Origin of the sequence: Streptomyces sp. NK08204 (assembly GCF_020400585.1) — a bacterium.
Taxonomy (GTDB): domain Bacteria; phylum Actinomycetota; class Actinomycetes; order Streptomycetales; family Streptomycetaceae; genus Streptomyces.
Map to the genome: position 1 here is coordinate 284,925 of NZ_JAINVF010000004.1, position 115,343 is coordinate 400,267.

General features: G+C 72.3%; 84 protein-coding genes, 1 tRNA gene and 5 pseudogenes (2 of these 90 cut by a window edge). 49 read left to right on the top strand and 41 right to left on the bottom strand.

What is annotated here, in order from left to right; genetic code table 11:
* From K7G59_RS09070 to K7G59_RS09085, 4 genes are all read right to left on the bottom strand, one after another.
* Positions 1-1,397, bottom strand: the 5' portion of a protein-coding gene (locus K7G59_RS09070) for a cation-translocating P-type ATPase (protein WP_225832001.1). Its footprint begins 850 nt before the window's first position; the window shows 1,397 of its 2,247 coding nt (coding positions 1-1,397); the start codon lies at positions 1,395-1,397; its stop codon lies beyond the left edge, outside the window.
* Positions 1,398-1,509: 112 nt separating this feature from the next.
* The gene (locus K7G59_RS09075) at positions 1,510-1,749 is read right to left on the bottom strand and encodes a heavy-metal-associated domain-containing protein (protein WP_225832003.1); all 240 of its coding nucleotides are present in this window, start codon (positions 1,747-1,749) and stop codon (positions 1,510-1,512) included.
* An 87-nt stretch (positions 1,750-1,836) separates the two neighbouring features.
* Positions 1,837-2,793 (bottom strand): PrsW family glutamic-type intramembrane protease, encoded by a 957-nt coding sequence (locus K7G59_RS09080; protein ID WP_225832006.1) that lies wholly within the window; start codon positions 2,791-2,793, stop codon positions 1,837-1,839.
* Between the two features lie 160 nt (positions 2,794-2,953).
* Complete coding sequence (locus K7G59_RS09085; protein ID WP_225832008.1) at positions 2,954-3,154, bottom strand: AlpA family transcriptional regulator; 201 nt, start codon at positions 3,152-3,154, stop codon at positions 2,954-2,956.
* A 336-nt stretch (positions 3,155-3,490) separates the two neighbouring features.
* Between K7G59_RS09085 and iolC the strand changes: the two genes are divergently transcribed.
* The 5 genes from iolC to mmsA are packed head-to-tail and all read left to right on the top strand — an operon-like array spanning position 3,491 to position 9,624.
* On the top strand, positions 3,491-4,456 hold the full coding sequence (iolC, locus tag K7G59_RS09090; protein WP_225832010.1) for a 5-dehydro-2-deoxygluconokinase: 966 nt from the start codon (positions 3,491-3,493) through the stop codon (positions 4,454-4,456).
* A gap of 59 nt (positions 4,457-4,515) precedes the next feature.
* Positions 4,516-5,400: a deoxyribose-phosphate aldolase gene (locus K7G59_RS09095; protein ID WP_225832270.1), complete on the top strand. Its 885-nt coding sequence runs from the start codon at positions 4,516-4,518 to the stop codon at positions 5,398-5,400.
* A 7-nt stretch (positions 5,401-5,407) separates the two neighbouring features.
* On the top strand, positions 5,408-6,232 hold the full coding sequence (iolB, locus tag K7G59_RS09100; protein ID WP_225832012.1) for a 5-deoxy-glucuronate isomerase: 825 nt from the start codon (positions 5,408-5,410) through the stop codon (positions 6,230-6,232).
* Positions 6,229-8,106 (top strand): 3D-(3,5/4)-trihydroxycyclohexane-1,2-dione acylhydrolase (decyclizing), encoded by a 1,878-nt coding sequence (gene iolD / locus K7G59_RS09105; RefSeq protein ID WP_225832014.1) that lies wholly within the window; start codon positions 6,229-6,231, stop codon positions 8,104-8,106. Before iolB ends, iolD begins: the two co-directional genes overlap by 4 nt.
* Before the next feature lie 15 nt (positions 8,107-8,121).
* On the top strand, positions 8,122-9,624 hold the full coding sequence (gene mmsA / locus K7G59_RS09110) for a CoA-acylating methylmalonate-semialdehyde dehydrogenase (protein ID WP_225832017.1): 1,503 nt from the start codon (positions 8,122-8,124) through the stop codon (positions 9,622-9,624).
* A 52-nt stretch (positions 9,625-9,676) separates the two neighbouring features.
* On the opposite strand, the gene K7G59_RS09115 is transcribed toward mmsA, so the two are convergent.
* Positions 9,677-10,498: a hypothetical protein gene (locus K7G59_RS09115; protein WP_225832019.1), complete on the bottom strand. Its 822-nt coding sequence runs from the start codon at positions 10,496-10,498 to the stop codon at positions 9,677-9,679.
* Between the two features lie 434 nt (positions 10,499-10,932).
* Here K7G59_RS09115 and K7G59_RS09120 point away from each other — a divergent pair, with 434 nt between their 5' ends.
* The 3 genes from K7G59_RS09120 (at position 10,933) to K7G59_RS09130 (ending at position 16,006) form a co-directional block, all read left to right on the top strand.
* Positions 10,933-12,330: an APC family permease gene (locus tag K7G59_RS09120; RefSeq protein ID WP_225832021.1), complete on the top strand. Its 1,398-nt coding sequence runs from the start codon at positions 10,933-10,935 to the stop codon at positions 12,328-12,330.
* 155 nt (positions 12,331-12,485) lie between these two features.
* A complete protein-coding gene (locus tag K7G59_RS09125) occupies positions 12,486-15,137 on the top strand; it encodes a CocE/NonD family hydrolase (protein WP_225832023.1) in 2,652 nt (883 codons plus the stop codon).
* Positions 15,134-16,006, top strand: coding sequence for an ABC transporter permease (locus K7G59_RS09130; protein WP_225832025.1), 873 nt, complete (start codon positions 15,134-15,136; stop codon positions 16,004-16,006). Before K7G59_RS09125 ends, K7G59_RS09130 begins: the two co-directional genes overlap by 4 nt.
* A gap of 181 nt (positions 16,007-16,187) precedes the next feature.
* Here the strand turns inward: K7G59_RS09130 and K7G59_RS09135 are convergent, their stop codons facing one another.
* Both K7G59_RS09135 and K7G59_RS09140 read right to left on the bottom strand, forming a co-directional pair.
* On the bottom strand, positions 16,188-16,595 hold the full coding sequence (locus K7G59_RS09135) for a rodlin (RefSeq protein WP_225832028.1): 408 nt from the start codon (positions 16,593-16,595) through the stop codon (positions 16,188-16,190).
* A gap of 193 nt (positions 16,596-16,788) precedes the next feature.
* Positions 16,789-17,194: pseudogene (locus K7G59_RS09140) on the bottom strand (rodlin).
* A 359-nt stretch (positions 17,195-17,553) separates the two neighbouring features.
* Here K7G59_RS09140 and K7G59_RS09145 point away from each other — a divergent pair.
* The 11 genes and pseudogenes from K7G59_RS09145 to K7G59_RS09195 all read left to right on the top strand — a co-directional run bounded on the left by K7G59_RS09145 (position 17,554) and on the right by K7G59_RS09195 (position 32,081).
* On the top strand, positions 17,554-17,781 hold the full coding sequence (locus K7G59_RS09145; protein WP_225832030.1) for a chaplin: 228 nt from the start codon (positions 17,554-17,556) through the stop codon (positions 17,779-17,781).
* Between the two features lie 268 nt (positions 17,782-18,049).
* Positions 18,050-18,616, top strand: a pseudogene (locus tag K7G59_RS34965) (chaplin); the annotation flags it as partial.
* Positions 18,617-18,760: 144 nt separating this feature from the next.
* Positions 18,761-19,000 carry a chaplin gene (locus K7G59_RS09155; protein WP_225832032.1) on the top strand — a complete coding sequence of 80 codons (240 nt, stop codon included), beginning with the start codon at positions 18,761-18,763 and terminating at the stop codon, positions 18,998-19,000.
* 201 nt (positions 19,001-19,201) lie between these two features.
* Positions 19,202-19,492, top strand: a complete 291-nt coding sequence (locus tag K7G59_RS09160) for a hypothetical protein (protein WP_225832035.1) — start codon at positions 19,202-19,204, stop codon at positions 19,490-19,492.
* A gap of 184 nt (positions 19,493-19,676) precedes the next feature.
* Positions 19,677-20,177 (top strand): DUF5949 family protein, encoded by a 501-nt coding sequence (locus tag K7G59_RS09165; protein ID WP_225832036.1) that lies wholly within the window; start codon positions 19,677-19,679, stop codon positions 20,175-20,177.
* A gap of 660 nt (positions 20,178-20,837) precedes the next feature.
* Positions 20,838-21,797 (top strand): aromatic prenyltransferase, encoded by a 960-nt coding sequence (locus tag K7G59_RS09170; RefSeq protein ID WP_225832038.1) that lies wholly within the window; start codon positions 20,838-20,840, stop codon positions 21,795-21,797.
* A 67-nt stretch (positions 21,798-21,864) separates the two neighbouring features.
* Positions 21,865-23,631, top strand: coding sequence for an FAD-dependent monooxygenase (locus tag K7G59_RS09175; protein ID WP_225832039.1), 1,767 nt, complete (start codon positions 21,865-21,867; stop codon positions 23,629-23,631).
* Positions 23,632-23,723: 92 nt separating this feature from the next.
* Positions 23,724-25,232 carry an FAD-binding oxidoreductase gene (locus K7G59_RS09180; RefSeq protein ID WP_225832042.1) on the top strand — a complete coding sequence of 503 codons (1,509 nt, stop codon included), beginning with the start codon at positions 23,724-23,726 and terminating at the stop codon, positions 25,230-25,232.
* A gap of 177 nt (positions 25,233-25,409) precedes the next feature.
* On the top strand, positions 25,410-27,047 hold the full coding sequence (locus K7G59_RS09185; RefSeq protein WP_225832044.1) for a prenyltransferase/squalene oxidase repeat-containing protein: 1,638 nt from the start codon (positions 25,410-25,412) through the stop codon (positions 27,045-27,047).
* 308 nt (positions 27,048-27,355) lie between these two features.
* Complete coding sequence (locus K7G59_RS09190; RefSeq protein WP_374114203.1) at positions 27,356-29,467, top strand: MMPL family transporter; 2,112 nt, start codon at positions 27,356-27,358, stop codon at positions 29,465-29,467.
* A gap of 1,228 nt (positions 29,468-30,695) precedes the next feature.
* Entirely contained in the window at positions 30,696-32,081 is a 1,386-nt protein-coding gene (locus K7G59_RS09195) for a polyprenyl synthetase family protein (protein ID WP_225832048.1), read from the top strand.
* Between the two features lie 1,133 nt (positions 32,082-33,214).
* On the opposite strand, the gene K7G59_RS09200 is transcribed toward K7G59_RS09195, so the two are convergent.
* Positions 33,215-33,287, bottom strand: a tRNA-Arg gene (locus tag K7G59_RS09200).
* A gap of 272 nt (positions 33,288-33,559) precedes the next feature.
* On the opposite strand from K7G59_RS09200, the gene K7G59_RS09205 reads away from it, so the two are divergent.
* From K7G59_RS09205 to K7G59_RS09245, 8 genes are all read left to right on the top strand, one after another.
* Positions 33,560-35,167 carry a dynamin family protein gene (locus K7G59_RS09205; protein WP_225832050.1) on the top strand — a complete coding sequence of 536 codons (1,608 nt, stop codon included), beginning with the start codon at positions 33,560-33,562 and terminating at the stop codon, positions 35,165-35,167.
* 207 nt (positions 35,168-35,374) lie between these two features.
* The gene (locus K7G59_RS09210; protein WP_374114204.1) at positions 35,375-37,477 is read left to right on the top strand and encodes a GTPase; all 2,103 of its coding nucleotides are present in this window, start codon (positions 35,375-35,377) and stop codon (positions 37,475-37,477) included.
* A 292-nt stretch (positions 37,478-37,769) separates the two neighbouring features.
* Positions 37,770-38,267, top strand: a complete 498-nt coding sequence (locus tag K7G59_RS09220; RefSeq protein WP_225832055.1) for a single-stranded DNA-binding protein — start codon at positions 37,770-37,772, stop codon at positions 38,265-38,267.
* Positions 38,268-38,582: 315 nt separating this feature from the next.
* A complete protein-coding gene (locus K7G59_RS09225; protein ID WP_225832057.1) occupies positions 38,583-39,950 on the top strand; it encodes a Cys-Gln thioester bond-forming surface protein in 1,368 nt (455 codons plus the stop codon).
* A gap of 31 nt (positions 39,951-39,981) precedes the next feature.
* Entirely contained in the window at positions 39,982-40,158 is a 177-nt protein-coding gene (locus K7G59_RS09230; protein ID WP_225832059.1) for a hypothetical protein, read from the top strand.
* Between the two features lie 367 nt (positions 40,159-40,525).
* Positions 40,526-42,190 (top strand): energy-dependent translational throttle protein EttA, encoded by a 1,665-nt coding sequence (gene ettA, locus K7G59_RS09235; protein ID WP_225832061.1) that lies wholly within the window; start codon positions 40,526-40,528, stop codon positions 42,188-42,190.
* A 6-nt stretch (positions 42,191-42,196) separates the two neighbouring features.
* Entirely contained in the window at positions 42,197-42,610 is a 414-nt protein-coding gene (locus tag K7G59_RS09240; protein ID WP_225832063.1) for a thioesterase family protein, read from the top strand.
* Entirely contained in the window at positions 42,607-43,299 is a 693-nt protein-coding gene (locus K7G59_RS09245) for a hypothetical protein (protein WP_225832065.1), read from the top strand. The genes K7G59_RS09240 and K7G59_RS09245 overlap by 4 nt, the downstream gene beginning before the upstream one ends.
* A 35-nt stretch (positions 43,300-43,334) precedes the next feature.
* On the opposite strand, the gene K7G59_RS09250 is transcribed toward K7G59_RS09245, so the two are convergent.
* The 4 genes from K7G59_RS09250 to K7G59_RS09265 all read right to left on the bottom strand — a co-directional run bounded on the left by K7G59_RS09250 (position 43,335) and on the right by K7G59_RS09265 (position 51,287).
* Positions 43,335-44,342 carry an ABC transporter ATP-binding protein gene (locus K7G59_RS09250; protein WP_225832066.1) on the bottom strand — a complete coding sequence of 336 codons (1,008 nt, stop codon included), beginning with the start codon at positions 44,340-44,342 and terminating at the stop codon, positions 43,335-43,337.
* A 19-nt stretch (positions 44,343-44,361) separates the two neighbouring features.
* Positions 44,362-47,082, bottom strand: a complete 2,721-nt coding sequence (locus K7G59_RS09255) for an ABC transporter permease (RefSeq protein ID WP_225832272.1) — start codon at positions 47,080-47,082, stop codon at positions 44,362-44,364.
* A 142-nt stretch (positions 47,083-47,224) separates the two neighbouring features.
* Complete coding sequence (locus K7G59_RS09260; protein WP_225832068.1) at positions 47,225-50,629, bottom strand: ABC transporter permease; 3,405 nt, start codon at positions 50,627-50,629, stop codon at positions 47,225-47,227.
* 253 nt (positions 50,630-50,882) lie between these two features.
* The gene (locus K7G59_RS09265) at positions 50,883-51,287 is read right to left on the bottom strand and encodes a globin (protein ID WP_225832070.1); all 405 of its coding nucleotides are present in this window, start codon (positions 51,285-51,287) and stop codon (positions 50,883-50,885) included.
* Positions 51,288-51,366: 79 nt separating this feature from the next.
* Between K7G59_RS09265 and K7G59_RS09270 the strand changes: the two genes are divergently transcribed.
* Positions 51,367-52,356 (top strand): methyltransferase domain-containing protein, encoded by a 990-nt coding sequence (locus K7G59_RS09270; RefSeq protein WP_225832072.1) that lies wholly within the window; start codon positions 51,367-51,369, stop codon positions 52,354-52,356.
* Between the two features lie 26 nt (positions 52,357-52,382).
* Here K7G59_RS09270 and K7G59_RS09275 read toward each other — a convergent pair whose 3' ends face one another.
* The 10 genes from K7G59_RS09275 to K7G59_RS09320 all read right to left on the bottom strand — a co-directional run bounded on the left by K7G59_RS09275 (position 52,383) and on the right by K7G59_RS09320 (position 66,640).
* Positions 52,383-53,849, bottom strand: coding sequence for an FHA domain-containing protein (locus K7G59_RS09275; protein ID WP_225832074.1), 1,467 nt, complete (start codon positions 53,847-53,849; stop codon positions 52,383-52,385).
* A gap of 59 nt (positions 53,850-53,908) precedes the next feature.
* Positions 53,909-55,252 (bottom strand): VWA domain-containing protein, encoded by a 1,344-nt coding sequence (locus K7G59_RS09280; protein ID WP_225832076.1) that lies wholly within the window; start codon positions 55,250-55,252, stop codon positions 53,909-53,911.
* 102 nt (positions 55,253-55,354) lie between these two features.
* A complete protein-coding gene (locus K7G59_RS09285) occupies positions 55,355-56,581 on the bottom strand; it encodes a PP2C family serine/threonine-protein phosphatase (protein WP_225832078.1) in 1,227 nt (408 codons plus the stop codon).
* A gap of 3 nt (positions 56,582-56,584) precedes the next feature.
* On the bottom strand, positions 56,585-59,068 hold the full coding sequence (locus tag K7G59_RS09290) for a serine/threonine-protein kinase (protein WP_225832080.1): 2,484 nt from the start codon (positions 59,066-59,068) through the stop codon (positions 56,585-56,587).
* Entirely contained in the window at positions 59,065-60,360 is a 1,296-nt protein-coding gene (locus K7G59_RS09295; protein WP_225832082.1) for a hypothetical protein, read from the bottom strand. The genes K7G59_RS09290 and K7G59_RS09295 overlap by 4 nt, the downstream gene beginning before the upstream one ends.
* Positions 60,361-60,401: 41 nt before the next feature.
* Entirely contained in the window at positions 60,402-61,433 is a 1,032-nt protein-coding gene (locus K7G59_RS09300; protein WP_225832084.1) for a glutamate ABC transporter substrate-binding protein, read from the bottom strand.
* A 14-nt stretch (positions 61,434-61,447) separates the two neighbouring features.
* Complete coding sequence (locus tag K7G59_RS09305; RefSeq protein WP_225832086.1) at positions 61,448-62,836, bottom strand: hypothetical protein; 1,389 nt, start codon at positions 62,834-62,836, stop codon at positions 61,448-61,450.
* Between the two features lie 229 nt (positions 62,837-63,065).
* A complete protein-coding gene (locus K7G59_RS09310) occupies positions 63,066-64,049 on the bottom strand; it encodes an N-acetylglucosamine kinase (protein WP_225832088.1) in 984 nt (327 codons plus the stop codon).
* A complete protein-coding gene (locus K7G59_RS09315; RefSeq protein ID WP_225832090.1) occupies positions 64,040-65,305 on the bottom strand; it encodes a 6-phospho-beta-glucosidase in 1,266 nt (421 codons plus the stop codon). The genes K7G59_RS09310 and K7G59_RS09315 overlap by 10 nt, the downstream gene beginning before the upstream one ends.
* A gap of 123 nt (positions 65,306-65,428) precedes the next feature.
* A complete protein-coding gene (locus K7G59_RS09320; protein ID WP_225832092.1) occupies positions 65,429-66,640 on the bottom strand; it encodes an ROK family transcriptional regulator in 1,212 nt (403 codons plus the stop codon).
* Positions 66,641-66,858: 218 nt separating this feature from the next.
* On the opposite strand from K7G59_RS09320, the gene K7G59_RS09325 reads away from it, so the two are divergent.
* Positions 66,859-67,395: a hypothetical protein gene (locus K7G59_RS09325; protein WP_225832094.1), complete on the top strand. Its 537-nt coding sequence runs from the start codon at positions 66,859-66,861 to the stop codon at positions 67,393-67,395.
* Here the strand turns inward: K7G59_RS09325 and K7G59_RS09330 are convergent.
* A pseudogene (locus K7G59_RS09330) lies at positions 67,385-67,726 on the bottom strand (Uma2 family endonuclease); the annotation flags it as partial. The gene K7G59_RS09325 and the pseudogene K7G59_RS09330 overlap by 11 nt on opposite strands.
* Positions 67,727-67,878: 152 nt before the next feature.
* Positions 67,879-68,979 (bottom strand): mechanosensitive ion channel family protein, encoded by a 1,101-nt coding sequence (locus K7G59_RS09335; protein WP_225832096.1) that lies wholly within the window; start codon positions 68,977-68,979, stop codon positions 67,879-67,881.
* 365 nt (positions 68,980-69,344) lie between these two features.
* Here K7G59_RS09335 and K7G59_RS09340 point away from each other — a divergent pair, with 365 nt between their 5' ends.
* The 4 genes from K7G59_RS09340 to K7G59_RS09355 all read left to right on the top strand — a co-directional run bounded on the left by K7G59_RS09340 (position 69,345) and on the right by K7G59_RS09355 (position 72,762).
* A complete protein-coding gene (locus tag K7G59_RS09340) occupies positions 69,345-69,881 on the top strand; it encodes an HNH endonuclease (protein ID WP_225832098.1) in 537 nt (178 codons plus the stop codon).
* Positions 69,882-70,105: 224 nt separating this feature from the next.
* A complete protein-coding gene (locus K7G59_RS09345) occupies positions 70,106-70,330 on the top strand; it encodes a hypothetical protein (protein ID WP_225832100.1) in 225 nt (74 codons plus the stop codon).
* Positions 70,331-72,439 carry a 4-alpha-glucanotransferase gene (gene malQ / locus K7G59_RS09350; protein WP_225832103.1) on the top strand — a complete coding sequence of 703 codons (2,109 nt, stop codon included), beginning with the start codon at positions 70,331-70,333 and terminating at the stop codon, positions 72,437-72,439.
* Between the two features lie 50 nt (positions 72,440-72,489).
* Positions 72,490-72,762: a hypothetical protein gene (locus K7G59_RS09355; RefSeq protein ID WP_225832105.1), complete on the top strand. Its 273-nt coding sequence runs from the start codon at positions 72,490-72,492 to the stop codon at positions 72,760-72,762.
* A gap of 123 nt (positions 72,763-72,885) precedes the next feature.
* Here the strand turns inward: K7G59_RS09355 and K7G59_RS09360 are convergent, their stop codons facing one another.
* On the bottom strand, positions 72,886-73,464 hold the full coding sequence (locus K7G59_RS09360) for a TetR family transcriptional regulator (protein ID WP_225832107.1): 579 nt from the start codon (positions 73,462-73,464) through the stop codon (positions 72,886-72,888).
* Positions 73,465-73,593: 129 nt separating this feature from the next.
* On the opposite strand from K7G59_RS09360, the gene K7G59_RS09365 reads away from it, so the two are divergent.
* On the top strand, positions 73,594-75,057 hold the full coding sequence (locus K7G59_RS09365; RefSeq protein WP_225832109.1) for an FAD-dependent monooxygenase: 1,464 nt from the start codon (positions 73,594-73,596) through the stop codon (positions 75,055-75,057).
* An 11-nt stretch (positions 75,058-75,068) separates the two neighbouring features.
* Here the strand turns inward: K7G59_RS09365 and K7G59_RS09370 are convergent, their stop codons facing one another.
* A complete protein-coding gene (locus K7G59_RS09370; RefSeq protein ID WP_225832111.1) occupies positions 75,069-75,566 on the bottom strand; it encodes a MarR family winged helix-turn-helix transcriptional regulator in 498 nt (165 codons plus the stop codon).
* A gap of 116 nt (positions 75,567-75,682) precedes the next feature.
* On the opposite strand from K7G59_RS09370, the gene K7G59_RS09375 reads away from it, so the two are divergent.
* A complete protein-coding gene (locus K7G59_RS09375) occupies positions 75,683-76,642 on the top strand; it encodes an EamA family transporter (RefSeq protein ID WP_225832114.1) in 960 nt (319 codons plus the stop codon).
* A gap of 128 nt (positions 76,643-76,770) precedes the next feature.
* The gene (gene murJ, locus K7G59_RS09380) at positions 76,771-78,450 is read left to right on the top strand and encodes a murein biosynthesis integral membrane protein MurJ (protein ID WP_225832116.1); all 1,680 of its coding nucleotides are present in this window, start codon (positions 76,771-76,773) and stop codon (positions 78,448-78,450) included.
* 315 nt (positions 78,451-78,765) lie between these two features.
* On the opposite strand, the gene K7G59_RS09385 is transcribed toward murJ, so the two are convergent.
* From K7G59_RS09385 to K7G59_RS09405, 5 genes are all read right to left on the bottom strand, one after another.
* Complete coding sequence (locus tag K7G59_RS09385) at positions 78,766-79,242, bottom strand: DUF1203 domain-containing protein (RefSeq protein ID WP_225832118.1); 477 nt, start codon at positions 79,240-79,242, stop codon at positions 78,766-78,768.
* Positions 79,243-79,477: 235 nt separating this feature from the next.
* Positions 79,478-82,051 carry an aminopeptidase N gene (gene pepN, locus K7G59_RS09390; protein ID WP_225832120.1) on the bottom strand — a complete coding sequence of 858 codons (2,574 nt, stop codon included), beginning with the start codon at positions 82,049-82,051 and terminating at the stop codon, positions 79,478-79,480.
* Between the two features lie 127 nt (positions 82,052-82,178).
* Positions 82,179-83,369, bottom strand: coding sequence for a TerD family protein (locus K7G59_RS09395; protein ID WP_225832122.1), 1,191 nt, complete (start codon positions 83,367-83,369; stop codon positions 82,179-82,181).
* Between the two features lie 120 nt (positions 83,370-83,489).
* Positions 83,490-84,506, bottom strand: a complete 1,017-nt coding sequence (locus K7G59_RS09400) for an aspartate-semialdehyde dehydrogenase (protein WP_225832124.1) — start codon at positions 84,504-84,506, stop codon at positions 83,490-83,492.
* Between the two features lie 118 nt (positions 84,507-84,624).
* Complete coding sequence (locus K7G59_RS09405; protein WP_225832126.1) at positions 84,625-86,808, bottom strand: TerD family protein; 2,184 nt, start codon at positions 86,806-86,808, stop codon at positions 84,625-84,627.
* Positions 86,809-86,928: 120 nt separating this feature from the next.
* Here K7G59_RS09405 and K7G59_RS09410 point away from each other — a divergent pair, with 120 nt between their 5' ends.
* Together K7G59_RS09410 and K7G59_RS09415 are read left to right on the top strand one after the other, a co-directional pair.
* The gene (locus tag K7G59_RS09410) at positions 86,929-87,480 is read left to right on the top strand and encodes an RNA polymerase sigma factor (protein WP_374114205.1); all 552 of its coding nucleotides are present in this window, start codon (positions 86,929-86,931) and stop codon (positions 87,478-87,480) included.
* A 1-nt stretch (position 87,481) separates the two neighbouring features.
* Complete coding sequence (locus K7G59_RS09415) at positions 87,482-88,339, top strand: hypothetical protein (protein WP_225832128.1); 858 nt, start codon at positions 87,482-87,484, stop codon at positions 88,337-88,339.
* Between the two features lie 64 nt (positions 88,340-88,403).
* Here the strand turns inward: K7G59_RS09415 and K7G59_RS09420 are convergent, their stop codons facing one another.
* Together K7G59_RS09420 and K7G59_RS09425 are read right to left on the bottom strand one after the other, a co-directional pair.
* A complete protein-coding gene (locus K7G59_RS09420; RefSeq protein WP_225832130.1) occupies positions 88,404-91,715 on the bottom strand; it encodes a S8 family serine peptidase in 3,312 nt (1,103 codons plus the stop codon).
* A 154-nt stretch (positions 91,716-91,869) separates the two neighbouring features.
* On the bottom strand, positions 91,870-92,412 hold the full coding sequence (locus tag K7G59_RS09425) for a CGNR zinc finger domain-containing protein (protein WP_225832132.1): 543 nt from the start codon (positions 92,410-92,412) through the stop codon (positions 91,870-91,872).
* 121 nt (positions 92,413-92,533) lie between these two features.
* Between K7G59_RS09425 and K7G59_RS09430 the strand changes: the two genes are divergently transcribed.
* From K7G59_RS09430 to K7G59_RS09445, 4 genes and pseudogenes are all read left to right on the top strand, one after another.
* On the top strand, positions 92,534-92,983 hold the full coding sequence (locus tag K7G59_RS09430; protein ID WP_225832134.1) for a VOC family protein: 450 nt from the start codon (positions 92,534-92,536) through the stop codon (positions 92,981-92,983).
* Between the two features lie 2 nt (positions 92,984-92,985).
* Positions 92,986-93,891 (top strand): pyridoxamine 5'-phosphate oxidase family protein, encoded by a 906-nt coding sequence (locus K7G59_RS09435; RefSeq protein WP_225832136.1) that lies wholly within the window; start codon positions 92,986-92,988, stop codon positions 93,889-93,891.
* A 573-nt stretch (positions 93,892-94,464) separates the two neighbouring features.
* Positions 94,465-96,221, top strand: a pseudogene (locus tag K7G59_RS09440) (TIGR03767 family metallophosphoesterase).
* Between the two features lie 138 nt (positions 96,222-96,359).
* Positions 96,360-97,727, top strand: coding sequence for a glycosyltransferase (locus K7G59_RS09445; RefSeq protein ID WP_225832276.1), 1,368 nt, complete (start codon positions 96,360-96,362; stop codon positions 97,725-97,727).
* On the opposite strand, the pseudogene K7G59_RS09450 reads toward K7G59_RS09445, so the two are convergent.
* Positions 97,677-98,135: pseudogene (locus K7G59_RS09450) on the bottom strand (GNAT family N-acetyltransferase); the annotation flags it as partial. The gene K7G59_RS09445 and the pseudogene K7G59_RS09450 sit on opposite strands and share 51 nt — an antisense overlap.
* A gap of 12 nt (positions 98,136-98,147) precedes the next feature.
* On the opposite strand from K7G59_RS09450, the gene K7G59_RS09455 reads away from it, so the two are divergent.
* Positions 98,148-98,960, top strand: coding sequence for a hypothetical protein (locus tag K7G59_RS09455; RefSeq protein WP_225832138.1), 813 nt, complete (start codon positions 98,148-98,150; stop codon positions 98,958-98,960).
* A 70-nt stretch (positions 98,961-99,030) separates the two neighbouring features.
* Here K7G59_RS09455 and K7G59_RS09460 read toward each other — a convergent pair whose 3' ends face one another.
* Complete coding sequence (locus K7G59_RS09460) at positions 99,031-100,068, bottom strand: hypothetical protein (RefSeq protein ID WP_225832140.1); 1,038 nt, start codon at positions 100,066-100,068, stop codon at positions 99,031-99,033.
* Between the two features lie 207 nt (positions 100,069-100,275).
* Positions 100,276-102,876, bottom strand: coding sequence for an aminopeptidase N (pepN, locus tag K7G59_RS09465; protein ID WP_225832142.1), 2,601 nt, complete (start codon positions 102,874-102,876; stop codon positions 100,276-100,278).
* 177 nt (positions 102,877-103,053) lie between these two features.
* On the opposite strand from pepN (K7G59_RS09465), the gene K7G59_RS09470 reads away from it, so the two are divergent.
* Positions 103,054-103,716, top strand: a complete 663-nt coding sequence (locus tag K7G59_RS09470) for a DsbA family protein (RefSeq protein WP_225832143.1) — start codon at positions 103,054-103,056, stop codon at positions 103,714-103,716.
* Positions 103,717-103,821: 105 nt separating this feature from the next.
* Here the strand turns inward: K7G59_RS09470 and K7G59_RS09475 are convergent, their stop codons facing one another.
* Entirely contained in the window at positions 103,822-105,204 is a 1,383-nt protein-coding gene (locus K7G59_RS09475) for an amino acid permease (RefSeq protein WP_225832145.1), read from the bottom strand.
* Between the two features lie 393 nt (positions 105,205-105,597).
* Here K7G59_RS09475 and K7G59_RS09480 point away from each other — a divergent pair, with 393 nt between their 5' ends.
* Positions 105,598-106,179 (top strand): biotin transporter BioY, encoded by a 582-nt coding sequence (locus tag K7G59_RS09480; protein ID WP_225832147.1) that lies wholly within the window; start codon positions 105,598-105,600, stop codon positions 106,177-106,179.
* A gap of 11 nt (positions 106,180-106,190) precedes the next feature.
* Here K7G59_RS09480 and K7G59_RS09485 read toward each other — a convergent pair whose 3' ends face one another.
* Complete coding sequence (locus tag K7G59_RS09485) at positions 106,191-107,525, bottom strand: FAD-binding oxidoreductase (protein ID WP_225832149.1); 1,335 nt, start codon at positions 107,523-107,525, stop codon at positions 106,191-106,193.
* Between the two features lie 116 nt (positions 107,526-107,641).
* A complete protein-coding gene (locus tag K7G59_RS09490; RefSeq protein WP_225832151.1) occupies positions 107,642-109,072 on the bottom strand; it encodes an amino acid permease in 1,431 nt (476 codons plus the stop codon).
* 247 nt (positions 109,073-109,319) lie between these two features.
* Between K7G59_RS09490 and K7G59_RS09495 the strand changes: the two genes are divergently transcribed.
* Together K7G59_RS09495 and K7G59_RS09500 are read left to right on the top strand one after the other, a co-directional pair.
* Positions 109,320-109,805: a ribose-5-phosphate isomerase gene (locus K7G59_RS09495; RefSeq protein WP_225832152.1), complete on the top strand. Its 486-nt coding sequence runs from the start codon at positions 109,320-109,322 to the stop codon at positions 109,803-109,805.
* Positions 109,806-110,327: 522 nt separating this feature from the next.
* Positions 110,328-111,137, top strand: a complete 810-nt coding sequence (locus K7G59_RS09500; protein ID WP_225832154.1) for an Fpg/Nei family DNA glycosylase — start codon at positions 110,328-110,330, stop codon at positions 111,135-111,137.
* Between the two features lie 16 nt (positions 111,138-111,153).
* Here K7G59_RS09500 and K7G59_RS09505 read toward each other — a convergent pair whose 3' ends face one another.
* Positions 111,154-112,395, bottom strand: coding sequence for a GNAT family N-acetyltransferase (locus K7G59_RS09505; RefSeq protein ID WP_225832156.1), 1,242 nt, complete (start codon positions 112,393-112,395; stop codon positions 111,154-111,156).
* A gap of 175 nt (positions 112,396-112,570) precedes the next feature.
* On the opposite strand from K7G59_RS09505, the gene K7G59_RS09510 reads away from it, so the two are divergent.
* Complete coding sequence (locus K7G59_RS09510; protein ID WP_225832157.1) at positions 112,571-113,737, top strand: PP2C family protein-serine/threonine phosphatase; 1,167 nt, start codon at positions 112,571-112,573, stop codon at positions 113,735-113,737.
* On the top strand, positions 113,734-114,183 hold the full coding sequence (locus K7G59_RS09515) for an HD domain-containing protein (RefSeq protein WP_225832159.1): 450 nt from the start codon (positions 113,734-113,736) through the stop codon (positions 114,181-114,183). Before K7G59_RS09510 ends, K7G59_RS09515 begins: the two co-directional genes overlap by 4 nt.
* A gap of 21 nt (positions 114,184-114,204) precedes the next feature.
* Here K7G59_RS09515 and K7G59_RS09520 read toward each other — a convergent pair whose 3' ends face one another.
* Positions 114,205-115,343, bottom strand: the 3' portion of a protein-coding gene (locus tag K7G59_RS09520) for an acyltransferase family protein (RefSeq protein WP_225832161.1). The gene runs 70 nt beyond the window's last position; only the last 1,139 of its 1,209 coding nucleotides appear in the window; its start codon lies beyond the right edge, outside the window; it ends in the stop codon at positions 114,205-114,207.

The following is a 115,343-nucleotide window of genomic DNA, read 5'->3' on the forward strand; positions in this document are numbered from 1 at the left end:
TAGACGTCCTGGAGCGTCATGTGCCCGGTGGTGACCGTGCCGGTCTTGTCGAGGACGACGGTGTCGACGCGGCGCGTGGACTCCAGGACCTCGGGGCCCTTGATGAGGATGCCGAGCTGTGCGCCCCGGCCGGTGCCGACCATCAGCGCGGTCGGCGTGGCCAGGCCCAGTGCGCAGGGGCAGGCGATGATCAGCACGGCGACGGCGGCCGTGAACGCCGCGACGACGTCCCCGGTGACGCCCAGCCAGACGCCGAACGTGCCGAGCGCGATGAGCATGACCACGGGCACGAACACCGCGGAGATCCGGTCGGCGAGCCGCTGCACCTCGGCCTTGCCGCTCTGCGCGTCCTCGACCAGTTTGGCCATCCGGGCGAGCTGGGTGTCGGAACCGACCCGGGTGGCCTCGACGACCAGCCGCCCGCCCGCGTTGACCGTCGCGCCGGTGACGGTGTCGCCCGGGGCGACGTCCACCGGCACCGATTCGCCGGTCAGCATGGACGCGTCCACCGCGGAGACGCCCTCGACCACGGTGCCGTCGGTGGCGATCTTCTCGCCGGGGCGTACGACGAACCGGTCGCCCACGGACAGGGACGCCACCGGGATGCGGACCTCACGGCCGTCCCGCAGCACGGCGACGTCCTTGGCGCCCAGCTCCATCAGCGCCCGCAGCGCGGCTCCCGCCCGCCGCTTGGAGCGGGCCTCGAGGAAGCGGCCGAGCAGGATCAGCGCGACGACTCCGGCGGCCACCTCCAGATAGATCGTGGAGGCGCCGTCCGCCCGGGAGACGGTGAGGCGGAACTCGTCGTGCATGCCGGTCATGCCCGCGTCGCCGAAGAACAGCGCCCACAGCGACCAGCCGAAGGCGGCCAGCGTGCCGACCGAGACCAGGGTGTCCATGGTGGCGGCGCCGTGCCGGGCGTTGGTCCAGGCGGCCCGGTGGAAGGGCAGGCCGCCCCACACGACCACCGGCGCGGCGAGCGTGAGCGAGAGCCACTGCCAGTTGTCGAACTGCAGCGCGGGGACCATGGCGAGCAGGACGACGGGCGCGGCGAGCAGCGCCGAGACCAGCAGGCGGTGCCGCAGGGCACCCAGTTCGGGGTCCTGCTGCGCCGTGTCGGGGATCCCGGCGGGTTCCGGCTCCGGCGGTGCGGGTTCCTCGGCGGTGTAGCCGGTCTTCACCACGGTCGCGATCAGGTCGGCGACCTGCACGCCGTCCGCGACGGTGATCCTCGCCTTCTCCGTGGCGTAGTTCACCGTGGCGCTCACGCCGTCCATCCGGTTGAGCTTCTTCTCCACCCGGGCGGCGCAGGAGGCGCACGTCATCCCGCCGATGAGCAGCTCCACCTCGGAGCCGCCGCCGGCTGTCGGGGTCGTCTGTGTGCTGGCGCTGGTCATGTCCGGACTCCAGACAGAGGGAGCGGGCCGTGCGGTCCCGTGTCCGCCGATAGGCGGACGCCGGGCCGCACGGCCCCCTCGGCTTGTGGTCAGCCTTGCGGGCCGGCTGTGGTCAGGCCTTGCCGGCCAGCTCGTAACCGGCCTCGTCGACCGCGGCGCGGACGGCGTCGTCGTCCAGCGGGGCGGCGGAGACGACGGTCACCTCACCGGTCGCCGCGACGGCCTTGACCGAGCTGACGCCGGGGATCTGGGAGATCTCGCCGGAGACGGAGCCCTCACAGTGGCCGCAGCTCATGCCGGTCACCTTGTAGACGGTGGTGACGGGGCCCTGGGTGTCGGTCTGGGCGCTCATGTCGTTTCTCCTCGTGGAGGCATGTGTGGAGGCGTGTGGTGCCTATGGGGTTCACGACGGAACCCCATTGAGCCTTACCGTATACCCCTACGGGGTATTTCTCCAAGAGGTGTCGGGGCGCCGTGGCCCCAGAGACCGCAGCCATGCGAGGCCGGCCAGCGCGACCAGGCCCGACAGTCCGACCCAGAACAGCGTGAACAGATGCTCCTGGGCGGCGCTCGGCCGGGGGATGTACTCCTGCACGAACAACTGCGGGGCCGCCCCGGCACCGGTCAGCCGGATCACCAGCCAGATCGCGATGGTGTGCGTGGAGTCCCACAGGGCGTGCAGCGCGCAGACGCCCAGGCAGGCGCCGACGACCGGTCCGGTGAGCCGGAAGCGCCCGTTCGGGCGGCGGAAGGAGAGCAGGACGCCGCCCGCGATCGCCGTCCACAGGCCGTGTCCGAGAGGGGCGATCAGTCCGTGCAGGACCTCCGTCTCCAGCAGCGCCCGCAGGTCGACGCCGCCCGTGGGCACGGCCGCGCCGAAGGCGCGCCCGGCGCTCTGCAGGGCCGCGAAGCCGAAGCCGACGGCGGCGCCGAGCACCAGCCCGGCCCGAGTCCCGCGGATCCCCGGCTGCCGGCGCAGCGCGAACACCAGCGCGCCGAGCCCGGCCGTCACCTCGGCCAGGCCGGCCCCGGCGAACATCCCCAGGGAGGGGTGCGGCAGATACCACTCCGTCGCCGAGGCGCCGAGCGCCCCGAGGGCGCCGCCGGCCAGGAAGCAGCCGAGGACCGCGCTGACGCCCAGGTCGCGACTGTGCCGCTCGTACGCCCACAGCACGAAGACGACGGGCACCAGGAAGCTGCCCAGCACGATCATGGTCGGCAGCAGGGTGGCGTTCCGGGTCGCGTACGTCACCAGCGCGGTCAGCGCCCACAGGGCGAGCCCGCCGACCAGGCAGCGCCGCCACAGGCCCGTGCCGATGCGGGGGTACGGCGGCGGGGGCTGCTGCGGGCCGGGAATGCGGGCCCGGGGCGCGCCGGGCGGCGGAGAGTGGGTCACGACAGTCCCCTCGTGCTCCTTCGGAATGCTGCTGATGCACCCTTTGTCCGCACCCTATGCAGAGCCGGCCCGTGCCGCAGTCGCCCGCACCCGTTCCGGTGGTGCGCCCGGCGCGCCCGGCCCTCGTCGTCCGGCAGCCGCCAGCCGGCCCGCTCGGTCGTCACGCCTCCCTGCGCGCACGGTTGCCGGGCCGGGAGGCGGCCCAGGCGCGGACGGTGTCGGCGTACCAGTAGGGCCTGCCGCCCTCCACGTGGTCGGGCGCCGGCAGCAAACCGTGCTTGCGATAGGACCGTACGGTGTCCGGCTGCACCCTGATGTGCGCCGCGATCTCCTTGTAGGACCAGAGACTGCGGTCGGTCATGAGTTGCACCTCCCTGTGCGGCGCCGCGGCGGCGGCCGGGGGCGGCCGTCGGGGGAGCCGTGCGCTGCGCTGGCGATCACCAAGCCTGTGCCCGATGGGCGGTGCCCGGTGACCCAGGGCAAGTAGCTGTTGACGGCGTGTGACGGATAACCCGCGTAGAGGTGACATGTGTGACACGACCGGGGTGTTTGTGACACGACCGCCACAAAGGTGTAGGCCGGTACAGCCTGCCCCCGCGCGGCGCTGTCCGAGACTGGTCCGAATGTCTGGACAAAACATTGACAGGCTCGGTGTACGGGACTACAAAGCCGGGAGAGCCATGACGAAGGGAAGCCGATGGCCTACGACCTCATCACCATGGGGCGGATCGGAGTGGACCTCTACCCCCTGCAGACCGGCGTCCCGCTCGCCCAGGTGTCGTCCTTCGGCAAGTTCCTCGGCGGTTCGGCGGCCAACGTCGCGATCGCCGCGGCCCGGCTGGGCCGGCACACCGCCGTGATCACCCGCACCGGGGACGACCCCTTCGGCGCCTACCTCCACGAGGCCCTGCGCGGCTTCGGCGTCGACGACCGCTGGGTCACCCCCGTACCCGGACTGCCCACCCCGGTGACCTTCTGCGAGGTGTTCCCGCCGGACGACTTCCCGCTGTACTTCTACCGGCAGCCCAAGGCGCCCGACCTGGAGATCGACGCCCACGAACTGGACCTGGACGCCATCCGCGAGGCCCGCGCCTTCTGGGTCACCGGCACCGGGCTGAGCGAGGAGCCCAGCCGTACGGCCACGCTCGCCGCCCTCGCGCACCGGGCGAAGTCCGGCATCACCGTCTTCGACCTCGACTGGCGCCCCACCCTCTGGAACGACCCGGCCCGCACGGACCCGGACGCCGCCCGCCCCTTCTACGCCGAGGCCCTGCGCCACGCCACCGTCGCCGTCGGCAACCTGGACGAGGTGGAGGTCGCCACCGGGCTGCGCGAGCCGCACGCCGCCGCCCGCGCGCTCCTGGCCGCCGGTGTCGAGACCGCCGTCGTCAAGCAGGGGCCGAAGGGCGTGCTCGCCGTGAACAGCGGGGGCGAGGCCGCCGAGGTCCCCCCGCTGCCCGTCACCGTCCTCAACGGCCTGGGCGCCGGCGACGCCTTCGGCGGCTCCCTGTGCCACGGCCTGCTCGAGGGCTGGAGCCTGGAGACCACCGTGCGGCACGCCAACGCGGCCGGCGCCATCGTCGCCTCCCGTCTGGAGTGCTCCTCCGCGATGCCCACCCGGGACGAGGTGGCCGCCGCGCTCGACGCCGGAGCGGTGCTGTGAGGGCCGGCCGCGTCGCGGGCACCCGCACCGGGGGCGGCGACGGCGCCCGGCAGACGCGCGTGGACGTCTCCGCGCTGGTCCGCACCCGCACCCACCACCCCGAGGCGATCGCCGAGGCCGCCGCCCGCCGCGCCCGCCGCCCGCTGCTGAACGGCAACGGCCGGCTGATGATCGTCGCCGCCGACCACCCGGCCCGCGGCGCCCTCGGCGTCGGCGACCGCAGGCTCGCCATGGCCAACCGCGCCGACCTCCTCGAACGCCTTTGCCTCGCACTGTCGCGGCCCGGCGTCGACGGCGTCCTCGCCACCGCCGACATCCTGGACGACCTGCTGCTGCTCGGCGTCCTCGACCACAAGGTCGTCATGGGCTCGATGAACCGCGGCGGCCTTCAGGGCGCCCGCTTCGAGCTGGACGACCGGTTCACCGGCCACCGCCCCGAGGACATCGAGCGCCTCGGATTCGACGCGGGCAAGCTGCTGCTGCGCATCGACTACGACGACCCGGGCTCGCTGACCACCCTGGAGTCCGCCGCCCGTGCCGTCGACGACATGGCCGCACGCCGGCTGCCGGTCTTCGTGGAGCCCTTCCTCAGCCGCCGCACGCCCGAAGGGGTGCTGCGCAACGACCTGTCCGCGGAGGCGGTCACCAAGTCCCTCGCCATCGCCTCCGGCCTCGGCGGCACCTCCGCCTACACCTGGCTGAAGGTCCCGGTCAGCGAGAACCCGGACGACATGGCCAGGGTCATGGAGACCTCCACCCTGCCCGCCGTCCTGCTCGGCGGGGATATCGGCGACTCGCCCGAGGACCAGGTCGCCGCCTACGAGAAATGGCGCGGCGCGCTCCGGCTCCCCACCGTGCGCGGCCTGGTGGCCGGCCGCTCGCTGCTGTACCCGGCGGACGGCGATGTGGCCGCCGCCGTGGACACCGCCGTAGGACTGCTGTGAGGGCCGCATGACCAGCACCGACCTGCATCTGCCCGGGGGCGCGACCGCGAACGCCCCGTACGCCGTCGACATCGGCCCCGAGCGCGCCGGCTGGACGCATTGCAGCCTGCGTGTCGTGGAGCTGACACCGGGCGGAACGCATACGTTCACGACCGGGGACAGTGAATGGATCGTGCTTCCGCTGCACGGCGGATGTACCGTGCGAATCGAGGAAACGGAGTTCCAACTCCTGGGCCGGGACAGTGTCTTCGCGTCGGTCTCCGACTTCGCGTACGCACCCCGGAACGCCCGGGTCATGATCGCCTCCGGCGCGGGAGGCCGCTTCGCCCTGGCAGGAGCGAAGTGCGAGCGACGACTCCCCGCCCGCTACGGCCCCGCGCCGGAGGTCCCCCTCGAGCAGCGTGGCAGTGGCACCTGTGCCCGCCAGGTGAGGGGCTTCGCCGCAGCGGACGCGTTCGACTGCGACCGGCTCATCGCCGTCGAGGTGATCACACCGGGCGGGCACTGGTCGTCGTACCCGCCGCACAAGCACGACGAGCACCGGCCGGGGGAGGAGAGCGAGCTGGAGGAGATCTACTACTTCGAGATCGAGGGCCGCGCCGGAATCGGCTACCAGCGCGTGTTCCCCTCGCGTGAGGGGGGCGCCGACGTCCTCGCCGAGGTCCGCTCCGGCGACGTCGTGCTCGTCCCCGACGGCTGGCACGGCCCGTCCATCGCCCAGCCCGGGCACGACATGTACTACCTGAACGTCATGGCGGGCCCGGGGGAGACCCGGGAGTGGCGGATCAGTTTCCACCCCGACCACGTGGACACCACAGGGGGTTACCGATGACGACCCGGCTGACCGTCGCGCAGGCACTCGTCCGCTTCCTCGCCGCCCAGTACACCGAACGCGACGGCGAGCGGCGGCGGCTGATCGGCGCCACCTGGGGCATCTTCGGGCACGGCAACGTCGCCGGGATCGGGCAGGCGCTCGTCGAGTACGCCGACGTCATGCCCTACCACCAGGGCCGCAACGAGCAGTCCATGGTGCACGCGGCCGTGGGCTACGCCCGCCAGTCGGGCCGGCTGTCCGCGCACGCGGTGACGACGTCCATCGGCCCGGGCGCCACCAACCTGGTCACCGGCGCCGCCCTGGCCACCGTCAACCGCCTTCCGGTGCTCCTGCTGCCCGGCGACGTCTTCGCCACCCGCCCCGCGGACCCGGTCCTCCAGCAGCTGGAGGTGCCGTACGCGGGCGACGTGTCGGTCAACGACACCCTGCGCCCGGTGTCGAGGTACTTCGACCGGATCACCCGCCCGCAGGCCCTGGTCCCGAGCGCGCTGCAGGCCATGCGGGTTCTGACCGACCCGGTGGAGACCGGCGCGGTCACCCTGGCCCTGCCGCAGGACGTGCAGGCGGAAGCCTTCGACTGGCCGGAGGAGTTCTTCGCCGAACGCGTGTGGACCGTACGCCGGCCGGGGGCCGACCCCGCCGAGCTGACCGAGGCCGTGCAGGCGGTACGGGCGGCGCACCGGCCGCTCGTGGTCGCGGGCGGCGGCGTCCACCACAGCCGCGCCGAGGCGGCCCTCGCCGGGTTCGCGCAGGCCACCGGGATCCCGGTCGCCTCCACCCAGGCGGGGAAGGGCTCCCTGCGCTGGGACCACCCGCAGGACGTCGGCGGCATCGGCCACACCGGCACCGCGACCGCCGACGACCTCGCCCGCACCGCCGACCTGGTGATCGGCGTGGGCACCCGGTACACCGACTTCACCACTGCCTCCGGCACCCTCTTCCAGAACCCGGACGTCCGCTTCCTCAACCTCAACATCGCCTCCTTCGACGGACACAAGCTGGGCGGCGTCCCCCTGGTCGCCGACGCCCGCAGCGGCCTGCACGCGCTGACCGAGGCACTGGCGCTGCACGGGCACCGGGTCGCCGACTCCTATGTCGCCGAGTACACCGCGGGCAAGGAGCGCTGGGAGCAGGTCGTGGACGCCTGTCTCCAGGCCGTCGAACCGGACGTACGGCCGACCCAGCCGCAGGTCGTCGGCGCCCTGGACGCCCTGGTGGACGAGTCGGACATCGTCGTCAACGCGGCCGGCTCGCTCCCCGGCGACCTGCACCGGCTGTGGCGGGCGCGGTCGTACGACCAGTACCACCTGGAGTACGGCTACTCCTGCATGGGCTACGAGATCCCGGCCGCGATCGGCGTGAAGCTGGCCGCGCCGGAGCGGAACGTGTGGGCGCTGGTCGGCGACGGCACCTATCTGATGATGCCGACGGAGATCGTGACGGCTGTCCAGGAGGGCGTCGCGATCAAGATGGTGCTCCTGCAGAACCACGGGTACGCGTCCATCGGCGGCCTGTCGGAGTCGGTGGGCGGCGAGCGGTTCGGCACCGCCTACCGCTTCCGGGCCGGGGACGGGACCTACACGGGCGCCCCGCTCCCCGTCGACCTCGCCGCCAACGCGGCCAGCCTGGGCATGCGGGTGCTGCGCGCGAAGACCGTAGGGGACCTGCGCACGGCACTCGCCGAGGCGCGGGCCGCCGACACTCCCACATGTGTCTACGTGGAGACCGAAACCTCCGACACTGTGTCGGGCGCGCCTGCCGCGCAGGCCTGGTGGGATGTTCCTGTGGCCGAGACCGCGACCCGCTCGTCCGCGGTCAGGGCACGCGAGCTGTACGAACGGCACGTCTCGACCCGACGCCGCCATCTGTAAAAGGAGTTTCTGGGCATGACGAAGATCGTCAACCACTGGATCGGCGGCAAGACCGTCGAAGGCGCGTCGGGCACGTACGGGCCGGTCACCGACCCGGCGACCGGCGCGGTCACCACCAAGGTGGCGTTCGCGTCGGTCGAGGAGGTGGACGCGGCCGTCGCCGCCGCGAAGGACGCCTTCACGACCTGGGGGCAGTCCTCGCTCGCCCAGCGCACCGCGATCCTGTTCAAGTTCCGTGCGCTGCTGGACGCCCACCGCGACGAGATCGCCGAGCTGATCACCGCCGAGCACGGCAAGGTGCACTCCGACGCGCTCGGCGAGGTCGCGCGCGGCCTGGAGATCGTGGATCTGGCCTGCGGCATCAACGTCCAGCTGAAGGGCGAGCTGTCGATGCAGGTCGCCAGCCGCGTCGACGTGGCCGCCATCCGCCAGCCGCTCGGTGTCGTCGCCGGCATCACGCCGTTCAACTTCCCGGCGATGGTTCCGATGTGGATGTTCCCGATCGCCATCGCCTGCGGCAACACCTTCGTGCTGAAGCCGAGCGAGAAGGACCCGTCGGCGTCGGTCAGGCTCGCCGAGCTGCTCGCCGAGGCCGGTCTGCCGGACGGCGTCTTCAACGTCGTCCACGGCGACAAGGTGGCCGTCGACCGGCTGCTGGAGCACCCGGACGTCAAGGCCGTCTCCTTCGTCGGCTCGACCCCGATCGCGCGCTACATCCACACCACCGCCTCCGCGAACGGCAAGCGGGTCCAGGCCCTCGGCGGCGCCAAGAACCACATGCTGGTCCTGCCGGACGCCGATCTGGACGCGGCGGCGGACGCGGCGGTCTCCGCGGCGTACGGCTCGGCGGGCGAGCGCTGCATGGCCATCTCGGCCGTCGTGGCCGTCGGCTCGATCGGCGACACCCTGGTGGAGAAGATCCGCGAGCGCGCCGAGAAGATCAAGATCGGTCCGGGCAACGACCCGGCGTCGGAGATGGGCCCGCTGATCACCAGGGCGCACCGCGACAAGGTCGCCTCGTACGTCTCCGGCGCCGCCGCCGAGGGCGCGGAGGTGGTCCTGGACGGCACCGGCTACACCGTGGAGGGCTTCGAGGACGGCCACTGGATGGGCATCTCGCTGCTCGACAAGGTGCCGACCGGCGCGAAGGCCTACCAGGACGAGATCTTCGGCCCGGTGCTGTGCGTGCTGCGCGTGGACACCTACGAGGAGGGCGTGGCGCTCATCAACGCCTCGCCGTTCGGCAACGGCACCGCGATCTTCACCCGGGACGGCGGCGCGGCCCGCCGCTTCCAGCTGGAGATCGAGGCCGGCATGGTCGGCGTGAACGTGCCGATCCCGGTGCCGGTCGGCTACCACTCCTTCGGCGGCTGGAAGGACTCGCTCTTCGGCGACCACCACATCTACGGCAACGACGGCACGCACTTCTACACCCGCGGCAAGGTCGTGACCACCCGCTGGCCCGACCCGGCCGACGCCCCCGCGGGCGTGGACCTGGGCTTCCCGCGCAACCACTGACGCCGTACGGTGCCCCGTCCCGCGCGTGCGCGAGGGCGGGGCACCGGTGTGTTCAGCCCTGCTGCTTCTTGAGCACGTCGGTGAGGTCGGCGGTGCGCGCGGCGGGCGGGGCCTTGACGGCGACCGGCTTGCCGAACTTCTCGAAGTCCATGGTCACCGTCATGGTGCCCATCTTCTGCTTCAACCGCACCGGAAGGTCGTCGGGGCCGACCCACACGTCCATGACGACCGAGGTCGCTCCGGTCACCGCGCTCATGGGGCTGCCGTCGCCGTAGACGTCCTTGAGCCTGCCCATGTGGTCCTGGTCGACCACGGCGCGGTAGTGCGTGGTGCGCCGTCCGTTCACGGTCTGCGTGCCGAGGTCCGTGACGTCGTCGGCGTACTTCAGGCCCTTCATGGAGGCCGAGGGGCTGCCGTTGTCGCCGGCGAGGGCCTGGGCGCCCTTCTTCCCGAACACGGCCGAACCGTCGACCTTGATCCAGTCCTTGCCCTTGTACGGGCCGGAGGCGAAGGTGTCGACGTCGTAGTAGTAGACGCCGTCGACGAACAGGACGTGCGTCCTGGGGGAGCGGTTGACGGCCTGCATGTGCACGGCCCTGGTGTCCGTCTCCACGTCGAAGGCGTACCCGTCGCCCCAGGAGTACGTGCCCTCCATGGCGACCGGGCCGCTGGTGCCGGGGTAGACCGTCATCCGCACCTCGGCCGAGCCGAGAGCCTCCGTCCGGTCCGTCGCCCGGGCCAGCGCCGCCATCACCTTGTCGGCGTTGTCGACCGCCTTGACCGCCGCCTTCGCGCCCTCCGTGCCGCACCCGGAGGCCGCGACCAGCGCCGCCACCGTGAGAACCGCCCAGGCAGCGGTGTGTCGCGTCTTCATGTCCCCACCCAAAGCTGTGTGCCGGTTGTGAGCGGCGACTCTATCGGCGCTGACTGACATGGACGCGACCGTTTTATCCGTCCGGATACCGGACGCCCTGACATTTTTTTGACACCTTGGCTGCGGTTCCCGTTCGGGCGGGATGAAACGGGTGACGAAGGGGTTGCGTGCAGATGACCATGGAAAGCAAGGTCACACTTGCTCAGGGCTTGATGGATGCACCAACAGCGGTCTGCGGCCTGGGAAAGTGATGTGACGTGCGACGTATCGGAACTACGGATTCCGAAGGTAAATGGCCATTGACGTGGCGGTTTTCGTCGGGGTTCCCTATGGCAGCGCCGGGAGCGGACCAGATGAACGTATGGCGATCCGCCGGAGGCGATAGCGCTCCCGACCCCACCCTCAGTCGCACGAGTCGATCGGAACCGCCGCATATGACCGACACGCTCAGCCCTGTCGAGACAGCCGTCATGGAGGGCACGGACAGCCCCCAGAAACTCAAGCGTTCCATCGGCGTCGTCGGCGGCACCCTGCTGACGCTGTCGTGCGTCACCCCCGCCTCCACACTCTTCGTGATCGTGCCCGACCTGTTCTCCAGCCTCGGCACGGCGACGGCCCTGTGCATCGCCATCGGCGCGCTGCTCTGTATCCCCGTGGCCTTCTGCTACTCGGAGCTGGGCACCCTCATCCCCAGCGCGGGCGGCGAGTACGCGATCGTCTCCACGCTCGCCGGACGGCTCGCCGGCTGGCTGGCCTTCGTGATGTCCCTCCTCGTCGTGATGATCGTCCCTCCGGTCATCGCGATGGGCACCGCCGACTATCTCGCCCCCGTCATCCACCTCGACCCGTCCTGGACCGGCGCCGGGGTGATGATCGCCGCCACCCTCGCCGGCCTGCTGGACCTGCGCGCCAACGCCTGGATCACCGGCATCTTCCTGGTCCTGGAGGTCGTCGCGGCCGGTGTCGTCGCCGTCCTCGGCTTCACCCACACCCATCGCGGCGTGAGCAGCCTCGGCTCCCTGCAGGTGGCCGGCGCCCACACGCACGTCGACGCCGTCACCGCCATGATGGTCGTCTCCGGGCTCGCCATCGCCCTCTTCGTCACCCAGGGCTTCTCCACCGCCGTCTACCTCTCGGAGGAGCTGGAGAACCCGCGCCGCAACGTCGCCCGCACCGTCCTCGCCACGCTGGCCATCTCCACCCTGGTCATCATCGTGCCGGTCGCCGCGATCACCCTGGGCGCCGGTGACCTGAAGTCCCTGACCGGCGGCGACATCAGCAGCATGGTCATCGCCTGGAGCAACTCGGCCGTCGGCACCTTCGTCAGCCTCTGCGTCGCCCTCGCGATCATCAACGCGGGCATCGTCATGGTCATCCAGAACTCCCGCGTCCTGTTCGCCTCCGCCCGCGACAAGGCCTGGCCCGCGCCGGTCAACAACGCCCTGGCCAAGCTCGGCCGGTTCGGCTCCCCCTGGGTGGCCACCCTCGTCGTCGGCGTCCCCGGCGCGTTCCTCTGCTTCGTCAACCTCGACACCCTCTACGGCGTGACCGGCGTCGCCGTCACCGGCCTCTACCTGCTGGTCGCGATCGCCGCGCTGCTCGCCCGGCGCGGACCGCACGGCGAGAAGAAGGTGTGGCGCATGCCGCTGTGGCCCGCGATGCCGGTCCTGCTGATCGCGGTCCTCGTCTACATCCTCGTGGAGCAGGACCCCACCTACCTGATCTGGACCGGCGGCATCACCGCCGTCGCCACCCTCTACTGGGCCTTCTACCTCCGCCCCCGCCGCGAGACCCGCTGGCTCGTCTCCCTCCCGGAGGACGTGCAGGCCTGACGGTCCCCCCCGTCCCCCAACCCCTGTCCCCCCAACCCCTGTCCCCGCGTACCGCGACCGGAGTACGCGGGGACAGGGCTGTACTCCGCAAGGAGGGGCCGGGGTTCAGCCCGGCGGGCGCATCCGTCGCCGGTCGTGGCCCGTACGGTTGAGGCATGGATCTTCGCGTGCCCGCGCTGCGAGGGCTGTTGAAGGGACCGCGGCGGCTACTGGCCGCCGTGGCCGCCGTCGTGGTGCTCGCCGGCACCGGTACGTGGACGGCCGCCGCCGTCGGCGGTGAGCACCCGGTGCACCGGACCGACCGGGTCATGACCATGGCCGACGGCACGCGCCTGGACACCTCGTACTTCACCACCGCCTCCGCCGGCCGCCGCCCCGCCGTCCTGCTGGGCCACGGCTTCGGCGGCAGCAAGGACGACGTGCGCGCGCAGGCCGAGGACCTGGCACGCGACGGGTACGCGGTCCTGACCTGGTCCGCGCGCGGCTTCGGGAAGTCGACCGGCAGGATCGGACTCAACGACCCGGAGCACGAGGTCGCCGACGTCTCCCGGCTCATCGACTGGCTGGCCGGGCAGCCGCAGGTCCGCCTCGACAAGCCCGGCGACCCGCGCGTGGGCATGGCCGGCGCCTCCTACGGCGGCGCGGTCTCCCTGCTCGCCGCCGCCTACGACCACCGGGTCGACGCCATCGCCCCGGCCGTCACCTACTGGAACCTGGCCGACGCCCTGTTCCCGAACGGCGTGTTCAAGAAGCTGTGGGCCGGCATCTTCTTCAACACCGGCGGCGGCTGCGCCCGGTTCGAGCCCGTGCTGTGCCGGATGTACGACCGGGTCGCCCAGTCCGGCACGCCGGACGAGGCCGCCCGCGAACTACTGGAGGAGCGCTCCCCGTCCGCCGTCGGCGACCGCATCAAGGTGCCCACGCTGCTGGTGCAGGGCCAGACCGACTCCCTGTTCACGCTCGCCCAGTCCGATGCCGCCCAGCGGGCGATCCGCGCGGGCGGCGCGCCCGTGGACGTCGACTGGATCGCGGGTGGCCACGACGGCGGCGACACGGAGAACGGCCGCGTGCAGGCACGCGTGACCGCCTGGTTCGACCGCTACCTGAAGGGCGACAAGGGCACCGCCACCGGCCCGGCCTTCCGCATCACCCGCACCGGAGGCATCGACTCCACCAACGGCACGGCCCTGCTGCGCGGCGCCACCGCCGACACCTACCCGGGCCTGCACGACCACCGCCGGGCCGTCGCCCTGACCGGCGGCGAGCAGCGGTTCGCCAACCCCGCCGGTGCCAGTCCGCCCGCCGTCTCCGCCCTGCCCGGCCTCGGCGGCTCCGGCGGCCTCACCCAGCTCTCCGCGCTCGGCCTCGGCGTGTCCCTCGACTTCCCCGGCCAGTACGCGCGCTTCGACTCCGCGCCGCTCACCGCCGGCCTGCGGATCACCGGCACGCCGACGGCGACCGTCCACGTCACCTCCACCAGCGCGGACGCCGTCCTCTTCGGCAAGGTGTACGACGTCGGCCCCGACGGCACCCAGCAGGTGCTGCCCGCCCAGCTCGTCACCCCCCTGCGGGTCACCGGGGCCAGGTCCGGCAAGGACGTGACGATCACCCTCCCCGCGATCGACCACGAGGTGCAGAAGGGCCACCGGCTGCGCCTCGTCCTCGCCTCCACCGACCTCGGCTACGCCTCCCCGGCCGCCCCGGCCACCTACACCGTCTCCCTGAAGGGAGACCTGAACGTGCCGACGGCCCCCGCCGTCACCACCGCCGCCGCACCCCTGCCCGCCTGGGTGTGGTGGCTGCCCCCGGCCGGCCTGGTGGTCGCCCTCGCCCTGCTGCTCCCCGTCAGGCGCCGCACGAGCGCCCCCGCACCGGATCCGGCACTCGCCGACGTCCCGTTGCAGATCACCGACCTGAGCAAGCGGTACGCCAGGTCCGCCGACCGGTACGCCGTCAGCGGCCTGTCCTTCCGGGTGGAGAGGGGCCAGGTGCTCGGCCTGCTCGGACCCAACGGCGCGGGCAAGACCACCACCCTGCGCATGCTGATGGGCCTGATCACGCCGGACGGCGGCGAGATCCGCGTCTTCGGGCACGCGATCCGGCCCGGCGCACCGGTGCTGTCCCGGGTCGGCGCCTTTGTGGAGGGCGCGGGCTTCCTGCCCCACCTGTCCGGGCGGGAGAACCTGGAACTGTACTGGCGGGCCACCGGCCGCCCGCCCGAGGACGCCCGTCTCGACGAAGCGCTGGAGATCGCGGGCCTCGGCGACGCGCTCGCCCGCGCGGTGCGCACGTACTCCCAGGGCATGCGCCAGCGCCTCGCCATCGCCCAGGCCATGCTCGGCCTGCCGGACCTGCTGATCCTGGACGAGCCCACCAACGGCCTCGACCCGCCCCAGATCCGCGAGATGCGCGAGGTGATGATCCGCTACGCGGCCGGCGGCCGGACGGTGATCGTCTCCAGCCATCTCCTCGCCGAGGTCGAACAGTCCTGCACCCACCTGGTGGTGATGGACCGCGGCCGGCTGGTCCAGGCCGGGCCCGTCGGGGAGATCGTCGGCTCCGGCGACACCCTGCTGGTCGGCACCGGCACACCCGTGGAGGAGCCCGTCGTGGAGAAGGTGGCCGCGCTGCCCGGCGTCGCCTCCGCGGTGCGCACCGACGACGGCCTGCTGGTCGGCCTCCGGTCCGGCGGCACCGCCGAGCGGCTGGTCGTGGAGCTGGTGCGCCTCGGCGTGCCCGTCGCCTCGGTCGGCCCGCACCGCCGCCTGGAAGACGCCTTCCTGACCCTGATCGGAGGTTCCGCATGAGTGCCCTCACCGAGCGCACGGAGCCCATGGAGACGGCCTCCGGCTACCGCGCGGGCCGTACGCTGCCGCTGCGCGTCGAACTGGTCCGGCAGCTGGGGCGGCGCCGCACGCTGGTCATGGGCGGCATCCTCGCCGTGCTGCCGTTCGTGCTGCTGATCGCGTTCGCGATCGGCGGCGACCCGTCGAGCCGCAACGGCCAGGTCACCCTGCTGGACACCGCCACCGCGTCCGGCGCCAACTTCGCCGCGGTGAACCTCTTCGTCTCGGCGGGCTTCCTGCTGGTCATCCCGGTCGCTCTGTTCTGCGGGGACACGGTCGCCTCGGAGGCCGGCTGGTCCTCCCTGCGCTATCTGCTCGCCGCGCCCGTGCCCAGAGCCCGGCTGCTGTGGTCCAAGCTCGTCGTGGGACTCGGGCTCAGCCTGGCCGCGATGATCCTGCTGCCCGCGGTGGCGCTCGCCGTCGGCACGGCGGCCTACGGCTGGGGCCCGCTGCACATCCCCACCGGCGGTGTGCTCGACTCGGGCACGGCGGCTCAGCGGCTCGCGGTGGCGGTGGCGTACGTCTTCGTCTCCCAGCTGGTCACCGCAGGGCTCGCGTTCTGGCTGTCGACGAAGACGGACGCCCCGCTGGGTGCGGTCGGCGGCGCCGTCGGACTGACCATCGTCGGCAACGTCCTGGACGCCGTCACCGCCCTCGGCCACTGGCGCGACTTCCTGCCCCCGCACTGGCAGTTCGCCTGGGCCGACGCCGTCCAGCCGCACCCCGAGTGGTCCGGCATGATCCAGGGCGGCGCGATCTCCGTCTCCTACGCCCTGGTGCTGTTCGCCCTGGCCTTCCGGGGGTTCGCCCGCAAGGACATCGTCTCCTAGGCCCAGGACCTCGCCGCCTGGGACCAGGACCTGGCCCCTGGCCCTGGCGGCCCGCGTGTGCCGAGGTGCAGCAGCCGGTCCCGTCCGTACCTCGGGGTGCCGGCGGAATCCCTCCGCGCCTTCGCATGCCTGCGGCGGGCCACCGGGGAACCGGTGACCCGCCGTCGTGCGGGGCGCTCGCTCAGCTGTTGCCGGTGCCGTTGCCGGACAGGGTGGAGACGTCGCCGAGGAGGTGCGAGAGCGGCTCGTCGCCCTTGGCCTGGGTGGAGTTCTCGGTGCACTGCTGGTTCTGCGGCGAGGACAGGACCGGGACGTCCTGCGCGCCGACGTTGACCGGAGCCAGGATCGACTGGGGGTTGACCTTCGCCGGCACGCCGACGCAGGGCTTGTTGAGCGAGCCCTGGATGAGCGCCATCTGGGGGCTCATGTCGCCGAAGGTGGCCGAGTTGCCGAACGACTGGGCCGCGTTGTTGCCGCTGTAGGAGGTGGTGCCCTGGTCGTCGCCGGTGGCGAGGGCCTGGGGCGCCGCCACACCGGCGAGGCCGGCGACGGAGGCGGCGACAGCCGCGGTTGCCCACAGCTTCTTCATGGTGGTTCCCTTTCGAAAGGCGGACTCCGGCGAGGGAGTGCGTGACCGTCAACGGCCCCCGCCCCGACGGGGTTGCGACCCATGCTCCGATCGGAGCAGTGCAGTCGGATGAGCTCACAAGTGTGTCGTGGTCGGCGCGGGCACGCGAACAGCCCGACGGGGGAGACCTACGAGAAGCCCGGGAGATGCTCGCTCAGCCGCTGCCGCTGCCGCTGCCGCTGCCGCTGCCGGACAGGACGGGGCTGTCGTCGAGCATGTGCGAGAGCGGCTCGTCGCCCTTGGCCTGGGTGGAGTTCTCGGTGCACTGCTGGTTCTGCGGCGAGGACAGGGCCGGGACGTCCGGCACGCCGACGTTGGCGAGGCCGGCCGGCGACTGCGCGTTGACCTTGGCCGGCAGGCCGACACAGGGCTCGTTCAGCGCGCCCTGGAGGAGCGCCATCCGGGGCTCATGTCGCCGAAGGTGGCCGAGCTGCCGAAGGCCTGTGATGCGCCGACGCCGCTGAAGGAGGTGGTGCCGTTGTCGTTGCCCGTGGCGAGAGCCGGCGAAGTGGCGGCGGCAGAGGCGCTGACGGCGAGGGGGCAACCGTGGCGGCAGCCAGAACCTTCTGACCACTTACTGAGTCCCTTCTGAAGAATCCCCGTCCACCGGAGCGCACTGGTTCAACTGCCCATTGGCCCCTGCGTTGCCCGGGTTCACTCCAATGGCCCATGGAAACCACCGTTCAATCAGCAGCGCACCCAAGAACCCGCCTCACCTCGAAGCAGCGCTCTGTCGATCCGTCAAGACAGGAAAGTTGTACGGGCGTTCGGGTGAATTCGGCAACGGCGCGCGTTCCGTAGTTTCTTCGGCTGTCTATCCCTCGTTTTACAGCCCGTCGGTCATGTGGCGAGCCGTTCAAGCTGTGCTCGCTCGGTTTCGGCCGTCCAAAAGGGCATGACCGCAGAGAAGGGAAAGTCCATGAAGAAGAGCGCTGCTGTCGTCGCCGGTGCCATCCTGGCGCTGGGCGGAGCCGCCCCCGCCTTCGCCGACGCCGGGGCCGAAGGCGCCGCCACCGGTTCCCAGGGTGTCCTCTCCGGGAACCTTGTCCAGGCCCCGATTCACATCCCGGGCAGCGCCTGCGGCAACACCCTGGGCGCCATCACGCTGCTGAACCCGGCGCTCGGCAACACCTGCAACAACGGCTGACGTAACGCAACGCACCAGCCCAGCGGCTGCGTTCGGGCCGGTCTCGGACCGTCGATCACTCGATCTGCTCAGGTCCGAGGCCGGCCCTCCCATTTCTTCGAACAAGAAGGCACTTGGATCGCAGCAGACCCTTGGCAGGGCAAGGGCAAGGATCGTGGCAGCCGCAGCGACCGGCGGCCTGTCCCCGTACGGCAGGCCCCGCGCTCACCGACTCGGACGCGCACGGTGCCGCCCAGCTCACCCGGGCGTGCTCTGAGGCAACACGGTCAACGCCCCGGCGGACGTACCAGTCCCTGCTTGCGGCAACTCCGTGGACCCCGTCGCCGCGTTGAACCCGGCGATCGGGAACTTCTGCGCGGACGGCGCGGGGGTGCGTACGCGCTGCGGTGACGTCGCGAACAGCGATGCGCGGAACGACCACTCCGGCGATGCCGGCCCAGGCCCGAGCGTCGAGCCTCCCCTCGACCACGCGCGGTGGCCGGTAACTCCACAGTTCGCCGCCCGCGGTGGCGGACGTCACCGGCCGCCCCAGCTTCCGCGCACCGATGGCGCGACCATGTTCGCGGCCTCAGCGGAGGGTGCCGTGATGACCGTGGCGGGGCGCTCCTGTACCGGCGAGGCCGAGCAGTGTCGCGTCGGTAGCCCGCCGGGGCCGGACCTCAGTGCCGGATCCTGGCTTCCCGCCGTACCTCCGGTTCCCGCACGGCACGCGGCTCCTGGCCGCATCCTTCGGCGCCGACCCCCGGCGGCACTCCGCCACGCCCACCGTCCGGCATCTGCCGGCAACGGTCGTGAGCGAGTCGCCCGTTGTCGCGGTCGGCAACAGGCCAGGTAAAGCACTGTACTTGTCGTAGTCATGAGGACAAGTCCGTTCGGACATCACCCCATTGGCGGCACAACTCTCAGGGACGCCACCGCGTTGACACAGGGCCGGGTATCCCGCCCGGATGTTTGTGTCGATCCCAAGGAGCACCTCTCCATGTCGCGTATTGCCAAGGGCCTGGTTCTGACCTCTGCTGCCGTCGCGGCCGTCGCCGGCGGCGCCGGTATGGCCTCCGCCGACTCCGGCGCGCTGGGCAGCGCCGCCAACTCGTCGGGCGTGGCGTCGGGCAACGTCGTCCAGGCCCCGGTCCACGTGCCGGTCAACGGCTGCGGAAACACCGCCGACGGCGCCGGTCTGCTGAACCCGGCATTCGCCAACTCCTGCACCACCGGCTGACGCTCAGGGCGCACCCCATCGGCCGGCTGCCCGCCCCGCACATCCGTCGCGGGGCGGACGGCCGGTTTCTGCTTTCCACCGGGGCAGATCTCAGGGATCTCATATGTCTTCTGGCTACGGGGTTTCCCGTCCGGCAGGGTCTCGTTAGGCACGGCGTCGCAATCCCCTGGGGTGACCTGGGTTTCCGAAGAGAGGAACACGATGAAGTCCCTGAAGGCTGCCGCCGTCGTCGCCGGTTCGATCGCCCTTGCCGGCGTCGCCGCGCCCGCGTTCGCCCACAACGCCGCCGACCTGACGCCCACCAGCCTCAACGGCGCCGCAAACACGCTCACGAAGGGCCCCCTCACCCTGAACGACGCGATGCCGCTCCAGCACCCGTCGAACGCGCTGAACACCGAGAACAAGGACTCCGCGCTCAACACGGTCAAGGGTGTGACCGGCGCGCTGAACCAGCACAACCCGCTGCTCGGCGGCCTGCCCCTGCAGCGCTGACATCCGCCCCGCAGGGCCGGCGCCGCACTCGCGGACCGGCCCTCGCCGTGTCCCGAGGTGCGCTTCCGGACCCCGGACCGCTTTCGACGCCGCATCCCTCATTCGTGTGGAGCAGTGGCGGGCACTGGTCCGGAAGGGTGAGAGGCCGCCCGGCGGCGCGAAGCCGCGTCGATAGGGTCGCGCGGTGACCCCAACCTCACGCGAGACCCGTGCCTTCCGCGCCGTCGATCTCGGCACGCTCGTCGTCCTGGCATGGAGCGGCGAGGCCCCGGACGGCACCGACATGCCCCACCTGCTGGCCTACTCCCTCGGGGATGCCGAGGGCGGCCCGCGGACGACAGCGGCGGCGGTCGAGCATCTGCTGGTGAGCAACGGCCTGCCGGTCGGCGGCGACCTCGTCGACGGCACCACCAGACCCAGCCTGCCCATCACCCTGCTGGTGGAGGCCGGCCAGGCCGTCGTCACCATGCCACACCTGGTTGCGCAGGCCGAAGCGCCCCAAGAGTGGTTCGCCGCCGTCGCCGAACGGGGCTACGCCTACCTCGTCTTCACCACCCGCGCCTGGCCCGAGGGCGCGCCCGGCAGCATCATCGACCCGGCCGCGCTCGCCGCGTTCGCCGGCGCCGAGGAGACCCTGAGCGCCGCCGCGCACGTCGTCCTGCCGGCCCGCAGCCTGCGCGGGTGATGACTTCCGGCCGTGTACGCTCGCCGTATCGACAGGCAGCTGCCGACCTGAAACGCGGCTCGAAGCCGCGGGCGAATCTCCCGGAGATGGCGGCGGAGCCGGACGGATCGGGCGCTGGCCGAATCATCTCCCTCCGAGAGCTCCCGAGCAGCAAAAACAGCCCTTCCGAAGGACGGCGCAGAATGGACGCCCCCAGCAGCACTCGAACCTGCGGCCCGGCGCTCGGCGCGCACGTGCCCCTCTGCTGAACTGACCTGCACCGACGCACCCTCCGTCGGCGGTGCCGACTCGCCCCGCGGCCGATGTGCGCGGCGGGTCCGCGGGGCGAGGGGCGCGGGCATGAAGCAGGCGCTGGACGTGCTCGGATTCCTCGCCTGGTGCAGGCTGCCCTCGGCCTGCTGCACGAGTGGCTCCCCGGGGACGTGCGCCCGGTGCAACGGCCCGGCCTGCTCGGTGGCCACGGAGTCCGCACGAGCGTCATTCCCGTCGTGCCGGGGACAACCCTGATTGCGACGGCGGCGAGCCGGGCAGAGAACCCATGGCTCGAGCCGGGCGGCCCAGGATCGTACCCGCGCGGCTGCCTCCCCCCGCGAGATCTCGCCAAGTCGGCGACAAGTCACGGAACAGTGCCAGACAAGTCCTGTGGCCGAACCTTTGCGCATGGAGCGTCAATTTCAGGACACCACCATCAGCGAAGCGGCCTGGCTCGGCCCCGAAGACGCGGTGCGAGGGCTCTACGCGGCGATCGAGGAGTCGGCTCGGACACTGGAAGTGCCGTGCGAGCGGGACAAGGTCCTGCCCCTCCTGAACGCGTACAGCGACGGTCTCGCCGAGGCCGTGGTCGCGTTCCGGGTGGCGACCGGTGAGCGTCGGGCGGGAGACCTCGACTGCCGGTTCACGGTGCCGCGAAACGTCGATCCGTACGAGCGGGCCGTCGAGAAGGGTCTGCTCCCGAAGACGGACCACCCCGTCGGCGAACTGCTCGCGGACATCCGGGCCCACTGCCCCGTCGACAGCTACGGCATCGACTTCGGGATCGTCGGGGGCCTCAAGAAGATCTGGGTCGTCCTGCCCCGGACCGACCTCCAGAGCGTGGCGAAGCTCGCCGGGATTCCCTCCATGCCGCGCGGTCTGGGCGCGAGCATCGACTTCTTCCAGAGGCACGGCCTCGGCGACACCGCCGGCCTGCTCGGTATCGACTACCGCAACAAGACGGTGAACGTCTACTTCGGCGAGCAGCCCGCCGAGTGCTTCGAGCCGGAGGCCATCCGCTCGATGCTCAGCGAGTCCGGGCAGGCGGCCCCGACCGAGCGCATGCTCAGGCTGGGCCGGCAGGCATTCGGTATCTACGTGACCGTGAGCTGGGACTCCCCGAAGCTCGAACGCATCTGCTTTGCCGTGGCGACCGAGAACCCGATGAACCTCGGTGTTCCGATCGACTCGAGGATCGAGCGATTCGTCAAGCACGTGCAGGCTTCCCAGGTCAATCGGAAATTCGTCTACGCCGTCGCCTCCCAGCCCGATGGCGAGTACTACAAGCTCCAGTCGTACTACCGCTGGGCCGACGAAGTGATGGACATCATGCAGCTGTCCGACGGGGCCATCGAGGAGCCGGTATAGCGAACCCGCTCAACGGTCCTGAGAAATAACGCTCTTCGGAATTCTGCTGCTTTATGGAAGGACATAAATGGGAGCCATCGAAGTCCCGGTACTGATCGTGGGCGGCGGCGGGTGCGGTCTGTCCGCCTCGGCTTTCCTTTCCGATCACGGTGTCGATCACCTGCTGGTGGAGCGGCGCGCGGACACGTCGAAGCTGCCGAAGGCGCACTACATCAACCAGCGCACGATGGAGATCTTCCGCCAGCACGGGATCTACGATGCGGTGGCCGAACAGGCCGCGTCGCCAGAGCAGTTCGGCATGGTGCGCTGGCAGACCACGCTCGCCGGTGAGCAGCCGCTGGACGCGCGGGTGATCCACGAGATGGACGGTTTCGGCGGCGGTTCGCTGCGCGAGACCTACGAGGCGGCCGGGCCCGTCATGCCCGCCAAGCTGCCGCAGGTGCGGCTGGAGCCGATCCTTCTCAAGCACGCCAAGGAGCGCAACCCCGAGCGCGTCCTGTTCGGCCACGAGCTGACCACCCTGAGCGACCAGGGTGACAAGGTCGTCGCCGAGATCCGCAACACCGAGACCGGGGAGATCACCACGGTCGAGGCGCAGTACGTCATCGCCGCGGACGGCGGTCGTACGGTCGGTGCCGCTCTCGGCGTGCAGATGCAGGGCCTGCCCGCCCTGTTCGACGCCACCACGATCTACTTCGCCGCCGACCTGTCGGAGGTGTGGAGCGAGGGATCGGTGATCACCTGGTTCCTCAACCCCTACCGCCAGGACCTCTCCAGCGCCCTCATCGAGATGGGTCCGACCTGGGGCAAGCAGTGCGAGGAATGGGGCATGCACCTGTCCCTGGCCGGCGTCGACCGCGACGACGAGCAGGCCGTGACCGCCCGGATCCGTGAGGTTCTCGGCCTGCCCGACCTGGAGCTGACGCTGCACCAGGTGACGAACTGGACCGTGGAGGCCGTACTCGCCGAGCACTACCGTTACGGCCGCGTGCTGCTCGCCGGTGACGCCGCGCACCGCCAGCCGCCCGCCGTCGGCCTCGGCCTGAACACCGGCATCCAGGACGCGCACAACCTGGCCTGGAAGCTCGCCGCCGTGGTCAAGGGCAGCGCGTCCGACAGCCTGCTCGACACCTACGAGGCGGAGCGGCGGCCGATCGGCCAGTTCAACCTGGGCTGGGCGATGTCCGCGGCGTCCCACCATCAGGTCGTCATCGACGCCGCCGTCGGTCTCGGCCAGCACGTCCCGCCGGAGCGCCGTACCCCGGTGTTCGCCGGGTTCTTCGCCCCGACTCCGATGGGTGTGGCCCAGCGGGCCCGGTCCGCGGAGATCTTTGCCACCCACCGCGCCGAGTGCCAGGCCCATGACGTGGAGATCGGCTTCGCCTACGAGGCGGGCGCCGTCGTCGCGGACGGAAGCAAGCCGCCGGCCCGCGCCCCGCTGGGCGACGTGTACCAGGCCACCACGCGCCCGGGGCACCGGCTGCCGCACGCGTGGCTCGAGCACGACGGGCAGCGTGTGTCCACCCTGGACCTCACCGGCTCCACGACCGGCTTCGTACTGATCACCGGCACGGGCGGCTCGGCGTGGGTCGAGGCCGCCGCGCGGGTGGCGGAGAAGTTCTCGGTACCGGTCGTCGCGGTCCGTGTCGGTGAGGGCGCGGAGTACGCGGACGTCGACGGCCGCTGGGCGGCCGTGCGGGAGATCGCCGACGGGGGCGCCGTCCTGGTCCGCCCCGACAACCACGTGGCCTTCCGAAGCATGAGCGGCGACGAGAACCCGGCCGCGGCCCTGGCCGACGCCATCTCCCAGGTCCTGGACCGCAACGCCGCCTAGTTCGACCGGAGCGCGAAACGCACCTCTCCGGCAGGCGCGTTTCGCGCTCCATCGTCCGGCTCGCCAGTTTTCCTCGACGAAAGAGTCAGCACATGATCAACCGCAGATCTTTCCTCCTCGGTGCGGGAGGGGCCGCGCTGGCCGTGCCCGCGCTGTCCGGCTTCGCCACCGCCCGTGCCTCCAGCATCAGGTGGGACGTCCTCAGCAAGCACCTCGACGGCCGTGTCGTGCTGCCGTCGGACGCGGACTACCAGACGGCCAAGCAGCTGTACCAGGTGCAGTTCGACGCCACCTCGCCGAAGGCGGTCGCCTACGCCGCCAGCCCCGCCGACGTGGCGGTGTGCCTGCGCTTCGCCCAGGACAACGCGATCCCCGTGGCCGCGCGCAGCGGCGGCCACAGCCTGGGCGGGTACTCCACGACGCCGGGCCTCGTCATCGACGTGTCCAAGCTCAACGGCATCGCCGTCGGCAGCGAGACCACGCGGCTCGGGGCGGGCGCGCAGCTCGTCGACATCACGAACACGCTCGCGCCGAACGGCCTCACGATATCCGGCGGTTACTGCCCGACCGTCGCCGTCGGCGGATTCCTCCAGGGGGGCGGCTTCGGCCTGTTCACCCGGAGCATCGGCATGGCCTCGGACAAGGTGAAGTCCGCACGGGTGGTCCTCGCCGACGGCAGTTACGTGACCGCCTCCGCCGAAGAGCACAGTGACCTGTACTGGGCGCTGCGCGGCGGCGGCGGCGGCAACTTCGGCATCGTGACCTCCTTCGAGATCACCCCGTCCCCCCTCACCAAGCTCGCCGCCTGCACCCTCACCTTCAGCTACGACCAGTCGCTGGACCTGCTCGACGCCTGGCCGCGGTGGCTGGCCGACGCACCGTGGACGATGGGCAGCGGCCTCAACATCAGTCTCGACGACGCGGCCCCCGGCAAGGTCCCGGTCGCGACAGTCTTCCTGGGCTCCATGGAGCCCGGCCCCGGCTTCACCGCCGAGGTCGACCGGCTGATCTCCATGATCGGCCAGACCCCGGTGTCCAGGCAGGAGTACACCGCCCCGTACCAGTCGGTCATGATGTACCTCTACTCGTGCGCCGACCTCACGGTGCCCGAGTGCCACCGCAGCGACACCGACGGGGGCAAGATAGCCCGCCCGGGCTTCGGGACCTGGCGCAGCCGTCTGTTCAGCGAGGCGATGCCGCGTGAGGGCTGGGAGAAGGCGCTCGCCGTGATGGACACGGACCGGATCGCCGGACAGGCGCGCCGGATCCAGGTCTCCGCGCTCGGCGGACAGGTCAACACGATGTCGCGCACGGCCACCGCGTACGTGCACCGCGACACGCTCTATTCCGCCAGTTTCCTGACCGCGACCGCGGCGTGGCCGGTCAGCGACGAGGCGAGGGCCGCCGCGCAGCGCTTCTCCGACAACGGCTTCGCCGTGCTCGACCCGTACTCCAACGGTGAGACGTACCAGAACTTCATCGACCCCAACCTGTCGGACTGGCAGCAGTCCGCCTACGCGGAGAACTCCCAGCGACTGGCGCAGATCAAGGGCAAGTACGACCCGTACAACGTGTTCAGCTTCGCGCAGAGCATTCGCTGAGCCAGGTCATTCGACGCTTCTTGTCGGCCGCCGCTGTGGCGTGTCAGCTCATCACGCCGCAGCGGCGGCCGAGTGTCGTCATCCACCACCTCAAGCACGACCTTGACCCATGGGTGTTCGCTCCGGGTTCGTCGGTGTTCTTGGCCACGGCCGGGCGTCATAAGTGAGGAGCACGGAATGAAACCGCAGTTGACGTCTTTCGCTCCCCTGCCGTGGCCGGCCGAAGTCGACCCGGACCACGTTCGCCGGGCCACGTCCCGGCTGCTCGCTCATGTCAGCGGCCAGGTCGGGACCGACGGCGCCATACGCGGACTCTGCGACAGCCGTGTGCTGGAGTCGGCGCTCGCGCTGTCGCTGATGACGCGCATCGGTGCGGTCTCCCCCGAGCGGGACCGCCTGCTCGGCTACCTCCAGGCGCGGCAGCATGCCCCGCAGCGGCTCGACCGCGTCCTCTCCACGCTGGCCGTCCAGCGGGCCACCGGCGAGGAGGCCGCCGGTGACAGCGAACTCGTCGGCAAGTTGACGGCAGGGGTGCTCGGCGCCGCGCCGGGGTTCATCTCGACCCGCCGCCGCAAGATGGTCTCGGCGGTGCTGTCGGTGCTCGGCTGCCCGCTGCCGGCCGACGTCGCGCCCGCGGCCGACGAGCAGTCCCCCACCGATCCCCTGCACTCCTGGGCCGCCGTCCAGCAGGCCGCCGTGGCCCTGATCCTCGCCACCGCCGCGGGCGTCAGCAACCAGGCAACCGCCGACGCCCTGCGCACGCTGGTCGCCACGGACCCGGCGAACACGGTGTGGGAGGGCTATGTCCTGATGCACCTGCTCACCCTGCACGCCCTGGCCGGGGTCCCCGGGCAGGAGGCGACCGTACGCAAGGGTGTGCAGACGGTGCTCCGGCACCAGCGTGCGGACGGCGGCTTCCCGTTCGTGGCCGAGATGCACAACTGGTGCACCTCGACCGGCGGTATCGCCCTGGCCGCGGCCGGCGCCCCGCTCGGCCTGCTGCACCGGATGGCGGGCATGCTCGTCACCCACCAGGGCGGCGCCGCGCACGCCACCCTCTCCCGCGGTGCCACACTCACCGGCGGCTGGTCCATGTCCCCCGGCGTCGCGCAGAACGACGTCGACGACACCGCGTGCGCCCTGGAGTTCCTCCAGGCGATCGATCCGGTCGCCCACGGCGGCTCGGTGCGACGCGGCGTGGACGCACTGCTGGCCGTGCAGGGCGAGGACGGCGGGTTCCCGACCTATGTCGCCGGTGCCTCCTCCGAGCCGTGCATGACCGCCGCGGCCGTCTGCGCGCTCGCGCCGCACGCCTCGACCCTCGCGGCCCAGGACCGCGCCCTGGGCTTCCTCGCCGACAGCCAGCAGGCGGACGGCGGTTGGGAGCCGGGGTGGAGCAGCAGCCGGCTCCACACCCTCTTCCGTGCCCGCCTCGCCGCGGCCACCGCGGGCCCGCACGACCGCCGTACGGCGGCCATGGCCGAGCGGATCGAGCGGACGGTGCGCGAGACGCAGAACGACGACGGCGGCTGGGGCATGCAGCCCGGCGATCCCAGCGACGACATCAGCACCGCCTACGGCGTGATCACGCTGACCTGCGGGACCGACGAGCAGCCGATCGGGCGCGCGCTGGCCTGGCTGCTCGAACACCAGGACGCGGACGGTGGTTTCAGCGGCCCGCCCGACATGGTCGGCCCCCGCCCGTTCCCTTACAAGTTCCCGGTCCTGACCGACATTCCGGTGCTTCTCGCGTTCGGTCATGTCCGTTCCCGCGTCACCGGCGCGGCGCCCGTGCTGGAGGCATCGGTGCGCTGACTCGCCCATCGCACAAGGACCTTGAGTGGATCTGGACCGGATCTAGAGGGGGATGCTGTTTACACTCCGGGTGCCGGGACAGTTCTCAGGTCGGAACGCATTCGCGACGGGAAGGGCCGAACCATGCATGAAATCAAGCCAGTTCGGCGGACAGTTATCTCCCCACGATCCACCGACCTCGGACGGCGGGCCGACGGGCGTTCCGCGCCCGGCAGTTGCCGGCTCGCCTGTTCGCCGCTCCCGCTCCGGCGACGGGCTCTTCGTCGTCGCCGAACTACCTTGTGTCAACCGATATCTGAGGAATCCACGTGCTGTTGAAATTGGCATCCTTGCCCAGTGGGAGGGTGGCGAAATGGGTCGTCCTCGCCTTCTGGGTGGTCCTGTTGGTGCCCGCCGTGATGCTGGCGGGCAAGCTCAGCGACGTTGAGGAGAACGACAACTCGGCGTGGCTGCCGGGCAATGCGGAGTCGACCGCGGTCGTGGAGCGCGCCGACAAGTTCGGCCTCGCCGACACCGCGCCCGCGATTGTGATCTACAACCGTCCCGGCGGTGTCACCGATGCCGACATGGCGAAGGCCAAGGCCGACGCTGATGCTTTCAAGGGCATCAAGAACGTCGTCGGACAGCCCCAGGGGCCGCTGAAGTCCCAGGACGGTAAAGCCATCCAGACGGTCGTCCAGGTCCACAAGGACAAGACGGGCTGGACAGGGCTCGGCAAGACCGTCGACGCGATGACCGATGTCGGCAAGAAGAACGCGGACGGCCTCCACTTCTACGTCACCGGCCCGGCCGGGCAGGCGTCGGACTCGATCAAGGCCTTCGGCGGAGGAGGCAGCCTGACCACGATCACCGCGTTGGTGGTGGTCGCGATCCTGCTGTTCACCTATCGCAGCCCATGGCTGCCCCTGGTGTCGATCATGACCGTGGGCGGTGCCCTGAGCACTTCCGAAGCCGTGATCTACCTGCTGGCGAAGCACACCGGACTGGTCGTGAACTCGCAGACCAGCTTCACCCTGACCGTTCTGGTCTTCGGCGCCGCCACCGACTACGCGCTGCTCCTCATATCCCGGTACCGCGAGGAACTGCGGCGGCACGAGGACCGGCACGAGGCGATGGCGCAGGCCCTGCACCGCTCCAGCCCCGCGATCATCGCCAGTGCCGCGACCGTCGCCGTCAGCCTGATGCTGCTGATGCTGGCCACCCTCAACTCCACCCAGGGGCTCGGGCCGGCCTGTGCCATCGGCGTCATCGTCGGGCTCTTGGCCATGGTCACCCTGATGCCGGCCCTGCTGGTCATCTGCGGGCGGTGGGTCTTCTGGCCGTCCAAGCCGACCTACGGATCGACCGGTTCCACCAAGGAGGGCGTCTGGACCCGGGTCGGCAACGCCGTCTCCGGCCGGCCGCGGATCGTGTGGGTCGGCACCGCGCTCGCCCTCGGCGCCATGTGCCTCGGCATGTTCGGCCTCAAGGCCGACGGTCTGTCGTCCAAGGACCAGTTCACGAACAAGCCGCAGATGGCCGTCGGTCAGGAGATCAAGGACGCGCACTTCCCGGCCGGCTCCGGCGACCCCATCTACGTCGTCACCAAGACCGCCTCGGCGCAGCGGGTCAGCACCGCACTGGCCGACGTCCAGGGCGTCGCCAAGGTCTCGCCGCCGATCGTCAAGGGCAGCGACGCCATTCTGCTCGGGGAGCTCAAGGACAACCCCACGGGCGACGCCGCCATGCACACCGTGAAGCGGGCCCGGACCGCGGTGCACCGCATCGAGGGCGCGGACGCCCAGGTCGGCGGCAACGCAGCGATCATCCTGGACACGCAGAACGCGGCCTCCCGTGACGACAAGGTGATCATCCCCATCGTGCTGGTGGTGGTGTTCCTCATCCTGGCGCTGCTGCTGCGGGCGATCGTCGCGCCCCTGCTGCTCATGGGAACGGTGGTGCTGTCGTTCGGCGCGGCTCTCGGCGTGAGCAGCCTGGTGTTCAACCACGTGTTCGGCTTCGCCGGGGAGGAGGCGTCCTTCCCCCTGCTGGCGTTCGTGTTCCTGGTCGCCCTGGGTATCGACTACAACATCTTCCTGGTCACCCGAGTGCGCGAGATCACCCCGCTGCGCGGCACCAAGCCGGCCGCGCTGATGGGTCTGTCCGCCACCGGAAGCGTGATCACCTCGGCGGGTGTGGTGCTGGCCGGTACCTTCGCGGCGATGGGCACGCTGCCGCTGGTGTTCACGGCCGAACTCGGGTTCACCGTGGCGTTCGGCGTGCTGCTGGACACGCTCATCGTCCGCTCGGTGCTGGTCACCGCGCTGACCCTGGACGTGGGCCGGCTGATGTGGTGGCCCAGCAAGCTGTTCAGGCAGCAGGAGCCTCCCCAGTCCGAGGCGCCTCAGCACGAGCACGAGACCGCGCTCCACGGGGCGTGACACCCCTTCCTGGGCGTCACATCCCTTCCGGGACAGCCTCCTGGGGGCCTGACCGCCCCCAGGAGGTGTGACGGCCACTGGAGGCCTGACGGGCCCCTGGGGGCCTGCTGACGGCCCTCTGCCCCCCAGCCCTGCTGGAGCCGCCCAGGCGGTTCCAGCAGGCTCCATCAGCGCAGGGCCGGGCCTGGCACGGGTTCCCACTCGCCAGACGCGAAGAGCCGGGCTCGGACCGATGCCCAGCTCTTCGGCCATATGCCGCTGACGGGCCCGCAACACCGCCGTGTGCCCGCCTCCCGTCCGGACCGGGACAGAGGGCCGGGCCGGAAACTCCCAGCCGTATGCGCGCATCGGACGGGCCGTGCGAGGCCGCCGGCTCGGACACCGCCCCTTCTGGGGCACCTGCGGTGAGCGGTCGTTCGTGCGCCGGATCACGCCGGTCCCGTGCGGGGCGGACCGGGGCCGCCGGTCGCCGCCGTCCGGCCGACGAGGCCCGCCCGGCGTTCCCCTGGAAGTCCTCTGGAAGTCCTCCGGACCACCCGTGGTCCCGTCGAGCCCGAACCTCTTGCGTGATCGGCCTACAGAACCGCGGTAGTGGTGCGGCCATGTCCGTTACGCACGCGGATCACTCCGCTCTTGCCCGTGCGATCAGTCACGCGGGACGGGCCGCGGTGACCAGCGGGTCGCCTGCGTCTCATCCGAGCTGCTGTTGCCGTCAGTTCGGAAGCGGGCGCGCCGCGTGGACCCCCAGCCGGTCGGGGACCATCGTCGAACCGAGGCCGGACGACGGCCGGCCTCGGCTGAGAACCTCAGTTCCGTTCCGGAGGGAGCAAACGGCGTCCGGTGCCCCCACCGAGGCGCGATTGCGCCCTTTGGGACCGGTGTCCGACTCGTCGCCAAGTCGACGCCAATTCGTCCATCAGCGCCGGGCAAGCGACTTGGCTGATAATAGTTGTCGCAACTTGGTGCATTTCGGCGAAAGAATCAAACCCAATAGGGATTTCTTGGGGAGATTCACCGCGATTTCTAGTTGATCGCAGCATCCAATGTGGGCCATATCAGGCCAAGCCTCCGTCCGTGATCGGAAGACCGCCGGGGCACTGATCGAACCTGAGAGGGAAACATGTCGCCTGTCCCATGCCGAGTCCTGCTCGCCGAGCCACACGGCCAACGCGCCGGGGCCAGGTCCCTCGACACCGTGGAGCGCGCGCCCGCGGCCCACGGTGCCCAGGTGTCCGTACGCAAGGAGAGCGTGCAGGACGAACAGGCGCTGATCCTCGTCGTCGGTTCGGCCGCCTCGAGTGACCCGGCCCGCCTGTCCGAGGCCGTGCAGGCCGGCGGAGCCCTGACGCGGCTGCTGCCGCACCCGGACCAGCTGGATCCCGAGTGGCTGGCCGGGGTCCGCACCGTGGAGCTGAAGGCCGACGCCGATGTGCCCCAGATGACGGTCCAGGAGGTTGTGGAGCGGCTCGCGGCCCTTGGGTTCACCGACGCCCAAAAGGACGCCCCCACCGTCCAGAACGCCGTGGTCAAGCTGCGGCCGGCGGCCGGACCGCCGGCTCGCGACCGATTCACCGACGGCGATCCCGGCGATGCCTGTGACCGGCTGCTCGCCCGGACCCAGGCGTGCATCGAGGACCTGCTGAGCGCCGAGTGCTCACGGTGGGGAGCGGTCGACGCGCGGGCGGCCGCGCCGGTCGAGGCGATCGCGGAACTGGTCGCGGCGGGCGGCAAGCTGCTGCGCCCCACGTTCTGCATCAGCGGCTACCTGGCAGCCGGCGGTGGCACGGCCGACGAGGACACGGTCGTCGCCGCATCCGCCGGACTGGAGCTGCTCCAGGTCTTCGCCCTCGTCCACGACGACGTCATGGACAACTCGTCCGCCCGGCGCGGGGCGCCGACCGTGCACGTCAGACACGCCGACCTCCATACGCGAAGCGGCTGGGTCGGTGAGCACCGCCGGTACGGCGAGGGCGTCGCCATCCTGACCGGCGACCTCGCGCTCGGCTACGCCCACCAGCTCACCAGGGATCTGCGCGGCCCGGCCATGGAGGTCTGGACGGAGCTGGTCACCGAGGTCATCATCGGCCAGCAGCTGGACATCCGCCTGGCCGCCGAGCTGTCGCCGGACCCGGATCTCGCCCGCTGGGTCGCCGTCTGCAAGTCCGGCCGCTACACCGTCCACCGGCCTCTCGCACTCGGTGCCGCCATCGCCGGGCGTCCGGAACTGCAGGCGCCGTTCGAGGAGTACGGCATCACGGCCGGCGAGGCGTTCCAGTTGCGCGACGACCTGCTCGACGCCTTCGGCGACCCGGCGGCGACCGGCAAGCCGGTCGGTCTGGATGTCAGCGAGCACAAGATGACCCTGCTGCTCGCCCTCGGGGCGGCCAAGGACCCCCGGGTGGCCCGACTGGTCGAGGAAGGCCGCAACCGCGACTGGGACCCGACCGCGCTGCGTGACGCGCTGCTCGCCTCCGGCGTACGCCAGGACGTCGAGGACTGCATCGACCGGCTCGTCGCGATGGCCCGTACGGCACTCGAAGGGGTGCCGCTGGCGGGCGACTGGCAGCAGCGTCTGAGCAAGCTGGCGGAGCAGGTGGCGTACCGCGAGCGCTGACGGGTGGTGCGCGGCGCGCCCGCGCAGGACCGGTGGCGGCTTCCGCCGGTGGATTCCCGCCCCGAGGCCGTGGTGCGTGGCGACGTCCGCGGGGCGGGAGCCACGGCCGATGAGAGCGGTTGCCGGAGGCCGGGGGAACGCGGGCCGGACCTGGGCCCGGCGCGGGGCTGACCCTGCCGGGGAAGCGGCCGGCCGCACCGGACGCCGTCGGGTGGGACATCACGGCCGAGGAACCCGGCCTCGTCCCTGTACGGCGAAGGAGCTGCGCTCAGCTCGACACTGCCCCGCCCGCGAAGCCGACTGCAAGGTCTCCCAGTACGTCACAAAGGGCACTGGCCCACTGCTTCATTCTGCTCGACTTCGGTTCATCAGCCATACGGTTCTCCTCGTCGTTCGTCTCCATGGTCTGGTCGTCGTTGTTCAACTTCGATGCCAGGACCTTGCAGATGACGGCTGCGGAGAGGGGCAGCACGAGACCCGGCAGCAGTGCCGAGCTGAGCGCAGCTCCGGAGGAAGCTTAGCCAAGAAGCCCGACCGCGGCACCAGTTCGGGACATCGCCCGTGCGAGAGCGCGCTGACCTCGCGGGAACGTTGCCCTGTGTGTCGGCTGGGCGTTCGCCGACGCGACCACGAAGTGGTTCGAACGGCGGCGTCCAGCACTTTCGACCGGGCATCGACGGGATCGCCCGGGATGGCCGCCCGTGCCCGGCGAGTGACGGAGACGGCCTTGCGGATCGCCGGTGTGGACCCGTGGCGGATGACACCGGCGCGCCGGAGCGTCGTCCGGCGACACGCACTCCGTGCACGACACGCAGGGGGCGATCAGTCACGTGATCGGCTGCTCGAGCGACGTCTGCCGGCCCGCCTGCGTCGACGGGCGGCTACCGGATCTCGAACGGCGGCTCGACGCCGCGGGTGACCTCCCGAAGGCGGAGGTGCCGGGCACTGGCTGATCTTCCTCCGGTCGGGAACGTCGACACGCATGCGACACGATCACCCGCGAAGACCCGGTGACAGCCGTACCGGCCTGGATCCCGCCCTTGATCACCAAGGGGGCGCCGGGGCTCATGCATGTCGACCGTCACCCACGCTGACCAGCAAAAAGCCCTCCCAGGAGGGAGGGCGGAGACGTGCGCCCCCGGCAGGACTCGAACCTGCGGCCAAGCGCTTAGAAGGCGCCTGCTCTATCCGCTGAGCTACGGGGGCCTGGTGCGGGACCAAGGATAAAGCTCCCCGTTCCTTGACCCTGTCGCTTCGCCTCCGTGGCTCGATGTGGAGGTTCGGTGAAGCGGTCCCGATAATCGCAGGCAGGTACGAATCGTGCACCGCTTTTGGCGTCCGACGCACCGGGTGTTGTGCACTCGTTATGCCTGAGCCGCGCCCGTGCCCCAGTCGTCCCGTCTGTCCGTTCTGTTCTGTCGGCGCGCAGACATGTCTATATGCTTCAGAATTCCCCTAAAATTGGGCATTCTTCGCATGTGGTGACCTTGGACGTTCGGCCTCAGCTGCTCGACACACTCTCCGCGCTGCGCGACCGTGTCGCCGCCGCACGGTTTCCGCTGCCCCTCGCGGGGGCCCCACGCGCGCGTGCCAACCGCGACGAACTCCTCGCGCAGCTCGACGACTACCTCGTACCCCGGTTGAGGGACCCCGAGGCGCCGCTGCTGGTCGTCATCGGCGGTTCCACCGGAGCCGGCAAGTCGACGCTCGTCAACTCCCTCGTCGGACGCCGGGTCAGCGAGGCGGGCGTGCTGCGGCCGACCACCCGCACCCCGGTGCTCGTCTGCCATCCGGAGGATCATCACTGGTTCAGCGGCATGCGGGTGCTGCCCGGCCTCACGCGCGTATGGGTGCCCCAGCAGGACCCGGCGGAGGATCTGCTGCTCCCCGACGAGGACCCCACGCGCGTTCTGCGCATCGAGACCGCCGACAGCCTCCCGCGCGGCCTCGCCCTCCTCGACGCCCCCGACGTCGACTCCCTGGTCGCCGAGAACCGCGTCCTCGCCGCCGAGCTGATCTGCGCCGCCGACGTCTGGGTCATGGTCACCACGGCCGCCCGCTACGCCGACGCCGTGCCCTGGCATCTGCTGCGCACCGCCAAGGAGTACGACGCGACCCTCGTCACCGTCCTCGACCGGGTGCCCCACCAGGTCGTCTCCGAGGTCTCACGGCAGTACGGAGCACTGCTCACCAAGGCCGGACTCGGCCACGTACCCCGGTTCACCGTGCCCGAGCTGCCCGAGTCGGCCTGGGGCGGCGGACTGCTGCCCGCGACCGCCGTGGCGCCCCTGTGGAACTGGCTCGTCCAGCACGCCCAGGATCCCGGCGCCCGCCAGCACGTCCTCGCCCGCACCGCGTACGGCGTCCTCGACTCCCTCAATTCACGCATGCCCGAGCTGGCCAGTGCCGCCGCCGCCCAGTATGCGGCGGCCCTGCGGCTCACCTCCGCCGTCGACAGCGCCTACGACAGCGAGCACACGCGCGTGCGGGGGCGGCTGCAGTCCGGTGCCGTACTCGCCGGGGACGCCCTCAAGCGCTGGCGGGCCTTCCCGCTGGACTGCAGCTCCGGCGAACTGCTCGACGCCCTCGCGGAGAGCCTCGCTGCCCTGCTGCTGTGCGCCGTCACCGCCGCCGACGAGCGCGTGGACGAGGCCTGGCGGCGCGAGCCCGCCGCGGGCGCCCCGGGCCTTGCGGACCGGGACCCGTCCCTGGAGAGCGCCGAGGACCGCATCGGCCTCTCGGTACGGCGCTGGCGGCGCGAGTTGGAGGAGTACGCCGAGGAGGAGGTCCGGGAACTCGACCGCGGTGCCGCGCCCGACCCGGAGGCCGTCGCCGCCTTGGTCGCCACCGCGCTGCTGGGCGGGCGCCGGGCTCGCGCGGCCGGTGAAAGGCTCGCCGAGCGGATCGGCGCCCACGGTGCGCTGCGGCTGGGTGAGAGGGCCGGGCGCCTGCTCACCGAGCACGTGGACCGCGTGCTGCACGCCGAACGCGAGCGGCGCCTCGCACCGCTCGACGCCCTCGAGGTCCATGCCGAGCCCCAGGCCGAACTCATCGCCGCGCTGTCCGTACTGCAGAAGGAGAGGTGACCGGTGACCGCCGTCACTGGGCAGGATCACACGGACCACACAGACCGCATCGACCGCCTGGAACGCGTCGATCACAAAGGCGACTTGAGTCACCTCGCTCACTCAAGTCACTCGAGTCACTCAAGTCGCTCTGATCACGATCACCGGGATCACCGGGATCGCCTGGAGCGCCAACCGCACGACGAACTACTCGGTCACACCGGGCGCGTGGAGCGCGGCGAGCGCGCCGAGGGCGTGGGGGAAGCAGGCCGGAGGGCCGTGCACAGCGGCGCCGAGGAGGAGGGCCGGTCCGAGCAGCCGTCCGCGGACGAGCGCTCCGAGGGCCTGAGCGGCGGCGAGGCCGTCGGTTCCTCCGCCGACGGTTCGGCCGGGGGCCCGGCCGGTGCCACGAGCACCCCGCACGCGCATGTGCCTGACGGCCAGCCGGACGGTGACCAGCAGGCGCGCGTGGAGGAAGCCATGAAGGCGGCCATGAAGGCCGTCATGAAGGAGAACGTGAACGAGTCCCCGAAGGAGCCCCTCAAGGAGCGCCTCAAGGAGCCCCTGAAGGAGCCCCTGAAGGAGACCTTGAAGAGGGCCGACGCCGACCCGGAGTCCGTGGACGTCTGGGACGACGGCCTCATCGCGCGGCGGGTCACGGAGAACGCCTCCGCCCTCGCCGCCGAGCGTGCCGCCGCGCCGGACGCCCCGGACCGCGGCCCACGCAGCCAGAACCCCGCCCCTCTGGCGTACGACGGTCCGCTGCGCGCCCGGCTCGACGCACTGCGCGAACTCGTCGGGCTCTCCCGCACCCGCCTGGACAGCCGCACCCTCGCCGAGGCGGGCCGGGTCCTGGACGAGGCGGCGGCCCGCCGCAAGCTCTCCGGCCAGCACACCGTCGTCGCCATCGCGGGCGCGACCGGCAGCGGCAAGTCGCAGCTGTTCAACGCCCTCGCCGGAGTGCCGATCTCTGAGACCGGGGTACGGCGTCCCACCACCGCGGCCCCCATCGCCTGCAGCTGGAGCGACGGCGCGGCCGGCCTCATCGACCGGCTCGGCATCCCGGGCCGGCTGCGCCGCCGTCCGCTGCAGAGCCCGGAGGCCGAGGCGCAGTTGCAGGGGCTGGTCCTGGTGGACCTGCCCGACCACGACTCCGCCGCCGTGGCGCACCGCGAGCAGGTCGACCGGGTCCTGAAGCTGGTCGACGCGGTCATCTGGGTGGTCGACCCGGAGAAGTACGCCGACGCGGTGCTCCACGAGCGCTACCTGCGGCCCCTGGCCGGCCACGCGGAGGTCATGTTCGTCGTCCTCAACCAGATCGACCGGCTGCCCGGGGAGGCCGCCGACCAGGTCCTGGACGATCTGCGCCGGCTGCTGGACGAGGACGGCATCGCACTCGGCGAGTACGGCGAGCCGGGCGCGACCGTGCTCGCGCTGTCGGCGCTGACCGGCGAAGGGATCGGGGAACTGCGCGAGCTGCTCGGCCAGTTCCTGGCCGAGCGCGGGGCTGCGGCCCGCCGTGTGGCGGCCGATGTGGACGCCGCTGCGGCCGGGCTGCGGCCCGTGTACGCCAACGGGCGGCGCATCGGCCTGGGCGAGGACGCCCGGGAGGAGTTCTCGGCGCGGCTCGCGGACGCGGTGGGGGCCACCGCGGCGGGCGAGGCGGCCGAACGTGCCTGGCTGCGCAACGCCAACCGCGCCTGCGGCACCCCCTGGCTGCGGCTGTGGCGCTGGTACCAGGGCCGTGGGGACACCGGGACCGGACGCCTCCCGCTGCGCACGCCGGCCGATGAGGAGATCACGGCGCGTCAGCGCGTGGAACAGGCGGTCCGTACCGTGTCCGACCGGGCCTCGGCCGGGCTGCCCGCACCCTGGGCGCAGGCGGTGCGCGAGGCGGCCGTACGCGGCTCCCAGGGGCTGTCCGAGGCGCTGGACGAGCTGGCGACGCGGGCCGGGCTGGCGCCGGGCAGGCCGCCGCGGCCGGGCTGGTGGCCGGTGGCGGTGCTGGCGCAGGCGGCCATGACCCTGCTGCAGGTCGTGGGCGGTCTGTGGCTGGTGGGGCAGATCGCCGGCGTCATGGCGCCCAACCTGGGCGTGCCGGTGCTGCTGATGGTGTGCGGGATCCTCGGCGGTCCGCTGGTGGAGTGGGGCTGCCGGATGGCGGCCCGGGGACCGGCGCGGCGGTACGGCCTGGACGCGGAACGCCGGTTGCGGGAGGCCGCGGCGAGCTGCGGCCGGGCGCGGGTGCTCGACCCTGTGGCGGCGGAGCTGCTGCGGTACCAGGAGGTGCGGGAGCAGTACGTGAAGGTGGCGCGGGCCGGAGTGGGCTGAGGTGCCGCCCCGGCTGGAGTGGGGTGAGGTGCCGCCCCGGCTGGAGTGGGGTGAGGTGCCGCGCTGGGCCGGGGTGGGGTGAGGCCTCTCTCCGGCCGGACCCGGCTCACTCGTGCGGGTGACGGAGTTTTCCACAGGCGGGGAGTGGTCCACAGCGCACGACGGGCCCGGCCCGGCGGAGGCAGTCTGAAGCCACGGCGATCACGCCGCACGGCAGACGCCGCCGTACGGGACGGGCCCGTACGCATGTCCGCACGGCCGGAAGGGGCCGGGCGAGGGAGGGGTGCGCAGCATGAACGAGACAGTGGTCTGTGTGGTGGGGAACGTGGCGACGCCGCCGGTGTACTGGGAACCGGCTACGGGGCCGACCGTGAGGTTCCGGCTGGCGGTGACCGCGCGCTACTGGGACCGGGAGAAGGGTGTCTGGACGGACGGGCACACCAACTTCTTCACGGTGTGGGCCAAACGGCAGCTCGCGGCCAACGTGGCCACGTCGGTGGAGGTGGGGCAGCCCCTCGTCGTCCAGGGCAGGCTGAAGGTGCGCACGGAGGTGCGCGAGGGGCAGCAGCAGTGGGCGTCGGCCGACATCGACGCGGTGGCGATCGGCCACGACCTGTCGCGTGGCACGGCGGCCTTCCGCCGTACGGCGAGGCCGGAGACGGCACAGCCGGCAGTGCCGACTCCGGCGCAGCCGACGGCCGGTCCGGAGCCGAGCTGGGAGACACCCGTGGCGCAACCACCGGATCCGTCCGTGTCCCAACGCCGCCTGCCGGTAGCGGCAGTGACATGACGTCATTTCCATTCCGGCCGATCTGCGGCTTATCGACGAATGCGCTCCGAAGGCCCCGAACCATCCGGTGGATTTGTCGATAAGCGCAGCTCACCTGCGGTCGCGGCGATAACGATTGCGGATCGGATCGGCCGTCCGGTGATCTGTCCGGGCAGGGGCGGTCCGCATGATCCATAGGATGCCGGGCGTGGCCCGAGAGGCCGTCACTTTCTGCTGGTGGGACCGCCCCTCACGTCCAACAGGTCCTGCTCGAAAGGGAATTCTGTGCTTGCTGCTGCGTTCTCCGGGTCCTCCCGGTCCGCCGGAGCGGCCCGCGTGGCCGCCGTCACGCTGGTGTCCGGCCTGGCGGCAGCCGGTGTGCTGTCCGGTGCCCACGCGGCCGTGGCCGCCGGGGAACCGCAGACCCAGGGCGGCGCGACGGCCACGATCAACGGCCTGAAGACCTACGGCGAGGCCGTGATCCACGAGGCGGGCGGCGATCAGCGGGTGGCCGCGGGCCTGTTCGAGATGTCCGTGGACGGTGGCGGCACCCTGCAGACGTACTGCGTGGACCTCCACAACCCCACCCAGCGCGACGCCAGATACCAGGAGACCTCCTGGAACAGCACCTCGCTGGGTGCCAACAAGGACGCGGGCCGGATCCGCTGGATCCTGCAGCACTCCTACCCCCAGGTCAACGACCTCGCCGCGCTCGCCCGCAAGGCGGGGGTGAGCGCCCTCACCGAGCAGGACGCGGCGGCCGGCACCCAGGTGGCCATCTGGCGCTACTCGGACGGCGCGAAGGTCGACGCGGTGGACCCCAGGGCGGAGAAGCTCGCCGACTACCTGGAGAAGAACGCCCGCGGCACGGGCGAGCCGCAGCCGTCGCTGACCCTGGACCCGCCCGTGGTGTCCGGCCGTCCGGGGGACCTGCTCGGACCGGTGACCGTGCACACCAACGCGAGCGGCGTGACCGTGGTACCGCCGGCGGACGCGGCCACCAGCGGGGTGCGGATCATCGACAGGGCCGGCAAGGTGATCACCTCCGCGAAGGACGGCAGCCGGCTGTACTTCGACATCCCCGAGGACGTGGCGGACGGTTCGGCCCAGCTGACCGTGCAGGCTTCCACCACCGTCCCCGTGGGCCGCGCCTTCGCCTCCGAGAGCCGCAGCCAGACCCAGATCCTGGCCGGGTCCAGCGAGTCCACGGTCTCCGCGGCCGCGAGCGCCACCTGGACGGCCAAGGGCGCCATACCGGCGGTGTCGGCCCGCGAGAACTGCGCCAAGGGTGCGGTGGACGTCATCGCGGCCAACACCGGCGACAGACCCTTCACCTTCCAGCTGATGGGCGCCGAGCACACCGTCCCCGCGGGCGCCACGCGCACGGTGACCGTCCCGCTCCAGGAGGACCAGGCCTACGACCTCACGGTCACCGGCCCGAACGGATTCAGCCGCCGCTTCACCGGCCTCCTCGACTGCAAGACGCAGGGCACGATCACGACGCAGACCACCACCCAGACCCTCGGCGAGCCCAGCCCCGCCCCGATGAGCGGCGGCACGGACGGCACCGACCTCGCCGCGACGGGAGGCTCGGCCATCACCCCGTTGATCGCGGGCACGGCCATCGGCCTGGTGGTGGTCGGCGGCGCGGTCCTGGTCCTGCTGCGCAAGCGGGAGCAGCCGGGCGACGGGGACCGTCTCTGACACGGCTGTCGCGCGGCAGCGGGGCCGGGTCTTGCCGATCGTGGAGGTGTACCCGTACCCGCACGACTCGGAAGCACCCGAGGCCCGAGCGGCGCAGGAAGCGGAACACTGCCCGTTCTCCGGTGGTGCCTGCGAAAAGAAGAAGCAGTACCGGTTCGGGTACTGCTCCGTGACGCACCAGGCCAACTGGGACGCGCGGCAGCACTGAGGGGGTGATTCCAGCGACAGCGCACGGCTGTCGGCTCAGCGCGCCACTGGCAGATGCCGCCTGCGTGCCGCACTCCTGCTCGTCGGCGCACCGGCGATCTCCTGCAGGGCCCGCACCGGCCGGAAGCCGGGCCCCGAGCCATGTCCGAGGCCGATGCCCGGAGGGTGACGCATCACTGACTGTGGGTCGAACCCCGCGGCGCGAGCCCGCGACACGGGGGCACCCGACGGCTGACCGTCCCTGAACCGTCCAAGGAAACCGCAGGTCAGAGCGCCCGGAGTCGACGGGTTTCCGTCCAGGCCTGGCGGTCAGGCAAGATGGGCTGTATCTGCCCACTGCCAGATTTCAAGCTGCCGGACGGTTTCTCTTGGCTGAGTACATCTACACCATGCGCAAGGCGCGCAAAGCGCACGGCGACAAGGTGATCCTCGACGACGTCACCCTGAGCTTCCTGCCCGGAGCGAAGATCGGTGTCGTCGGGCCGAACGGCGCCGGTAAGTCGACCGTCCTGCAGATCATGGCGGGACTGCAGCAGCCGTCCAACGGTGACGCGTTCCTCTCTCCCGGCTACAGCGTCGGCATCCTCCTCCAGGAGCCCCCGCTGAACGAGGAGAAGACGGTCCTCGAGAACGTCGAGGAGGGTGTCGCCGAGATCAAGGGCAAGCTCGACCGGTTCAACGAGATCGCCGAGCAGATGGCGACCGAGTACACCGACGCCCTGATGGACGAGATGGGCAAGCTCCAGGAGGACCTGGACCACGCCAACGCCTGGGACCTCGACGCCCAGCTGGAGCAGGCCATGGACGCCCTGGGCTGCCCGCCCGGCGACTGGCCCGTCACCAACCTCTCCGGTGGTGAGAAGCGCCGCGTCGCGCTCTGCAAGCTGCTGCTGGAGCAGCCCGACCTGCTCCTGCTCGACGAGCCCACCAACCACCTCGACGCCGAGTCCGTGAACTGGCTGGAGCAGCACCTCGCCAAGTACCCGGGCACCGTCGTGGCCATCACCCACGACCGGTACTTCCTGGACAACGTGGCCGAGTGGATCCTCGAGCTGGACCGCGGTCGCGCCTACCCGTACGAGGGCAACTACTCCACGTACCTGGAGACCAAGGCCACCCGCCTCAAGGTCGAGGGCCAGAAGGACGCCAAGCGGCAGAAGCGCCTCAAGGAAGAGCTGGAGTGGGTCCGCTCCAACGCCAAGGGACGCCAGGCCAAGTCCAAGGCCCGTCTCGCCCGCTACGAGGAGATGGCCGCCGAGGCGGACAAGATGCGGAAGCTGGACTTCGAGGAGATCCAGATCCCGCCGGGCCCGCGCCTGGGCAACGTCGTCGTCGAGGTCAACGACCTGCACAAGGGCTTCGGCGAGAAGATCCTCGTCGACGGGCTGTCCTTCACGCTGCCGCGCAACGGCATCGTCGGCGTCATCGGCCCCAACGGCGCCGGCAAGACCACGCTGTTCAAGATGATCCAGGGCCTGGAGACCGCGGACTCCGGTGACATCAAGGTCGGCGAGACCGTCAAGATCTCCTACGTCGACCAGAGCCGCGCCAACATCGACCCGAAGAAGACGCTGTGGGAGGTCGTGTCCGACGGGCTCGACTACATCAACGTCGGCCAGGTCGAGATGCCGTCGCGGGCGTACGTCTCCGCCTTCGGCTTCAAGGGCCCGGACCAGCAGAAGCCGGCCGGCGTCCTGTCCGGTGGTGAGCGCAACCGCCTCAACCTGGCGCTGACCCTGAAGCAGGGCGGCAACCTGCTGCTCCTCGACGAGCCCACCAACGACCTCGACGTCGAGACGCTCTCCAGCCTGGAGAACGCGCTGCTGGAGTTCCCCGGCTGCGCCGTCGTCGTCTCCCACGACCGCTGGTTCCTCGACCGCGTGGCCACGCACATCCTCGCCTACGAGGGTGAGTCCAAGTGGTTCTGGTTCGAGGGCAACTTCGAGTCGTACGAGAAGAACAAGATCGAGCGGCTCGGCCCGGACGCGGCCCGTCCGCACCGCGCCACCTACAAGAAGCTGACCCGGGGCTGATCGGTCTTGCGGCACATCTACCGCTGTCCGCTGCGTTGGTCGGACATGGACGCCTACGGTCATGTCAACAACGTGGTCTTCCTCCGTTACCTGGAGGAGGCCCGGATCGATTTCCTGACCCGCCCGGACAAGAACTTCCGCCAGGGGTCGGTGGTGGCCCGCCACGAGATCGACTACAAGGCGCAGCTCGTCCACCGGCACACCCCGGTGGACATCGAGCTGTGGATCACCGAGATCAGGGCCGCGTCCTTCACCATCACCTACGAGGTGAAGGACGCCGACCTGGTGTACGTACGGGCCTCGACGGTGGTCGTGCCGTTCGACTTCGAGGCCCAGCGGCCGCGTCGCATCACCGCGGAGGAGCGCGAGTTCCTCCACGGGTACACGGACGCGGCCGAGAAGGAGGCCGTCGCGGCATGACCGTGCTGCACCTCGCCGACGAGACGGAGGCGGCGGACCTCGCCGCCTTCCTCTCCCGGCTGCTCCACTACGACCGTGGAGCTGCGGTGCGCCTCCAGGCGGTCGGCACGGCGCTGGCCGTCTTCGGGCGCCCGCCGTCCTTCGAGGTGCTGGCCGTCCGCGCGGTCGGGCTGGCGAAGCCGTACGAGAACGGGCTCGACAGCGCGCTGGACGTGACCGTCTCCGCCGGTGAGTTCCTGGAGTCCGTGGACGAGCGCGCGGCCACCGCCGCCGTTCCGGCCGCGGTCACCGGGCCGCCCTGGGCCGGTGTGCTGCCGCCGCGCGCCGGCTGGTGTCCCGAGCCGGGGCTGCCGGCGCCGGACACCCTGCGGGCGGCGGTCGCCGCAGCGGTCGCCGAGTTCCGCTCCCGTACGGAGCAACTGGCCCCGGAGCGCCGTACCCGCGGGGAACTGGACCGGATCGGACGGGACATCTGGTCCCGGGAGATCGGCGGCACCGGGCTTCCGGTACGGGCCGTGCACGCGGCCCAGTCCCTGGGCTTCCTCCGGCCGGGCGCCGGCCGGGAGGACACCGGGCTGTACTCCGCGGGCGCGTGGCTGCGCCTGCGTACGCCGTACGGGTCGGTTGCCGTACGGCGCCCCGGTCTCGGCGCTTCCGGGCTGGGTGCCCTCGGCGTCAGCGTCCGCTGAGAGGCCCCTGCCCAGGGTCTGCCGCGCCTCGCTGACTACCGCTTCTCGCTGTCGTCCGGCCACACCCCGATGTGGTCCGGCTCCAGTTCCAGGGCGACGCGGTCGCGCATCCCGAGGGCCCGGAGGTGGTCGGCGGGCAGCTGGAGGCGGCCCGCGCGGTCGAGCATGGCGTACTCGCGGGCGACCACCGTCTCGTGTCCGGTGGTGGCGTCGACCTCGCTGCGCCGCAGTACCTCGGTGGAGGTACGGCCGTCGCGGATGGCGACGGTGCGGCGCACCTCGGCGGCCACGGCCTGGTCGTGGGTGACGATGACGACGGTGGTGCCGAGCGTGTCGTTCGCCGTACGGAACGCCTCGAAGATCTGTGCGGCCGTGTGCGAGTCGAGTTCGCCGGTGGGTTCGTCGGCGAGCAGCACCGAGGGACTGTTCGCGAGGGCCACCGCGATCGCGGCGCGCTGCTGCTGGCCGCCGGACATCTCGTGCGGGCGCCGGTCACGGCAGTCGGCGACCTCCAGCAACTCCAGCAGCTCCAGGGCGCGTTCGGCTCGGGCGCGGCGGCGCATGCGGGTGCCGGACAGCTGGAGGGGCAGCGCGACGTTCTGGGCGGCGGTGAGGTACGGCAGCAGGTTGCGGGAGGTCTGCTGCCAGACGAAGCCGACGACCTCGCGGCGGTAGGCCAGCCGGTCGGTGGCGGTCATGGTGAGCAGGTCCCGCCCGGCCACGCGGGCCGCTCCCGCGGTGGGGGTGTCCAGACCGGCGAGGATGTTCATCAGCGTGGACTTGCCGCTGCCGGACGCGCCCACCAGGGCCATCAGCTCGCCCTCGCGGACGAGGAGGTCCAGGCCCTGGAGCGCCTGGACCTCGACGCCGTCCGTGGAGAAGACGCGGACGAGACGGTCGCAGGCGATGAGGGCGTCGTGGCCGTAGGCGGGGCGGTTGCGGGACTCGGCGGCCTTGTCGGCGAGGGCGGCGAGGCCATCGCGGCCGGTGAGGCCGTCGCTGCCGGTGAGGCCCGGGCCGGTGAGGGACGGGTCGCTGGTCATGAGGCCCTCCAGTGCGCGTTCATCGGACATCCCCCGCCCTCAGCTCCCGTACCGCCCCCCGTCTCCCCGTCCACCACGCCTGCACGCCCGCGATCCCCGTCGCCACCACCAGGACCGTCACCGCCGGTACCGTCAGCGACCAGATGTCGGGGCGCAGTTCGGCTTCGGTCACCGGGGTCCGGGCCGTGGGCAGGGCGATGGCCGTCAGATCGATGCCGGGGGAGAGGAGACGGACGGCGGCCCAGCCGGTCAGCGTGCCGCCGAGCGAGGCGAGCAGGGCCTGCGGGAGGGACTCCAGGACGAGGAGGCGGCGGCCCTGCGCGCGGGTGAGGCCCATCGTGCGCAGCCGGGCGAGCAGTGCGGCACGTTCGGGCGCCGCGCGCAGCAGGGCCAGCAGCAGGGCGAGCACCGCGAAACCGGCGCCCGCCGCCACCGCCGCGGTGTACACGTGCTCGGCGCCGGACTGCAGGGGCGAGGCGGCGTACCGTGCGCGCTCCTCGGCGCGGACCCGGACGGTGGCCCCACGGGCCGCCGCGCGGCGCAGCCCGGCCGCGTCCGCCCGGCCGCCGGTCAGCAGCAGTGCTGTCGGCCGGGCGGCATCGGCCGAGAGCCCGGCGCGGTCCACGACCAGGAAGTCGGCGCTCGGCAGCGCCGGGGTGCGGTCACGGACGGCCGTGATGCGGACGGTGACCGTGCCGCCGTCCTCCAGCCGGACCGGGAACGGCCGCCTGGTGCCGTACGAGGCCGCGACGGACGGGGAGGCGAGCGCGGGCAGCGGACCGGTGGGACCCGTGCGGCTGCGCAACGCGCCCGGGCCGAAGGCGCCCAGGCCGGTGCGGGACGCCAACCGTGCGTACGGGCCCGGGTCCACGCCCACCAGCGGCACCGAGTCCTGCCCGTCCGCCGGTTTCGCGTCGTAGGCGATGCTCACCGCCGCCACCGCCCGCACCCCCGGCACGGCCCGCACCCGGCCCACGACGGCGGCCGGAAGCGGCCCGTCGGAGTCCGCGCGGGCGTCGGCACCGACGGTGAGCAGGGCCGCCCGGTCCCGGGCCTCGGCCACGCCCGCCAGCACCGAGCCGCCGAACGCGGCCGTGGTCAGCGCGGTCAGCAGGGCCAGCAGCGGCAGCACCGCGGAGACGGAGGTACGGGCCGCGCGGGCCAGTGACAGCTGGCCCACCGCCCCGCGCAGCCGCCCGGCCGGACGGGCCACCCGGCGCAGCAGCAGCGGGTAGAGCCGGAGCAGCACCAGGGCCGCGACGATCCCGCACAACACCGGTGCCACAGCCACCAGCCGGCCCCCCGAGGTGCCCTGCCTGCGCAGCGCCGCCACCGCGCCCGCCGCCAGCACCAGCAGGGTCAGCTCGGCGACCGTGCGGCGCCGCGAGGGCCGTCGGGCCGCCACGTCCTCGCGTGGTGCCGTCACCCGGACCGGGCGGTGGGCGAGCGCGGCGCGCAGCGGCAGGGCGCCGCAGGCGGTGACGGTGACGGCCACGGCGGCGGCGACGGCGTACCGGGTGCGGCCGGCGGGAACCGCGAACAGTGCGACGGCCAGGCCCAGCGCACCCGCAGGCACCGCCACCACGGCGGTCTCGGCCAGCAGCCGCCCGGCGAGACCGGGCAGGGAGGCACCCCGGGCGCGCAGCAGCGCGAGTTCGGTCCGGCGCCGGTCCGCGGCGAGCCCGGCGGCCATGAGCAGGACCACGCCGAGCACCGTCGCGGTGCCGGCGGCGGCCACGGCGACCAGCGGGGAGATGCCGGACCGCAGCCGGGTGAAGGAGGCGAGGGCGTCGTCCAGGTCGCTCTCGACGCCGACGCCGGGGTCGACGGCGTTGCGGGCGCGCCGCAGGCCGGGGCCGGACTCCAGTGCGGCGAGGGTCGAGTCCAGGCGGTCCAGGTCGTGCGCGCGCAGGCCGTCCAGGTCCGGGGCGAGGAACCAGTAGCGGCCCGGGTTGCCGCCCGTGCCCAGCAGGACGGGGGCGGCGTCCGGCGGGAGCAGGAGCGCGCCGAGCCAGTACCGCACCGGGTCCGGGCCCAGCGTGGGCACGGACACCAGCGTCGGGGTGCGCAGCAGGGGAACGGCCGACCAGTAGGCGTCGGCCGGGTCGCGGGGGGTGAGGATGCCGGTGACGCGGACGGCGATCGGGGGGCGGGCGACGGCGGGCACGTGGATGACCGAACCCACCCTGATGTGCAGGCGCTCGGCGGTGTCGGCGCTCACGGCGGCCTCCACCCGCGCGCTCGAGGCGTCGACCGTGCCCGGGGCGCGCGGCAGCCGGCCCGCGCGGACGCGGGCGTGGGCGGCCAGGCCGTTCTGCGCGACCAGCTGGACCTTGGCGGGCAGGCCGCTCGGGCGCGGCAGCCACGCGTCGGGCACGGCCAGGCTGATGGTGGTGCCGACGCCGTACGACGACTGGCCGCGGTCCACCGACAGCGCACCGCCGGCCAGATCGAGCACCTGGCCGTACTGCCGTTCCAGCACGCCGGGACGCAGGGCCGCGGCCCGCTGGTCCGCCGGCAGGGCGTAGTCGGGCTGGGGCGCCGTCACCCGCACGGTGGTGCGGTCGGGGCGGGCCTGCTGCAGGGCGCGCCGCAGCCCGGCGTCCTCGTACCGGTCGACCGCGCGCGGGAAGGCCCCCGCGAGCGCGGCGGTCAGCGCGACCAGCAGCGCCAGCGCGACGGCGGCCCCGGGCGCGGCCCGCAACCGGGTCCGCACCCAGGGTGCGACGACGGCGGACACCCGCCCGGCCACGACCGCCCCGGGCCCGGCCTCGGTGGACGAGGACCGCGGCCCGGTGGACGAGGACCCGGGGTCGGCGGACGAGGACCCGGGTTCGGTGGACGAGGACCCGGGTTCGGGGGACGTCGGACGGCGGTCCACCTCACTCACCTCCCTGTTCCCGCAGTGCCCGTGCCGGGTCCGCGCGGCGTACGGACAGCAGGGCCGTGACGGCCAGTGGGGTCGCGGAGACCGCGGCGAGCAGCAGGGCGACCTGTCCGGCGGGGAGTCGGACCAGGAGGTCCGGTACGGGGCGTTCGGCCTCGGCGGTCAGCACGATCAGCGGGAGCACGGCGCGGGCCAGCACGGTGCCCAGGCCGACGCCCACCGCCAGGGCCAGCCCCACCAGCACGCCTTGTTCGGCGGCGACCGTCCGGGCCAGCCGGCGGCGCGGGACGCCGAGCGCGCGCAGGATGGCGAACTCGCTGTCACGCGCCCGAAGCGATCCGGCGGTGCCCACGGCGAAGCCGACCGCGGCGAGCGCCGCCGCCGCCACCGCTGCCGCCGTGAACGCGGCCTCGGGACCGGCGCCGAAGGGGTCGTCGCGCAGCCCGGCGGCGATCTCGTCGCGGACCACGACCTGCCCCGGGTCCACGTCCGGCAGCGCCCGCAGCGCCGCGGCCACCCCTGCCGCGGCGCCCGGCGCGGTGCGCAGCCACCACTCGGTGGGCGTGACCCCCGCCCCGTACCGCGCCTGCAACACCCGGTTCACGGCGCGCAGATCGACCAGGATGGCACCGCCGTCGGCGGCGCCGGGATCGGCCGGGTCGGCGGTCGCGGGCAGTGCCCGCACCGAGCGGACGATCCGCACCGGCAGGTTCTGGCCGCCGATCGTCAGGTCCATCCGCTGCCCGGTGCGGGCGCCCGCCGAGGCCAGGAAGCGGTCGGTCGCGACGGCCGCCACCTGGGGCGGCGCGGGCTGTGTCGCCGTGAGCTGGACGGTGACGGAGGCGACCGTCCAGACGTTCGCGTCCGGCAGGTAGCCGGTGCCGTAGGTGACCGTCAGTGGCCGGTGCGCGGTGATCCGGGGGCGGGTGGGACTGGCGGCCGCGTTCGGGACGGCGGCGCCGCCCGCGTGCACGGCGGTGCTCCAGTCGGCCGGGAGCGCGACCCGGTGCCGTGTTCCGTCGGCGGAGGCGGCCGTCAGATCGCCGACGACGAGCCGGTGTCGTTCGGTGCGCTGGGCCGGCTGGGGCATGTCCAGCCGGAGCCCGGTGAGGGTGAGCGGGCCGAGGGAGGAAGAGCCGGGGGAGGGCAGGGCAGCGTCGAGGGCGTGCGTGTGGCCGTCGGCGGGCAGCAGCCCGAGAGGGACGTCGTACGGCACCTCGTAGCGGTCCGTCAGCGTGGCCGTCACGTCGGCGGTGGTCCCGGGCCCGGTGGAGCTGTGCAGGCCCGCCGTCAGCCGCAGCCGTGCCGTGCCCGCGGGCACCCGGGCACCGGCGGGGGCGCCCTCGGCGGCCAGCCCGGACAGCAGCGGCCGTACCGGGACGTCCGCCAGGTCCGGGCGCATCAGCACCCCGTCCGCCGCGCGCGCGGTGTCCAGGGCCAGCACGGTCGCGGTGCGGTCGCCGGACAGGGGTTGCGCGGTGCGTACGGCGGGGGCGGCGGCGCGCACGTGCGGGAGCGCCGCGAACTCGTCGGTGCGGCCGAGCCCGCCGTCCCCGGCGGCCAGCACCCGCACCGGCACTCCGGCGCGGAAGTCGGCCTGGTCGTCCTGCGAGCGGTCCCAGGAGGCGGACTGCCCGATCGCGAGCATGCCGAGCGCGACGGCGAGCACGAGCAGCAGCACCGGGCCCGCGCTCCGCGCGGTGCGGCGGCTGAACTGCCAGCCGGCCAGTGCCACCGGCAGCCCCCGCCCGGCCGCCGCCCAGCGCTCGGCGAGCCGGGCCACAGGCGGCAGCAGCCGCAGCGTCAGCACGGTCCCGGCGAGCAGTGCCAGCGCGGGCGCGGCCACCAGCAGCGGATCGACTCCGAGCGCCCCCGACCGGTCGGCGGCCACTCCGCCCGACTTCTGCCGTCCCAGCTGCCAGTAGGCGACCCCGGCGATCACCAGCAGTCCGACGTCGGCTCCGGCGCGGACGGGTGCGGGGCGGCCGGCGGTACGGGCGCGCCGGGTGGTGGCGGAGCGGCGTGCGGGCAGCCGCAGGGCGCGCAGGGCCCGGAACGGGCCGAAGCCCCGGGCCGGTCCCGGTCGTCGGCCGCTGCCGCCCCGGCCCCGCCGTCCCTCGTCGGCGCTCGCCACCGCCGGTGCCGTCACCGCGAGGGCGCAGCCCAGGGCCACCGCGGCCGCCACGAGCCAGACCATGGGGCGGGCCGCGACGGGGGTGTCCAGGCGGAGGCCGAGCCGGCCGAGCGGGCCGTGTCCGGCCAGCAGAGCGGTGAGTGGGCCGGACAGCAGCGGGGCGCACACGGCGGCGGGGAGGGCGAGAAGGACGGCCTCGGCCGCGGCGAGGGCCGCGATCCGGGCGCGAGAGGCGCCCCGCGCCCGCAACAGCCGGGTCTCGCCCGCGCGTTCGGCGCCGAGCAGCCGGGCCACCAGCAGCAGCGCGTACCCGGCCAGCAGCACGAGCTGCAGTGCGACGATCAGGAGCGTGGCACGGGAGACGAGCAGCGCGCGGTCGACCCGGTCCAGGACGTCGGGGAGCGAGGTGGTCGCCTCCGTCGTACCGCTCAGGGCCGCGTGCGCGCGCAGCGCCGGTCCGGCCTTCCGCGCGGCCCGGCGGAGTTCGCCGGTCCGTCCGGTCGTCAGCGTCCCGAAGTCGGCCGAGGCGAGCCAGGCCACGGACCCGGCGCTCACCCGGCCGCCGGCGAGGACGGACGGGTCGGCGAGCAGCGGGCCGTACGTCGTGAAGCCGGACTTCTTCACCCCGCGGCCGAGCAGGTCGTCGAGCCGCCAGTACGGTGCCGAGACGGAGGCGGGGCGGTACAGGCCGGTGATCCGTACGCGCACGGGCGGGCCGTCCAGGCGGTCGGCGAGGGTGAGCCGGTCACCGGGTCCGAGCCCCAGCTGCCGGGCGGCGGCCTGCGGGAGCGCCACCTCGACCTCGCCGGAGGCGACGCGGCTCGGCAGCCGGCCGACGGCGGGCCGTATCTGTGTGGGGTCCAGTGCGGCGAAGTAGGTGAGGTCGGGGTCGCCCGTCGGGGTCGCCCCTGGCCGAGCGGAGCCGACAGCACGGGGGCGGGCAGCCGGCGGCTGCAGCGAGCGGGGCAGCGCGTAGGGGCCCGAGCGGCGCAGGGTCCGCACGGTCACCGGCAGGCCGTCGAACGCCCTACGGCTGCCCTCGTGTACGGCTCTGTCGGCGGCGGCGCGCTCTCCCGGCGGCACGTCCGCCTTGACGACCAGCGTGGTGTCGGCCGCGTTGCGCGAGTCCCGCAGCACATGGCGCAGCGCCGCGTCACCGAGCGCGCCCGAGTACGCCGTGAGCGTCGCCAGCACCACGGCGGTGAGCAGGACCGTGAGCAGGGCGGCAGCGAGCAGCGGGCGGTGCGCCCGCGCGCGTAAGACCACGAACCCCGTCACTCGGCCCCCGTGTCCATCCGGTACTTCCGGACTCCCCGGAATCCCCGGAATCCCCGGACTCGCCGGAGTCCCGGCCCCCCGGACTTCCCCACTTCCGGGTGATGCTGGCAGAGGAGACGGTCCGCCGGTAAGCGGTTGTCGACCGGTCTATATCGGATCGTGACCGGATTCCGGCGACAGGCGACCGGAATCCGATGTTCAGCGCATGTGCGTCACGAGGACGCGACTCGGCGGCCTCGGCTCACTCGGGGGTGTTCACCATCGAAGCGGCGGCATACGTCAGGTAGTTCCACAGCGTGTGCTCGTGCTCCTCGGACAGTCCGAGTTCCTCGACGGCCACTCGCATGTGCCGCAGCCACGCGTCGTGCGCGGCCTTGTCCACGGTGAACGGGGCGTGCCGCATACGCAGCCGCGGGTGGCCGCGGCGCTCGCTGTACGTCGTGGGTCCGCCCCAGTACTGCATGAGGAACAGCACCAGCCGTTCCTCGGCCGGGCCCAGGTCCTCCTCCGGGTACATCGGCCGCAGGAACGGGTCCTCGGCGACGCCCTCGTAGAAACGGTGGACGAGCCGGCGGAAGGTCTCTTCCCCGCCGACCTGCTCGTAGAAGGTCTGCTCCTGAAGCGTGCCGCGCCGAATCTCTCTCACCCGTCCATGGTCTCAGACGCGGTGACCTAGGACTCCAGGCCGGGGACCGAAGGCATCTGAGCGCCCCTAATGTGTGCATATGGGCACGTATGACACCTGGATCGACCGTCTTGCCACCGAGGCGCGGGCCCGGTTGGTGCGGGAGATCGACGCCGCAGGGGTGTGGGCCGCGGACGGGGTTTGGCGGGAGGCGTTCGCGGCGGTGCCCCGGCATGTGTTCGTGCCGTACTACTACGCATGGGCAGCCGGTGCGGGGGGCGGTCACGAGCGCCGCTGGGGCGAGAGTCCGGACCGGGAGGACCGTGAGCGCTGGGTGCGCGGCGCCTACGCCGACGTCCCGCTGGCCACCCGGATGCGCGACGGTGAACTGCTGTCCTCCAGCAGCCGGCCGTCGCTGATGGCGCGGATGCTGGTCGAGCTGCGGGTCGGGGACGGGCACCGGGTGCTGGAGGTGGGCGCCGGTACCGGCTACAACGCGGCCCTGCTCTGCCACCGCCTCGGCGACGACGGCCTGGTCACCACGGTCGACCTGGACCCGGAGATCACGGAGTCGGCCCGCCGGCACCTGGCCGAGGCCGGACACCACCCGCTCGTCGTCACCGGCGACGGGGCGCGCGGGGTGCCCCGTCGCGCCCCGTTCGACCGGATCATCGCGACCTGCGAGCTGCCCACGGTGCCGCGCGCCTGGCTCGCCCAGTGCCGCCCCGGCGCGCGCGTGCTGACTCCGCTCGCCACCGGCCTGGTCGCCCTCACCGTCCGGGACGCCGGGCACGCGGAGGGCCGGTTCCTCGACCAGCCCGCCCACTTCGTCCCGCTGCGCGGAACGGGCCGGACGGCGAACCCCGACGGGGTGCTCCCGGGCCGGTTGCCCCGCCGGGCGCGCGGGCAGGAGCCGTTCCGCTTCCTGCTGGGCCTGGTCCGGGGCGCCCTCGGACCGTGCGAGGCCCTCGCGCTGTGGGAGGGCGAGGGCAGGCCGGACCGCGAGCGCTACGGCGTCACGGTCAGCGCCGAGCGCGCGTGGGCGTGGCTGGACGATCCCGCGGGGCCGTACGCCTGGCCCCTGCCGTGACCGCCCTCGGCCGTGTCCCGGCCTGGTCAGCCCCGGCGGATGGTGATCGTCGTCCAGGCGCCCACGTGCACCCGGTCGCCGTCCTGGAGCGGTACCGGCACGAACGGCTGGATCGGTTCCTCCGAGCCGTTGACCGTGGTGCCGTTCGTCGAGTTCTGGTCGACGACCGCCCAGTTGCCGTCCGGCTGCTGCACCAGCACCGCGTGCTGGTGCGAGACGCCCGGGTCCTCCGGCGGCACCGACAGGTCGATGTCGGGGGTGTCGCCCGTGGAGTGCCGGCGGCGGCCGATGGTGACCTGGTTCCCGCTGAGCGTGCGCTGCTGCTCCGGCGAGTACGCGGGCAGGTTCAGGCCCGCGGCCTCGGGGCCCGAACGCTGCATCATCGCCATGAAGTAGTCGCGGTCCGGGGCGATGGTCGCCGTCCAGGTGGCCGGCTGCGGTGGCTGCGGTGCCGCCGGGAAGCCGGGGTTGCGCGGGGCCTGTGTGCCACCGGCCGGCGGGTAGCCGTAACCACCGCCGGGCGCGCCGGGGCCGCCGGGGCCGCCGGGGCCGGCGGACGACGGCGGGGAGAGCACCCAGTCGTCGTCACCGCCGCCGAAGGACGGGCCGCCGGCCGGCGGGCGGCCGGTCTCCTGCGGGAACGCGGGCGGTCCGGACGGCTGGAACGCCTGCGGGGCGCCGCCGGAGGTGCCGCCGGGTCCGGGGGGCGGCGGAGTCGGGCCGGGCGGCGGAGTCGGGCCGGGCGGCGGCGGGACCGGCCGGGAGGGGTCCCCACCGAAGCCGGAGGGGCCGCCGGGGCCGTTGGGGCCGGCGGGGCCATTGGGGTGGGCCGGTCCGCGCGGTCCGGGCACGCCGGGCGCGCCGGGGAAGCCGGACGGCGGACCCGAGGGCGGACCCGAGGGCGGACCCGAGGGCGGACCCGAGGGCGGACCGGCGGGCGGCCGGGCGCCGAAAGCGGGGGGGCCGGGCGGGTCGGACGGGCCGGACGGGCCCGACGGACCGGGCACGCCGGGCGAGGTGGGCGGCGGGCCGGACGGGCGGCGCTCGCCCGCGAACGGCGTCGGGCCCGAGGGCTCGCTGCCGAAGGACGGGATCGGCTCGGCGGGCCGGTTCACCTGCGAGGGCCGCGAGCCCTGGTACTCGTACCCGTCACCGCCGCCGTAGGTCGCGCTCGGCGGCTGGAAGCGGGGCTGCGGCGGGCGCGGCGCGGCCGGGGTGTAGGAGGTGGCCGTGTTCGTCAGGAAGTTCCACCGGCACTCCTCGCAGAAGGGCGCGCCGCCCTCGCGGGGCGTACGGCACTGCGGGCACAGCTCCGGCTCGGGCGCCGGGGCACCGGCCGGCGGGCGTGCGCCCTGCGGCGGCGGGAAGCCGTAGCCGCCGCCGGCCGGAGGCGGCGGCGGAGGGGGCGGAGGTACGGCACCGGCCATGCGGTGACCGCAGACCTCGCACCAGTCGTCGGAACCCGACTGGTGTCCGTTCGGGCAGGTCGGCATGTCGGCGTTTCCCCTTCTCCGGATGTCCTTCCCGGATGTCCTTCTCGCGTCCTACTGGGTCACTTCTTTACACGAACAGTCTTTGTGGACCGGGTGTCGAGAGTCATCTCGTCGGCCTCGGCGACCTTCGTCTTCAACCGCACAGTACCTGTCGCGGCGTCGACCACGTCCACCACCTTCGCAAGCAGTTTCGCAGTATCCGCGTTCCCCGAGGCGCTCGCGAGCTGAACGGCGCGCCCCAGTTTGGCCGTTGCCCCGTCGAAATCGCCCGCTTTGCGCAGGTCGAGCCCCTGTCGAATGGCTTGCGCCAGTTCGGCCTGCCCGGTGTAGTGAGCGACCTGGGGGTTGATCGCGGTCGAGGCCGCCATGTCGTCGGTCCACACCGCCCGTACGAGACCCTGGGCGCCCAAGTTCCGGACCGAGCCGTCCGGTTGCGGCACCACCAGCGAGACCCGGGCGGCCAGCATCTCCTGGCCCAGACCGGCCGTCGGCACCTCGACACACAGGTGGTAGTCCCGGGACTCGTCCCCCCAGGAGCCGGTGGGGTAGTCCCCGGCGCGCGGGCCGGCCTCGGTGCGGCGGTCGGTCAGTTCCTCGACCGTCGGCGCCACTTGCTTGACAAACTTGATCGTCGTGCCGACCGGGGTCCACACCCGCAGGGCGACGTCCGCGACCTCCTTGCCCATGGCCGTCTCCATCATGCGGGTGAAGTCGGCGGCCAGGCCGGCCGGGTCGGCGACGATGTCGGCGCTGCCGAGCAGGGCCGAGGCGATCCCTGTGACTTCTTTCACTTCCCAGTCGGTGCCCACACCGCGGGCGTCACAGGTGAACCGTCCCGCGCACGCGTCGAGCGCCGCGCGCAGGTCCGCCGGGGACTCGTGCTCGTTGCGGCCGTCGGTGAGCAGGATGCCGTGCCGGATGGTGACGTCCACCGAGGACAGCAGCCGGTCGGCGAGCCGCAGCCAGGTGCCGATGGCCGTGCCCCCGCCGGCGCTGAGCCTGCGCAGCGCGTCCTTGGCCTGCCGGCGGGTGGTGGCGTCGGCGACGGCCAGCCGGCCGCCTCCCGGGTACACCTCCGTGGCCACGTGCGTGCCGCCGATCACCGCGAAGTGAACGCCGTCGCGCAGCGTGTCGATCGCGGCGGCCGTGGCGTCACGGGCGTTGCGCATCTTGACCGGCGGGTAGTCCATCGAGCCCGAACAGTCGACCATGATCGCCACCGCCGCGGACGGGCTGCGCCCGGCCGCGTAGCCGGGCGCTCCGGCCGTACTGCCGAGTGTGCCCCCGCCGGTGGCCGTGACCGTGACGATCGCGCTGACCTCGCGACCGCCCTCCGGCAGGTACTCGTTCTGGTACACGTCCATCGAGAACGCGGGCACGTTCGACTTGGAGAAATTGGCCATGCTGACTCTGATCCCCCTTACAGCCCACAGAAACCGTGGGTGATGACTGTATGCGGACCGGTCCCCTCCGGTCCTGTGAGGCTCCCCCGCCGTGCCGGCCTCTCAGGCCGATCCTGCCCCCTGGGACGGCGCCGGGAACGGCAGGACGGCCACTGTTACGTTGTCGTGGCCCCCGCCGTCCAGCGCGTGCCCGACCAGGACGCGGGCGCTGTGCAGCGGGCGCGTGGCCGCGTCGGCGGGCACGACCTCGGACATCTCCTCGGCCGTCTCCGCGTAGTTCCACAGTCCGTCGGTGCACACCACCACGACACCAGGCCGGTCCGGCTTGAAGGAAGCGGTGTGCGGCTCCAGTTCGTAGGCGTCCGCGCCGAGCCAGCCGGTGATCGCGTGGGCGCGCTCGTCGGCGTAGGCCTCGGCCTCGCTCATCAGTCCGGCGGCGACCATCTGCGCGGCCCAGGAGTCGTCCTCGGTGAGCCGGGCCGGGGGCGCGGAGCGGTCCGTGGGCACCCAGTAGGCGCGGCTGTCACCGACCCAGCCGACCACCAGCAGCCCGGCGGTGACCACCGCGCCGACGATGGTGCAGGCCGGGGCGTTGGTGTGCGGACTGTGCTCGCGGGCCGAAGCGGGCTCCTCAGCGAGCGCGTTGACGGCCTGTGAGGCCGCGACGATCGCCTCGTGCATCGCCTGCTGCGGGTGGGTGCCGCGCGGCAGGGCGGTCAGCAGAATGTCACCCGCCGCGCGGGACGCCGCGGTTGACGCCTCGTCCGGCCGGTGCGCCGAGGACACGCCGTCGCAGACGATCGCGAGGGCCGCCGGAGTGCCGTCGGGCAGCGTGGTGTGGCCGACGGAGAAGGCGTCCTCGTTGCGGTGGTGGCGCAGGCCGCGGTCGCTGACGGCGGCGACCGGTCCCGACTCCCGCTCCACGTGGTCGCGTTCGCGGGGCTGGGCGTGCCCGCAGTTCTCGCAGTAGCCGTCGTCGTCCACCCGGCCCGCCCGGCAGGCCACGCACATCCGCGCAGCCTCGGCGGGGGCGGCGACGGGGTCCGCCAGACGCGGGTCGGGCACCTGCCGCGGGTCCGGTGCCTGCAACGGGTCCGGCGCCTGCAGCGGATACTCCTCGGGCTCGGGCTGCTGCGGCACCTGGTCGAGGCGCACCCTGTCCCCGGCGGCGGCCGGGCCGGACAGGGTGAGCGTCGGATGGTCCGGCGGCGCAGCGGACACCACCGAGAGGTCGTATCCGCACGCGCCGCAGAACAGGTCACCCGACTCGACCGGCTCCGCACAGCTCGGGCACTCGGACAGTGCGGCCTGCTGGGGCATCTGCGACATCAACTACACCCAAGTCCGGGGGCGGTAACGGTTGGCCCGTTCCACCAGTTCGATCCTCTCCACGCCACCGGGCGCCAGCCGGGCGAGTGTGCGGTACGCGCGCTCCAGACCGAAACGCAGGCCCCGCTCGTCCAGGCCACTGCCCAGCAGCACCCGACCGCCGGCGGGCGCACCGGCGGCGCCCTGGCCCTCGGAGAGTATCCAGTCCAGCGCGCAACCGAGGACTTCCACCGACAACTGCTCGCGCCGGGCCGGGTCCAGACCGTAGGCGTCCAGCGCCTCGACCTGCCGGGCGGCGGCCATCAGGTCGTCCGTGAACGCCACGTCACCGGCGCTCGCCGTGCGCTGCCGCAGCCGCGCCCGCACCGCGGCCACCCGGGCGGCCGTGTAGTGGATGGAGGACTCCGGCACCGACTCCAGCGTCGTCACGGCACTGCGCCGGTCCCCGGCCGCGAGCTGCACCCGGGCCAGACCGAACGCGGCGCTCACATAGCTCGGGTCGGTCGCCCACACCAGCTGGTAGTAGTCGGCGGCGTTGTCCAACTGGCCCAGCACCTCCGCGCACAGGCCCAGCGCCAGCTTCGGCGCCGCCTCGCCGGGGAAGGCGTCGTAGATCGCGTCGAACGCGAGTGCGGCACCCTCGAAGTCGCCGGTGACCAGGGCCGCCACACCCCGGTACCACACCACCCGCCAGTCGTCGGGGCGTTCGTCCTCCAGCTTGGCCAGGGACATCAGCGCGGCCTGCTGATCGCCGCTCTCCAGCCGGGCGCGGACCTGCCGCAGCCGTGTCTCCACGGTCTGCGCGGGCGCCGCCTCCAGCGCGGCGATCAGCTCGGCCGGCGCGGAAGCCGAAAGACCCGCCAGGAAACCGGCGTTGGTGTCGCCCGGGTCGACCAGCGGGACCGGCAGCGCGAGCGCCGCGGCCGGGGTGACGACCGGCCGGACGAGGGCCGCCGGGGGCGGCGCGGGCAGCGGCCCGGTGCCGCCGGCCTTGCGTACCGCACGCGCGCCCAGCCGTGACACGTCCCCCTCCAGCTTGGGGAACAGCTCCGTGTCCGTGACCTTGACCTCGGGCCCGAACAGGGTAGACAGGGCAGGCCGGGGCTGCCCGGTCTGCAGCGCGACCACCTCGCGCAGCACACCGGTCAGCTGCTCGGCCATCTCCTGCGCGGAGGCGAACCGGCGGGCCGGGTCGGGGTCGGTGGCGCGCACCAGGAGCCGGTAGAAGGACTCGTAGCGGCCGAAGACCTCGATGGTGTCCGGGTCGGGCAGGGAGTCCACGTACGTGTTCGTGTAGCCCTGGAAGTCGAAGGTGAGCACGGCGAGGGTACGGGCCACCGTGTACAGGTCGCTCGCCACGGACGGGCCGACCTCGGCCACCTCGGGCGCCTGGTAGCCGACCGTGCCGTAGATGGCCGACTCGTCGTCGTCCATCCGGCGCACCGCGCCCATGTCGATCAGCTTGAGCTGGTCCTCGCTCTGGATGGCGTTGTCGACCTTGAAGTCGCAGTACAGCAGGTTGCGGCTGTGCAGATGGCCGAGCGCCTCCAGCGCCTCGATGCCGTAGGCGCAGGCCTGCTCCACCGGCAGCGGGTCGCGCCGGCCGTCCGGGGTGCGGCGGGTGTTGGCGATCTCCTTCAGCGACTTGCCGCCGACGTACTCCATGACGATGTAGCCGTCGAGGGAGCCGGTGCGCTGGTCGAGGTGCTCCACGAAGTTGTAGATCCGCACGATGTTGGCGTGCTCGATCTCCGCGAGGAAGCGCCGCTCGGAGATCGCGGCGGCCATCGCGTCCTGGTCGCCGGTGTCCAGCAGGCCCTTGAGCACCACCCAGCGGTCGGAGACGGCCCGGTCCACGGCGAGGTAGATCCAGCCGAGCCCGCCGTGCGCGAGACAGCCCGCGACCTCGTACTGGCCGTGCACCACGTCCCCGGCCCTCAGCTTGGGCACGAACGAGTACGGGTGCCCGCACTTGGTGCAGAAGCCCTCCGTACGCCCGGGCCGCTCCCCGCGCGAACGCCCCACCGGCGCACCGCAGTCCGAGCGCGAGCAGAACCGCTTGCGCTCGGGCACCTCCGGGTTCTCCAGCACCATCGCGCGCGGATCGGGCCGCGGCACCTGCGGCACCAGGACCAGGCCGGCACCCAGCCGCCCCCGGGACGAGGAGCCCGAGGAGGAGCCGGAGCTGCGCACCGACACCGAGCGGCCGGTGGACTTCCCGGACAGCGAGCGGGACAGCCGGCCCGACACCGAGCGCCGCGACTTCGACGACTGCGACGAGGTGCGGGCACTGCCGCGCGAGCTGGCGTGCGAGCCGCCGCTCTGTGCCGAGCCCCGGGTCAGTCCGGTGGGCGGCGAGCCGACCATCCCCGTCGCCGAGACGACCGGGGCCAGACCACAGGTGTCGCAGTACAGTTCACCGCCGCCCACGTCCTCGTACGCCCCGCCGCAGCCCGGCCGCTGGCACGGGTGCTGTGCCTGACTCATGACGACTCACTCCTACGGTCCTGATGAGATCCGCCCTGTCCGGGGACCCTCGGTGTGCCGAGCGACTCGGCCGCCGCCTGCTGGTAGCGCAGGACGGCCTGTTCGGCGACACGCAGGTCGCACGGGGCGCTCCACAGCATGCGCCGCGCCACGTCGTACCGCTCCACCAGCAGCGGGTCCTCGGCGAGTCCGTGCCGGGCCACCTTCGCCTTGTAGGCGTCGAGCCGGCCGCGCAACTCGGCGCGGACCGCGAGCGGCGCGGTGACCGCCGTCAACGACTCACGGGCGCGCAGCAGTTCGTCCTCCGCCTTCTCCTCCAGGGCCTCGAGGAGCGGGGAGAGCAGATGCCACTGCGCCTGGCGGCGGTACTCGGCCGCCGTCGCCAGCTGCTCCTGGAGCACGGTCGGCGGCCCGCTGACCACCGGCACCTCGGTCGCGGCGATCTTCGCCAGCACCTCACCGCGCGCGGCACGCGCCTCGGCGAGGGTCCGGTCCGCGCGGGAGAGCACGTCCCGCAGCCGGATCAGCCGCGCCTCGGCGTCCTGCCGGACGGTCAGCACGGCGTCGATCTCGCGCCGCACCTCCTCCAGGGCACGCGCCTCACGGTCGTACACCGTGGTGTCCGGCCGGCCGCCGCCGGGCGCCGAACTGCCCTCGGCGGGCACCCAGAAGGCGAGCGGATCGCAGACGACGTCCTCCCGCAGCCTGGTCAGCGTCCGGGTGATGCGCTCCAGGTCGTCGCCGGAGGGGTGCTCGCCCGGGCGTACGCCGACGGAGTGCGCCAGCGACCGGGTGCGCTGGAGTTCCGCGGAGAGTAAATCGATCCGGGCGGGCAGCGCCGACCAGACGGCGTCGGCGGTGACCACCACGTCCAGGCTCGTCGCGTACAGCTCGTTCATCCGGTCCACCAGGGTGGACAGCGTGAAACGCTCGCTGAGTCTGTCCGCGCCGGGCACGGTGACGGACTCGCCGCGCAGCAGCTCGGTCAGCTCCGCCAGGTCCTCGCGGCTGGACCAGCGGCGCCGGGCGCGGATCTCCCGGGCGGTGCGCAGCGCGGCCGTGTAGGCGTCGAAGTACGACCACAGCAACGTGATCGACGCCTCGGTCGCCGACCAGCGCTGCTGGGTGACGCCGGTCAGCCGGGCCCCTTCGAGGAGCCTGCGGCCCGCGTGGTCCTGCAGGGCGAACAGCGAGGTCTCGATCGCCTCGTGCTCGGCGCCGAGCCGCGCCAGCGCACGGTCCACCTCGTCCCGGTCCATCACCGGCCCGGCGGCGGGGTCCGTGACGCCCATCGATCACCTCTCGCTTGCTGTGTGTCGGCCTGGTGGGAAGGTCAGCTGGTGCGCAGATACTGCGGCGCGGGCGGCTTGGACGCCGCCGAGTCCGCCCCCAGCGTCGCCGCCAGCCACTTGTCGTACGACGTCTGCCAGCCGCCACCGCGGTAGTCCACCAGGATGCGATTGACCCGGCGTACCAGATCGGTGGCGTCCTTCTTCATCGCCACGCCGTAGTACTCGGTGGTGAAGGCCTCGCCCTTCAGCTCGACGGTCGGGTCCTGGGCGGCCTGGCTCGCGGCGAGCGCGCCGTCGGTGACGACCGCGTCGGCCTCGCCGAGCTGCAGCCGCACCAGGCAGTCGAGCTGGTTGGGAACCGTCGCGGAGATGTCGGCCGAGGCGGGCAGCCGGCCCAGCTTCCTGTCGGCGTCCAGCTTGGTGTACGCGGTCGAACCGGCCGCCGTGCAGATCCTCTTGTGCGCGAGCGAGCTGTTGTAGCCGGTGATCGACGACGACTTGGGCGCGAGGACCTGCTGCCCGGTCTTGAAGTAGGGCGCGGAGAACGCCACCTGCTGCAGCCGGTCACAGGTGATCGTCATCGTCCGGACGACCATGTCGACCCGGCCGTCCTGGATCGCCGGAATGCGCTGGCTCGTCGGAATCGCCTTGAACTGGACCGCGTCCGGATCCCCGAGGATGTCCGCGGCGATCTTGTGGACGAGGTCGATGTCGAAGCCCTCCAGCTCCGCGCCCTCGGTGTTCGGGTTGCGGTAGCCCCAGCGGTAGCTGTTCTGGTCGACGCCGACGATCAGCTTGCGCTTGGCGCCCGTACGGGACTTGATGGCGTCGATCGTCGGGCCGTCCGCGCCGGACGGGGACAGCGTCTGCTCCTGCGCGTTCGCGTCCGTGCAGCTGCCGGCGCGCACCTGGCTGCCCTCGGCCACGCCCCCGCCGGCCGTGCCGGTGCCCCGGTGCGCGGCCTGGGTGCGCGGCAGCAGCAGGACGAAGGCGAGCGCCAGGGCGCACAGGACCGCCATGGCGCCGACCCCGCCCCACCCCCGCTGGGCGGACCGGGCACGTGCTGCGTACATCGCCTTGCCCCCTGTCACCGGTACTCCGAAAGCCTGCGGCCTATGCCGGCCAGCGCGCCCGCCGCGCCGAGGACGGCGAGGACGGCGGCACCGACGGCCAGCCCGCTCAGCGCGTCCCGGCCGTCACCGGCGGACTGCCGGAACTCGTACTGCTCGTGGTCGATGGCCTTGGCGAGGTTGCTGTCGACGCCGTCGAAGCACGCGCCGGTCGAGTCCTTCGCCCCGATCACCTTGTCCAGCGCCTGCTGGAAGTTGCCGTTCTCGTCCTCGGCCCGGGCGGCGCCGTGGCGCTGCTTCCACACCGTCATGTTGCCCTCGGCCGCCTCGACCGGCGTCGTGCCCGCCCGGTCGTCGGCGAGCCTGCGGGCCTCGCCCAGCCCCTTGCCGAGCACGGACATGTCCTGGTCGAAGTCGTAGTAGTACGCGTCGTACGTCTGCCCGTCGACCGTGACGGTCTCGGCGCCGCGCGCCACCAGGCTCAGGTTCTCGCTGCCGCGCGCCTTCAGCGAGGCGATCCGGGCCTCGTGCAGGACGTTCAGCGAGCGGATGCCGTGGTCGTAGGACTCGTCGAGCCCCGACCGCGCCACCGAGTGCCCGACGACCAGCCACAGCAGCACCACGGTGGTGGCGGCGGTGGCGGCGACCAGGCCGTGGTTCAGGACGCGGTTGGTGCGCCGGTAGGTGCGGTGCTGGGCCCAGCCGAGCGCGGCCAGGGCGAGCACGCCGAGCGCGATCGCCGCCCACGGGTAGGGAGTCGCGTCCGCGTAGTCGGCGCGCAGCCGCTGGTTCTCCTTGGTGTAGAGATCCTCGGCCGCCGGGAGCATCTCCTTCTGCATCTTCTCGTTGGCGTACCGCAGATACGCCCCGCCGACCGGATACCCCTGCCGGTTGTAGGTCCGGGCCCTCTCGATCAGGCCCTTGTACTCGGGCAGCAGCGTGTTGAGCCTGGCGACCGTCTCCTCGGAGGCGGAACCGGACTCGGCGTTGGCGGCGGCCGTGACGAGCCCTGCGGCGGCGGTGCGGATGTCCTTCTCGTACCGGTTGCGGGAGGCGGCCGTCTCCTGCCCGCCGGCCAGGAACGCGCTGGAAGCGGCCGTGTTGGCGTCCGCCAGCGAACGGTAGATGTCCGCGGCGCCCGAGCTGAGCGGCTGGCTGCGGTGCAGCACGTCGTCGGCAGCCGCCGCGCGTTCGCTGGTCTGCCAGGCGGTGACCGCGCCGAACGCGACGACCAGGATGGCCAGTACGGCTCCGATGATCCGCAGCCGCCCCGGCTCGGTGGTCGCGGCGGCCCGCGCCCGGTCGACGCCCTCGGCGAAGGCGGAGCGGCGCGTGGACGGTGCGGCGGGCGGCCGGCCGGGCGGCACGAGGGCCTGCCCGCCCGGCTGGGCCGGGATCGTGGGCATGACGGGGCCCGCCGTCGGCGGCGCCGTACTGCTCTGCGGCGGGTGTGTCACTCGACCTCCCCCAGGTCATCGGGTCGCCGCCAAGTATCGCCGTACCGGGCCGCCGTGCGTACCGGCGTTCACTGGATCTTGATCGGATCGCAGTGTCCGCCGCTCATGTGTCTGCCGCTCATGTATACGCCGCGTGCACCTGTTCGGTTCCGCCGCCTCCCCGGCAGCCGTCGCGCGCCTACTGTTCCCAGAAGGCCCGCGCCCGCTCCCGCGCCCGCCTCCCCGCGCCGAGCCGGTCCAGGCCCAGCAGCGCCGCTCCCAGGACCGGGCTCGCGGTGACCAGCCGGACGTCCGCCCTGGGGGCGCGGGCGGACAGCAGGCCGCGGACGCCGTCGTCGAGAAGGGGGTGCCCGGCGGTCAGGACGCTGCCGCCGAGCAGCACCGGCGTCTGCTCGCCGAGGAGGTCCAGGCGGGTCAGCGCCACCGTGGCCAGGGTCGCCACCTCCTCCGCCAGCCGCGCGACGATCGATCGGGCCACCGGGTCGCCGTCGGCGGCCGTCGCGAACAGCACCGGTGTCAGCTCGTGCCGGCGGGCCGGGTCGACGTGCGCCAGGTGCAGGGCCTCGACGAGCGCGTACATGGACGGCAGCCCGAAGTGCGCGGGCAGCGTACGGGACAGCGCCGTCGGCCCGCCGCGGCCGTCCTCCGCGCGGGCCGCGTGCCACAGCGCCTCTTCCGCCAGGCCCCAGCCGCCGCCCCAGTCGCCGGAGATCCGGCCGAGCGCCGGGAAACGCGCGGTACGGCCGTCGGGGCGCATGCCCACGCAGTTGATGCCCGCGCCGCAGACGACGGCCACGCCCCGGGGCTCGTCGACCCCCGCGCGCAGGATCGCGAAGGTGTCGTTGCGCACCTCCACCGATGCCGCCCACGCGCGCGCGTGCAGCGCGGTCGCCAACTGCTGCTCCTCCACCGGCAGATCGGCGTTGGCCAGACAGGCCGACAGGTGCGTCACCGAGGCCACACCGGCGCCGGCGAACGCCCGCGCGACCGGCTCGGCGAGCGCGTCCAGCGCCCGCTCGACGCCCACCGCCGGCGGCCGGAAGCCGCCGCCGCGGGCCGTCGCCAGGACCTCGCCGGCGGCGGTGAGCACGGCCACGTCGGTCTTGCTGTTGCCCGCGTCGACGGCGAGCAGGCGCACGGTGTCCGGTGCGGTCAGGCCCATCCGAGGTGCTCCCGGTTGTGCGCGATCAGCAGATCGGTCAGGCGCTCGGCGTACGCGTACTGGCCGATCAGGGGATGGGCGAGGAGCGCACGGAAGACGCGGTCCCGGCCGCCGTGCAGGGCCGCATCCAGGGCCAGTTCCTCGTACGCCGTCACGGCCGCCACCAGGCCCGCGTGCAGCGGGTCCAGGTCCGCCACCGGCAGCGGGGCCGCGCCCGTCGCGCCCACCGCCGCCTGCACCTCGATCACCGCGTCGTCGGGCAGGAACGGCAGCGTGCCCCTGTTGTACGTGTTCACCACCTGGTAGGGGCTGCCCGCGCCGCCCAGCAGACTCGCCGTCAGGTCCACCGCGGCCTCCGAGTAGTACGCGCCGCCGCGCCGGGCGAGCAGGCCGGGCTTCCGGTCCAGGGCGGGGTCGGCGTACAGGGTCAGCAACCGGCGTTCCAGCTCGGCCACTTCGGCCGCCCGCGACGGCTTCGTGCGCAGCTCTGCCACGACCTCGTCGTGCGCGTAGTAGTAGCGCAGGTAGTAGGACGGGATCACGCCCAGGCGGTCCAGGAGCGGCCGGGGCAGGCGCAGGTCGTCGGCGATCGCCGCGCCGTGCTCGGCGAGCAGCTCCGGAAGGGCGTTCACGCCCTCCGGGCCGCCGAGCCGCACCCCCGTCTCCCAGGTGAGGTGGTTCAGGCCCACGTGGTCCAGGTGGACGTCCTTCGGCTCGGCGCCCAGCAGCGCCGCGAACTTCCGCTGGAGGCCGATCGCCACGTTGCACAGCCCGACCGCCCGGTGCCCGGCCTGGAGCAGGGCGCGGGTGACGATGCCGACCGGGTTGGTGAAGTCGACGATCCAGGCGCGCGGGTTCCTGCGGCGGACCCGTTCGGCGATGCCGAGCACCACCGGAACCGTGCGCAGCGCCTTGGCCAGGCCGCCCGCGCCGGTCGTCTCCTGGCCGACGCAGCCGCACTCCAGCGGCCAGGTCTCGTCCCTCTCGCGGGCCGCCTGACCGCCGACGCGCAGCTGCAGCAGCACCGCGTCGGCGCCGTCGACGCCCGCGTCCAGGTCGCAGGTGGTGACGATCCGGCCGGGGTGACCCTGCCTGGCGAAGATGCGCCGGGCCAGCCCGCCGACCAGTTCCAGGCGCTCGGCGGCCGGGTCCACCAGCACCAGTTCCCCGATGGGCAGGGTGTCCCTGAGCCGGGCGAAGCCGTCGATGAGTTCGGGGGTGTAGGTCGAGCCGCCGCCGACCACGGTGAGTTTCATGAACGGTCAACCCTTCACGTGCGGTGAGCGTGACGTCCTCGGCCGACACCTTCTGGGCGAGGAAGGACACGCGGGCATGACGAGGTCTCCCGGCGTGACGGGGGTCGTGACGGGAGGGGCGCTCTAGCGCGAGGTGTCGAAGACCTCGTCGCGGGTGGCCGCGAGCGCGCTCTCCAGCGCGCCCCGCAGCACAGGGTGTTCACGGACGCCGCCGACGACCAGCCGGGGGCGGGCCGCCGCCAGCTCCTCCAGTTCGGCCTGGACGAGGGTGCGCAGCGCCTCGCCGCCTGCCGTCAGGGCGGAGCCGCTGAGAACGACGAGTTCCGGGTCGAGCACGGACACCAGCGAGGCGAGACCGGTGGCCAGCCGCGTGGCGTAGGCCTGGAGCAGCTTCCGGTACGGGCCGCCCGCATGGCCGGCGGCGCGGGCCAGGAGTTCGGCGGCGGCCTCGGCGTACGGCCCCGACGGCACGTCCTCGATGCCGAGTTCGCGGGCCAGCCCCGCTACCGCCTGGGTGCCGGCCAGTTCCTGGTAGCCGCCGCTGTTGGCCTTGGTCACCCGGCGCACCAGGGGGGTGCCCGGCACCGGCAGGAAGCCGACCTCGCCCGCGCCGCCGGTCCAGCCGCGGTGCAGCCGGCCGCCCAGGACCAGGGCGGCGCCGAGGCCCTCCGCGTTCCACAGGAGTACGAAGTCCTGGTGGCCCCTGGCGACCCCGAGCCGCTGTTCGGCGACGGCGACGAGGTTGACGTCGTTCTCGTACTCGACCGGCATCGGCAGGGCGGCGGCGAGTTCGTCCAGCAGTGCGGGGGAGTGCCAGCCGGGCAGGTGGGAGGCGTAGCGCAACCGGCCCGTGTGGGGGTCGAAGGCGCCCGGGGTGCCGATGGCCAGCCGGTGCACGTCGCCACGGGCGAGCCCGGCGGCCTTCACGGCGCCGTCGAGGGCGTCCGTCACCTGCCGGACGACGGGGTGCGCGGGCCGTCGTCCCGGGGTGGGCAGCTCGTACGTGCCGACCGTGCGGCCGGTGATGTCGGCGACGGCGGCGCGGATGCGGTCCGGAGTGACGTCGAGCCCGGCGGCGTAGGCGGCGGTCGGGTTGATCGCGTACAACTGGGCGCTGGGGCCGGGCCGGCCCTCGCTGGTGCCGGTGACCCGGACCAGACCGGCCGCTTCCAGGCGGGCCAGCAGCTGGGAGGCGGTGGGCTTGGACAGGCCGGTGAGCCTGCCGATCCGGGTGCGGGTCAGCGGCCCGTGCTCCAGCAGGAGGTCCAGGGCGGCGCGGTCGTTCATGGCGCGCAGCACGCGAGGGGTGCCCGGCGTACCGGCGGTTGCTGCCATGGGCTCGACACCTGCCTTTCCGGCCACCCGGCTCTTCAGTGACCTGGTCATGACGTCCAGCCGTCACGGGACGACAGCCACGATTGTTAGGAAACTTTCCTGCCCAGTGGGAACGTAAGCCCGGGGAGACGCGGGCGTCAATGGACAACGCCGGGTTCCTGAGCTTTGATCGGCGCGCTGCGGGCGACGACCGCCCGGAACGAGCATCAGGGGGAGACATGCCGGACGTTCGGCTGCTGCTGCGTATCTGTGCCCGCGCCCTGGGGACGTTCCTGCCCATGGTGATCCTGATGTGCGGGTCCTCGGCCGTGGACAACGGAGCCACCGGACGCACGCTGCGCGACGTCGTCCACCTCATGGTCATCTGGGCGGCGCTGATACTGGTTTACGCCCTCTGCTCCTACGCGGTCCTGGCCTTCCGGGCCCGCGGTACCGGCCTCCAGGTCACCGCGGCGGCCCTCGACGCCGACCAGGTGTACGAGCTGACCCCGGAGCGGTCCCTCCGCCTGCACACCGCCCTCGGCGCGGCGGAACGAGCCTGCGACGTCACCGGCGCACCCGGCGAGGATCTCCGCTTCCGCTGGCGCCCGTTCCGCGGCAAGCTCTTCGTCGACTGCTCGGTGAGCCACGACGGGTCGACGGGAACATCCCTGCTCCGGATGCACGCGGGCAGGCCCCGGCACGCCGCGGCGGGACTCCACGGGGCGAGCGCGTTCGTCGCGCTGTGCCAGGTCGTGCGGCTCGTCAGCCGGTGAGGAAGGCGGTGGTGTCGAGGGTGGGGTACGGGGCGGGGAGGGGGAGCGGGTCGCCCAGGTCGACTTTGGTGCCGGTGCCGTAGTAAGCCTCGGCGGGGTCGTCGCCAGGCAGGAACGGGTCCGTGAAGCAGTGGGCCGTCCTGGAGTGGCGGTCGATGAGGACGTAGACCGGGACTCCGGCGGCTGCATAGGCACGGTACTTGGGGCCGGTGTCGGTCTCGTGGTTCGTGGAGGTGACCTCGCCGACGAGGGTGATCATGTCGATGGGGTACCAGCCCTTGTGGGCCTTGACGTACGACTCGTCGAGTTCGGTCGGCTCACGGCGCAGGACGTAGAAGTCCGGACGACGAGAGCCATGGTGCTGCCGTCCTTGTCCGCGGCACGGTAGCCGTTGCCCATGCCTGCGAGATCCAGGCCCGCGGAGAAGAACCGGACGGCGAGCTTGAAGGCGCCGTCGTTGTCTTCGCGTGCTGAACCGTTCCGCTACTTCGCCGGAGGCGTCGGCTGCGGAGTGATGGGTGCCGTCGCCTCCACCTGCGGGGAGTCCGTGTTGGAGAAGGCCGACGGAGCCGCCACCGCGGTCGCCGGGTCCGGGGCGGCCTCCGCGTCCTCCACGGAGGTCGCGCCGCCGACGATACGGATGCTCGCCGCGTCGAACGCCCGCTTGATCCGCCAGCGCAGTTCGCGCTCGACCGCAACCGACTTGCCCGGCATGGTCCTCGCCGAGACGCGGACCACCATCGAGTCGATGAGGACGCTGTCCAGGCCCAGCACCTCGATCGGGCCCCAGAGGAGCTCGTTCCAGGGCTCTTGCTTGCTCATGCGCTCGGCGACCTCGTCCAGCGTGGCCTTCACCCTGTCCAGGTCCTCCGACGCCCTGACGGTGACGTCGACCCCGGCCGTCGCCCAGCCCTGGGAGAGGTTGCCGATGCGCTTGACCTCGCCGTTGCGGACGTACCAGATCTCACCGTTGTCGCCGCGCAGCTTGGTCACCCGCAGCCCGACCTCGATCACCTCGCCCGAGGCCACGCCCGCGTCGATCGTGTCGCCGACGCCGTACTGGTCCTCCAGAATCATGAACACGCCGGAGAGGAAGTCCGTCACGAGGTTGCGGGCGCCGAAACCGATCGCCACGCCCGCCACACCGGCGGACGCCAGCAGCGGCGCCAGGTTGATCCTGAACGTGGACAGCACCATCAGCGCGGCCGTGCCGAGGATCAGGAAGCTCGCCACCGAGCGCAGCACCGAGCCGATCGCCTGCGAGCGCTGCCGGCGCCGCTCGGCGTTGACCAGCAGCCCGCCCAGCGCGGTGCCGTCCACGGCCTGCACCGTGCGGTTCATCCGCTCGATGAGACGGGTGATCGCCCGCCGCACGACTCCTCTGAGCGCGAACGCCACCACCACGATCAGCAGGATCTGCAGACCCATCGCCAGCCAGGTCGACCAGTTCTGCTCGACCCAGCTCGCTGCGTTCGTCGCACTCTGCTGGGCGTCCTGGAGCGTCGGCACGGCCGGATCCGACTCCGACGGGGACGGCGTGGGCGTCGCACCGGCGGCCGACAGGACGACGGGCAAGGACGACACGGCAGGTACCTCCAGGTGCGGCGCGGTCCGCTCCGGCGGGGCGGGCAGGTGCACGATTCAAGGTCACGAAAAGGTCACCGGGCGGACAGGACCAACACACTAACGGGGCATTGTGTGTGCGCCGAGCCGATCCGCAAGGAACGGCACAGGACGGACACGGCGTCCGCCGGCCCGCTCACCCCGAAACGGAAGGGTATGAGCCCGGGCGCTTGAACCGACCCGGGTACGGGGGATGAATGCGGTGTGGTCGAAAACACTCCCAGCCCGTTACGGGGACATGGTGGCGCTCGCACCAGGCATGAGGGGAGACTGAAGCAGATCGTCCCGGCGCGAGCCACGCGCCGCCGGCGTACAAGGAGGCATCCGTGCCGCATGTCCTGGTCCTCAACGCGTCGTACGAGCCCCTCGGCGTCGTACCGCTCCGCCGCGCGCTCGTCCTCGTCCTCGAGAACAAGGCAGTCTGCCTCGAGGAATCCGGCGCCTTCATGCACAGCGCAACCGCCACCCTCCCCGCACCCAGCGTGGTCCGGCTCAAGCGATTCGTACGGGTTCCTTACCGGGGGCCCGTTCCTCTGACCCGGAGGGCGCTGTTCGCCCGCGACGGCGGCCGGTGCATGTACTGCGGTGGCGTCGCGACCAGCGTCGACCACGTCATCCCGCGAAGCCGCGGGGGCAAACACGTCTGGGACAACGTGGTGGCCTCCTGCCGCCGCTGCAACCACGTGAAGGCCGACCGCCACCTCGTCGAACTGGGCTGGCGGCTGCGGCACAAACCCGCCCCGCCCACCGGCCTGGCCTGGCGCATCATCGGCACCGGCCACAGGGACCCGCGCTGGCTGCCCTATTTGCAGCCGTACGGCGCGGACGACGCCTTGGCCCGGATCGACGGCATCTCCGCCTGACGATCCGGGCCTTCGTGTACTCCCTGGTCACAGGGCATGTGCACGGCCGGTCCCCAGGCGCGTGCACGGCCGGTCACCGTGCCGTGCACGCGCCTTGTGCGTCTTTGTGCGTCTGCCGACCCGTCCACGGGGTAGGCCTGCATGTGTCCGCAGTCGCCCCCGGCACTGGACGTGCCGGCGTGCCGACGCACCGACGCACCGACGCACACGACAAGGAGGCCCCCGTGGCCGCACCGGCTCATCTCTTCCGTCCTTCGGTTCCGGGCCAGTGGAAACCGGCGCACGCCTGCGTCTGCAGCGCCGAGGGCGCGTGCGCGCAGGCCCCGCTGACCAGCGAGCCGCCGCTGCCCGACGCCGAGCCCCTCACCAGCGAGCCGCCCCTCGCCGGTGCCGCCCCGCTGACCAGCGAATCCGACCCGGTCCCGGACTCCTTCGACGCGGGACTGTAGATGAGCGCGGCGCACGAGGACGAGGAGCTGTCCCGGCTCGCCGGGCTGCACGGGGTCGCCACCTCCTACAGCCCCGCCCCGGACCGTACCGTCGCCGTCCCCGCCTCCGCCGTGGTCGCCGCCCTGGCCGCCCTCGGCGTCGACGCGGGCACCCCGGACGCCGTCCGCTGCGCGCTCGCCGACCGCGAACGCGAGCTGCGGGAACAGCTGCTGCCACCGACGGTCGTCCAGTGGGGCACCGCCGAAGGGCCGCCCGACGCCCTCACCGCGCTGCCGCCCGGCACCCGCCTGCGCATCGAGACCGAACAGGGGGAGACCTGGGACCGGGCCGACGGCCTGCCCGCCGGCGTGCACCGGGTGAGCGCCGCCGCCCCCGACGGCCGTGGCGGACACGCCCACGTCATCGTCGCCCCGGACCGCCTGCCCACCCCCGCCACCCGCTCCTACGGCCTTCTCGTCCAGCTGTACTCCCTGCTCTCCCGCCGCTCCTGGGGCATGGGCGACCTCGGGGACCTCGCCGAGCTGGCCGGCTGGGCCGGCCGCACCGCAGGAGCCGGATTCGTGCAGGTCAACCCGTTGCACGCGGCCGTACCCGGCGCCCCCACCGACCCGTCCCCCTACCGCCCCTCCTCCCGCCGCTACCCCGACCCCGTGCACCTGCGGATCGAGGAGATCCCGGAGTTCGCGTACGTCGAGGACCACGCCCGGGTCCAGGCCCTGCTGGAACGCGCGGACCGGCTGCGCGCCGACGTGCTCGACAAGGGCGCCCTCATCGACCGCGACGCCGTGTGGGAGCTGAAGCGGGAGGCACTGGAGCTGGTCTGCCAGGTGCCCCTCGGGCCGGGCCGGCGGGCCGCGTACGACGCCTTCCGCGCCGAGCAGGGGCAGGCGCTCGAGGACCACGCCACCTGGTACGCCCTCGCCGAGATCCACGGCCCGGACTGGCGCGGCTGGCCGGCGGGGCTGCGCGACCCGCGCTCGGCCGAGACCGCCCGCGCCCGCGCGGCACTGGCCGGCCGCGTCGAGTTCCATGCCCGCCTCACCTGGCTCACCGACGGCCAGCTGCGCGCCGCCCAGCGCATCGCGAGGGAAGCCGGGATGCCCGTCGGGATCGTGCACGACCTGGCCGTCGGGGTGCACCCCCAGGGCGCCGACGCCTGGGCCCAGCAGGACCACTTCGCCGCCGGGATGTCGGTCGGCGCCCCACCGGACGCCTTCAACGCCCGCGGCCAGGACTGGGGCCTGCCGCCCTGGCGCCCCGACCGCCTCGCCGCCTCCGGCCACGCCCCCTACCGCCACCTGCTGCGCGCCCTTCTCCGCTACACGGGCGCCCTGCGCATCGACCACGTCATGGGCCTGTTCCGGCTCTGGTGGGTGCCCCAGGGCAGCCCGCCCACCGAGGGCACCTACGTCCGCTACGACGCCGACGCCATGCTCGCCCTGCTGGCCCTGGAGGCCTCGCGCGCCGGAGCGGTGGTGATCGGCGAGGACCTCGGCACCGTCGAGCCGGGCGTGCGCGAGAACCTCCAGCGGCGCGGGGTGCTCGGCACCTCGGTGCTGTGGTTCGAACGGGACTGGGCGGGCGACGGCCGCCCCCTGCCGCCGGACCGCTGGCGCGCGGACTGCCTGGCCACCGCCACCACTCACGACCTGCCGCCCACCGCCGCCCGGCTCACCGGCGAACACGTCGAGCTGCGCGACCGCCTGGGCCTGCTCACCCGTCCGGCCGCCGAGGAGCGCGCGGAGGCGACCGCGGACGCCGCGGAGTGGCTCGCCCTGCTCGGCAGCCTCGGCCTGCTGGACAGCATCGCCGTCGGCCCGCCCGGTTCCGACGAGGAGGCGGAGATCCGCGCCGTCCACCGCTTCCTGCTGCGCACCCCGGCCCGCCTGATCGGCGTGTGGCTCCCGGACGCGATCGGTGACCGCCGCCCGCAGAACCTGCCCGGCACGTGGCACGAGTATCCGAACTGGCGGCTGCCGCTCGCGGACCGGGAGGGGCGGCCGGTGCCGCTGGAGCAGCTGACGGCGTCACCGAGGGTGCGGGCACTGCTGGAGGTCCTGCGGGAAACCGGCCCGTCCGCCGAGGGCGTCTGCCCCGGGGAGAGCTGATAGGGCACCCCGGACGCGCGGCCCTTTCCCGGGTTCGCTAACTTGAGACCGTGGACAAGAAGAACGCCCTGCGCGCCGGCGCCCTGGCCGCCGGTACGACGCTGATGATGCTGCTCATGTCGTCCCCCGCTCTCGCCGTGGCCCGCGACGACGGCGACGACCCCGGCAAGGGCCTGAACGTCGCCCAGACGCTGGGGCTGTACGTGCTGGCTCCGGTGGCGATCTTCGCTGTCATCGCCGGCCTGGTCATGGTGCTGGACAAGTCCAAGATCAAGCACCAGAAGCCCACCGCGTCCAAGGTCGCCGCCAACAAGGCTGCCTGACCCCACCGCACTTCTCTCTCGCCGAGGGCGCCGGTCCTCCCGTCCGTACGCGCGCATGCCGCCGTACCCGGGTGAGGCCGGCGCCCTCGGCGTTCGCGTGTACGCCGGCGTTTCCGCGTGCGCTCAGGGGCTCGGTGCCGTCAGATACCGCTGCACGGTCGGGCCCAGCCACGCCACCAGCTCCTCGCGCTGCAACGCCACCGCCGGCGGCAGCCGCAGCACATAGCGGGTGAGGGCGAGGCCGAGCAGCTGTGCGGCGACCAGCGCGGCCCGCGCGGGGACCTGCTCGGGGTCGGGGCACGCCTGTTCGGCCACGGGCAGCAGCTGCTCCCGGAAGATGCCCTGCATGCGCTCGGCACCGGCCTGGTTCGTGGCGCCGACCCGGAGCACGGCCGTCAGCTCCTCGTTCTCCTCCCACAGCCCGAGGAAGTGGCGCACCAGCGTCGCCCCGACCTCGTCCCGCGGTACCTGACCCAGGTCGGGCAGGTGCAGATCGAGCGTCACGGCCGCCGCGAACAGCCCCTCCTTGCTGCCGAAGTACCGCATCACCATCGACGGATCGATGCGCGCGTCCCTGGCGATGGCCCGAATGGTGGCCCGCTCGTACCCGTCGGAGGCGAAACGCTCGCGGGCGGCGCCGAGGATGGCGGTCCGGGTGGCGTCGGAACGCCGATTCTGGCTCGTGTGCGTGCTGCCCTTCATGCCAACGAGCGTATGCCAACGAGTGTTGGCCAACAAGTGTTGACTTGCCTGCCCGGCCGTCCTAGCGTTGCCAACAAGCGTTGACCAACATGTGTTGGCCAACGAGCGTTGGCACCCTAGGAGGCCATCATGACCGCCACCCCTCGCGTGATCGTCGTCGGCTCCGGCCCCACTGGTCTCCTCCTCGCCGGTGACCTCGCCACCGCCGGTGTCCCGGTCACCCTCCTCGAAAAGCGGCCCCACAAGATCAGCAATCTCTCCCGCGCCTTCGCCGTGCACGCCCGCACCCTGGAGCAGCTCGACGCCCGGGGGGTCGCGGACGACCTGGAGGCCGTCGGGCAGCGCCTGGCCCGGTTGCGCCTGTTCGACCGCCTCACCCTCGACCTCGGCACCCTCCCCACCCGCTTCAACCACGTCCTGGTGACCCCGCAGTACGAGGTCGAGAAGGTCCTGGAGCGGCGAGCGGTCGAGGCGGGGGTCGACTTCCGCCACGAGACCGAGGTGACGGGACTGACCCAGGACGCGGACGGCGTGACGGTGGAGGTCCGCGGTCCCGAAGGGGGCACCGCGCGCCTGCGGGCCGCGTACGTGGTCGGCGCCGACGGTATGCGCAGTGCCGTACGGGATGCGATCGGGCTGCCGTTCCCCGGCAGGTCGGTGATCCGGTCCGTCGTCCTCGCCGACGTCCTGCTCGCCGAGAAGCCGCCGACGCTGCTCACCGCCAACGCCGTCGGTGACGCCTTCGCCTTCCTCGTGCCCTTCGGCGACGGCTACTACCGGGTCATCGGCTGGCACCGGGGCCGCGACGTCCCCGACAAGGAGCCGCTGGACCTGGAGGAGGTCAAGGAGATCGCCCGGCTGGCGCTCGGCCGGGACTTCGGGATGCACGACGCCCGCTGGCTGTCCCGCTTCCACAGCGACGAGCGTCAGGCGCCCGCCTACCGGGTCGGCCGGGTCTTCCTCGCCGGGGACGCCGCGCACGTGCACACCCCGGCCGGCGGGCAGGGCATGAACACCGGCCTGCAGGACGCGGCCAACCTGGGCTGGAAGCTGGCCGCGGTCGTCGGCGGGCACGCGGACCCCGGCCTGCTGGACACCTACGAGAGCGAACGGCACCCGATCGGCAAGGCGGTGCTGCGCAGCAGCGGTGGACTGGTCCGCCTCGCCATGGCCAAGGGGCCCTGGCAGCTGGCGGCCCGCTTCCTGCTCGCCGCGTTCGTCAACACCGTCGGCCCCGTCCGCCGCAAGGCCCTCGGCCAGGTCACGGGCATCGGCTACCGCTACCCCGCCCCCCGGGGCGCACACCGTCTCACCGGCCACCGGGTCCCGGACGTCGCCCTGGCCGGCGGCGGCCGGCTCTACGAGGCCCTGCGCGGCGGCCGGTTCGTGCTGATCACCCCGGAGCCGCGGCAGTCGTACGAGGCCGGACGCGCCGAGCGGCTGGCCGTCGTGCGCTGGGCCGGTGACCGGCGTACGAGCGTGCTGGTGCGCCCCGACGGGTACGTGGCCTGGGCCGCCGACCCGGCCGGCGCCGCCGCGGCCACCGACCCGGCGGCGATCGAGGCGGCCCTCACCCGGTACGTCGGCGTGTGACCGCTTCCCGACTACTCGACCGTCGAACGCAGAAGTTCCCGCAGCAGGCCGGCCAGTTGGCCGGCCTGCTGCGCGTCCAGGCCGGACAGGGCGTCGGTCTGTTCCGCGAGGCCGGCGCCGACCGCCTCGTCGATCAGTCGCAGCCCCTCCTCGGTGAGAGTCACCTGCAGGCCGCGCCGGTCGTTCGGGTCGGGGGAGCGGCGCAGCAGTCCCGCCCGTTCCAGCTTGTCCAGGCGGCCGGTCATTCCGCCGGTGGTGAGCATCAGCGTGGCCGACAGCTGGCGCGGCGAGAGGGTGTAGGGCTCGCCGGAGCGGCGCAGGGTGGCCAGGACGTCGAACTCGCCGCGCGAGATGCCGTAGGGCCGGTACGCCTTCTCTATCCGGTCGGCCATGGCGCGCGAAAGCCGGGTGATGCGGCCGAAGACCTCCATCGCGGTGGTGTCGAGGTCGGGCCGTACCCGGGCCCACTGGCCGATGATCGCGTCGACGGGATCTGGCTGCTGCTGCATGCGCAGAGTATCCACGCGGCTGCCGTCGCCTGACAAGAAAGTCGCTTGACAGTAAGTAGCTTAGAGCTAAGCTACTGAGTGCTGATCTACTTGGTTCCTCCCGAAGGGTGCCTTCCATGGCCTCCAGCCGCGCGACCAGAACCGCCCTCATCGCAGCCACCGCCCTCGCCCCCGTCTCCTGGGGCACGACCTACGCCGTCACCACCCAGTTCCTGCCGCCGGACCGCCCTCTGTTCACCGCCCTCGTGCGCGCCCTGCCCGCCGGACTGCTGCTGCTCTCGCTCACCCGGGTGCTGCCGCGCGGTACCTGGTGGCTCAAGGCGGCGGTGCTCGGCGCGCTGAACATCGGGGCGTTCTTCCCGCTGCTGTTCGTGGCGGCGTACCGGCTGCCCGGCGGCATGGCCGCCGTCGTCGGCTCGGTCGGACCCCTGTTCGTCGTCGGCCTGTCGGCCCTGCTGCTCAAGCAGCGGCCGACTCCGCGCAACCTCCTGACCGGGGTCGTCGCCGCGGCCGGTGTCAGCCTCGTCGTCCTCAAGGGGGCCGGCGCCCTCGACGCCGTGGGCGTGCTCGCGTCGGTCGCCTCCACCGCCTCCATGTCGGCCGGGACGGTCCTGACCAAGCGATGGGGCCGCCCCGAGGGGGTCGGCCCGCTGGCGCTCACCGGCTGGCAGCTCACCGTGGGCGGTCTGCTCATCGCGCCCGTCGCCTTCCTGGTCGAGGGAGCCCCGCCCGCACTCGACGGCCCCGCCGTCGGCGGCTACCTCTACCTCATGCTGGGCAACACGGCCATCGGCTACTTCCTGTGGTTCCGCGGTATCGGCCGGCTCACCGCGACCCAGGTGAGCTTCCTCGGCCCGCTCTCCCCGCTGACCGCGGCCGTCGTCGGCTGGGCCGCCCTCGGTCAGGCGCTCACGCCGGTCCAGGTGGCGGGCATGGCCCTGGCCTTCGGGGCGACCGTGGCGGGCCAGCTCGGCGGCACCGCCCGCCGCGAGGCCCGCCGCGCACCTTCCGGTTCCGCCGCGAAGAAGGCTCAAGAGGATGCCACATACCTGACGGCTCCGACATCGCGTCGCTAGGGGCACCCCGCCGCCGAGCCAAAGCGACTCGAGGCATCAACACCGCACCGCCGCCCGACCGAGCGCGGGAATCGGCGCGATGGCCGATCCCTGCGAGCCGGCGGGATCGCGAAACGTAGATTGTGCACATGATCGAGGAGACATCGCCCGAGCGGTCAGAGCGGTCGAGCACGAGACGCAGGAGGCATGCCGCCCCCAAGCGAGCCAAGGCCGGCGGGGTGCTGCGGTCCTCCGCGCTGATGGCCGCCGGGACGGTGGTCTCGCGTGCCACCGGACTGATCCGGCAGGTGCTGCAAGCCGCTGCACTGGGCACCGGGTTGCTGGCCACCACCTACAACCAGGCCAACACGGTACCCACCAGCTTGTACTTCCTGCTGATCGGCGGCGCGCTGAATTCCGTCCTGGTTCCCCAGCTGGTCCGGGCCCGGGCCGAGGACCCCGATGGCGGCGCCGCCTTCGAGCAGCGTCTGGTCACCCTCGTGCTGTGCGTCCTGGGTGTCGGCACGGCGCTGGCCACTTGGGCCGCTCCCGAGATCATCGGCGTCTACCAGCACGACACGCCGGCCACGCACGACGCGTTCGAGCTGACCGTCGTCTTCGCCCGCTTCCTGCTCCCGCAGATTTTCTTCTACGGCGTGTTCAGCATCTTCGGGCAGGTCCTCAACGCCAGGAACCGGTTCGGGGCGATGATGTGGACCCCGATCCTGAACAACATCGTGCTGATCACGATGTTCGGCCTGTACCTCGGCATGATGACCGCCCCGGAGAAAGTCTCGGACATCACCGATGCCCAGGTCAGACTGCTCGGTACCGGAACCACCCTCGCCCTGGCCCTCCAGGCACTCGCCCTGGTCCCGTACGCCCGTGCAGCCGGCTTCCGCCTGCGACCGCGCTTCGACTGGCGGGGCGCCGGCCTGGGCAAGAGCGTGAGCGCAGCGCGCTGGACCCTGCTGTTCGTGCTGGCCAATCTCGTGGCGAGCACCGTGGTCACCCGCCTGGCCTCCGCCGCGGACGCCGCCCTGCCCGACGACGGTGTCGGCTACACCGCCTACAGCTATGCCCAGCAGATATGGATGCTGCCCCAGTCGATCGTCACGGTCTCTCTCGTCACCGCACTCCTCCCGCGCATGAGCCGGGCAGTGCGCGAGCATCGTCTCGACGACCTGCGCGCCGACCTGTCCCGCGCGCTCCGGGTCAGCGGCGTCGTCATCGTCCCGGCAGCGTTCTTCTTCGTCTCCTTCGGCCCGCAGATCGCGCACCTGCTGTTCGCCCACGGAGCCGCCGACGCCGCGTCGACCGCCCCGCTGGGCCACATGCTGCAGGCATTCGGCCTGGGGTTGATCCCGTTCTCCGCCCAGTACCTTCTGCTGCGCGGCTTCTACGCGTTCGAGGACACCCGTACACCGTTCCGTATGGCGCTGTGGATCAGTGGCATCAACATCGCTCTGGCCGTGGTCTGCCATCTCCTGCTGTCCCCCCGATGGGCGGTCACCGGGATGGCCGCCGCCTATGCCCTGTCCTACGCCATCGGACTACTGCTCACGGCTCTGCGGCTCAGGCGGCGTACCGAGGGGCTGCTCGACGGCCGGCGAATCTGCCGTACCTACGCCAAGTTGACCGTGGCCGCCACCGGTGCCGGGGCCGCCGGCTGGTCCGTCGCCCGCTTCTCGGGCCGCGGCCTGGTATCCGCCTCCTGGACGCCGGCCATCTCGCTGGCCGCAGGCGGCATCGCGATGGCGCTGCTGTTCCTTCTCTTCGCACGCCTTCTGCGGATCGGGGAACTGCGCAGCGTGCCAGGGCTGGGTTGAGCCGGCACCCCAAGGCATGAGGGATACCCGGGGGGTCAGGAAGAAGTACCCGGCCCCTCGGCGCGCCGCTGTCTCCGCATCAGGCAGAACTCCCTCACCGGGAGATGAGCCCGAGCTCCCGGGCGCGGGTTCGTACCCGTTGCAAGCTTTCACGAGTGCATCGCGTCGGCGTTTCCGACCCGCGCCCGCAAGAACCGATGGCTACACCTCCAGCCGACCTTCCGCCCCTGCCGGGGGAGCCTGTGACGTGCACGGACGAACGGGCCAGTCGGTGTGTCCGCTGTCCCGGCGACCGCTGACCGGCGAGCGAGACGCCTACGGCCTGCGCACCTCGTACAGGAAGCACCCGTACTCCACCGCCCGCACATGTACGAGCGCCACCTCGGGATCGGTGAAGGCCTCTGTGAAGGCCGGTACGTAGTCGTCGGGATCCGTGACCAGGCGCCCGCCGAGGATGCGACCGTCGGCGGAGTAACGGCGGACCGTGCGGTGGGCGTTGGTGAAGGGCAGGGTGTCGGCCTGCGGGCCGGGGCAGTCGTCGGCGTGGATGAAGACCGGGCCCTGTTCGTCGTAGGCCCCCGGGTCGGCGCCCGTCTCGGCCGCCCAGCGGCGCAGCGGCGCGTACGAGACCAGGGCGATCCGCTCGCCCGGCGCGCTGCGGCGCAGACAGCAGCGCAGCGGCGCGCCACCCTCCTCGTCGGTGAAGGCGGACAAGGGGCGGCCGGCGTCGTCGAGGTCGCGCAGTTCCTTGAGGGCCGAGGGGAGCAGCGGCCGTGCGGTGTATCTCGTCATGAGGCCCAGCCTGGCGCGCCGGCGGCCCGCCGCCCGGCGGTATTCGGACGTCGAGGGCGCCCGGTGCAGTACCGGGCGCCCCGTGGTCGTAGGGACGGCTACGTCGGGCGGCCCCGTCAGCGTGGTCACTCGGGAGTGACCTCGCACGGGAAGCTCCCGTTCGTCGTGCTGCTTGCCGCAGAAGCGAGCGGGGCGCCTGGTGCAGTACCAGGCGCCCCCGGGTTGGTACGGACGGTTACGAAGCCGCCGCGTCCGCCGCCTGGGCCCGCAGCGCGCGCTCGACGCCGGAGCGGGACTCCGAGACCAGGCGGCGCAGGGCCGCGTTCGGTTCGGCCGCGGCCAGCCACGTGTCCGTCCTGGCCAGGGTCTCCTCCGACACCTGGATCGCCGGATACAGGCCGATCGCGATCTGCTGGGCGATCTCGTGCGAACGGGCGTCCCAGATGTCCTTCACGACCTCGAAGTACCGGTCCGCGTACGGCGCCAGCAGCTCGCGCTGGTCGGTCTGGACGAAGCCGCCGATCACGGCCTCCTGCACGGCGTTCGGCAGCTTGTCGGAGTCGATGACCGACGCCCACGCCTCCGCCTTGGCCTCCGCGGTCGGACGCGACGCGCGGGCGGTGGCGGCATGACGCTCGCCTGCCGCCGTCTTGTCCCGCTCGTACTCGCCCGCGATCTCCGCCTCGTCGAAGCGGCCGACCGCCGCGAGCCGCTCCACGAACGCCCAGCGCAGCTCGGTGTCCACGGCCAGGCCCTCGATGGTGTGCGTCCCGTCCAGCAGACCCTCCAGCAGGTCCAGCTGCTCCGGCGTGCGGGCCGTCGCCGCGAAGGCACGCGCCCAGGCCAGCTGGTGGTCGCCGCCCGGCTCGGCCGCACGCAGGTGGGCCAGCGTGGCGTCGGTCCAGCGGGTCAGCAGGGCATCACGGGCGGCCGGGTCGGCGTACAGGTCGATCGCCAGCTTCACCTGACGGTGCAGCGACTGGACGACGCCGATGTCGGACTCCTTGCCGATCCCGGACAGCACGAGGGACAGGTAGTCGCGGGCCGCCAGCTCCGCGTCCCGCGTCATGTCCCAGGCCGACGCCCAGCACAGCGCCCGCGGCAGCGAGGCGTCGAAGTCGCCCAGGTGCTCGGTGACGAACGCCAGCGACTGCTCGTCCAGGCGGACCTTCGCGTAGGACAGGTCGTCGTCGTTGAGGAGGATGACGGCCGGGCGGCGGACGCCCGTCAGCTGCGGAACGGCGGTCAGCTCACCGTCGACGTCCAGCTCGATCCGCTCGGTGCGCACCAGCTTGCCGCTCGCCTCGTCCAGGTCGTACAGGCCGATCGCGATGCGGTGCGGGCGCAGCACCGGCTCGCCCTTGGCGCCGGCCGGCAGCGCCGGGGCCTCCTGGCGGACGGCGAAGGAGCCGATGACGCCGTCGGCGTCCGTCGCCACCTCGGGCCGCAGGATGTTGATGCCGGCCGTCTGCAGCCACTTCTGCGACCAGGTCTTCAGGTCGCGGCCGGAGGTCTCCTCCAGCGCACCCAGCAGGTCCGACAGGCGCGTGTTGCCGAACGCGTGCCGCTTGAAGTACGCCTGCACGCCCTTGAAGAACTCGTCCTCGCCGACGTACGCGACGAGCTGCTTCAGGACACTCGCGCCCTTGGCGTACGTGATGCCGTCGAAGTTGACCAGGACGTCGTCCAGGTCGCGGATGTCCGCCATGATCGGGTGCGTGGACGGCAGCTGGTCCTGCCGGTACGCCCAGGTCTTCATGGAGTTCGCGAACGTGGTCCACGAGTGCGGCCACTTCGAGCCGGGCGCGGCGGCCTGGCAGGCGATGGAGGTGTAGGTGGCGAACGACTCGTTCAGCCACAGGTCGTTCCACCACTCCATGGTGACCAGGTCACCGAACCACATGTGGGCCAGCTCGTGCAGGATCGTCTCCGCCCGCACCTCGTACGCCGCGTCCGTCACCTTGGACCGGAAGACGTACTGGTCGCGGATGGTGACCGCGCCCGCGTTCTCCATCGCACCCGCGTTGAACTCGGGCACGAACAGCTGGTCGTACTTCGCGAAGGGGTAGGCGTAGTCGAACTTCTCCTGGAACCAGTCGAAGCCCTGCCGGGTCACCTCGAAGATCGCGTCCGAGTCGAGGAACTCCGCGAGCGAGGGACGGCAGTAGATGCCGAGCGGCACGGACTGCCCGTCCTTCTCGTACACGCTGTGCACGCAGTGGTACGGGCCGACGATCAGCGCGGTGATGTACGTCGAGATGCGCGGGGTCGGCGCGAAGGTCCAGACGTTGTCCACCGGCTCGGGCGTCGGCGAGTTCGAGACGACCTTCCAGCCCTCGGGCGCCTTCACGGTGAACTGGAAGGTGGCCTTCAGGTCCGGCTGCTCGAAGGACGCGAACACCCGGCGGGCGTCCGGAACCTCGAACTGGGTGTACAGGTAGGCCTGCTCGTCGACCGGGTCGACGAAGCGGTGCAGACCCTCACCGGTGTTGGTGTAGGCGCAGTCGGCGACGACACGGAGGACGTTACGGCCCTCCAGCAGTCCCGGCAGCGCGATCCGGGAGTCCTTGAAGACGTCGGCCGGGTCGAGCGCGTCGCCGTTCAGGGTCACCTCATGGACCGTCGGCGCGACCAGGTCGATGAAGGACGACGCACCGCTTTCGGCGACGTCGAAGCGCACCGTGGTCACGGACCGGTAGGTGCCGCCCTCCTGCGCGCCGGAGAGGTCGAGATCGATCTCGTACGAGTCAACGGTGAGCAGCTCCGCCCGCTGCTGAGCCTCTTCGCGAGTCAGGTTTGTGCCAGGCACGCGGTCATCTCCTCGTTATGTGTGCTTTCGGTCATCCTTCCACGGGACCTGCACGGAGGGCGACGTCCCGGGGCCCCGCGGCACAGCCCTAGGGAAAGCCCTATGAAACGTCCGAGGGCCCGGGGTCTCAGCCGCCCACCGCGATCCGCCAGGGGCCGTCGGCACCTACCCGCAGCACTCCCGGGCCCTGGATCGGGGCCAGGACGTCGAGCCGGCCCGCCTCGTTGACGAGGAGATCCACTTCGTCCTCCGGCACGTAGGGGTCGGTGGAAGCAAAGTGGTGCCACACGGTGAAGTTGCTCTCGCCCTGGTGTGTGAAGGACAGCACGCCCGCCTTTCCCTCGTACACCAGCAGGTCGGGGCCCCGGCCGTGGAGGGTGTGCTCCAGCCGCCGGGCCTGGCCGAGCGGCAGTACCCGCAGCGTCCACGGCTTGTCGGCCTCCACGCTCAGGGACAGCGGGCGGTCGTGGGGGACGGAGGCCAGCGTGCGGCCGTGGACCTCGTCCTCGTAGGCGTCCAGCAGCAGCTCGTCGGTGCGGCCGTACTCGTCGCAGGACCACACGCTGACCGAGATGCTGTTGCGGCACTCGACCTCGACGACCACCCGGCAGCCGGGCGGGAGCGACGGGGGACAGACGACGCGGTGCTTGCCGGAGGCCTGGTGGACGAAGGGCGGGAACGCGATCGCGAGGTCGCCCATGGGGCCGTCCGGCACCGGCCCCGGCGGTGCTACGGGCATCGGCGGTGCTACGGGCATCGGCGGGACCGGCAGGGTCTGCGGGGCGGGCTCGTCCTCCACCGAGATTCCGAAGTCGGTGGCGAGTCCGGCGAGACCCGAGTCGTAGCCCTGCCCCACCGCGCGGAACTTCCAGCCGCCGTTCCTGCGGTAGAACTCGCCGAAGACGAAGGCCGTCTCCGTGGTCGCGTCGGTGATCGCGAAGGACGCGACCGGCTGCCCCGCCGGGAGGGCCACCCGGATGTCGAGCTGCGGTATCTGCCCGAACTGGCCTCCGTAGGCGGAGGCGGAGACCACCACCCGGTCCACCCCGGCCTCCACGGCCGCCAGGTCGAGCCAGATCCGGTCGGCCGTCCCCCCGCCGGAGCCCTGCCCCTTGCCCAGATGGCGCACGGTGCCCGAGGGGTGCGCGGGCTGGTTGTAGAAGACGAGGTCGGCGTCGGACCGGACCCGGCCCGTCGCGTCGAGCAGCAGGGCCGAGACGTCCACGTCCGGAACGCCGGGTCCGTGCTGCCACGTCACCGCCACCTGAAGGGCTTCCGTGGGAACGGGCAGATTGCCGCCCTTGGCCATCTGGGTCATGGCGTGATCTTCACATGAACCGCAGACTTGTGTGACCCGTTTTGGTCGTTCGGGCAAGACGTGACAGGCGGGGCGGGACACCGTGCCGGTGCCCCGCCCCGCCTGCCGTACGAGCGGGTGTCAGCCCTTCAGCTCCGCCGCCACCAGCTCCGCGATCTGGACGGCGTTCAGCGCGGCGCCCTTGCGCAGGTTGTCGTTGGAGATGAACATCGCCAGGCCGTGCTCGACCGTCTCGTCGCGGCGGATGCGGCCGACATACGACGGGTCCTGGCCGGCCGCCTGCAGCGGCGTCGGGATCTCGGAGAGGGCCACACCGGGGGCGCCGGCGAGCAGCTCGGTGGCGCGCTCCGGGGAGATCGGGCGGGCGAACCGGGCGTTGACCTGGAGGGAGTGGCCGGAGAAGACGGGCACGCGCACACAGGTGCCGGAGACCTTCAGGCCCGGGATCTCCAGGATCTTGCGGGACTCGTTGCGCAGCTTCTGCTCCTCGTCGGTCTCGTTCAGACCGTCGTCGACGATCGAGCCCGCCAGCGGGAGCACGTTGAAGGCGATCGGGCGCTTGTAGACCTGCGGCTCGGGGAAGTCGACCGCCGCGCCGTCGTGGGTCAGCTTGTCGGCGTCGGCGACCACCTTCTGCGCCTGGCCGTGCAGCTCCGCCACGCCCGCGAGGCCGGAACCGGACACCGCCTGGTAGGTGGCGACGACCAGCGCTTCGAGCCCCGCCTCCTCGTGCAGCACCTTCAGGACCGGCATCGCGGCCATCGTCGTGCAGTTCGGGTTGGCGATGATGCCCTTGGGCCGGTCGGCGATCGCGTGCGGGTTCACCTCGGAGACGACCAGGGGCACCTCCGGGTCCTTGCGCCAGGCGGAGGAGTTGTCGATCACGACGGCGCCCTGGGAGGCGACCTTCTCGGCCAGCGCCTTCGACGTCGCGCCGCCCGCGGAGAAGATCACGATGTCCAGACCCGTGTAGTCGGCGGTCGCCGCGTCCTCCACCGTGACGCCGTCCAGCACGGTCCCGGCCGAGCGGGCCGAGGCGAACAGGCGCAGCTCCGTGACCGGGAAGTTCCGCTCCGCGAGGATCCCGCGCATGACCGTGCCGACCTGACCGGTGGCTCCGACGATTCCGACCCTCACTTGCGACTCCTTCAGCTGGCTTGCGGGTGCCCTCTACGTGGCCGTGGCGTTTCCATCATGCGTCCCACCCCGGCCGGTGTGTCCAATCGTTTGCCCACAGGACGGACAGTCAGTCCGGTCAGTCGCGCAGTTCGAGCGTCCACTCGCCGAGCGATCGCACGTGGAGGAATGAACTCGATATGCGGTACGGACCGGAAGAAGCGGTGAGTTTCCGGTACGGGAACAGGTTTTCGTCCAGTTCGAAGACGTGGATCATGGAGCTCGCCCCGGCGATCACCAGCTCGCACTCGGGCCCGGTGTGACGTACGACTCCGTACCAGCCGCCGTGCGTCCGCGCGCCGAGCACGGGCGCCGCGCTGAGCGGTTCCGGCTCGAGCCGCCACTTCGTACCCTCGACGGCCTTGACGACCACGAAGCAGGAGCCGCCCGGGTCGACCCACACGGGACCGAGGACGGGGCGGCGGCGACGGTTGGTGTCGGCGACGATCGCCCACTTCCCGTAGGGGTGGTTCAGGGCGAACACGGCCAGCTTCTCGTCCTTGCCGAGCGACGTCCGCCGTACGGTCATCAGTGTGGGCGGCCCTTGGTACCGCAGGACCGTGGAGCCCTTGCCCTCGGCCGGGCCCGTGAGCAGCGGCGCCTCGTCCTCGGACAGCAGGCGCAGCGTCCACTCGCCGGTGTGCCGGACGCGTACGGTCTGCTCGGCCTGGCCCGCCCTGAAGGCCACGGTCACGCCACGGGTTCCGTCGGTAACGCCGTCGAGCCAGTCGCCCTCGTCGCCGTACTCGTCGACGGTCTTCACCTCGAGGCGGTAGTCGGCGCCGGCGCCCGGGAAGTCGTACCGGACCAGGGCCGGGCGCCCGGGCCGGGGGTTGATCAGTGTGATCGTCTTCTCGCCCCGGCCCTGGTAGACGCCGCTCTTGTGGCCCGCGGACGGATCACGGACGGGCAGCGGGGTGGCGGTGAGCTCCCAGTGGTGCCGGCTCCTGTCGATCGCCAGCAGGAGGGGACCGTCGGGGATCCGGACGGTCGCCCTGACCCGGCGGCCGTTCCAGGCGCTGTGGAGCTCCTCCGCCCGTCTGAGCTCGTCGGGTGTGTCGCCCTTGTGGCAGTTCAGCTGGAACCGGCCGTTGTCGGGGTCCTTCGCGCGGATCTTCAGATCGGCCGTGCCGCCCGTGTGGAGGAGGACTTCGGGGCCGCTGCCCTGCACTGTCCCGGTGCCGATCGGGCGGGCCGCCGACAGGGGCAGGACGGTCAGCGTCCAGTCCCCGGAGCAGCTCACCTTCAGCCGTAGCGGGCCGCCCTTGCGAGGTGGCACGAGCAGCACACGGCCGTGGTGCTCGGGCAGGTCGTGGCAGAAGACCGTGTCGTCACGTCCGGGGATCTGGACCTGGATCCACTTGTACTTCTCGACCCGCGCCTCCATGATCACCGGCCCCGAGTCCGGGGGGAACGGGATGTCCATGGTGATCTTGGTGCTGCCGGTGCCGCTGTGGACGTACGGCTCGAAGTCGAAGAAGCTGGGGCCCCAGGGGGAGCCGGTGGACGGAACGGGGGCGTCCGCCCAGGCCGCCGGCACAGCGGGCCCTGCTACGGAGGCCGTCGGCACGGCGGACCCTGTCACGGAGGTGGCCGGCATGGCGGGCCCTGCCGTGGAGGTGGCCGGCACGGCGGGCGCCGAGCCCACCTTGGACACGCCCTTCAGAGGCACCGGACCGGACACCGGCTGAGCCACGGGAGGGGCTGCGGGCCCAGCCGGTGATGGCGCCGGTGTCTGCTCGGCGACCACGATCCCGTAGTCCGTCGCCAGTCCCGCCAGCCCCGAGTCGTAGCCCTGTCCCACCGCGCGGAACTTCCACGCCCCGTCGCGCCGGTAGAACTCGCCGAGGACGAAGGCCGTCTCGGACGATGCGTCCGTCACCTCGAAGTGGGCCACGATCCTGCCGTCGCGGGCCACGGCCTGGACATACAGCCCGGGCACCTGCCCGAACGTCCCGCCCTCGCAGGACCCGGCGATCACCACGCGCTGGACGACCGCTTCGACGTGCGGCAGGTCCAGCTCCAGCCACTCGGCGAACTGGCCGCCGCCCTGTCCGACGCCCGCGTGCCGGACGGCGCCGGACGGGTGCGCGGGCTGGTTGTGGAAGACGAGGTCGGCGTCGCCCCGCACCCTCCCCGTGGCGTCCAGGAGCAGTGCGGAGGCGTCCACGGCCGGGGTCCCCGGGACGGCACTGCGGCCGACCGCGATCCGCAACGGAGCTGCGGGGACAGGAGTGTTGGCGCCTTTGGCGATGTGGCTCATGGGGCCCATGCTGGCAGTGGAGAAGGTGTGGAGAAAAGATCAGAGAAGTTTCCGGAACCCGCACCGAACGTTTCGGCCCGCGTCGGCGTCGTAGGGGCACACGTGTGAGGGGGTGGCCTGTTGCTGCGCGGAGGGGTGCGCCGCGACCAGGGGGCGTACGCGGCCGGTACGGACGAACGTGCCGGCGGTGACCCACTGGACGCGGCCCAGGAACGCCGGGTGCGGGCGGTGCTCGCACTCGGCGGGGTGCCGCAGTCGGATCTGCCGGACGGGGTGCAGCAGGTCCGGCTGCGGCTGCTGGAACGCGCCGCGAGCGGGCGCGAGGCGCCGCGGGACGTGTCGGCCTGGGCGGCGGTGGTGGCCTCCAACCTCGCCATGGACTGGCACCGCGCCAAGCGGCGCCAGGAACGGCTGGGGGAGCGGCTGGCCTCGCTGCGGGAGCCCGCGCACCCCTCCGGCGAGGAGACCAGCCTGCTCTCCCTCGCCGTCGCCCGGGGCCTGGACGAACTGCCCGACACCCAGCGGCAGGTCCTGATCCTGCGCTTCTTCGCCGACCTGCCGGTACGCGGCATCGCGGACGAACTGGGCATCCCGGAGGGCACGGTCAAGAGCAGGCTGCACACGGCGGTCCGCGCACTGCGCGAACGCCTGCACGAGGACGAGGTGGTGTGACATGCCTGCCGCAGACGGGGACAGCGCGGAGTACGGCGGGGAGTACGCCGGTATGGACGCGCTGCTGAAGGAAGAGCTGACCTGGCTCGCGGAGGCGCTCACCGGGGAGCTTCAGGAATCCGCACCCGAGGAGTCCGAGTCCCTGGAGCCGGCTGCCTCGGCGCGGTCCACCGCATCGCCCCGAAGCCTCGGGCCGGGCACACGCCCCCGCGGCAGCACCCGCCCGGTCAGCCCCGCCAGGCCCCCGCGCCCGGGCCGCCCCGCGGGTCCCCGGCGGGTCCTGCGGATCGCCCTGGGCGCGCTCGCCGGCGCTGCCGCCCTGACGATGGCCGTCGGGCTCGGCTGGGTGGCCTCGCGGGGGGACGGCGCGAAGGCCCGGAGTGCGGACGAAAGCGCCAAGAGCGCCGCCCACGCGCCCGCCGAGTACTCCTGGGACGGGGGCCGGCCCGACGACCCGGAGCTGGCCCTGGCCTGCTTCCGGCTGGTCGTGGAGGGCACCGTGACGAAGGTCGAGCCGGAGCACCCGTCGCCGCGGGCCCGGATCGTGCTCACCGTGTCCCGCTCCTACAAGCCCGCGCACACACCGCCCGAGGTCGTCGTCCGCCTCGACGCCGGAGCCCGGCCCGTGCCCCTTGTCGGGCAGCACGTACTCGTCGGGGTCCCCCAGGACGCGCAGAACGCGAGCCTGTGGGCCGTCGGCGACGACCGCGTGGACGTCAACCGGGCGTGGATCACCGAGGCTCTGCCCGGATCCCGCCACCACCTGTGCGGAGAACACGGAGAGTACGGAGAGCACGGAGAGCACGGAGACCACGGAGAACGCGGAGACGGAGAAGGCGGAGAGCGCGGAGATCAGTGACGCGGAGAACAGCGAGGGGCGGGCGTCCCCCCGGACGCCCGCCCCCCGCTTCGGACTCACGCCGTTACGGCGCGACCTTCTCGATCTTCACGCTGCCGGTGCCCGCGACCGTGCCGCGCGCGTTCACCAGCTGCACCCGGCCGAAGAACTCACGGCCGGCCGGAGCCTCCGCGAGGGCCGTGACCTGGCCGGTCACCGTGGCCGAGTCACCCGTGCCGAGCTTCACCGGCGTCGAGGCGTCGACGGAGACCGTGCCGAGGGCGGAGGAGAAGAACACGTCCCGGTAGTCGTAGTCCGTCGAACCGGCCGGGACCGAGTAGCCGACGACCGTGATGGTGTACGTGCCGGCGGCCGGGGACGGGATGGAGACCGCCTCCTCCGAGTCGCCGTCCGCGGACTGCGCGACCTTCTTGCCGCTAGCGTCGTACACGGTCAGGTCCAGGTCGGCGGACGCGTCGGAGACGCCACCGATGGCCACGTCCAGGGAGGTCGCGCCGGCCGGGACGTCCACCGTGCTGGTCTGCGTCTCGCCTTCCTTGATCGACGGGCGGGCCGTCCGGGAGGAGCCGAGCGGGCCGCCGACCAGCTTGCCGTCCAGGGCCGCGAAGGTGTTGGTCACCTTCCAGGACGCGGTGGCCGGGGTGCCGACCTGCGCTTCGGGCACGGTCACGGTCTCCGGGTCGAAGGCCGCGCCGAGCACGGCGACGTCCAGCTGGTAGGGGTTGTCGAGCAGCGGCGAGGTGCGCCGGGACTCGACCTCCACCTCCCAGACGCCGGGCTGGGGGTCGGCGTACGCGCGCACGCCGGGCTTGCAGCCGTTGCCGTTCAGGTAGTTGTTGTAGCAGTACGGGGTGCCGGTGTTGTCGACCGGAGTGCCGTAGGGGTGGATCGCGATGAACCGGGTCTGGCTCTTGTCCTGCAGCCCGCTCATCGCGACCTCCAGCGACTTGGCGCCCGCGGGCACGGTCAGGAAGTACGACCGCGTGCTGTTGCGCTGCACCGAACCGGACACCGAGTAGGTGTAGTTCACCGGGGTGGCGACCACGACGGTGGTGAGGATCTGCTTGTCGATCCCCGTCGTGAACGGGTCGTCGACCTCCAGGATCGCGCTCTTGATGCCGGCCGACGCCGGGGCCGCCTGGACCTTGACGGTCACCGGCTGGTTCAGCGGCAGCCGCACCAGGTCGTCGCCGACGATCCGGAAGGTGCCGCCCGCGTTGTTCGCGAAGTGCAGCGCGTGCCAGACCGCCCGGTCCGGGCCGGAGGTACGGGTGATGGTGACGTCGTACGTCTTCTTCTGGCCGGCCGTCAGGCCGCCCTCACGGTCGTACAGGCCGGTGCCGAAGCCCGGCGTCTTCAGCGCCTGGTCGAGCGCGGTGTCGACCGGGGCCTTGACGGTGTAGTCGTGGGCGTCGGCGTCGTCGCGGATGGCGTCCCACGCGTCCACGATGTTGATCCGGCCCGCGCCCTCCTCGTACGCCTGCACACCCTTGATGTGATCGGCGGTCGAGGTCAGCGCCGTGCGCAGCTCGGCCGGGGTGAGGTCGATGCCCTTCTGCTTGGCGGCGCTCAGCAGCAGCGCGGAGGCGCCGGTGGCCTGCGGGGAGGCCATCGAGGTGCCCTGCAGCATCGAGTAACCGGCCGGCAGCGAGTAGCCCGCCTCGGCGACCGGGGAGCCGGGCAGCCAGGTCTGGGTGGTGTTGATCGCGGCGCCGGGCGCCACCAGGGTCGGCGTGAAGCCGCCGTCCTCACGCGGGCCGCGCGAGGAGAAGGGCATCATCGCGTAGTCCTTCTCCACGACCGAGCCGTAGTTGGCGGCCCAGGTCTCCTTGGAGACGGCCGCGCCGACCGAGATCACCTTGTCGGCCAGGCCCGGGTCGCCGATCGTGTTGGCACCGGGGCCGGAGTTGCCCGCGGAGATCACCAGCTGGACGCCGTAGGTGTCGATGAGCCGCGTGTACAGCTCGGCGCGCGCGTTGTTGCCGTCGTTCAGCGCCGGCAGGCCGCCGATCGACATGTTGACGATGTCGACGCCCCGGTTGGCGACCAGGTCGATCATGCCCTCGGTGAGGGCGACGTTGGTGCATCCGCCGGTCCAGGTGCAGGCCCGCGAGGAGACGATCTTCGCGCCGGGGGCGGCGCCGTTCATCTTCCCGCCGAACAGGCCGTTGGCGGCGGTGATACCGGCCACGTGGGTGCCGTGCTCGGACTCGATGACACCGATGTTGACGAAGTCGGCCTTCTTGCCGACCCAGGACCCGCCGTAGGCGTCCATCGGCACGTCCTTGCGGATCTGCACGACGAACGGCACCCGCTCGACGACGTCGGTCGCCGGGTCGTCGGTGCCGAAGTAGCCGATCTGGTAGCCGTCCTTGTACGGCTTCATCGGCGTGTCGTCGGTGAAGTCGTGGTTGTTGTTCAGGTCGAGCGTGACCGTGCCGGCCGCCGCGTCGTACAGCACACCCCAGCTGTCGGTGGTGTCGCCGTCCCGGTTCAGGTCGCCCTTCTCGTCGCCGCCCGTGGTGGCGGACTCCTTGAAGGTGCTGACCTGGTACGAGCCCGTAGGCGCCGTCCAGGACTGGCCCGCATAGGTGAAGGCCGGGCCGGAGACGGAGGCGACCATGGGACGCCAGGTCGCGTCGCTGTCCAGGATCGGGTCGGTCGCGGTCACCCAGTCGACGATCTTGCGCTCGCCGGTGGTGGTCTTCTGCAGCGCGGGGTGGCCGAGGTCGACCCCGGAGTCGAGGATGCCGATGGTGACGCCCCGGCCGTCGGCATGCGGGTGCTCGGCCACGAAGTCGACGGCACCGGTCTCGAAGGACGGGTTGTAGGGGTTCTTCGCCGGGGTGTCCTTGCCCGGACCGGAGTAAGCGGCCGTCGATCCCGCACTGCCGGCGCCCTGGGCGGTGTCCGCGGCGGGCGCCGGGTCGTCGAGCTGGATCTCCTGGCGCAGGTCGATGGCGTGCACCGAGGACAGCTCGGCCGCGGCCTCGATGGCCGAATCGGCCTTGGCGGTGGGGACGGTGGCGCGGACGTAGCCCAGCTTGTCGTAGGTACGGCCCACCGAGCCGCCCTTGACCGCGTCCAGTTCCCGGGCGACCTGCTCGGTCTGCCCCGGGGCCGTGGCGATCATCATCGTGACGTTCTTGTCGCCGTCGGCCTTGGCCTCGGCGAGCAGGTCGGCGTCGTCCGAACCCAGCTTGTCATGGGCGGACTTGACGCCGGAGTCGGCCGCCGCGGTGTGCGGGGCGTCCGCGGCGAGGGCCAGGGGTATCGGCCCGGTGGCGCTGAGGGCGGCCACCACGCCCACGGCCACGGCTATGCGGGCCAGGCGTCTGTGGCCGGGTATGGGGTCACGCTCGGGAGTGTGGGTCATCGGCGTCCCTTGAGGTAAAGGAAGGGCGACTGCGGAGCGCTCAGCTTTACCCAAAGGGCAGTCTTTTGGGGACCGTTGACCCAATCGATATTCATGTATGGGGAAAACCCGCGATGTGATTTGTACGGACAGGCCCTGCTGGTCCGGTATTTACTCAGTTTTCCTTCGAACGCGCGTAGTGCCGGGATGCCTTCGCGCGGTTGCCGCACGCCGCCATCGAGCACCAGCGCCGGGTGCCGTTCCTGGACGTGTCGAAGAAGTGCAGGATGCACGCCTCGTGGGCGCAGGCCCTGATCCGGTCCGGCGCCTGGGTGATCAGTGCCAGGTAGTCACGGGCGGCGAGCCAGGCCGGCCCCCAGGCCGGATCGGTGAACTCGGGCTCCTCGGCAGGGCCCTCGGTGGTCAGCCGGGCCCGGATCCGGCCGTGCGCCAGGACGGCGTCCACGAGCGGCGCCCCTTCCCCGGGTGACCCGTCCACGGCCGTCCGGAGCGCCTCGCGGGCCTGGCGCAGATGCCGGAGGGCGACCGCGTCGGCGGCGTGCGCGCCGTCGAGCCCGTTGGACCTGAGCCACACGGCCAGCCCGTCGAGGTCGGCGAGCAGGTCCTGGGTGACGCCTTCCTTGTTCCACCGGGTGTTCAGCAGGTCGAGCGCGAGGGGTTCGCCGGTGAGGGGGCGGGGGTCGCGGGCGGTGGACATCGGGCACTCCTTCTCGGCTAACCACTCAAGGGTACGTGACCGGTTGACGCCATCAAGCCTAACCTCTTAATGTGATGACACAGGTTAGAAGTGCCCGCGGGGCACACCGAAGGGGAGAGCCATGACCTTGCGCACCGGCCACACCGGCCTGAACGTCACCGACCTCAACCGCTCGCTCGCCTTCTACCGGGACGTCCTGGGCTTCGCCCTGCTCGTCGAGGGCAAGGAGGGCGACCGCCGCTACGCACTGCTCGCCGAAGAGGGCGGTGACCAGCCCGCCCTCACGCTCTGGCAGCAGGCGCAGGGGCCGTACGACCGCGGCCGGGCCGGACTGCACCACCTCGCCTTCACGGCGGACTCGATCGACCGGGTCCGGGAGTACGAGACGGCACTGCGGGCGGCCGGGGTCGACTTCGCCCACGACGGCGTGGTCGCCCACCGCGAGGGCGGGACCTCGGGCGGGATCTTCTTCCACGACCCCGACGGCACCCGCCTGGAGATCGCCGCACCGCTCGGCCCGGAAGGCGCCCCCGCCCCGCATGCCGAGGCTCCGACCTGCGGTTTCTTCTAGCCATGAGCGTCTACCGCGCGGGCTCACTGGCTGTGCAGGACCTGGTGGGCGTCCGCGACCGCGCCGACCACGTGGGTCGCTCCCTCGGCCAGGACATCAAGCCGGTCGCAGCCGCCTTCCTGGAACTCCAGCCCCTGCTGATCGTGGGCGCGGCGGACCCGGGCAACGGACAGGTGTGGGCCGCGCCGCTCACCGGCACCCCCGGCTTCGTCCGGGCCACCGGGCTCCGCCAGATGTCCGTCGGGACAGGGACGCCCCCGGCCGGCCCTCTCGCGGTGGCCCTGAGCACCCCCGGCACGCCCGTCGGCACCATCGCCCTCGACCCGCGGACCCGCCGCCGTATGCGGCTCAACGGCCGGCTCCGGCCCACGGCCCGGGGCTTCGCGGTCGAGGCCGACCAGGTGTTCTCCAACTGCCCGAAACACATTCAGCGCAGGGACTCGTACGAATGGGTCGCCGGGCGGGAGCCCGGCCCGCCCGAGCACCTCCGCCAACTGGACACGGCCGCCACCGGGTTCATCCGTGCCGCCGACACCTTCTTCCTGGCCACCGCGCACGACGCCGGCGCCGACGTCAGTCACCGGGGCGGCAACCCCGGCTTCGTCCAGGTCGTCTCACCGCACGAGCTGACCTGGCCGGACTACGCGGGCAACGCCATGTTCCTCACGCTCGGCAACCTGCGTGCCGACCCGCGCGCCGGACTGCTCCTGCTGGACTGGACGACCGGCGACACCCTCCAACTCACCGGCGAGGCCCACGCCGAGTTCACCGCCGACGGCGCGCGCACGGTCCGCTTCACCGTCACGCAGGCCGTCCGCATTCCGGCCGCCCTGCCCCTGCGCTGGTCGGCGCCCGAGTACTCACCGGCCAACCCGGCGGCCGGCGTCGGGGAACACGCCGTAGGTTGAGGGTGGCGGACCACGCCGTGCGCGTCCGTGACGGACGGTTCCGCTCGCCCGCTCGTCGGGACCCGGCGGCGTCCCCGAGTGGATGCTGCCCGCCGGCGGCATGGCGCACGGCGAGGACCCGCGTGCTCCGCAGCGGACGGCTGCGCCGCCACGCCGACCGCCAGGGCCTGCGGATCCTCGCCGAGTGGCGACATCACCGGCGGCGCACTCCGCCACGAGGCCCGACTCCGCCGCCCGGCAGGACCTTGACGCCGTAGCGAGCCTGTCCGGGTGCGCCGGGCCGACGTGGCTCCGCGGCTGTGTGCGAGCGCCCCGCACACGGACCTCTCGCCCCCGAGATCCGCCCCCTGCCCCAGGAGATGAACGCGGAGCAACCGCCCCCCGGCCACGCGCGATCCACTCCATGACCGCCCCGGTACCCCGTGATCCACGTACCGCGATCGGCGCTGCGCGTTGCCGCCCTGTTCACACGCAGGTCATCCCCGGTGCCAACCATCCCAAGCGAGCGGGATGTTCGCGCGAGCGGCGGCCCGCGACCACTGTCGACGCGTTCGCACTCGGGGAGATCGCGCCATGTCGCGCATACGCTCTGCAGCCACCTCCGCACTGGGGGCCAACCGCCGTACCGTCCTCGCCGCCGCGGGAGCGGCCTCGCTCTGCGCGGGCGTCGGACACGTCCTGCGCCCCACCGAAAGCCGGGCCGCCACTGCCGCCGACGCGTCCACCGCCTCCCGGAAGGGCGGTGCCACAGCCCCCCTGGCGCCCTACACCAAGGGCACCACCCTCGCCTCCGTCGCCGCGCCGCGGACCGGTACCCGCTACCGTCGCCTGGGTGACGGGCCCGGCTGGGCGCAGGTCGTGCGCACCGAGCTGGCCGCCCCCAAGCCCGGCCGCGCGGACCGCCGTACGGCGATCGCCGCGTTCGTGCAGTTCACCGACATGCACCTGACGGACGTCCAGCACCCGCTGCGCGCCGAGTACGTGCGGGCCGCGGATCCGCACGCCTGGCGCCCCCAGGAGGCGCTGACCGTGCAGGGCGCCATCTCGCTCGTCGAGCGGGTCAACGCGCTGCGCTGCGCCCCCGTCACCGGCGCCCCGCTGCGCTTCGTCATGGCCACCGGTGACAACACCGACAACAACGCCCTGTGTGAACTCCAGTGGTACCTGCAGGTGATGAGCGGTGGCCGCATCACCCCGAACTCCGGTGACCCGCGGCACTACGAGGGCGTCCAGAACAGCGACCTGAAGCTGTACTGGCAGCCCGGCTCCACCGCCCGCGACGGCGACAAGGCGCTGGGCTTCCCGTACCTCGAGGGCTTCCTGGCCGCCGCGATCCGCGAGACGACGAGCCCCGGCCTCCACCTGCCCTGGTACTCCACCGTCGGCAACCACGACACCCTCCAGCTCGGCGTCTACGGCTCCCACGCAGACCCCTACCTCGCCGAGGCGGCCGTCGGCGGCAGGAAGCTGATGCTCGTGAGCGCCGCCGAGGCCGGGAAGTTCGCCGCCACCAACAAGAACGGCCTGGACCCCACCGGCTCCGGCTACCGCGACTTCCTCGCGGCGCACGCGCGGGGCATGCGCTCCGTCACACCGGACGAGAAGCGGGCGCCGTACACCCCGGCCGACTACCTGAAGGCCCACCTGGACCCCGCCCACCAGGGCGCCGGCCCGGTCGGCCACGGTTACACCCCGGCGAACCTCGACGCCGGCACCCAGTACTACAGCTTCCGCGTCAGCGACGACGTCATCGGCATCAGCCTCGACACGACCGACGCCGGCGGCCACTTCGAGGGCTCCGTCGGCACCGCCCAGCTGGACTGGCTGCGCAGGACGCTGAAGGACAACAAGGACTCCTACGCCGTCGTCTTCAGCCACCACACCAGCAGGACGATGACCAACACCCGGCCCGACCCGGCCCGGCCCGGCCCGGCGAGCGTCGGCACACCGGCGACGAGGTGGTCTCCGTCCTCGCCGCGCACGGCAACGTGCTGGCCTGGGTGAACGGCCACGTGCACAAGAACATCATCACGCCGCACCAGGGCCCGGCCGGCCGCCACTCCTTCTGGGAGATCTCCACCGCCTCGCACATCGACCACCCCCAGCTGGCCCGCGTCGTCGAGCTCGTCGACAACAAGGACGGCACGCTCTCCGTCTTCACCACGCTGATCGAGTCCGCCGCCCCGCACCGCACCGATTTCGCCGACCTCTCCCAGACCGGCCTGGCCGCCCTCTACCGGGAGCTGTCCTTCAACGCGCCCGGAGCGAGCACGACCTTCGCGGGCGACCCGTCCGACCGGAACGCGGAGCTGGTGCTGAAGAAGGCTTGAAGGTTTCACGCACGTCGTCCGGTGTTAACCCGTACGTAACGTCCGTACCGCCTTATATCCGCTAACCCGCTTTTCACGGGGATGGTTCGATTTGTCTGCAAGGCGGGTGGTCGTATGCGCACGAGGCGCGGACTGCGTGTGCTCTCGGTCTACGAAGGCTTCTTCTCCGGAGGGGCCAGGATCGTACACACCGACGTCGTACTGGGGCTGGCCGAGGGCGGCCAGTCCCACCGGGTGCTCAGCATCCACGGAGAGGTCCACCGCGAAGCCACCCGGCAGCGCATGGAGGACGACCACTGCTACCGCGCGCTGACCGCGGGCGGGGTCGGCGTGACCTCGCTGGGCCGCAGCGCCGGCCTGGTGGACGGCGCGGTCGCGGCGTCCGTTTTCAGCGGGCCGGAGCTGGCCGAAACCGCTCGGGCCATGGCAGGCGCCGACGTGATCCTCTCCCTGAAGGAGCAGCCGCTGGCCCTCCTCAACCAGGGCGGTCTGCCCCGCCGCCCGGTCGTGGTCGGCCTGCACCGCTCCGACCCCGAGAACCAGGGCCCCGCCCTGGACGAGCTGCGCGCCGGGATCGCCGAGGGCAAGGTGGCGGCGGCCGTGTGCTGCGCCGAGTCGACCCGGCGGGCGTACGAGGCCGCCGGCATCCCCGGCGAGGTGCTGCACGTGATCCCCAACGGGGTGGACCTGCTCCGGTACCGGCCGGACGCGGCGGCCCGCCTCGGCTTCCGGTCCTCGCTGGGGATCGAGCCGTCGGCCCCGGTGGTGGTCTTCGCGGCCCGGTACGCCGGGATGAAGAACGTCCCGCTCTTCCTGCGCGCCGCCCGCACCTGGCTGGCCCAGGAAGGCGGCGGACACGTGGTGATGTGCGGGGCGGGGATGACGGACACCAACCCGGCGCTGAGGACCGACATCGAGGCCGCCTTCGCCGGTGACCGGGCCCTCACGGACCGCGTGCACCTGCTCGGCGTACGGCACGACATGGAGGCGGTCTACGCCGGCTCCGACGTCGTCGCCCTCACCTCCGTCTCCGGCGAGGCGGCTCCGCTGTGCCTGATCGAGGGCATGATGTGCGGAGCCGTGCCGGTGACGACGGACGTCGGGGACAGCGCGTCGATCGTCGCCGGCCTCGGCTTCGTCACCCCGCCGGACCCCGGAGCCATCGCCCTGACCTGGTCCGCCGCGATCAGCGCCCGCGCGGAGCTGGCTCCGGCCCTGGAACTGAGCCGTGAACGCTTCAGCCGTACGAGGATGATCGCGGCGTACGCGGCCCTGCTCGACGAGGTGTACGCCTCACACGTCGGCGGGCAGTGGGTCGCTGCGCAGCACGCTGTAGGCGACGCCGTCCCGCCACTGCCCGTCCCGGAAGACGATGCCGCGCAGTACGCCCTCGCGGGTGAACCCGGCCTTCTCCAGGGCCCGCTGCTCGGCGAAGTTCTCGGCCTCGGTGTCGGCCTCGATGCGCATCACGGGGGTGTGGGCGAAGAGATAGCGGACGAGCTCTAGCTGGGCCCGGGTGCCGATGCCCCGTCCGCAGGCCTCGGGCAGCAGCTGGGCGCCGATGTTCCAGCAGTAGGTGGACGGCGAGACGACGACCTTCCGCCAGGCGACGAACCCGAGCGGCTCGGTGCCGGACGTGACCATGAGCTGGCCGCCGTCCTCGCCGAGCAGCCGGTTCTCCGCCCAGCGACGGCGGAAGCGGCCGGGGTCGGCGTACCCGTACCACTGGAACGGCCCCGCCGCTTCAGGGTCGGTGAGGAAGCGCTCCAGCAGGGGGAGATCGTCCTCACCGACGGGGCGCAGGCCGACGGGCTCGGGTAAGACGGGCAAGAGTCTGGTGGGCATGACCGATGATGTTGTCATCACGGCCACCACGGCCCCGGACCGACCCCCCGGGGCCGCGCCGCTACACATGGGGGAGATCAAGTGTGCCTGCGGTCGAAGAGAATACGCGGCGCGGCGGCGCTGCTGTCGGTGCTCGCCGTGCTGCTGCTCGGGGCGTGCGGCAAGGAGGCGGCCGGTGAGGCCGGCGGCGGAGCCTCGCCGCCGTCGTGGGTCACGATGCAGCCCTCCGGTGTCACCGGGGCCCGCCTCGGCGCCGACGGCCGCTCGCTGAGTGTCGACACGCGGGTTCCGAGCGGCGGGAGCAAGTGCGTGCGGGATCTCAAGGCCGTGGTCACCGACCAGGTGAACGGCGCGGTCTGGGTGCAGGTCACCTTCTCCTCGCGGTCGATGGACAAGGACTCCCCCTGCGGCAAGGAGAAGCCCGCCACCGCGCGGGTGCGGCTGCCCGGGGCGCTCGGCAAGCGGGAGCTGATCGTCGACCACGACATCACCTTCACCCGCGACGGCGCGAAGCCGCCCGCGCTGCGGCTGTGCGGGCCGCTCGGCTGCCGGCCTCCGGCGACCGGATGCACCCCCGACTCCTACGACCAGGCGTTGTACGCCGTCAACGCCCCCGACCACGCGTACCGGGACTCACAGGAGTGCGACGGGAAGTGGCTCGTGCTGGACTTCTCCTGGCGCACGGGACCGGCCTGTGACGACGCCTCCGATCCCGCCTGTTCGTCGAGTCTGGGGGACCGCTGGTTCTTCCGGGCGGGGAAGTCCGGCTGGGTACCCGTCCTGGAAAGCGTGACCGCAGGCTGCCGGGACGTGCAGCGCAGGGAGCCCAGGTTCCCGACCGCCCTGTGCAGGTCGCTGGCTGCGCTGCCCTCCTCCCTGCATCCGGGTCCCTGACCGGCACGAGGAGGGGCCACCGGGTGCGCGGCCCCGGTGGCCCCTCCTCGTGCCGGTGCTGTCCCGTCCGTCACCGGGGCAGCACCACGACATACGCGGCCGGGTCGCGGCCGGCGGAGGCCATCAAGGCCGTGCGGACCACGGTGGCCTGTTGCTCCATGGACTGCCTGAGCTTCTTCGGGGTGATGTGGACGACCGTGATGCCCAAGCGCTCCAGGTGCTCCCGCTTGCGTGCGTACTCCGACCACAGCGCGTCCTCGTCCTGCCGCGGGGCGCGGGTGTCGAGTTCGACCGCGACCGCCTGGTCGGGCCAGTAGGCGTCCAGGCCGCCGAGGTGGGGGCCGCCGGGCAGGCGCAGGTCCACGTTCCAGACCGGGTCGGGCAGTCCGTACTCGCGGACCATCCGGTACAGACGGTCCTCGGCGATCGACCGGCTCTCCGACAGCAGCGAGTCCACCGCGTCCACCACATGGGGCCGGGTCAACAGCCTGGCCTCGGTCAACTCCCGTACGACCGCGGTCGGTTCGCAGTGTCCGCCGCGCACCGCGTCGGTCAGCAGGCGGCGCACCGCCTCCGCGTCCGTCAGCTCCGCCACCGCGTCCGCCAGCGCCCGTGGCACCGGCGCCACCGGCAGCCCGGTGACCGGGCGGGGCGTGGGCAGCGCCAAGGTGCGCAGGACGCGGACGTAGCCCGCGGAGCGCAGCCGGCGCAGCCGCGGGACCAGGACGTCGATGCGGTCCAGCGACGGCAGTGGCGGGGTGGACGAGAAGCCGTGCAGGGTGAGCGCGGCCAGACCCGTGATCACCGCGTCCGCGTAGACCGGGCGGTGCGGCTCGTCGGCGCTCGGCTGGGCCGGGACGCCGGGCGCCGATTCGCGCGCCGCGTACAGCAGGGCTCCGTGCAGGCGTTCCTCGCTCGTCGGCGGGCCGGGGTGCAGCAGCACCACGCCCGGCAGCAGTTGCTGCCAGGGGCCGCCGGGGCGGCACTGCTCGTGCAGCTCGGCCGTGGTGACGCCGTGCGAGCGGAGCTGAGCCGCCGTCAGCACGCGGTGGTGGACCTCGGAGAGGTGGCGGAGGGGGCGGGGGGAGAGCGGGGCGTTGTGCGTCATGGCCTCGGCATTCCCACGCCCCGCCCCACCTTTAACCACTGTTACACGTTCGTCGATAAATGCGGACAAGGCGGTACTAAAGGGCTGGGAGTCGGATGCCGAGTAGGCGCGGAAAACCCCTGGTCCGATCGGGTGCGGACCAGGGGTTACGGTATGGATTGCCTGAATTTCGTAACGGTCACCGAGAGGCGAAACCCAGGCCAAGGATCAGCGGTCGGCCGCCGTCGCGTCGCACGCCTGTGCACGCAGCGCCCGCGCCAGGTCGTCCCGCGACTCCAGCACCAGGCGGCGCAGCGCCGGCGCCGCGTCCCGGTGGGCCTCCAGCCAGGCGTCCGCCGCGTCCAGCGTCTCCTGCCGGTCCTGCAGCAGCGGGAACAGACCCTGGACGACGTGCATGCCGATCTGGATCGACCGCTCCCGCCACACCCGCTCGATCGCCGCGAAGTACTTCTGCGCGTACGGCGCCGTCAGCTCCCGCTGCGACGGCTGGCCGAAGCCCGCGATCGTCGCCTCCACCAGCGCGTTCGACAGCGCCTGCGACTCCACCACCTGCGCCCACGCCTGCGCCTTGACCGCCGCCGAGGGACGAGCCGCCAGGCAGCGGACCTGGTGGCGCTTGCCGGAGGCCGTGTCGTCACGGGCCAGCTCGGCCGCCAGGACGGACTCGTCGGCCACCCCGTGCGCCGCCAGCGGCCCCAGGAACGCCCAGCGCAGCTCCTGGTCCACGTCCAGGCCCTCCAGCACCTCGGTGCCGTCCAGCAGGCCCTTCAGTAGCGCCAGATCCGTCTCGGCGGAGGCCATGTTCGCGAAGAACCGCGCCCACGCCAGCTGGTGTTCGCTGCCCGGCTCGGCCTCCCGCAGCTCCCGCAGCGCGCCCTCGGCGAGCAACTGCCCGCCCGTCTCCCGCCACTCGGGCGCCGCGTAGTGCACCAGCGCCGACTGCGCCCAGGAGTGCAGGATCTGCAGCACGCCGATGTCGGACTCGCGGCCCGCGTGACGCAGCAGCAGCCGCGCGAAGTCCCTTGCGGGCAGCAGCCCGTCCCGGGTCAGGTTCCACAGCGCCGTCCAGCACAGGGCGCGCGCGAGCGGGTCGGTGAGCGCGCTCAGGTGCTCGCGCAGGGTCTCCAGCGACGTCTCGTCGAAGCGGATCTTGCAGTACGTGAGATCGTCGTCGTTGACCAGCACCAGCTCAGGCGCCTCGGCGCCCGCCAGGTCCGCCACGACCGTGCGCGGCCCCTCCACGTCCGTCTCCACGCGCGCGTACCGCTCCAGCGCCCCCTGCGGGGTACGGCGGTACAGACCCACCGCGATCCGGTGCGGGCGCAGCTCGGGGTGTGCCTCCGGCGCCTCCTGGATCACCGCCAGCTCCGCGACCCGGCCCTCGGTGTCCAGCAGCACCTGCGGGGTCAGCGAGTTCAGCCCGGCCGTCTGCAGCCACGAGCGCGCCCAGGCCGTCATGTCCCGGCCGCTGGTCTCCGCCAGCACCGACAGCAGGTCGCCGAGGCGCGTGTTGCCGTACGCGTTGCGCTTGAAGTAGCGGCGGGCGGCCTCCAGGAACGCGTCCTGCCCGACGTACGCCACCAGCTGCTTCAGCACGCTGGCGCCCTTGGCGTAGGTGATGCCGTCGAAGTTCAGCTTGGCGTCCTGCAGATCGCGGATGTCCGCGGTGATCGGGTGCGTGGAGGGCAGCTGGTCGGCGCGGTACGCCCAGGCCTTGCGGCGGTTGGCGAAGGTGATCCAGGCGTCGGTGAAGCGGGTCGCGCCGACGTTCGCGAACGTGCCCATGAAGTCCGCGAAGGACTCCTTGAGCCACAGGTCGTCCCACCACTCCATGGTGACCAGGTCACCGAACCACATGTGTGCCATCTCGTGCAGGATGACGTTCGCCCGGCCCTCGTACGAGGCCTGCGTCACCTTGCCGCGGAAGACGTACTCCTCGCGGAAGGTCACCAGACCCGGGTTCTCCATCGCCCCCAGGTTGTACTCGGGCACGAACGCCTGGTCGTACTTCCCGAACGGGTACGGGTAGTCGAAGTGGTCGTGGAAGAAGTCCAGGCCCTGCTTGGTGACCAGGAAGACGTCGTCGGCGTCGAAGTGGGGGGCGAGGCCCTTGCGGCACATCGCGCCGAGCGGGATCTCCAGCTTGGTCCCGTCCTCGAAGGTGCGGGTGTAGGAGTCCGTGACGTGGTGGTACGGGCCGGCCACCACGCAGGTGATGTACGTCGAGATCGGCTTCGTCTCCGCGAACCGCCAGGTGCCGTCGCTGAGTTCACCGGCGCCGTTGCTCCACACGGTCCAGCCCTCGGGGGCGCGCACCTCGAAGCGGAACGGCGCCTTGAGGTCGGGCTGCTCGAAGTTGGCGAAGACGCGCCGGGAGTCGGCGGGTTCGTACTGGGTGTAGAGGTAGACCTCGCCGTCCTCGGGGTCGACGAAGCGGTGCATGCCCTCACCGGTGCGGGAGTAGGCGCACTGGGCGTCCACCACCAGCTCGTTGTCGGCGGCAAGGTCCTCCAGCAGGATCCGCGAGCCGTCGAACACCTCGCTCGGGTCCAGGTCCCGGCCGTTGAGCGAGACGGCGGTCACGGCGGGCGCGATCAGGTCGGCGAAGCTGGAGGCGCCCGGCTCGTTGCACCGGAAGCGGATGACGGACACCGAGCGGAAGGTGCGCGGCTCGCTCTCGTTCCCCGCGTCACCGTCGTCGTCCCCGCCGACGGCGGACCGCAGGTCCAGGGACACCTCGTACCCGTCGACGGACAGCAGGGCGGCCCGCTCCCGGGCCTCGTCGCGGGACAGATTCTCACCGGGCACGGATGGCACTCCCTTGTGATCGCGTGAATACGGCAGAACTGCGGAACTACGGCAGAACCACGTCTGAACTCTGAACAGGACCGATCCTGCCATGCGCTCCTGACGCCGGGCAGCAGGGAATACCGGGTGCCGGTGCACTCGTTGAGGTTTCAAAATTCCGTTTCGTTGAGGAGAGCCATGTCCGAGTCCGTGACCTCGCCGGGCAAGACCCCCGTCGACTTCTGGTTCGACCCGCTGTGCCCCTGGGCCTGGATGACCTCCCGCTGGGTGCTGGAGGTGGAGAAGGTCCGTGAGATCGAGGTCCGCTGGCACGTCATGAGCCTCGCCGTCCTCAACGAGGACAAGCTGGACGAGCTGCCCGAGCAGTACCGGGAGATGCTCGCCACCCAGGCGTGGCAGCCGGTGCGCGTGGTCACCGCCGCCTGGCAGAAGCACGGCGACGGCATCCTCGGCCCGCTCTACACCGCGCTCGGCACCCGCATCCACAACAACGGCGAGGGCCCGACCGTCGAGGCCATCGCCGGCGCGCTCGCCGACGTCGGCCTGCCCGCCGACCTGATCGACTACGCCGAGCAGGAGAACTTCGAGTTCGACGCCGAGCTGCGCGCCTCCCACAAGGACGGCATCGACCGGGTCGGCCAGGACGTCGGCACCCCGGTCATCGCGCTCCCGGGCCCCGACGGGGAGCAGATCGCCTTCTTCGGCCCGGTCGTCACCCCCGCCCCCAAGGGCGAGGAAGCGGCCCGCCTGTGGGACGGCTCCGTCGCCGTCGCTTCGGTGCCGGGCTTCTACGAGATCAAGCGGACCAGGACCCAGGGCCCGGACTTCAGCAACCTGTAGACCGGCCCGCACGTCGGCCCGCACCTTGGGCCACCCGCCGAAGACCCCCGCGCGTCACGTCCGCGCGGGGGTCTTCCTACTCTTCGTGATCAAGGCGCCTGCACGTCAGCCCCGGGCGCGCACCCGCTGCCGGACGTAGCCCACGACGGCCAGGAACAGCGTCATCCCGCCGGTCGAGCAGAGCTGGACGCGCGTGCCGGGCTCGCGTGCCATCAGGACGAAGATCGCCGCCATGCCGGCCAGCGCGACCCAGGTCAGCCACGGGAACGCCCACATCCGGACGACCAGCTTCTCGGGGGCCTCGTGCTCCACCCGGCGGCGCAGCAGCAGCTGGGAGACGGCGATGAAGATCCAGACGACCAGGATGACCGCGCCGATCATGTTCAGCAGCCAGGGGAAGACGTCGTCGGGCCGCCAGTAGCTGAGCACCACGCACACGAAGCCGAACACGCTGGAGGTCAGGACCGCGATCCGCGGCACCCCGCCGGAGACCTTCGCCAGCGCCTTCGGACCCTGGCCGCGCTGGACCAGCGAGTAGGCGATGCGCGAGGAGCCGTAGATGTTGGCGTTCATCGCGGACAGCAGCGCCACCAGCACGACCACGTTCATCAGCCGGCCCGCGCCCGGGATGCCGAGGTGGTCGAGCGTGGCGACGTACGGGCCCTTCTCCACGACCTCCTGGGAGTCCCACGGGACGAGGGTGACCACGACCGCCATCGAGCCGATGTAGAACAGCGCGATCCGCCACATCGCCGTACGGACGGCGCCCACCACGCCCCGCACCGGGTCGCTCGACTCGGCGGCGGCGATGGTGACCGTCTCCATGCCGCCGTAGGCGAAGACGGAGGCGAGCAGGCCGACGAGCAGGCCGTCGGTGCCGTTCGGCAGGAAGTCCGTCAGATTCGAGGTGCCCGGCGCGTCCGTACCGGGCAGCACCCCGGCCATGGCCAGCACGCCCAGAACCAGGAACAGGCCGATCGCACCGACCTTCAGCGCGGCGAACCAGAACTCGAACTCGCCGAAGTTCTTCACGGCGGCCAGGTTCGTGCCGCAGAACACCACCATGAACAGCGCCACCCACGCCCACTCGGGCGTGCCCGGCAGCCAGCCGGTGACGATGTGCGCGGCGCCGATGCCCTCCAGGCCGACGGCGGTGCACAGCAGCACCCAGAAGGACCAGCCGGCCGCGAAGCCCGCCCAGGGACCGATCGCCCGCTCGGCGTGCGCGGAGAAGGAACCGGAGGACGGGTAGGCGGCCGACATCTCGCCGAGCATCCGCATCACCAGCATCACCAGGAGGCCGGAGAAGGCGTAGGCGACCACGATGGACGGACCGGCGGCGGCGATGCCCGCGCCGGACCCGACGAAGAGCCCCGCGCCGATCACACCGCCGAGGGCGATCATCGACAGGTGGCGCTGCTTGAGGCCGTGGGAGAGGGAGGCGTCGTCGCGCTGCTGAGATGGCGTCTCGACGGTGGTGTTGGGCATGGGCGCGGCTCGTCCAGTGCAATAGGCGGACAAAAACGTCCACATTCTGAGCAGCGTGTTCGCTTACGAGAAAGCATCGCCCACTATCCGGACGGCGATCTTACGGACTGTGAGCGCCCGTTCACGCGGCGCCGGGCCCACTTCCCTCGAGGTGTCGACCCTCTGACGCGACCCTTTGGTGGAACCCTACAGGCGCCCCGTCAGCCCTCCACGTATCCAGGGCCACGTCACCTCAGTGACCGGTATCACGCCCCGTCGGGTGTCCTGCGCATCCTTTGTCCGAAGCCCACCAACGGCCCGTTCCCGCCTTTGTCGAGCGCTGACGGTGATCAGCGTGCGGCCGCCGGGATAGCGTCACGGTGTTCCCACCTGCCCCCGACCCGCGGAGTCCCCATGAGCACCGCCACCGCCCTCGCGCGCCCCGGCACCGTCCTCGCCGACCTGATCCCCGCGTCCCGCCTCCGGGACGCCGCCCTGGTGCTCGGCGGCGCGGCGCTCACCGGTCTCGCGGCCCAGCTGTCGGTGCCGGTACCCGGCTCCCCGGTGCCGGTGACCGGACAGACCTTCGCCGCGCTGCTCGTCGGCACCGCGCTCGGCGCCCGCCGCGGCTTCCTCTCCCTCGCCCTGTACACGCTCGCAGGCGTCGCCGGCCTGCCGTGGTTCGCGGACGGCACCTCCGGCGCCGGCGCCGTCTCCTTCGGCTACGTCCTCGGCATGCTGCTCGCCTCCGCGGCCGTGGGCGCCCTGGCCCGCCGCGGCGCCGACCGCTCCCCGCTGCGGATGGCGGGCACGATGATCCTCGGTGAGGCCGTCATCTACGCCGTCGGCGTGCCCTACCTGGCGCTGGCCGCCCATCTGACCGCCTCCCAGGCCGTCTCCCTCGGCCTGACCCCGTTCCTGGTCGGTGACGCCCTGAAGGCCGCGCTGGCGATGGGTGCGCTGCCCACCGCCTGGAAGCTCGCCGGCAAGCGCTGAGACGCCGCGGGTCAAGCGCTGACGCCGTAGTTTCCGCGGAAGAGGTTCGCCGGGTCGTACCGCTCCTTGAGCCCGGCGAGCCTCTTTCGCGTCCGGAGGTCGTACAGGCCCGCGCCGCGGTCCCCGGCGCCGAAGGCGAAGTTCAGGGAGCGTCCGAGGGTGTCGCCGGCCAGCAGCGCGAACGCCGGGTCGAGCACGGCCCGCGCCTTCTCCCGCTCCCCGACGCCCAGCAGCCGCAGCAGGAACCGTCCCTCGCGGTACGGCACCGCGTTCGGCGCGGGCCGGCCGAGCGCCCCGCCCAGGTGGTTGACCTGGACGACGCACATCTGCCCCGCCTCCGGCCCGGTCAGCCTGAGCAGCTCACCGGCCCGCTCCGGGTCCAGCTCCCGCAGCACCGCGCTGTCCCCGTGGTAGGCGTGCGGGACGTCCGGGTCGCTGTGGATGGTGTGGCTCTCGGCGTACGGCATCTCGCGCAGCGAGTCGGCGAGCACCGGCCCGATCCCCCGCAGCGGGGCGACGAGTTCCGGGCCGTCGGCGCCGGTGTGGGCGATCCTGACCGCGATGACGTACCGGCCGCGCAGGTGTGGCGGCAGCGCGGGCAGGTCCGGGTACGGCACGGCGGCGAAGGACGAGGTCAGCCCGTCCGGTACGGTCCGCGTCCACGCCTCGTACGCGCGCAGCACGGTCACCGGGTCCACCACGCGCCCGTCGAAGTCCAGCGAGCCGCCGTACAGCGTCCGCACCGGCACCAGAGCGATCTCCAGCTCCGTGACGATGCCGAAGTTCTGCCCCGCCCCGAGCAGCGCCCAGTACAGGTCGGGGTCCGTATCCCGGGTGACGTGCCGCAGTTCGCCGTCGGCGGTGACGACCTCCAGCCACCGGACATGGTCGGCCGCGTACCCGAACTCCCGGGCCATGAGGCCGAGTCCGCCGCCCAGCGTGTACGACACCGCGCCCACGCTCGGCGCCGAGCCGTTGAGCGGCGCCAGCCCGTAGGGCCCGGCCGCCGCGACCACCTGGCCCCAGCGCACCCCGGCCTGCACCCGCACGGTACGGGCGCCGGGGTCGACGGCGACCCTGTCCATCCGCCGGGTGGTGACCAGCATCCCGCCCTCGGCCGCGCCGGGCAGCCCGTGCCCGGTGGCCTGGACGTGCACGGGCAGGTTCGCGCCGGCGGCGTACCGCACGGCGGCGGCCACCTCCGCGGCCGAGCGGGCGGCCACGATCACGGCGGGCCGTTGGGCGAAACCGCACTGGAACCCGGCGAGTTCGTCCTCGTAGCCCGAGTCGCCGGGGCGGATGAGAAGCAGGCCTGCGCTGTTGTCCACGCTGTCGACGAAGGTCATGACGTACAGAATGGCCGCATAACCTGACGTGCGTCAGGTTATGCGGCCAATTCCGCGGGAGTTGTGCGGTCAGGCCGGTTCTGATCGGTCCGTGCCCGGCCGGCCGGTGAGAGAGGTCAGCCGGTGGTGACCTTCTCCGCCGCGTCGACGGCGGGGGCGGCGGCGTTCTCGCGGCGCGAGTCGATCTTCTGCTTGACCACGGCGACCAACAGGACGACCGCTGCCACCGCCAGCGACAGCTCCACGGTCGTGCGGCCGCTGCTCTCGCCCTTGGTGTCGGTCAGCATGTAGCCGAGGACGCCGACGATGAGGCCGGCCGTCGCCCAGGTCAGGTACGGGTAGAGCCACATCCTGACGACGAGCTTCTCCGGCGCCTCACGCTGGATGATCTTCCGCATCCGCAGCTGCGAGAAGCAGATGGCGAGCCACACGAACAGGGCCACCGCGCCGCTGGAGTTGATCAGGAAGAGGAAGATGGTGTCCGGGTACTTGTAGTTGAAGAAGACGGCGAGGAAGCCGAACAGCACGGACGCGATGATCGCGGCCAGCGGCACACCGCGGGAGGTGGTCCGGGCGAACGCCTTCGGGGCGTCACCGCGCTGGCCGAGCGAGAAGGCCATCCGGGAAGCCGTGTACAGGCCGGAGTTGAGGCAGGACAGCACCGAGGTCAGCACGATGAAGTTCATGATCTCGCCGGCGTGCGCGATGCCGAGCGAGTTCAGGGCGGCGACGTACGAGCCCTCCTTGGCGATCGACGGGTCGTTCCACGGCAGCAGCGAGACCACGACCAGGATCGAGCCCAGGTAGAAGACGCCGATGCGCCAGATGATGCTGTTCGTCGACTTGGTCACCGCGCGCTGCGGGTCCTCCGACTCGCCGGCCGCCAGGGTCGCGATCTCGCTGCCCATGAAGGAGAAGACGACGAGCAGCACACCGGTGAGGATCGAGCCGGGACCGTGCGGCAGGAAGCCGCCGTGGTTGCTGAGGTTGGCGAAGGTCGCCTTTTCGGCGTGCACGCCCGGCAGGACGCCGAAGATGGCCAGCAGGCCGACGACGATGAACGCGCCGATCGCCACGACCTTGATGCCGGCGAACCAGAACTCGAACTCGCCGTAGGAGCTGACGGAGGCCAGGTTGGTCGCGGTCAGCACCGTCATCACGATGAGCGCCCAGCCCCACTGCGGGACGGCCGGGATCCACCCTTCGAGGATCTTAGCCCCGGCGGTGGCCTCCACGGCCAGCACGACGACCCAGAAGAACCAGTACAGCCAGCCGATGGAGAACCCGGCCCAGCGGCCGAGGGCACGGTCGGCGTGCGCGGAGAACGAGCCGGAGGTGGGGTTCGCGGCGGACATCTCGCCGAGCATCCGCATCACGAGGACGACGAGGGTGCCGACGAGGGCGTACGACAGCAGGATGCCGGGTCCCGCCGTGGCGATTCCGGAGCTGGAGCCGACGAAGAGTCCGGCACCGATCACACCGCCGATGGCGATCATGGACAGATGGCGATTTTTGAGTCCTGCCTGAAGTCCGGAACCAGGGGTCATGGACGGGATTCCTTTGCGCCGGGGGAGCGGTTCCCGTACGTGCGGGGGATGCCCTTGTGGGGCGGTGTACGGGGCCTCGTACGAGCGGTGTACGAGGCGGTCCAGTGAAACTGAGGGGGATGAATTCGGGAACCTCTGATTCCTAATTGTTACTTGAGGTTTCCTTGAGGTTCTATGGTGCGGCTCACACTTTTACGGGTGGACACCCGAGGCTGCCGCCCCGGAACCGGCGTGTCACACTCGTCCCATGCGCGTGTATCTCGGCTCCGACCATGCGGGCTACGAACTCAAGAACCACCTCGTCGAGTGGCTCAAGGCGGCGGGGCACGAGCCCGTCGACTGCGGGCCCCACATCTACGACGCCCAGGACGACTACCCGCCCTTCTGCCTCCGCGCCGCGGAGAGGACGGCTGCGGACTCCGAGGCTCTCGGCATCGTGATCGGCGGTTCCGGCAACGGGGAGCAGATCGCCGCGAACAAGGTGAAGGGGGTCCGCGCGGCCCTCGCCTGGAGCGAGGAGACGGCCGCGCTGGGGCGCCAGCACAACAACGCCAACGTGGTGGCGGTGGGGGCGCGGATGCACAGCGTGGAGGAGGCGACGAAGTTCGTCGAGACCTTCCTCGCCACCCCGTTCTCCGGTGACGAGCGTCACATCCGGCGGATCGACATGCTGTCGGCGTACGAATCGACCGGCGACCTCCCCCCGATCCCGGCCCACCACCCCCAGCAGTAGCCCGCCCCGCTGGGGGCTCCGCCCCCAGCCTCCCCCCATCCCCGGCCCGGCCGACTGACGTGCGCTGGGGTCCCGAGGGTCCGCCCGACCGGTTCGGGTGGGCTGGTCCAGCTGGGACCCGCTTGGCCGGCCTGCCCCGACCGGCCCTGACGCCTGGCCGAACCGCTTCGGGCCGTCCGGCCGACCTGCTCCCGTCCGGCCCCGTCCCGGTCTCGTTCCGGCCCCGTCCCGGTCTCGTCCGACCACCCCGGTCTCGCCTGGCCGACGTGCCCCTGCCCGACCGACCAGCTCGCACCCGCCCCGTTCGGTCACGCCCGACCGACCTGGCCGCTCCCTCCCGACCGCTCCCCGTCACGCCCGACCGGCCTTGCTCCATCCACTGACCCGGTCCCACCCGGCCGGCTCGGTCAGCTCGGCCGGCTCGGTCAGCTCGGCCGATCCCGGCTCCGCGTGCCGGCCCGGTCCCGCCCGACCGGATCGGCCGACCGGGATGCGCAGGGCTGCATGAAAGGACGCCTACCCGTGCCAGAGGGTCACACGATCCATCGGCTGGCCCAGGACTACGCCGAGCGCTTCCGCGGTACCACTCCCCGCGTCACCAGCCCCCAGGGCAAGTTCTCCGACGCGGCCGACCTCCTGAACGGCGCCGGCCTCACCGCCACCGAGGCCCACGGCAAGCACCTCTTCCTCGGGTTCCGCGCCACGGAGTGGGTCCACATCCACCTCGGCCTCTTCGGCAAGGTCACCTTCGGCGACGCCCCGGCGCCCCCGCCCACCGACACCGTCCGGCTCCGCATCGCCACCGACACGGCCTATGTGGACCTGCGCGGCCCGACCACCTGCGCGCTGATCACCGGCCCCGAGAAGCAGGCGGTACACGACCGCCTCGGCCCCGACCCGCTGCGCGCGGACGCCGACCCGAACGCGGCGTACCGAAGGATCTCCCGCAGCCGTACCACCATCGCCGCGCTCCTCATGGACCAGAAGGTCATCGCGGGCGTCGGCAACGTCTACCGCGCCGAGGTCCTCTTCCGGCACGGCATCGACCCGTACCGCGCCGGCAGGGACGTGACCCGGGCCGAGTGGGACGCCCTCTGGGCCGACCTGGTGGAACTGATGCGCGAGGGCGTCCGGAACAACCGCATCGACACCGTGCGGCCCGAGCACACCCCCGAGGCCATGGGCCGGCCGCCCCGGGTGGACGACCACGGCGGCGAGGTGTACGTCTACCGCAGGGCCGAGCGGCCCTGCCACATCTGCGGCGGCGAGATCCGCACCGCCGGTCTCGCCGCCCGCAATCTCTTCTGGTGCCCCACCTGCCAGCAGCCCTGAGCAACCGGAAGAGGAACTAGAAGCCGTGCGGCAGCCACGGCGGCACCGGTGAGCCGAACGCCACCGACGCCTCCGCCAGCGCCCCCGTCCGCAGCTCCCGCACCCGCCCGGCCCGCGCCAGCGTCAGCAGCGGTACGCCGCCGAGGTAGGACGCACCCAGCTCCCTCACGGACAGGGCGAGGTCGGCCGGGTTCGAGGTGCGCTCGCAGGACGCCCCCTTCGGATCGCCGCTCAGCCGCCACCGGCCCGAGTTCCAGGGACAGAAGGCGTCCTCGACGTCGAGGACGACGTCCACCGGGGCCTGGTAGGTGCGGGCCGCGAGGGCCTCACCCACGTCCACCAGGCGGACGTAGCAGTCGTCCCGCACCCGCGGCCGGCAGCGGCGGATGTCGGAGACCTGGTACTGCCAGGTGTCGTCGACCGGCCGGCCCCGCGCGATCACCGTCGTCATCAGGTCGATGCCGAACAGGAAGCGCCACAGCGCCGCTTCGCTCTCCGGGTCGAGCGCGTTCAGCTCGTTCACGGTCACCGTGCCGTCGTGGCCCCCCGGACCCCAGCCGAGCTTGGTGCGGAAGCGGGTGTAGCCGGTCACCTCACCCGCCCGCTCGGCGACGACGCACTGCAGCGCCGACGCGCCCTCCCGCTTGCTCTCCGGGTCGATCAGGCCCATCCGCTCCCAGCCGGGCCGCCGGGCCAGCATCCCGGGCCGCAGCGGCACCAGGGCCGCGTACACCGCCTCGCACTCCGCGAGCGCGTCGAGGGGCGCCCGGTACCGCAGTCGTACGTCCTCCGTGCCGGCGGGCACCGCGAGTGTCACCCGGCTGGTGTCGATCTCGGCGTGCATCTGGAAGGACCCCGCGCCGTAGCCGAAGCGGCCGTAGATCGCGGGCTCGGAGGCGGTCAGGACCGCCAGCGGCTCGCCCAGCGCACGCACGTCCTCCAGCTGACGGCGCATCATCGAGGTGAGCACCCCGCGCCGCCGGTGCGTGGCGGCGACGCTGACCATGGTGACCCCGGCCGCGGGAACCGAGGCGCCGCCCGGCACGGTCAGCCGGAAGCTGAACGCTCCGGCCGTCCCCACGCATTCGTCCCCGTCCCAGGCGGCCAGGGAGCGGTCGAACTCGGTGACCGATCTGTCCAGTTCACGCTCTTCGGGTGATGTCGGGCCGCCGCCGAAGGCACGGATCAGGTGGTCCCACCAGCCGTCCCACTCCTTGGCACGCAATACCTTCAGATCAGCAGCACGGTTGGTACCCATGGGCCATGCCTACCAGGCACATTGCGGGGCGAGCCAGTGAATTTCTCCCAGATGGCAGCGCGGCGGGCCCGCGTGCCGTTCACTGTTGAGTCGAGCCCGAAGTCGAGCCTCGCACGGGGGACAAGCAGGACCTCCCGTGCCAGGCGGCCGGTCCGATGGATAGGGTCCCGAACTGATGGCAGCAGGACGAGAGCGGCGTGCGAAGGCCGAGACGTTCACGGCCCGGTGGAGGATGCAGTGGCACCGGGTCCGCGTCGGTGTGCGCAAAAGCGCCGTGGACTACTTCCGCGGTGACGGCTCCGACTGGATCGCGCTGGCCGGCCTGTTGCTGACCGTCCCGGCGCTCGCGGCCATGACGCTCGCCGACCCCGTGTGGTTCTCGCCGACCGCCCTGGTCCTGCCGATCGTCGCCGGCGGCCTGCTGCTGCGCCCGGCGAGCCTGCTGGGCCTGTACGCGGCGGCGGCGACCGCGCTGATCGTGGAGTCGGTGCGGCTCGGCCCGTACACCGACGGTCCCTCCCGGGTCACTCCGGGCGTCGTCCTGGTGGTCGCCGCGTGCGGCCTCTTCGGGCTGCTGACCGCGCAGTTCCGCAGCCGGGTCGGGGTGCCCTGGCGGCGCGGCGGAACCATGCTTTTCGACCTGCGCGAACGGATCCGGGTGCAGAGCAAGCTGCCGAAGCTGCCCAAGGGCTGGCACCACGAGATGGCGCTGCGTCCGGCCGGCGGACAGTCCTTCTCCGGCGACTTCGTCGTGGCGGCCCGGACGAACGGCGGCCGGACCCTCGAGGTCGTCCTCACGGACGTGTCCGGCAAGGGCATGGACGCCGGCTCGCGGGCGCTGCTGCTGTCGGGCGCCTTCGGCGGCCTGCTCGGCTCGCTGCCCCCGCACGCCTTCCTGACGGCCGCCAACGGCTACCTGTTGCGCCAGGACTGGGAGGAGGGCTTCGCCACCTCCATCCACCTGGTCCTGGACCTCGACTCCGGGGACTACGAGCTGTACTCCGCCGGCCATCCGCCGGGGCTCCAGCTCAGCGCGGGCAGCGGTCGCTGGGAGGAGAAGGCCGCCGAGGGCCCCCTGCTGGGTGTGTACGACGGCGCCCAGTTCGACTCGGTGAAGGGCTCGCTGCGGCCCGGAGACGTGTTGATGCTGTTCACAGACGGACTGGTGGAAACCTCCGAGCGTGAGCTGGTCGAGGGCATGGACCGGCTCACGGGCGAGGCCGACCGTTATGTCGCCGGCGGCTTCCACGGCGCCGCCTGGCACCTGATCGAGGCGGTCGCGAAGGACGTCAACGACGACCGCGCGCTCCTGCTGATCTGCCGGGAGGCGACACAGGGATGACACAGCTCACTCTGGCCGAGGTCGAGGCCCTCGCCCGCGCCGCCCACACCGGTCAGACCGACAAGGCGGGGCGGCCGTACGCCGAACACCTCGCCGCCGTCGCCGAGGGCGTACGGGCCCGGGGCGGGGATCCGGAGCAGATCGCGGCGGCCTGGCTGCACGACTCCGTCGAGGACGACGCGCTGAGCGAGGAGTGGCTGGCCGGCGCCGCGCTGGCCGCCCGCACCAAGGACATCGTGCGCGCCCTGACCAAGCGCCCGGGGGAGGAGCCGCAGGCGTACGCGCGCCGCATCCGGGCCACGCCCGGCGCGCTCCTGGTCAAGGAGGCGGACCTGGCGCACAACGCCGACCCGGACCGGCTCGCCGTACTCGACGGACCGACCCGGGAACGGCTGACCGAGAAGTACGCCCGGATGCGCGCGCTTCTCGGTCTCGGACAGGGTTAGTCAGGCGCCCCGCGCAACCGGCTACGCGTCGGCCTTCGCGCGCTCGCGTTCGCGCTCCTGCCCCCGGCGTTCGATGGCCAGCTCCGTCGCGTCCTGACGGAACGCCCACTCCATCCTCGGCTCCATCACGAAGCGGAACACGCGCTGCACGGGCTTCGTGCACAACAGTGTGATGGTGGCTGCGGCGAAGAGGGTCACCGCGGCCTCGCCGAGCGGCCGGTGCAGCGCGGGGCGGTCGAACCAGCCCTGGAAGTCGGAGTACTTCACCAGGAACCCGTGCAGCAGATAGCCGTAGAGGGTGCCCGCGCCCAGCGCCGTGAACCACGTCCTGCGGCGCGGCACCCAGGCGAAGAAGCAGGCGGTCAGCAGCAGTGTGCAGCCCAGCATCGCGAGCACCATCACCGGTCCGCACCACCACGGGGCGCCCAGCTCCTGGGCGGAGTCCTGGCGGTAGAACCAGCCGCTGTCCAAGCGCGGCACCGACCACCAGCCGAAACCGAGGGCGACCGCGGCGACCGGCACGGCGGCGATCCGCACCCAGGGGCGGCCCATCAGCCGGAAGTGCTCGGGCTTCATGCACAGGCCGAGCACGAAGTAGGGCAGGAACTGCAGAACCCGCTGGAGATCGAGGTCCTTGCCGATGCTCGGGGTGACGCTCGCCAGCATGGCGATGCCGACGGCCACCGGCAGCGGCCAGCGCACCACCCTCCAGACCGGAGCCGTCAGCCGCCACACGAACAGGGCCGCCAGGAACCAGGTCAGGTACCAGGGGTCCAGGAGGCTGATGTCGTCGTGGGTGTGGTCGACGGCGTTCTTGAAGAGCTGGTACGCGGTCTCGAAGACGACGTACGGCACCGCGACGCCGGTGAGCAGGCGCTTCAGCCGGTCCGGACGCATGTCGAAGCTGCGCGAGAAGAAGCCGGAGATGATGATGAACGCCGGCATGTGGAAGGTGTACACGACCCGGTACACGCCCTCCAGGACACGGCTGTGGCTCATCAGCGGTGACCAGAAGTGCCCCATCGCGACGAGCACGATCGCCAGGTACTTGGCGTTGTCGAAGAACGCGTCGCGCTGTTTGCCCTCGCGCTTCCCACCGGGTCTGTCCGTCGCCGGCCGGCGCTCCTGCGCACGCGTCGGGGTGCGCGGGCCGGGCACTG

Excerpts from the sequence above, each read along its gene's own strand:
- K7G59_RS09285 (WP_225832078.1), bottom strand. The coding sequence starts at position 56,581 with ATGTCGCAGATGCCCCAGCAGGCCGCACTGTCCGAGTGCCCGAGCTGT.
- K7G59_RS09360 (WP_225832107.1), bottom strand. The coding sequence starts at position 73,464 with ATGAAGGGCAGCACGCACACGAGCCAGAATCGGCGTTCCGACGCCACC.
- K7G59_RS09475 (WP_225832145.1), bottom strand. The coding sequence starts at position 105,204 with ATGCCCAACACCACCGTCGAGACGCCATCTCAGCAGCGCGACGACGCC.
- K7G59_RS09365 (WP_225832109.1), top strand. The coding sequence starts at position 73,594 with ATGACCGCCACCCCTCGCGTGATCGTCGTCGGCTCCGGCCCCACTGGT.
- K7G59_RS09120 (WP_225832021.1), top strand. The coding sequence starts at position 10,933 with ATGACCGACACGCTCAGCCCTGTCGAGACAGCCGTCATGGAGGGCACG.
- K7G59_RS09405 (WP_225832126.1), bottom strand. The coding sequence starts at position 86,808 with ATGAGCCACATCGCCAAAGGCGCCAACACTCCTGTCCCCGCAGCTCCG.
- iolB (WP_225832012.1), top strand. The coding sequence starts at position 5,408 with ATGACCAGCACCGACCTGCATCTGCCCGGGGGCGCGACCGCGAACGCC.
- K7G59_RS09135 (WP_225832028.1), bottom strand. The coding sequence starts at position 16,595 with ATGAAGAAGCTGTGGGCAACCGCGGCTGTCGCCGCCTCCGTCGCCGGC.
- K7G59_RS09325 (WP_225832094.1), top strand. The coding sequence starts at position 66,859 with ATGCCGGACGTTCGGCTGCTGCTGCGTATCTGTGCCCGCGCCCTGGGG.
- K7G59_RS09385 (WP_225832118.1), bottom strand. The coding sequence starts at position 79,242 with ATGACGAGATACACCGCACGGCCGCTGCTCCCCTCGGCCCTCAAGGAA.
- murJ (WP_225832116.1), top strand. The coding sequence starts at position 76,771 with ATGATCGAGGAGACATCGCCCGAGCGGTCAGAGCGGTCGAGCACGAGA.
- K7G59_RS09315 (WP_225832090.1), bottom strand. The coding sequence starts at position 65,305 with ATGAAACTCACCGTGGTCGGCGGCGGCTCGACCTACACCCCCGAACTC.
- K7G59_RS09435 (WP_225832136.1), top strand. The coding sequence starts at position 92,986 with ATGAGCGTCTACCGCGCGGGCTCACTGGCTGTGCAGGACCTGGTGGGC.
- K7G59_RS09370 (WP_225832111.1), bottom strand. The coding sequence starts at position 75,566 with ATGCAGCAGCAGCCAGATCCCGTCGACGCGATCATCGGCCAGTGGGCC.
- iolC (WP_225832010.1), top strand. The coding sequence starts at position 3,491 with ATGGCCTACGACCTCATCACCATGGGGCGGATCGGAGTGGACCTCTAC.
- K7G59_RS09515 (WP_225832159.1), top strand. The coding sequence starts at position 113,734 with ATGACACAGCTCACTCTGGCCGAGGTCGAGGCCCTCGCCCGCGCCGCC.
- K7G59_RS09430 (WP_225832134.1), top strand. The coding sequence starts at position 92,534 with ATGACCTTGCGCACCGGCCACACCGGCCTGAACGTCACCGACCTCAAC.
- K7G59_RS09460 (WP_225832140.1), bottom strand. The coding sequence starts at position 100,068 with ATGACGCACAACGCCCCGCTCTCCCCCCGCCCCCTCCGCCACCTCTCC.
- K7G59_RS09160 (WP_225832035.1), top strand. The coding sequence starts at position 19,202 with ATGAAGTCCCTGAAGGCTGCCGCCGTCGTCGCCGGTTCGATCGCCCTT.
- K7G59_RS09115 (WP_225832019.1), bottom strand. The coding sequence starts at position 10,498 with ATGAAGACGCGACACACCGCTGCCTGGGCGGTTCTCACGGTGGCGGCG.
- K7G59_RS09310 (WP_225832088.1), bottom strand. The coding sequence starts at position 64,049 with ATGGGCCTGACCGCACCGGACACCGTGCGCCTGCTCGCCGTCGACGCG.
- K7G59_RS09125 (WP_225832023.1), top strand. The coding sequence starts at position 12,486 with ATGGATCTTCGCGTGCCCGCGCTGCGAGGGCTGTTGAAGGGACCGCGG.
- K7G59_RS09085 (WP_225832008.1), bottom strand. The coding sequence starts at position 3,154 with ATGACCGACCGCAGTCTCTGGTCCTACAAGGAGATCGCGGCGCACATC.
- K7G59_RS09420 (WP_225832130.1), bottom strand. The coding sequence starts at position 91,715 with ATGACCCACACTCCCGAGCGTGACCCCATACCCGGCCACAGACGCCTG.
- K7G59_RS09145 (WP_225832030.1), top strand. The coding sequence starts at position 17,554 with ATGAAGAAGAGCGCTGCTGTCGTCGCCGGTGCCATCCTGGCGCTGGGC.
- K7G59_RS09155 (WP_225832032.1), top strand. The coding sequence starts at position 18,761 with ATGTCGCGTATTGCCAAGGGCCTGGTTCTGACCTCTGCTGCCGTCGCG.
- K7G59_RS09480 (WP_225832147.1), top strand. The coding sequence starts at position 105,598 with ATGAGCACCGCCACCGCCCTCGCGCGCCCCGGCACCGTCCTCGCCGAC.
- K7G59_RS09245 (WP_225832065.1), top strand. The coding sequence starts at position 42,607 with ATGACCGTGCTGCACCTCGCCGACGAGACGGAGGCGGCGGACCTCGCC.
- K7G59_RS09175 (WP_225832039.1), top strand. The coding sequence starts at position 21,865 with ATGGGAGCCATCGAAGTCCCGGTACTGATCGTGGGCGGCGGCGGGTGC.
- K7G59_RS09395 (WP_225832122.1), bottom strand. The coding sequence starts at position 83,369 with ATGACCCAGATGGCCAAGGGCGGCAATCTGCCCGTTCCCACGGAAGCC.
- K7G59_RS09305 (WP_225832086.1), bottom strand. The coding sequence starts at position 62,836 with ATGCCCACGATCCCGGCCCAGCCGGGCGGGCAGGCCCTCGTGCCGCCC.
- mmsA (WP_225832017.1), top strand. The coding sequence starts at position 8,122 with ATGACGAAGATCGTCAACCACTGGATCGGCGGCAAGACCGTCGAAGGC.
- K7G59_RS09170 (WP_225832038.1), top strand. The coding sequence starts at position 20,838 with ATGGAGCGTCAATTTCAGGACACCACCATCAGCGAAGCGGCCTGGCTC.
- K7G59_RS09505 (WP_225832156.1), bottom strand. The coding sequence starts at position 112,395 with ATGGGTACCAACCGTGCTGCTGATCTGAAGGTATTGCGTGCCAAGGAG.
- K7G59_RS09250 (WP_225832066.1), bottom strand. The coding sequence starts at position 44,342 with ATGACCAGCGACCCGTCCCTCACCGGCCCGGGCCTCACCGGCAGCGAC.
- K7G59_RS09510 (WP_225832157.1), top strand. The coding sequence starts at position 112,571 with ATGGCAGCAGGACGAGAGCGGCGTGCGAAGGCCGAGACGTTCACGGCC.
- K7G59_RS09075 (WP_225832003.1), bottom strand. The coding sequence starts at position 1,749 with ATGAGCGCCCAGACCGACACCCAGGGCCCCGTCACCACCGTCTACAAG.
- K7G59_RS09130 (WP_225832025.1), top strand. The coding sequence starts at position 15,134 with ATGAGTGCCCTCACCGAGCGCACGGAGCCCATGGAGACGGCCTCCGGC.
- iolD (WP_225832014.1), top strand. The coding sequence starts at position 6,229 with ATGACGACCCGGCTGACCGTCGCGCAGGCACTCGTCCGCTTCCTCGCC.
- K7G59_RS09375 (WP_225832114.1), top strand. The coding sequence starts at position 75,683 with ATGGCCTCCAGCCGCGCGACCAGAACCGCCCTCATCGCAGCCACCGCC.
- K7G59_RS09295 (WP_225832082.1), bottom strand. The coding sequence starts at position 60,360 with ATGGGCGTCACGGACCCCGCCGCCGGGCCGGTGATGGACCGGGACGAG.
- malQ (WP_225832103.1), top strand. The coding sequence starts at position 70,331 with ATGAGCGCGGCGCACGAGGACGAGGAGCTGTCCCGGCTCGCCGGGCTG.
- K7G59_RS09485 (WP_225832149.1), bottom strand. The coding sequence starts at position 107,525 with ATGACCTTCGTCGACAGCGTGGACAACAGCGCAGGCCTGCTTCTCATC.
- K7G59_RS09495 (WP_225832152.1), top strand. The coding sequence starts at position 109,320 with ATGCGCGTGTATCTCGGCTCCGACCATGCGGGCTACGAACTCAAGAAC.
- K7G59_RS09300 (WP_225832084.1), bottom strand. The coding sequence starts at position 61,433 with ATGTACGCAGCACGTGCCCGGTCCGCCCAGCGGGGGTGGGGCGGGGTC.
- K7G59_RS09470 (WP_225832143.1), top strand. The coding sequence starts at position 103,054 with ATGTCCGAGTCCGTGACCTCGCCGGGCAAGACCCCCGTCGACTTCTGG.
- K7G59_RS09185 (WP_225832044.1), top strand. The coding sequence starts at position 25,410 with ATGAAACCGCAGTTGACGTCTTTCGCTCCCCTGCCGTGGCCGGCCGAA.
- K7G59_RS09280 (WP_225832076.1), bottom strand. The coding sequence starts at position 55,252 with ATGGCCAATTTCTCCAAGTCGAACGTGCCCGCGTTCTCGATGGACGTG.
- K7G59_RS09180 (WP_225832042.1), top strand. The coding sequence starts at position 23,724 with ATGATCAACCGCAGATCTTTCCTCCTCGGTGCGGGAGGGGCCGCGCTG.
- K7G59_RS09220 (WP_225832055.1), top strand. The coding sequence starts at position 37,770 with ATGAACGAGACAGTGGTCTGTGTGGTGGGGAACGTGGCGACGCCGCCG.
- K7G59_RS09490 (WP_225832151.1), bottom strand. The coding sequence starts at position 109,072 with ATGACCCCTGGTTCCGGACTTCAGGCAGGACTCAAAAATCGCCATCTG.
- K7G59_RS09415 (WP_225832128.1), top strand. The coding sequence starts at position 87,482 with ATGCCTGCCGCAGACGGGGACAGCGCGGAGTACGGCGGGGAGTACGCC.
- K7G59_RS09270 (WP_225832072.1), top strand. The coding sequence starts at position 51,367 with ATGGGCACGTATGACACCTGGATCGACCGTCTTGCCACCGAGGCGCGG.
- K7G59_RS09425 (WP_225832132.1), bottom strand. The coding sequence starts at position 92,412 with ATGTCCACCGCCCGCGACCCCCGCCCCCTCACCGGCGAACCCCTCGCG.
- K7G59_RS09320 (WP_225832092.1), bottom strand. The coding sequence starts at position 66,640 with ATGGCAGCAACCGCCGGTACGCCGGGCACCCCTCGCGTGCTGCGCGCC.
- K7G59_RS09275 (WP_225832074.1), bottom strand. The coding sequence starts at position 53,849 with ATGCCGACCTGCCCGAACGGACACCAGTCGGGTTCCGACGACTGGTGC.
- K7G59_RS09290 (WP_225832080.1), bottom strand. The coding sequence starts at position 59,068 with ATGAGTCAGGCACAGCACCCGTGCCAGCGGCCGGGCTGCGGCGGGGCG.